Here is a 114,934-nt window from a genome sequence, read left to right on the forward strand (position 1 = left end):
CAAATCCAACCAATCCATATAAATAAATTGGTATCAACAAACTTGGCACACTATTGAGTTCTCAAACAACAGACACACCCGGCACCACCACAACCAACATTCGGTCGCGGATCGCTCCGGAGCAACTTTCCAAACTTACCCGCTTGCTTCACCCGAGTCAAATCGGCCAACCCGACTCACTTTGCCTGCGGCAATCTGTGAAGTCTTTGCTGGCCAACTCCGGGGAGCAGCGCGGAAATAAACTCTACCACCACTTTTGCGAGGATACAAAGCCGCCTCCGTCAGGGGCGCAAAAAGCCCGGGATCACAGGGATCCCGGGCTTTCAAGCGCGCTTCTTATGCCCGAGGTCAGCTGGCCGGCTTGAAGAAGGCGGCGCCCAGTGGAGGCAACGTCACGCTCAGCGTCGCCGGCTGGCCGTCCTGGCCCTCCGCCGTAGCCGTGATGGCACCCTTGTTCAGGACACCCGAACCGCCATATGCGGAGTCGTCCGTGTTGAGGACCTCCTGCCACGCACCTGGTACCGGAACACCGAGGGTGTAGCCCTGGTGCGGGCCGCCGGAGAAGTTGATGGCGCACACCAGCGGATTGCCGTCGGTATCCCAGCGGATGAACGACAGGACATTGCGGTCAGCGTCTCCTCCGTTGATCCATTGGAACCCGCCCGGCTCGTTGTCCCGTTCGTACAGCGCGGGAGTCGACGCGTAGAGCTCATTCAGTTCCTTGGTGAGCAGCTGGACACCCCGGTGCGCCGGAATTTCCGCCAGGTACCAGTCCAGGCCATGCTGTTCGGACCATTCAGCCTCCTGGCCGAATTCAGTGCCCATGAAGATCAGCTGCTTGCCGGGGTGGGCCCACTGGTAAGCCAGGAAGGCGCGGAGGTTGGCCAGCTGCTGCCAGCGGTCGCCGGGCATCTTCCGGAGCATGGAGCCCTTGCCGTGCACTACTTCGTCATGGCTGATGGGCAGAAGGAAGTTCTCAGTGAACGCGTAGACCATCGAGAAGGTGACGGTTCCGTGGTGCCACTTGCGGTTTACCGGGTCTTCGGATGCGTACTTGAGTGAGTCGTGCATCCAACCCATGTTCCATTTGAGTCCAAAGCCCAAGCCTCCGACGCTGGTCGGGGCGGTCACTCCGGGGAAGGCAGTGGATTCCTCCGCGATCATCACCGCGCCCGGGTGGGTCTTGTACACAGTGGCGTTGGCTTCCTGCAGGAAGGAGATCGCCTCAAGGTTTTCGCGGCCGCCGTACCTGTTGGGCTGCCACTGGCCTTCCTCACGCGAATAGTCGAGGTAAAGCATCGATGCCACGGCATCCACGCGAAGGCCGTCGATGTGGAACTCGTCCAGCCAGTAGAGCGCGTTGGACACCAGGAAGTTGCGGACTTCCGTGCGGCCGAAGTCAAAGATCAGCGTGCCCCAGTCCGGGTGCTCACCCAGGTTAGGGTCAGCGTGCTCGTACAGTGCCTCGCCGTCGAACTGGGCCAGGGCCCAGGCATCCTTGGGGAAGTGCGCCGGCACCCAGTCAAGCAGGACACCGATGCCCTCCTGGTGCAGCGCGTCCACGAGGAACCTGAATTCGTCCGGGTGGCCGAACCGGGACGTGGGCGCGAAGTAGGACGTCACCTGGTAACCCCAGGAACCGCCGAAGGGGTGCTCTGCCACCGGCATGAACTCCACATGGGTGAAGCCAAGCCACTTGACGTACTCCACCAACTCCTTGGCCAGTTCACGGTAGCCCAGTCCCAGACGCCAGGATCCCAGGTGGACCTCGTACACGCTCATGGGCGAGTTGTGCGGGTCCCGCTCGGCTCGGGCGGCCATCCACTCATCGTCCTTGAAGGCATAGGCCGACTCGACGACCCGCGACGCCGTGAGCGGCGGGACCTCCGTTCCGAATGCCAGGGGATCAGCTTTTTCCACCCAGTGGCCGGCTTTTGTCTTGATTTCAAACTTGTAGCACGCCCCTGCTAAAACACCCGGGATGAAGAGTTCCCAGACGCCGGACGAGCCCAGCGAGCGCATCGAGTTCTCCCGGCCGTCCCAGGCGTTGAAGTCACCCTTGACCCGGACGGCCTGTGCGTTCGGCGCCCACACGGCGAATGAGACTCCGTCCACGTCGCCAAGGGAGGACTTGTAGTGCTGGACATGGGAGCCAAGCACTTCCCACAGCTTCTCGTGGCGGCCTTCGCCGATCAGGTGAAGGTCCACCTCCCCGACCGTCGGGAGGTAGTGGTAGGGATCGTCCATAGCCTGAGGGGGCAGGCCCTCGTAGGTGACTTCCAGCCGGTAGTCGGGAACGTGGCCCGGCTGGAGGGGGTCCAGCACCACTGCCCAGACACCGTTGGCCTCATGCGTCATGGGCACGGTGCCGGCTGCGGTCACAACCGACACAGCCGAGGCCAGGTGCTTGACGGTGCGGATGGTGACGTGGCCGTGGTCGTCAAAGTGCGCTCCCAGGATGGAGTGCGGGGCGTGATATTCGCCCGACGCCACCCGTGAAAGCGTCTCCGCGTCCACCTGAAGCGGCACACCGGGCCGGTCTGTACGTGCTGAGCCTGTCATTTTGTTACCTTCCGCTGCGGCTGCGGCTGATGCGCCGGAGCCTGTACTGCTGAGGAGACGTCGTGAGGCATTTACCGGAATGTCCAGCCATCCGGGCCTGTTCCGCAACTCATAGACAACTTCATACAAAGCCTTGTCCAGCCACAATGCCACAAACAAGGGCGAGCGGCGGTCAATGGTCCCTGGTGTAATTTCGCCGTAGCCCGCCAGGAACGCGTCGGCGCAGTCGTCCACCCAGGATTCGGGCACGCGGACCCCGGCCTGTTCGCGTTGGGCGGCACCGGCGGCGTAGTCGAAGGACCGCAGCATGCCGACGACGTCGCGTAACGGCACGTCGGGGAAGTTGCGTTCCGCGATGGGCCGCAGCGGTTCCCCTTCGAAGTCCAGGATGGCCCATCGTTCGGGCTCCCCCTGGTGCCCGGGCACCTGCAGGATCTGCCCCAGGTGGAGGTCACCGTGGATCCGCTGCAGCGCACCGGCATTGCTGCCTTCAAGCTGCTTGAGCAGGCCGGACAGGGCGTCGTCGTACGGCCCGACGGCGGGCCCTGCTTCCGTCCAGGACTGCAGGACCCGCTGCGCTACTCCGGGCGCGATGTCCTTACCCGGCGCGGATTCCGCGGCCAGGCCGAGGGCCTCGGCCAGCCGCCGGTGCACTGTAGCGGTGGCAACGCCCAGGGCATGGGCCTCGGACGTGAAGTCCGTGCCCGAACTTGCGGCATCAACCGCCAGCCGCCACGCGTCCCGCCCGCCGGCCAGGAACTCATGGGCGACGGCGAGTTCGCCTTCAGACGTGCGCGGACTATCTTCGGCGCCGTCCAGCGGGGCTTCCCACTCCCCCGTGACCCAGCCGAGGGTCGCCGGCACTTCCGAGGTCCTGGCCGTCGTCAGGGCTGCGCCGATTTCCACTTCCGGGTTCCGTCCTTCGGACAGCACGCGGAAGAATTTCACGATGGCCGCAGAGCCGCCGTCGTCCACTATCACCGAACTGTTTGACTGCTCGCTGGAGAGGACCTTTACGGTGCCGGTGGCCGTCGGCAGCCGGTAGTCGGAGGGCACCAGGTGGCCCACCGCGTTTCCTTCCGGCGAGGTGCCGCCGCCCCGGATCAGCTCCAGCCAGGCCGAGACAAACGCAGGGTCATGGACGGCATCGTAGATCCAGCGGCGTCCCTGGGCGGAGTCCCCTCCTTCGCCAACCAGCGCAGCTTCCTTGCCCGGCAGGGGCTCGACCCGAAAGCTCAGCGGGACCTGCACGACGTCGGTCCGGCTGCCGCCGTCGGCCGTGGGATAGGTGACTGCCGCCAGGAACACCTCAAGGCCCACCTCGCCGCTGCTGTCGTCCATGCGCACACCGCCGACAGGCGACAACGTGAATTCACCCGTCTTGACGGGGAACCAGCGCTGGCGCGGTAGCCAGGCCCTGAGCAGCTCGGCCAGGGAGGGGTTGAGTGTGGATTGGGTCATTTCAGCCTTCGATGGGCAAGATCGGGAGGGCCTGGGTGAACGGCGAGGCCGGGTTGGATGCGGCCGAGCGGATCCGCAGCCAGAAGAAATCGTGGCTGCCGAGGGTCAGCGTGAGCAGGCCGTCGTCGCCGATTGCCGGGAAGGGCTGGCCGCCGAAAACGTCCCGGAGGCCGCGGCCGGCAAACTGCGGAAGCCGCAACGTCGTGGCCACCGGGTGCTGGGAGAGGTTGAACGCGCACAGGATCGACTCGGCGTCCTCCCCTGCAGCGTTGTCGGCCGGGATCTCCCGCAGGTAGGCAAGGACGACGTCGTGGTCCGCTTCGACGTGTTTGAAGCCCCCAAGCCCGAAAGCGGGGTGGTTCCTCCTGACGCTGAGGATCTGCCGGGTCCACCGCAGCAGCGAGCCGGAATGCGCGGCCTCTGCCTCCACATTGGCCATGCTGTAGTTGTAAACAAGCGACTGGATCACGGGCAGGTAGAGCTTGCCCGGGTCGGCATGGGAGAAGCCTGCGTTGCGGTCCGGGTTCCACTGCATGGGCGTGCGGACAGCATCCCGGTCCTCAAGCCAGATGTTGTCGCCCATACCGATTTCATCCCCGTAGTACAGGAAGGGGCTGCCGGGGAGCGAGAGCAACAGGGCGTTGATGAGCTCTATCTCGGCCCGGGAGTTATCCAGCAGCGGTGCCAGCCTGCGGCGGATGCCGATGTTGGCCCGCATGCGGGGGTCGGGCGCGTACCAGCCGAGCATGGCCGCGCGTTCGTCGGCCGTCACCATTTCCAGCGTGAGTTCATCGTGGTTCCGCAGGAACGTACCCCATTGGGCACCCTCGGGAATGTCCGGGGTGTCCTTCATCGTCTCGATGATGGGCGCCGCCTTCTGGTCCCGCAGGGCGTAATAGAGCCGCGGCATGATGGGGAAGTGGAAAGCCATGTGGCATTCGGGTTCCTCTTCGGTCCCGAAGTACTCCACTACTTCCACCGGAGGCTGGTTGGCCTCGGCGATGATGACCCTGCCCGGGTAGTTGTCGTCCACCATCTTCCGCAGCTTGCGCAGGAAGTCGTGGGTGGCAGGCAGGTTCTCGCAGTTGGTGCCCTCCTCCTCAAACAGGTAGGGGATGGCGTCTGCGCGGAAGCCGTCAATTCCCTGATCCAGCCAGAACCGCACGACGTCGAACAGGGCGTCGATGACCTTCGGATTCTCGAAGTTCAGGTCCGGCTGGTGGCTGAAGAACCGGTGCCAGAAGAACTGCCGCCGGATGGGGTCGAACGTCCAGTTGGACTCCTCGGTGTCCACGAAGATGATGCGCGCATCCTGGTACTTCTCGTCCGTGTCGCTCCACACGTAGAAGTCGCCGAACGGTCCGTCCGGGTCCTTGCGGGACTCCTGGAACCATGGGTGCTGGTCCGAGGTGTGGTTCAGCGGCAGGTCAATGATCACCCTGACGCCACGCGCATGGGCCTCGGCCACCAGCCGCTTGAAGTCGCTGATGGTGCCGAACTCATCGAGCACGGAGTTGTAGTCCGAGATGTCGTAGCCGCCGTCACGGAGCGGGGACTGGAAGAACGGCGGCAGCCAGAGGCAGTCGACGCCCAGCCACTGCAGGTAGTCCAGCTTTTCGATGAGGCCGTGGAAGTCACCGGAGCCGTCACCGTTTCCGTCGGCAAAGCCGCGGACCAGGACCTCGTAGAACACCGCCTTGCGGTACCACAGGGGATCGTGCTGGAGGCCAGGGGCGTTGAGCTCGAATGTGCCTTTGGGCGTGAAGTGCTGGCTCGGGTTCTGCGGACTGAAACTCACGAATGCGACCTCCGGATATTCAGGATGTGGGCCGGTTCCAGGTGCGCGTCCAGGCGCACATAGTTGTATTCGCCCCACTCCCAGCTTTCGCCTGTGAGCAAATCATCCACGTGGAAGCCGCCGTTGTGCGTGACGTCCTCGGGGTCGAGTTCCAGTGCCGCGAGGTCCAGGGAAACGGTGCTCTCCCGGGTGCCGTGCGGATCGACGTTCACCACGATGATCAGCGTGTCCTTGCTTCCGTCCGAAAGCGTCTTGTGCTTCGAGTACACAATGGTGGCATCGTCCGTGCTGTGGTGCAGCGTCAGGTTCTGCAGGTCCCCCAGCGCGGGGTGGGCATGGCGGATTTCGTTGAGCTTGGTCAGGTACGGGGCAAGGGTACGGCCCGATTCCGCCGCTGCGTCCCAGTCCCGGGCCTTGTATTCGAACTTCTCGTTGTCGATGTACTCCTCTGCACCCGGCCGGGCCACATGCTCGTAGAGCTCGTATCCCGCGTAGACGCCCCACAGCGGACTGGCCGTCGCTGCGAGCGCAGCCCGGATCTTGAACGCGGCCGGCCCGCCGAACTGCAGGTACTCGGTGAGGATGTCCGGGGTGTTCACAAAGAAGTTCGGGCGGAAATACGCCGGCGACTTCTGGCTGACCTCGGTGAAGTACTCCTCGAGTTCAGTCTTGGTGTTCCGCCAGGTGAAGTACGTGTAGGACTGCTGGAAGCCTGCCCGTCCGAGCGCGTGCATCATGGCCGGGCGGGTGAAGGCCTCCGCCAGGAACACCACTTCGGGGTGCTTCTTGTTGACCTTGGCGATGAGCCATTCCCAGAACCAGACCGGCTTGGTGTGCGGGTTGTCCACCCGGAAGATCTTGACGCCGTGGCTCACCCAGAGCAGCACAACCCGGAGGATCTCCTTGGACAGCCCCTCGGGATCGTTGTCGAAGTTGAGCGGGAAGATGTCCTGGTACTTCTTCGGCGGGTTTTCGGCATAGGCGATGCTGCCGTCCACCCGAGTGGTGAACCATTCGGGGTTGGACTCCACCCAGGGATGGTCCGGCGCAGCCTGCAGGGCCAGGTCCAGTGCCACCTCGAGGCCGAGTTCGCGGGCACGGGCTACGAACGCGTCGAAGTCCTCGAAGGTGCCGAGGTCCGGGTGGATGGCGTCGTGCCCGCCTTCCTTGGCTCCGATGGCCCACGGCGAACCGGGATCGTGCGGGCCTGCGATCAGCGTGTTGTTCGGGCCCTTGCGGTGCTGGATGCCGATCGGGTGGATGGGCGGCATGTAAATGACGTCGAAGCCCATGCCCGCGACGGCGTCGAGCCTCTGGGCGGCCGTCCGGAACGTTCCCGACTGCCATTCGCCCGTTGTGTGGTTGCGGACGGCCCCTTCGGAACGTGGGAAGAACTCGTACCAAGCACCGCGGCCGGCCAGATCGCGTTCCACGAGCAGGGGGAAGCGCTCCGAGACGGTGACGTGTTCACGGATGGGCTGGCGTTCGACGACGTCCGTCACCTCGGGGCCGAACCCGGCAGCAAGGCGCTCCTCCGGGGACAGCGACGTGTCAGACAGAACCACGACGGCGGTCCGGAGCGTCCGCCGGTCGGAGGAGGGTCGGGCCGAATCCTCGGATGCTTCGGAGAGCAGCGCAGCGCCCTCGGCCAGCATCAGTTCGACGTCGATGCCCGCCTCAATCTTGACCTCTGCGTTGTGGTGCCAGGTACCGTACCGGTCATGCCAGGCTTCAATGGCGAATGACCAGTTGCCCGGGCCGGTGGGGGTGATGATGCCTTCCCACCGGTCGGTGCCCTTCCCACGGTCGCCGCGGGGCGGCGCCAGCCGGACTCGCTGGCGTTCCTTGCCCTTGGGATCAAACAGCACCGCGCTGACTCCGAGCTGGTCGTGCCCTTCGCGGAATGCCGTCGCGCCAACTACAAGGCCTTCACCGGGCAGCGCCTTGGCGGGAAACTTACCTCCGTCCACCACGGGCTGAACGGCAGTGATCGGGAAACGGCCAAAACGCAGGCCTTCCGTGATCAGGGCCTTAGGCTTTTTGCTGGATCCGGCACTGGTTCGCGTATTAGTCGTCACAAACTCGACGTTATCTAGAAATCGCCCGTTTTGCTAAGGGGACTTCCGTTTTTCTTAGAGCAATCCGTCATTTACCTAAAAGAAACCAAAACATGTTCCGACGGCCCATCTTGTCGGTTAGTGTGACGCAGGTGAAGGCTATCCGCAGATTTACCGTCCGAACCGTCCTACCGGAATCCATCCGGCCGCTGGCCCGGTTGGCCACCAACCTGCGGTGGTCGTGGCACCGGCCCACCAGGGAGCTTTTTGAGGGACTCAACCCCGCCATTTGGGACGACAGCGCGCACGATCCGGTAAGTTTCCTTGGCCTGGTGAGCAGGGAAGAGCTGCAGCGCCTCGCAGCGGACCAGGACGTCGTCCGCAGGGTCCAGGCCGCAGCCGAGGACCTGGACCGCTACCTCGAGCAGCCGCGCTGGTACCAGAGCCTGGGTGATGATGCCCCGTCCTGCATCGCCTACTTCTCACCGGAGTTCGGAATCACTGAAGTTTTGCCGCAGTATTCCGGCGGCCTGGGAATTTTGGCAGGCGACCACCTCAAGGCAGCATCGGACCTGGGGGTGCCGCTCATCGGCGTCGGCCTGCTTTATCAGGCCGGCTACTTCAAACAGTCCCTGTCCCGGGACGCCTGGCAGCAGGAAACGTACCCGGTCCTGGACCCGGACGGGCTCCCGCTGACGCTCCTCCGCGAGGACTCCCCCGACGGCAACGGCAAACCCATCCAGATTTCGCTGCCGCTCCCCCACGGGCGCTGGCTGCTGGCGCACATCTGGCGTGCCGACGTCGGGCGTGTCCCCCTGCTGTTGCTGGACTCAAACGTTCCGGGCAACGACGACGCCGCCCGTGGCATCACAGACCGCCTGTACGGCGGCGGCGGTGACCACCGCCTCCAGCAGGAACTGCTGCTCGGGATGGGCGGCGTGAAGGCGCTGCGCGTCTACCAGCGCCTCACGGGCTGCGCGGCGCCGGAGGTCTTCCACACGAACGAGGGCCACGCCGGTTTCCTGGGCATTGAACGCATCCAGGAACTCATGTCCTCTGAGCGTCCGCTGACCTGGGAGGAAGCACTTGCGGCAGGGCGTGCCTCCACCGTGTTCACGACGCACACTCCGGTGCCGGCGGGCATCGACCGTTTCGAGGTCTCGCAGATCCAGCACTTTTTCGAGGCCGGGCTGGCTCCCGACGTGCCGGTGTCCAGGATCCTGGACCTGGGGCGTGAAGACTTCGCGGACGGCAACCCGTCGGTCTTCAACATGGCCGTGATGGGCCTGCGGCTGGCACAGCGCGCCAACGGTGTGGCCAAGCTCCACGGCGTGGTGTCACGCGGAATGTTCTCGGCCCTGTGGCCGGGCTTCGACCATTCGGAAGTTCCCATCACCTCGGTGACCAACGGCGTGCACGTCCCAACGTGGGTGGACAGCCGCGTCTCCAAGCTGGCCCGGGACCAGTTCGGCGCCGAGGCGGAAGCCCTGGGCCGCTGGGACCTCGCCTACAACGTCAGTGACGAGGACGTCTGGGCACTTCGCCGCGAGATGCGCGTCTCGCTCGTGGAGGACGTCCGCAAACGCCTTCGCGCAGCCTGGAAGAAACGCGGGGCCGCCGACGCCGAGCTCGGCTGGACCGATTCCGTGCTGGACCCGGACATCCTCACCATCGGCTTCGCCCGGCGCGTGCCGACGTACAAGCGGCTTACCCTGATGCTCCGCGAACCTGCCCGGCTCAAGGCCCTGCTGCTGCACGAGACCCACCCCATCCAGCTGGTCATCGCAGGTAAGTCGCACCCGGCGGATGATGCAGGCAAGAAGATGATCCAGGACCTGGTCCGGTTCACCGACGATCCCGAGGTGCGCCACCGCATCGCGTTCCTGCCCAACTACGACATCGCCATGGCACGCACGCTTTTCCCCGGCTGCGACGTGTGGCTGAACAATCCGCTGCGGCCGCTGGAGGCGTGCGGCACGTCCGGGATGAAGGCGGCCATCAACGGCTCGCTGAACCTGTCGGTGCTGGACGGCTGGTGGGATGAGATGTATGACGGCGAAAACGGTTGGGCAATTCCCACCGCCAACAACAACGCCTCGCCCGAGGAACGCGACGACATCGAAGCCGCAGCCCTCTACGAACTGCTGGAAACTCAGGTGGCGCCCCGCTTCTACGGCCTCACTGTGTCCGACGCTGCCGGAGCAGCAGGGCCTTCGGAATCCGGAACACAGAAGGTGCCCACGCACTGGGTGTCCATGATCAAGCACACCATGGCGCACCTTGGCCCCGCAGTCTCCGCCGAGCGGATGCTCCAGGACTACGTGAACATCCTCTACCGTCCCGCCGCGGTTGCGGGGCGCCGGGCTGTCGCGGATTCCTTCTCCCAGTCCAAGGCTTTGGCAGCCTGGACGTCACGGATCCGTGCCTCCTGGGCCCAGATCCAGGTGGAACACGTCGATTCGGTTGGCGTCTCCGAGGACCCGCAGATCGGCGACACCCTGCAGGTGAACGCCTACATCGCGCTGCACGATCTCGATCCGGACGACGTCGCCGTCGAAGTTGCGTTCGGCCGCGCCGAGGAAAGCGACGAACTGGCCGATGTCACGGTGGCGGACCTGGTGCCCAAGGAAGACCTCGGCAAGGGACGCTTCCTCTTCAGCGGCTCGCTGCTGATCGACCGCTCCGGGTCCTTCGGCTACACCGTGCGGGTTCTGCCCAAGCACTCTGCCCTCGCTTCGCGGGCTGAGCTGGGGCTCATCGTCAACGCCTAAGCGTGCCTACGGTCACAACCGGCAACGTTCCCTCGCTCAGTGAGGGAACGTTGCGTTTTTAACGGCAAAAGTGCAAGAGCGTCGGTGCTTTCCGTGCGAAAAGTGCGAGAGGGTTGAGCTTTTGGCGGCAGGAAGTGAGAGAGCGTCGGCTAGAGGAAGACAGCGACCACGGACAGGCTCCTGCCGGCGTAGCTCTCCGCGTCCTGGAGGATCTCACAGATGACCCCGAACGAGCGGTCCGAGCGGTAGACGGCCGGGACCTGCCAGATGAACGTGAGGGGTTCCTTGCCGTCGTCCGTGACCGTATCCGCGAAGTCGTGCAGGGAGTCATTGAGGGCATCGAGGTTTACGCCGTAGTGCTCCGGGAAATCCAAAACTTCCCCGAATGTCTGGAGCACCGCTTTCTTCGTGTCGGCGGCGGGGATCACCAGGACCCGGCGGCCGGCGTCCGATGCCTGCTCGCGCAGCTCATCGATGGTCCAGGTGTCAGCGGAGTAAATCTTCATTTGTGCCCTTATTTGCCTTCGACGATAAACAGAAACGATTCGTAGTGGTCCGGCGTGTAGTACTTTTCGCCGGTCTCTCCCGAGACTATCCGGCGGGCGCCCCGGTCCGATTCGCCGGGAGTCCTAACCGTGAATTCCTTGTAGTAGCCGCCGGGTTTCCTGGGCAGCAGGCGCTCGAAGTTGCTGAAGACGGCGCCGTCACGCGAATAGGGGTAGGGCCCGCCGCGGGCGATCAGGGCCAGGGTCTCCCGTGCCTCCGGTGGAAGGCTTGAGGCAGGAACCGCGTCCAGGCCCGAGGTGTTCTTCACCTCGGGAACAGCCGGCTCCGGGGCAGGTTTTGGGGAGCCGGGACTGGCGGTGCCGGCCCCGACGGCGGAAGTGCCTCCCGCCGTCGGGCTCGCCGAAACGGCCGGTCCGGCCGGGTTCTCCTGCGTGTTGGACAGCACCATGCCCAGGCCGACGACCAGGATCAGGACCGCGGCCAAGGTCAGGAGCCTCGCGATCCCCCTCATGGATTCCCCATATCCGGAACCTACGTGCGGTAGATGCTGATGGTGTTGGACTGCACAACGTCACGCTCGCCAGCGGCCACCCTCACACCCTGGCGGCGGTCGTGGAGTTCAGACGTGGTCAGCCGGAGTTCGAACAACCGCTTTCCCGTGCCTTCGTCGTTGCTGACGTCGGGCAGGGTGATTTTCATGTCGTTGGCGCTGCCGTTCACCACCACGAGTCCGTCCACCTGGCCGTCGTCGGAACCGAGCAGGAGCTGGACAACACGGTGCTGGGGATCATTCCAGCGGTCCATCGACATGGGATTGCCGTGCTCGTCGAACCAGTGCAGATAGGCCTGCTTGTCCCGGGAGGGGTAGTCGTGCGGCTGGCCTGCCAGGAACTCCTTCCGGAGCCGGATGACCCGTTTGGTGCTCCGAAGCATGGCATGGGATTCCGGCGTGCTGGTCCAATCCAGCCAGGTGATCTGGTTGTCCTGGCAGTAGGCGTTGTTGTTGCCCTGCTGCGTGCGTCCGATCTCATCACCGGCGGTGATCATGGGGATGCCCATGGACACCATCAGCGTGGCCATCAGGTTTCGGCTGGTCTGCGCCCGGAGCGCCAGGATGTCCTCGTCTTCGGTCCGGCCCTCAAAGCCGTGGTTGTAGCTGCGGTTGTCTCCGTGTCCGTCGCGGTTCTGCTCGCCGTTGGCCTCGTTGTGCTTACGGTCGTAGGACACAAGATCGGCCAGGGTAAAACCGTCGTGGGCGGTGAAGAAGTTGAGCGAGGCCATGCGGGAACGACCCGATTCCGCAAAAAGGCCTGCGGAGCCGGAAATGGAGTCTGCGAGGCGCGCCACGGAACCGCCTTGGCCGCCGGCATCGATCGCGGCCCGGTCCGCGACCCAGAAGGAGCGCAATGCGTCACGGTAGTGGTCGTTCCAGTCCACCCAACCGTGCGGAAAGCGTCCGGTCTGCCAGCCGCCGTAGCCCACGTCCCACGGCTCGGCAATCAGCTTGACGGAGGACAGCACCGGATCCGCGGCGATGGCCACGAGGAACGGGTGGTGCGGGTCGAAGTCGTTCGCGGCGTTGCGGCAGAGGGTAACCGCGAGGTCGAACCGGAAGCCGTCGATGTGGAACTCGTCAACCCAGTACCTCAGCGAGTCGAGGACCAGCTGGACCACTCGGGGGTGGCCAAAGTTGAGGGTGTTGCCGCACCCGGTGGTGTCCACGTACCGGCCGTTGCCGTCGTTCCGGTAGTACTGCATCTCCCCCAGCCCGCGGAAGCTGAGCGTCTGCCCGTCGCGTCCGCCCTCGGCTGTGTGGTTGTAGACCACGTCCAGGATGACTTCCAGGCCTGCCTCGTGCAAAAGCTTGACCATGCCCTTGAACTCGTCCTGCACGGCCTGCGGCCCGGCCGCCTGCGCGGCCTGGGTGGCGTACGCCGGATGCGGAGCAAAGAATGCCGCCGTGTTGTAGCCCCAGTAGTTGGTCATGCCCAGGTTCTGGAGGTGCGGTTCGTCCATGTGGAAATGGACCGGCAGCAGCTGGACCGAGGTGATGCCCAGGCCAGTGAGGTGCTCAATCATTGCCGGGTGCGCCATGCCGGCATAGGTGCCCCGGAGATTCTCGGGGATGTCCGGGTGCAACATGCTTTGGCCGCGGACGTGTGCCTCGTAAATGATGGTGTTGCGCCATGGGATGTGAGGACTGCGGTCGTCGCCCCAGTCGAATCCGGGGGACATCCGCACGTTGGTGAGGAAGCCTTCGCGCTCATCCACGGCCCGGCCGTAAGGGTCCAACAGCAGCGGCTGCTCGCCGTCGTAGTCAAAGGCCGTGGTGGGCACCGATACGGGGAGGGCGTCATCCTCGGAAGAGGAGCGGAACCCGTACCTCGACCCCGTGGGGAAGCCGTCCACGATGCCGTGGTGGACATCATTGGTGACGTTCGGCAGCGTTTTCAGCTGCCACGTTCCGCCGGGTGCGCAGTAAGCGATTTCGAGCGTGCTCACACCGGGCGCGTAGACCGCGACGTTAGCGCAGGCACTCTGAGGATCGTCCGTTGCCGGAGAGCCCGTGCGCGGAACGCTGATACCCAGTGGAAACGGCCGGGAGGCGTCCACGGTTGAGGCTGTGTCTAGGAGTGGCATGACCATTGCTTAAATATTAGCTGTGCCACACAAATGCCCGATATTTTCCGCAATGTGTCGGGAAATGGGCTGGCCTTGTTCAGCGTTGCATACTGGAAGAACACGCCAAGTTGGAGGTAATTGTGCGAGTTGCACTTGCTCAAGTAGTCACTCGCCGCGACATTTCCGGGAATCTGGAGCTCGTGGAAAATTTCGCCCGCCAAGCGAAAAAAGGTGGCGCAGAAATGGTCGTTTTCCCGGAAGCAACCATGCGCGCGTTCGGCAATTCGCTTCTGGATATTGCCGAGCCGCTCGACGGCCCGTGGGCCACCCGCGTGCGCCGCATCGCAGCTGAGCTGGGCATCGTGATTGTGGCGGGCATGTTCACCCCGGGAGACCCCGGTTCTGCCGGTTCCGGTCAACCCGGCGCCGGCGCGGCGGGCAGCGACGATGTCAGGAAGGTGCGGAATACGCTCCTGGTCACGGGTCCCGGTGTGGAGGCGAGCTACGACAAGATCCACCTGTTCGACGCCTTTGGCTTCGCCGAATCAGACACAGTCGACGCCGGCACCGGACCGGTCACGTTCGAGCTCGGCGGCATCCGCTTCGGCCTGGCCACGTGCTATGACGTCCGGTTCCCGGCGTTGTTCACAGCCAACGCCGATCTGGGTGCCGAAGTGAACATCGTTTGTGCCTCATGGGGATCAGGGCCGGGAAAGGTGGACCAGTGGCGCCTGCTGGCCCGTGCCCGCGCCGTGGACACCACCACCTACGTGCTGGCCTGCGGCCAGGGCGATCCCGCCACGCAAGGCATCGAAGCCAAGGGATCGGCGCCCACCGGGGTGGGGCACTCCGCCGTCGTTTCTCCGCTTGGTGAGGTCATCGAAGAGCTCGACGGCGGCACCGGGCTGCTGTTCGCGGACCTGGACCCCGCCGTCGTCAAGGAAGCCCGGACAAAGCTCCCGGTCCTGGCCAACCGCCACACGTTCCAGTAACAGACGCTCTCTCACTTTTCGCAACAAAAACAGCAACGCTCGCTCACCTGGTGAGCGAGCGTTGCTGTTTTAGTTGCAGGTACTGCGAGAGCGTCGCTGGACCCTACTTAGCTGCGCGCTGCCTGGAGACTTCGTACAGGGAGATGCCGACCGCCATGGAGGCGTTGAGCGATTCCATCGCGGAGTCGATCGGGATGGAAACGATCTGGTCGCAGTTTTCGCGGACCAGCCGGCTCAGGCCCTTGCCTTCGGAACCGACCACGATGCAGACGGGTTCCTTGGCGAGGCTGAGGTCCGGCAGCGACACGTCGCCGTCGCCGTCGAGGCCGAGAACGTAGATGCCCATGTTCTTGAACGCCTTGAGCGTGTTGTTCAGGTTGGCGGCGCGTGCCACCGGAACGCGGACTGCTGCGCCGGCACTGGTCTTCCAGGCCGAGGCCGTGACGCCGACGGAGCGCCGCTCCGGCACGATGACCCCGTGGCCGCTGAAGGCCGACACAGAGCGGATGATCGCGCCGAGGTTGCGCGGGTCGGTGATGCCGTCCAGGGCGACGAAGAGCGGCGCGTTGGCCACGTGGCCCCGCTTCCAGCTGGCCAGTGTTTCTTCGGCGAGCTCGTAGGCGTCCTGGTAATCGTACGGCGGAATCTGCAGCACGAGTCCCTGGTGGATGGCGTCGTCCGTCATCCGGTCCAGCTCGGGTTTGCCCGTTTCCATCAGCGGAATGCCACGTTCGGCCGCAAGCTTGAGGGATTCCTTGACGCGGTCATCCATTTCTATGCGGATGGCGACGTGCAGGGCCTTGGCCGGGATGCCGGCGCGCAGCGCTTCAACAACGGAGTTGCGTCCAGTGACGACTTCCTCCGTGGCTCGGCCCTTCGGACCTGAGCGGGCACCTGTGCCGCGGGCAGCGCCCGGACGCTTGGCAGCAGACCGCTCAGCGAGCTGCTTGTTCTTGTGGGCCTTGTGGTACGGGCGGTCCTCCGCTTTGGGAGTGGGGCCCTTGCCCTCGAGGGCCTTGCGGCCGTGGCCACCCGTTCCGATGGTGGGGCCCTTCTTCGCTTTGACCGACCGGCGACCGTTGTTGGCCATGAGTTTCACCCTTGCTTTGTTGAGTAAGTCTGACCTCCAGTCTACTTACTCAGGTTAAATCGCCGGCCCAGGGTCCTGCCTGGCATCCGGAATGCCACAGCTCAGCCGCGCTTGAGTGTCCAGCTGGCACCGTCCGGACCGTCCTCGACGACGACGCCCGCCGCCGTGAGCGTGTCCCGGATGGCATCCGACGCCGTCCAGTCCTTGGTGGCCCGTGCCTCCGCCCGGGCACCAAGCTGGGCCTCGACGAGGACGCCCAGGGCTGTGTCCGCCTGGTCGTCCCGTGCGGGGGCCGCGACGTCGTTTAGGCCCAGGACACGCAGCATGTCGGTGACGGAGTGCAGCGCTGCCCGGGCAGCAGCGTTATCGCCCGCGGTGAGCGCGGTATTGCCTGCCCGCACGGTGTCGTGCAGGACAGCCAGCGCCTGCGGAACATTCAGGTCGTCGTCCATGGCCGCTGCGAAGGCTTCCGGCACCTCGCCGTAGCTGCCGAACAGGAGGGCCCCGCCATCAGACAATGCACGCACGGCCCGGGCCACGAAGCCGTCAATCCGTTCCATCGCGGCGGAGGCTTCCTGCAGCGAGGTGGGCTGGTAGTCCAGCACTGACCGGTACTGCGCCTGGCCCAGGTAGTACCGCACCACGCGCGGCGAAGCGAGCTCGAGCATTTCCGTGGGGCTGACGGTGTTGCCAATGGACTTGGACATCTTTTCGCCCTGGTAGGTCACCATGCCGTTGTGCATCCAGAAGTTGGCGAAGGCATGGCCGGCTGCCTGGGACTGCGCCATCTCGTTTTCATGGTGCGGGAACCGGAGGTCCAGGCCCCCGCCGTGGATGTCGAACCCGGTACCGAGATATTTGGTCACCATGGCCGAGCACTCCAGATGCCAGCCCGGACGGCCGGTGCCCCAAGGCGAAACCCAGCTGGCCGTCGTCGGCTCCCCTTCCTTATGGCCTTTCCACAGCGCAAAGTCCCTCGGGTCCTTCTTCCCACGAGGATCGGCGTCGGCAGCACCCTGCATGTCATCGATCTTCTGGCGGGTCAGGGACCCGTACCGGTTCCAGGAGCGGACGTCGAAATAGACGTCACCGGAATCATCGAGGGCGGGGTAGGCATGACCGCGGTCGATCAGGCGCTGGATCAGCGCGTGCATCTCCGGAATGTGGCCGGTGGCGCGGGGCTCGTAAGTGGGACGGGAAACACCAAGGGTGTCGTAGGCCTTGAGGAATGCCTGCTCGTAGCGGTAGGCAAGCGCCCACCATTCCTCTTCGCGGATGTCGTCCGGGCCTTCCTCGAAGTCCGGCTCAAAGGAGGCGGCGGACTTGGCGAGGATTTTGTCGTCGATGTCAGTGACGTTGCGGACCACGGTCACGCGGAATTTCCGGTATTCGAGCCAGCGGGTGAGCTGGTCAAAGGCAATGGCGGACCGGATGTGGCCGACGTGCGGCAGGCCCTGCACCGTCGCGCCGCAGTAGTAAAGGCTCACCTTGCCCGGTGTCAGAGGGACGAAGTCGCGGACTTCGGCGGATGCTGTGTCGTAAAAGCGCAGGGTCACCGCTCCAGATTAGCCGATGGCCTTTGCAGGACCCGGCGCCGGCCCGCTATTTGCAGACTTCGCCGATCTTGTTGTTCTGCTCGCTCAGCTGTGCGGTCTGTTCGGCGCTCTTGGTGCCCAGCGAAGTACCGGCGACCTTCTTCATGATGTCAGCCATTTTCTGGATGGGCTCGCCAACCTCGGGAGCTACCTTGTCCGCCACTTCCTGGTAATGCTTGGCGATCTGGTCAGCCTGCTGCTGCTGGTTTCCGGTGGGAACGAACGTGTCCCCGTTGAGGAACTCGCAGCTTTCCTCGACACTCATTTTCGGCGCGCCGCAACCGCTCAGCAGCAGTGCTGCAACGAGTACGACGGCGGCAAGCGGCTTCTTCACGAGGGGTCTCCTGGAGTGTTCGGCAGAGGTCTGACTCCTTTAAGCCTAGGCGAAAGACACGCCCTGCCTCAGCCCGCCCGGTAGACCAGCGCGGTGGCGAGGGCCGAGATGCCTTCGCCACGGCCGGTGAAACCGAGGCCGTCGCTGGTGGTGGCGCTGACGCTGACGGGGGCACCGGCCGCCGCACTGAGGACGTCCTGGGATTCCTGCCGGCGCGGGCCGAATTTGGGCCTGTTGGCCACGAACTGCACGGCGATGTTGCCGATCTCGAAGCCTTCCGCCCTGACTATGCGCGCGGCCTCGGCCAGGAGCGTCACACCGGAGGCCCCGGCGAATTCCGGGCGGTCAGTGCCGAAGTGCGTGCCAAGATCCCCGATCCCGGAGGCCGAAAAGAGGGCATCCGCCGCTGCGTGGGCCACGGGGTCGCCGTCAGAGTGGCCAGCCAGGCCCTGCTCGCCGTCCCACAGCAGCCCGCCCAGCCACAGCGCCCGCGGATTGTCCGGCGCAGCAAAAGCATGGACGTCGATGCCGATACCTGTTCTGGGAATGATGGGAACTGCCATGATCAGCCCTCCACCCAACGTACGCCGAGGGGACCTTCCAGCAGGCCCTCCGCAATGATCAGGTCCAAAGGCGTGGTGATCTTGAGTGACTGGCTGGCTCCGCGGACGGCATGGACCGGGACGCCCAGGCGTTCCACGAGCATCGCATCATCCGTAATGGCGGCGGACTGGGCTTCGTCGAGGCCTGCCACCTCCCGGTGGGCCTTCATCAGCGTGCCGAGATCGAACCCCTGCGGCGTCTGCACGGCGCGGAGCGTCTCCCGCGGAGCCGTGCCTACGACGACCTCCGGTGCAATGAGGGCGTCTTCGTCACGCGTTGCTTCAACCGTCTTGACGGTGTCCACCACCGGCATGACCGGAATCACGGCCAGGGCGCCGGCCGCAAGGGAGTCGACCACACGGTGGAAGACGGACTCCGGCGTCAGCGCACGCGCGGCGTCGTGGACGAGCACGGCCTGGGTGCCGTCCTCCAGTGCCGCCAATGCGGAACGCACGGAGTCAGCGCGCGTTGCGCCGCCGTCCACCATCGTCAGCAGAGGGCCGCCGTCGACAAGCTCGTCCTTGAAGTCATCGCACATTCGCCGAAGCGAGCCGTCGCCCGCCGGCAAGGCTACGCAGACCTGCTGCGCAACGCCGGAGGCAACAATCCCGCGCAGGGCGTGCATCAGGATGGGCTCCCCACCGAGGGGAACCCTTGCCTTAGGCATGCCGTAACCAAGTCGCTGCCCTGATCCGGCCGCGACCAGGATAACGGCGACAACTGGGCGTGGGCGTTGGTGGTCCCCGGCGGCCGGCCCGGATCCGGCCGGAAATTCTGTTGCGCTCATGGGCACAACACTACGTGCCCGCCCGCTTCCGGCAACCGGTAAAATCCCGGGGTCCGTCAGAATCCGGGCAAAAAGAAACCCCGGCGGCTGTTGAGCCACCGGGGTTCAATTCTTAGGAAGCCAAGACTTCGTCGAGAACGCTTGCAGCCTTCTCTTCGTCTGTCTTTTCAGCCAGCGCCAGTTCTGAAATCAGAATCTGACGGGCCTTGGCCAGCATACGCTTCTCACCTGCGGAAAGGCCGCGGTCGTGATCACGACGCCACAGGTCGCGAACGACCTCTGCCACCTTGATGACGTCCCCGGAAGCAAGCTTCTCCAGATTTGCCTTGTAACGACGCGACCAGTTGGTAGGCTCTTCAGTGAACTCGGCCCGCAGCACGTCAAAGACATGCTCCAAACCTTCTTTGCCCACTACGTCGCGAACACCAACAAGGTCAACGTTCTCTGCTGGAACTTCAATGGTCAGATCACCCTGAGCCACCTTGAGCTTGAGATACATCTTCTCTTCGCCCTTGATAGTGCGCATCTTGATTTCTTCAATTTTTGCTGCACCGTGGTGAGGGTAAACTACTGTCTCGCCGACCTCAAAAACCATGTGGACTTTCCCCTTTCCCGCAGACCAGTTTATCACGATTCAGGCATACGTCTGGCACGGATAAGGGCCGGGAACCGCGTAAATACAGGGAAAAAGGGCCTAATCCACCCCCTCAACCCCCTTGACGGATGCGGATATTAGTGCATGCAGGCGGTCATGCCAAGGGAGCCCGGGTAGTGTTCCGGGCCCGGCGGGCGGCATGCGGAGCGGCCGGGCAGGGCCATGTTTCCGGACACCAATGTGTACGGCCCGAATCCTTGTTTGAGACGGTTTGAGGATAGGCTATGGCTGAATAATGTTTCAAGACTCTCAAGGAGTGCGTCACGTGCGTTTCACTGCGATGAACCGGGGCCAGCGCGGCAAGCTGGCAATGGCAACGGCAGCAGTTGCCATCGGCCTGCTGTCCGTGACCGGCTGCGGCTACATCAACGCCCAGCAGACCACAGAGCAGTACTCGGCATCGGACGGCACCAGGGAAGACCTTGGCCCGCTCCAGATCCGCAACTTCATGATCGTTTCCACCGGCGAGGACAAGCCGGGACGCGTGATCGGTGCCATTTACAACTCGTCTTCCAGCGACGTCAAGCTGACCATCAACGGAGCAGAAGGCTCGCAGACGCAGGTGTCTGTGAAGGCGAATTCCTACACCCTGCTTAACAACTCCACGGATCCGGCGATCCTGAGCAGCACGGGGGCCGTCCCGGGCTCGCTGTCCGACGTCAGCATTTCCGAAGACGGCACCAACCAGACGGCCAAGGTCAAGGTGCCCGTCCTGGACGCCACGCTGCCTGAATACAAGGAATACCTGCCGGAAGGCGCCGAGCCCACTGTCTCGGAGACGGCAACGCCGGCTCCGACGAGCAGCGAAAGCCACTAGCCCGGATAAGCAATTCGGATACGCAGAAGGAGGGCTCCCGCCGGGCGGGGCCCTCCTTCTGTGTTACCGGTCCGGGTTGCTAGGGTTCGAAGTTTGCCTAGGGTTCGAACTTGTAGCCCAGGCCCCGGACTGTCACGAGATACCGCGGCGCCGACGGGTCCGGCTCAATCTTGCTGCGCAGCCGCTTGACATGGACGTCCAGCGTCTTGGTGTCACCAACGTAGTCTGATCCCCAGACCCGGTCGATGAGCTGGCCGCGGGTCAGTACCCTGCCTGAATTGCGCAGCAGCATCTCCAGCAGCTCGAATTCCTTCAGCGGCAGCGACACCTGTTCGCCGTCGACACTTACTACATGGCGTTCGACATCCATCCTCACGGGCCCGGCCTGGACCGTGTTGGTGATGAGCTCTTCCGGTTCCCCCTGCCGCCGAAGGACAGCCCTGACGCGGGCAACCAGCTCACGGGAGGAATACGGTTTGGTGACGTAGTCATCGGCCCCGAGTTCCAGCCCTACGACTTTGTCGATTTCGGCGTCCTTGGCGGTCAGCATGATGACCGGGACCGTGGAGCGCTGGCGGAGCTGCCGGCACACCTCGGTGCCGGACTGGCCGGGCAACTGCAAATCCAGCAGCACCAGGTCGGCGCCGTTGCGGTCGAATTCCGTGATGGCGTCCAAACCGTTGTCCACGACTTCCACCTCGAATCCTTCCTTGCCCAGAAGGTAGGACAGTGGGTCGCTGAACGACTCTTCATCCTCGACTATGAGAATCCTGCTCAAGCGCTGGCTCCTTGCTCATGGACGCCGGTGGCGTCGTGACTGTGTGGTGAGGTGCTACGGGCGGCCGCTGCAGGCGCCGCGGGGGCGTCGCCGTCGTCCTGCCCCTCCATCTCTGGAAGCCGGATGGTGAATGTGGACCCCTGGCCGGGCTGCGACCACAGCGTCACTTCCCCGCCGTGGTTGGAAATGACGTGCTTGACGATGCTCAGGCCCAGGCCTGTGCCGCCGGTCTGCCGAGACCTTGCGGCATCGACGCGGTAGAAGCGTTCAAAAACCCGCTCCTGGTCCTCCGGGCTCATGCCGTCACCCTGGTCCGTGACGGAGATGGAGATCAGGCCTGCCTTGGCACGAACCCCGATCCCCACCCGGGTGTTCTCCGGAGAGTAACGGATGGCGTTGTCGATCAGGTTTCGCAGTGCCGTCACCAGCAGGTCCTGGTCACCGTAGACCATGGCGTCCACATGGCCGCCGACGACGATGGAGATGTTCTTGCTTTCGGCGGGCAGCTGCGAACGGTCCACGGCTTCGGTGATCACCGCATTAATGTCTACGGGGTGTCCCCGCTGGGCCACGTTCGCGCCCTGCAGTCGGGAGAGCTCGATGATGTCCTGCACGAGCGCCGCGAGCCGCGTCGACTCCTTCTGCATGCGCTTGGCAAAGCGGCGGACGGCCACTTCGTCGTCCGCCGACGATTCCAGGGCCTCTGCCAGCAGGGAAATGGCACCCACCGGAGTCTTCAGCTCGTGGGAAACGTTGGCAACAAAGTCGTTGCGGATCTCCTCAGTTCGGGTGATCTCGGTCCGGTCGTCGGCCAGCAGGAGGATGTATTCCTCGCCGAGCATGGCTGCACGGACCTGGACGACGATGGTTCCCTGCCCCAGCGGGCCTCGGGGCAGTTCAAACTGTTTCTCGAGGATGACGCCGTCCCGCCGAACCCTGGCTGTCATGTCCAGGAGCTGTTTGTGGACCACGGTGTGCCCGCGGACCAGGCCGAAGGCATAGGCTGCCGGGCTCGCCCTCACCACGCCGTCGATCGCGTCGACCACCACGAAGGCACGGCCGACGACGGCCAGTACCTCCGCGGCGCCGGGAGGCAGCGCCGGTTCGTCGAACTCAACATCCACCAGCTTCCGCTGCTGTTCGCTCACCCTGAAGGCGAGCACGCCAAAGATGCCGAACGACAGACCGACCAGGCCTGCGATGACACCGATGAGCATTGGATCCACGGCTCCAGCTTATGCTCTGCCCCGGGCGTCAAAGACGAATGTGATGCGATTACCCGATGGGTTCAACTAACGTTCACCTATAGGTGCGCAACAGTTCACCGGCCACTGACAGAGTTACCAGTTGGACTGCAGAGCGGTGACACGAAATCCGGCCGCCACCACGGTGGGGAGGATTTCCAAGGAAAGGACGCGTAGTGCGCAAGGTTTTTCAGGAGGAGCTCACACAGGTGGGCGAGCAGCTCGTCGAGATTTCAAAGCTGGTCAGCGAGGCCATTGACAAGGCCACGACTGCCTTCGAAGGGGCGGACGTCGACCTCGCCCAGGACGTCATCGCCGCTGACGCAAGGATCGACTTCCTGCAGAACAGCCTGGACGAGCGTGCCATCGATATTCTTGCCCTTCAGGGGCCGGTGGCCAGCGACCTTCGGATGATCGTGGGTTCGCTTCGGATGAGTGCCTCGCTGGAGCGTATGGGCGACCTCGCCCGGCACATCGCCCAGCTGGCGCGGCTCCGCTTCCCCGCCATGGTGATTCCGCCGCAGCTCGCGGACACCTTCAAGAGCTTCGCCGAACAGGACCTCCTGATCGCGAACAAGCTCACCGAGCTCCTGGAAACGCGCGACCTGGAAGTCGCCCGTGACATCCTCAAAGCGAATGCCACGGTCAACGACCTCCACCTGAGCGTCTTCAAGGCAATTGCCCGCAGTGACTGGAACGAGTCGCCGGCCACCACCGTGGACGTCGCCCTGGCCAGCCGCTACTTCGAACGGTTCGCTGACCACGGCGTCTCGGTCGCCCAGAAGGTCACGTACCTGGTCACCGGCGCCTGGCACCCGAACAGCACCGAAACCAGCTAACTTCCCTGCCGGGTTTGTCCGGCTTACGACGGCGGGCCGGTCACGTAAGTGACCGGCCCGCCGTTTGTTAATGTGCAGCCTTATTTCTTGCCCTGGTTGGCCACCGCAAGGATTGCTTCCGCAGCGGCCTCGGGGTCGAGGTAAGTGCCGCCCGGCTTGACGGGCTTGAAGTCCTCGTCGAGGTCGTACACCAGCGGGATGCCGGTGGGGATGTTCAGGCCGGCGATTGCTTCGTCGCTGATGCCGTCAAGGTGCTTGACGAGGGCGCGCAGTGAGTTGCCGTGGGCGGTGACCAGTACGGTCTTGCCGGCCTTGAGGTCTTCCTTGATGTCCGATTCCCAGTAGGGCATCAGGCGGACAAGGACGTCCTTCAGGCACTCGGTGCGCGGGAGGGCGTCGCCCAGGTCCGCGTACCGGGGATCGTGCGCCTGGGAGAATTCGCTGTTGTCGTCCAGGGGCGGCGGCGGGGTGTCGTAGGAGCGGCGCCATTCCATGAACTGCTCTTCGCCGTACTCGGCGAGTGTCTGGGCCTTGTCCTTGCCCTGCAGGGCGCCGTAGTGGCGTTCGTTCAGGCGCCAGTCGCGCTTGACCGGGATCCAGCCGCGGTCGGCCTTGTCCAAGGCGATGTTGGCAGTGTTGATGGCCCGCTTCAGGAGCGAGGTGTAGAGGACATCCGGGAGGATATCGTTCTCCACGAGGAGCTCACCACCACGTGCTGCTTCCTCGCGGCCCTGGTCGTTGAGGTCAACATCCACCCAGCCGGTGAACAGGTTCTTGGCGTTCCATTCGCTGTGGCCGTGGCGCAGCAGAATCAGCTTGTAAGTCATGGTTTTCATCCTAGCCGAGCAGGCGGTGGCAGTGCCGAGCGTTACAGCGGGTGCTCTGAGGGCACGCTCTGGGCGGGCGATTTGAGCCGGCGGTGCCGGCAACCGGGGGCAGGACGGCGGGACGGACCGTTAAGCTTGTCCGGTGGTGCAGAAAGCTGAACGGGTAGACCCCTCCCGGGCCGGGAGCCGAACCAGGGGCGGAGCCAGCGGCGCGGTTCATAGCGGCAAACCGATCGGCAACATAACGCGCGGCACCACCAACCCCAACCGGATGCGGCGGCTGGACCGGTGGCTCACGGGACCGCAGGCCTGGCGGCTGCGCCGGGCAGCCGACCCGCTGGTCATCGACCTCGGTTACGGGGCATCCCCTGCCACTGCTGTTGAGCTGTTTGAGCGTTTGTCCGCAGTGCGCACGGATGTCCGGGTGGCCGGAATAGAAATCGAACCCGAGCGGGTCCGCGCCGCCAAGGCACTGGAAAGGGCCGGGCTGAGCTTCCATGTGGGCGGCTTCGAGATTCCCGTGCCGGGCCGGCCGGTGATTGTCCGGGCGTTCAACGTCCTGCGGCAGTATGAGGAGGCCGACGTTGCTGCCATCTGGAGCCTGGTCCAAGGCCGGCTGGGCCCCGACGGACTGTTCATCGACGGAACCTGCGACGAGATCGGGCGTCGTGTGACGTGGGTGGCGCTCGACGGCGGCGGACCGCTCAGCCTGAGCATTTCCATGCGTTTCGGCGGTTTCGCGCTGCCTTCGGAGATTGCCGAACGGCTGCCGAAGGCCCTCATCCACCGGAACGTTCCCGGCGAGAAGATCCACGATTTCCTGCAGGCCTTGGACAAGGCCTGGCTGGAGGCGGCGCCGCTGGCCGCGTTCGGGAACAGGCAACGGTGGACGGCCATGTGCCGGTCAATGCTCGACGGCGGCTGGCCCGTTCAGGACGGACCCTCCCGTTGGCGGCTGGGTGAGTTGACGGTGGGCTGGGACGCCGTGGCGCCCGCACCCTAGGGACGGCCTCCTCAGTAGGGCTGCCCGCTACCAGGGGCCGTAAGGCCCCATGTTGCGGCTGCCGCCGCGGCCGGCATCCTTCACTGCAGGGCGGACATCCGCGAGATACACGGAGGCTGCGGTGACTGCGGCGAGCCCGAACAGGCCGAGCGGGCCGAGCAGCCCGCCGCCACCGCCGCCGAAGACGGAGAGCGCGCCAATAGCCAGGGCGCCTCCGGTCAGCGCCAGCCAAAAGGTCTTGGTCCGCTTGGAAACGGCTTCGAAGGCGTTCGCCTTATGGCGAAGGCAGTCAAAGAACGCCCACACCTCGATGCCGAGGGCGACGAGCGCAAGGATGAAGTACACCCAGTACTCGACGAAGCTAATCATCAGTTTTCCGTCCACGACCCCAGCCTATCCGTCCAGAGCGTCCAGTGCCTGCTCCAAATCGGCCCAAAGGTCGTCGACGTTTTCAATCCCCACGCTCAGGCGGACCAGGTTGTCCGGCACACTGACCGGCTCGGCCGCGTGCCGCCGTCGTCGTTCGATCAGGGACTCGACACCGCCCAGCGAGGTTGCGGGCAGCCACAGCTGCAGTGCGCGGACCAGTTTGTCCGCCGCGTCGGCGCCGCTGAGCCCGCCGGCGGGGGCAATCTGCACGCACAGCACGGACCCGAAGCTCTTCATCTGTGACTTGGCACGTTCGTGGCCGGGGTCGGTGGGGAGTCCCGGGAACCGGATGCTCCCGATGCGCGGGTGCGTGCTCAGCCGCTCGGCGAGGACTGCAGCCGAGGCCTGGGAGCGCTCGATGCGCAGGGCGAGCGTACGCAGGCCGCGCAGGGCAAGCCAGGCTTCGAACGGGCCGGCGATGCCGCCATGGATGATGCGGTGGTGCAGCAGCGTTGCACGGATCGCGGCGTCCGACGTCACGAGGGCGCCCAGGACCACGTCGGAATGCCCGGCCAGGTACTTGGTGACCGAGTGCAGGACGACGTCGGACCCCAGGCTCAGCGGCTGCTGGACAAGGGGTGTGGAAAAGGTGTTGTCAGTAACGACGATGGCGCCTGCCTCGTGGGCGGCAGCGGTCAGGGCGCGGATGTCCGCGATCCCGAGCATCGGGTTGGTGGGGCTTTCCAGCCACAGCATGCTGGCGGCTTTTCCTTCAGCCGGGGCCAGCAGCGCCTTCACGGCGTCGGTGTCCGCGATATCCACGGTGCGGAGCTCGAACAGCCCCTTTTCCGCGAGTTCGGTAGCCATGACCAGGGAACCGGCGTAGCTGTGCGACGGCATCACCAGGACTCCCCCGGCCGGGATGAGGGACAGCGCCGAGCTCACGGCCGCCAGCCCGGAGGCATACAGCAGGCCGGGGAGGGCCGCTCCTTCAAGCTGGCCCAGTGCCTCTTCGAACGGATCCCAGGTGGGATTGGAGTAGCGGCCGTAGCCGCGGTCGCCGTCGGCGAGGGGCCCGGTCCCGAAGTACGTGGACGACAGGACGATGGGCTGGTTGACTGGCTCATCGCGTTTGCGGGGCGGGCGGCCGGCGGCCACAACCACCGTTTCAGCCGACAGCGCGGCGGCTTGCTGTTCGGAAAGACTCATGGTCAAAGAGTACGGGGGAGGCCTGCAGCGCATGAAAGCCGTGACGGCCGGGCACCTAAGCTGTCAGTGATTGTCGGTAGGCTGGTCTTGTGACTAACCAGAACCCCGGACTGTTCATCGCCTTCGAAGGCGGCGACGGCGCAGGCAAGTCCACGCAGGCAGCAGCACTGGCCGGGGCCCTCGAGTCGCGCGGTTATAAGGTGCTGCGCACCAGGGAACCGGGTGGCACCCCGATCGGTGAGAAACTGCGGTCCTTGGTGCTGGACCATGGCCACGGCCACATCGATGCCCGCACCGAAGCCCTGATCTTTGCCGCCTCGCGCGCAGCCCACGCGGACCAGGTCATCCTGCCCGCCCTGGAACGCGGCGACGTTGTGCTGACGGACCGCTACATCGATTCCTCGGTGGCCTACCAGGGGGCCGGGCGCGGGCTCGGAACCGGTGCCGTACGTGAGTTGAACGAATGGGCCACGTCAGGCCTCCTGCCCGACCTCACAGTGCTGCTTGACGTTGACCCCGCCGTGGGCCGGCTCCGCCGCACCGCAGGCGACGCCGCGGAAGACCGGATGGAATCCGAAGCCGATGAATTCCACGCCAAGATCCGCACCGCCTTCCTCGACCTCGCAGCCGACCGGCCGGACCACTACCTGGTGCTGGCCGCCCACCTGCCTGTGGATGAGCTGGCCCGCGTCATCCTGGTGCGCGTGGACGAGCTGATGCTGTCGCGGCACGGTGTTGCCCCATGACCGTCTGGGATGACCTGCAGGGCCAGCCTGCCGTCGTCGCCCAGCTCCGCCAGGCCGCCCAGGGCGAAGCCCTGACCCACGCCTGGCTGTTCACCGGCCCGCCGGGATCCGGCCGGTCCAACGCCGCGAAGGCGTTTGCCGCCGCCCTCAACTGTGACCAGGAAGACATCACCAGGCGCGGCTGCGGCGAATGTGCGGCCTGCCTGACCATCCTGGGGGAAACGCATTCGGACGTGGCGTTCGTCCGCACCGAAAAAGTCACCATCACCATTGATGAGGCACGGGACCTGGTGTCCACCGCCGGAAACCGTCCGTCATCCGGACGGTGGCGGATCATCGTGGTGGAAGATGCCGACCGCATGGCGGAACGGACCACCAACGTTCTGCTCAAAGCCATCGAGGAGCCCACTCCCCGCACCGTGTGGATGCTGTGTGCCCCGTCCCCGGCGGACGTCCTGGTCACCATCCGGTCCCGCTGCCGCGCGGTGGCGCTGCGGCTCCCGCCCGCTGCCGATGTGGCGGCACTGCTGGTGCGGCGCGACGGCGTGGACCCGGCCCTCGCCGAACGTGCGGCCCGCGCAGCGCAGAGCCACGTCGGCATCGCGCGCCGGCTCGCCCGGGATGCTGATGCCCGCGAACGCCGGCTGGAGACCGTGCGGTTCCCGCTGGGATTGCGGGGTGTCACGGCGGCGGTCCTGATGGCCGAAAAACTGGTGAAGATCGCCACGGAAGAAGCCAACAGCTCCAACGAAGTGCGTGATGCCGAGGAGAAGGCAGCGCTCCTGGCCACGCTCGGCGCCCCCGAAAGCGGTACGCTGCCGCCCGCCATGCGAGGCCAGGTCAAGCAGCTCGAGGATGACCAGAAGCGGCGCGCCAAACGCTCCATCACCGATTCCCTTGACCGGACGCTCACGGACCTGCTCTCGTTTTACCGGGATGTGCTGATCATCCAGATGGGGAACGCTGTGGAACTGGTGAACGTTGAACTCAGGAGCGAGCTGACGGAGTTTGCCGGCCGTTCCGGTGCAGAGGCCACGCTTGCCCGGATGGATGCGATCAACAAGGCCCGCCAAAGAATCACCACCACAAACGTCGCACCGCTGCTGGCCATCGAATCCATGGCCGCGAGCCTGATCTAGTGCCGTTCCGTCCAGCCCCGTCCCGGCGCCGCCCGTTCCCCGCCCGAGCCCACGCCAAATCCCTCAAGGAGCCCTGCATGAAGCCTGCCCGACGTCTGCCCCTATGGTCACGGTCCGGAGCGACCGCGGTCAAGGCAGCTGCTGGCTCCGTGGCCGTGCTGCTCGCGCTGACAGGCTGCACGCTGTTCGGCACGTCCAACGGCGGATCAAGCGGCGCAAGCACGGGCAAGGCTGATCCGTCGATCGCCGAGGCAGCCCCCGAGGAGCTCCGGGGCTTCTACTCGCAGGAGGTCTCCTGGACAGCCTGCGAGGACAAGCTCCAGTGCGCCAAGATCAAGGTGCCCCTGGACTACAGCAAGCCTGACGGCGACAGCATCGAGATCGCGGCGCTCAAGATGCCGGCAACAGGAAACAAGACCGGCAGCCTGCTGGTCAACCCCGGCGGTCCGGGCGGCTCGGGGTATGACTTCGTCAAGAACGCCGGCGCCACGAACATTTCCAGTGAAGTGCGTTCCAGCTATGACCTCGTGGGGTTCGACCCCCGCGGAGTGAAGCGCTCCTCCCCCGTGACGTGCCTCACGGACCAGGAACGGGACGAGTCCCGGGCCAAGAACTACGACCTCAGTTCCGACGCCGGCCTGGCCGCCGCCGTTGCGGACAACAAGGCAACGGCCGCAAAGTGCGCCGAAAAAACCGGTCCGCTGCTTGCACACGTGGACACCGTCAGCGCAGCCAAGGACCTGGACATCCTGCGCGCCGTGGTCAACGACACCAAACTGAACTACCTGGGCTATTCCTACGGCACGTTCCTGGGGTCCACGTACGCCTCGCTCTTCCCGGACAACGTGGGCCGCATGGTCCTCGACGGCGCGCTGGACCCTTCCCTCAGCAACGAGGAGCTCACCAGCGGCCAGGCCCGCGCGTTTGAGAAAGCCATCCGCGCCTACGTGGAGAAGTGCCTCGGGGACGACGGCTGCCCCCTGAGCGGAACCGTGGACAACGGTGTCCAGCAGATCCGCGAGGTGGTGGCGGCAGTGGACGCCAATCCGCAGCGCGCCCAGGACGGCAGGCTGGTCACCGGCTCGGCCTTCGTCAGCGGACTCATCCTGCCCCTGTACAACAACGACAACTGGCCCGTGCTGACCCAGGCGCTGGACGCGGCCCTCAAGGGCGACCCCTCACCGATGCTGCGGCTGGCCGATCTCGGCGCCGACCGGGATCCGAGCGGCAAATACACGTCCAACAGCGCCTTCGCCTTTACCGCCATCAACTGCCTGGACTACCCCATGGTCACCGACCCGGCCGCCATGCGGGCCGACGAGCAGAAGCTGCGGCAGGAATCCCCCACCCTGGGCTACTTCTTCGCCTACGGCGGCACCAACTGCCAGGACTGGCCCTACAAGAGCATCCGCACGCCCGCACCCGTGGAATACCCGGGCTCGGCCCCCATCGTGGTGGTGGGAACCACCGGCGACCCCGCGACCCCCGTAGAGTGGGCCGGCGCCCTGCGGAAGCAGCTGGGCAACGCCTCCCTGGTGACGTGGACGGGCGAGGGCCACACCGCCTACGGCCGCTCCAACACCTGCGTCAGCGACGCCGTCGACGGCTACTTGCTGACCGGAGAGGCGCCTGCGGACAACACGCAGTGCTAGGTCAGCAGCCCACGGCCTGACTTAACGGGCTAAGCGGACCGGGGTTCAAGCAGCACCGGCAGGTCGCGGATCGAATGCACGACGGCGGTGGCGCCGGCCGCGCGGAGCGCAGGCTCCCCGTGTGCCCCGGTGAGGACTCCGGCAACCGTGGTGGCACCGGCCCGCAGTCCCGATTGGATGTCTGCACAGCTGTCCCCCACCACGGCGACCTCGCGGACGTCGTCCAGGTCCAGGGCGAGGACAGCCGTCAGGATCATGTCCGGATACGGCCGGCCCCGCCCTGCGTCCGCAGGACACAGGCTGAGGTCCGCTAGCCCCATCCAGCCAAGGCTCTCCAGCACCATGTTCTGTGTGTGGCGTCCGAAGCCCGTGGCAAGGCAGACCATGATGCCGGCCTCACGCAGCCAGCCAATCGCGTCCTCGGCGCCGGGGACAGCCCGGATGATGCCGTCTGCTATCAGCTCATCGCAGCTGCGCTCGAAGAAGGTGTTCGCCGCCGCGGCTCGGTGCCGGTCCTCAAACAGCTGGCTGAAGACAGCGAGTTTTGACATCCCTGCGGTGTCCCTGGCGTACCGGAGCATGCGTTCGAACTGCTCCGACCCTTCCCTCACCCCCTGGTCTGCCAGGGTGCGGGTCATGGCACGCTCCATGAGGCCGCCGTCGAACACTGTTGTTCCCACCATGGCCAGCACGGCGAGCCGGACGTCATGGGCGGCGCCCGGCTCCACCCCCTGCAGTGCGGCTTCGGATTCCCTTGCGGATACGTCTGCTGTGTCCGGAGTCATGGCCAAGCCCCTTCGCTGACTTGCGGCCGTCGACCCGGCCGCGGTTGATCCTTCCACAGTGGGAGCCCGCCGGAACCCCTTGCTGAACCCGCTTCGACCGCAGGATGAACATCCAGACAACGTCCGCCCCGGCACTTCCGGGACACCTCCTGCCCGGCCGGACCGGCAATCTTGCGGATGCATGAATGGCTCATTTTGACCCGGGCAGGGGACTCTATTACAGTTGTCTCTTGCATGATCCGCCCGGTTCTTCCGGGTCCTGTCATGCGGTGCTTCCTTAGCTCAGTCGGTAGAGCGTTTCACTCGTAATGAAAAGGTCATCAGTTCGATTCTGATAGGAAGCTCGGGAAGAACCCCGTGTTGTCGCTGGTTCGGCGATGATGCGGGGTTTTTTACTGGTTTGATGCGGGTGCCCACGACGGGGTGTGAACCTTTGTCCACCGCTCGTTGCGGGTTGGTCGTCGTGGCGAGGCTCAGTGCGATACGTACGAGCCGCTTGGCCCCGCCGTTGATCATCTCCGCAGCTGTTATTGGCTGGATCTTCCAGGCGTTCGGCAGTCGATAGGAGCGTGCGGACTTCTGCAGCGCCTGGAGGACCATGGAACCTACTGCCCGTCACCGGACCACTTCCGGTTGTTATGGAAAGACACGCCTCCGATGAGCCCCGCCAGGGCCGCCGGTAAGGCGAACAAACCAAGGATCTGCGGCATCAGCGATGGTGGAGTTGTGACCATCGTGGCCAGGCCCACCAGGGCAACCGGCGCGGCAACGCAGATCGTGACCCAGAGCGGATACTGCCGGATCTGGGACCAGACGGCCGCCGCAATGGATGCGGCCGACCCGGCGAGCATGAACAGCCTGCCGACGCGCAATCGCTCCACAAACTCCGGTACAGGCTCGTAGACGGACAGCATCGTCCGCTCCAAAGATATGCCCGTCAGGACGATGGAGGCACCGGCTAACGCCGCCCAATGCAGCTCCCGCCGCCTCCACCACGGGCGGACGATGTAGCGTTCATCACTCGGTGAGTTCGTCACTCTGCGATCTTATCCACTGGTTACAGCAGGCACCGCCGCAGTCGTTGCAGCACACTCGAAGGCACGAAAGCGGCCGCGGACCATATGATGCTCGCATGGACGAGCAACAACTGGCGGACATCGCCGCCGCGCTCTACAGGCTGCCGCTGGAGGAGTTCGTGACCGCACGGACAACAGCCGCAAAGACTGCCGCGGCGGATAGCGGCCGCGCCCCGGCCGACGATGTCCGCGCCCTGCCCAAGCCCTCGGCAGCGGCCTGGGCCGTCAACATGCTCGCAGTGCACCGTCCTGGCCCGCTCAAGGAGCTTGCAGAGCTTGGAGCGTTGATGCGCAGCGCCCAGAATGACCTCGACGCCGGCGCCCTCCGTTCGCTCGCACAGGAACGGCGGCAGTTGCTGAACAAGGTCATGGACACAGCACGCACGGTGGCGGAAGAGCACGGCCGCAAGCTCAGCGGCGCGGTGGCCACCGAAGTGGAACAAACGTTGCGGGCCGCCACCGTGGACGAGGGTGCGGCCACCGCTGTGCGGAGCGGCAGGCTGCTCCGGGTACTTTCGGCGGACGGCGTGGACCGCGTGGACCTGCGCGACGCTGTGGCGGTCCCCTCCGTACTGACCCTTCCGACGGTCCCGGCGCCGGAGGTGGGGCAGGCGCCGGAGGCGAAACAGCCCGTACAGGCGCCCCGGAAGCCCACACGGCGCGGCGCTAAGGCCGGCGCCCCCGCGGACGGTGCGCCCGCCGCAACTTCCGCTGAGAAACCGCGCCTACAGGCCGTCCGGACGGAGCGGCCGGCCCCAACGCCGTCGGCTGTGGAGCGCGCAGCGGCGCGGCTGGCCGAAGCGGACGAAACGGCTGGCGCAGCAGCGGAGGAAGCCCGACTCCGCACGGAGGAATTCGAAGAGGCGGAAGCGGACATGACCCGGCTCGGGGAAGAAGCACGCAGCCTTCGCGAACGGCTCAAGGTTGTTGACGTCCAGTTCGATCAGGCCAGGAAACGGCGGGAGACGGCGGCAGCCCAGATGCAACTGGCTTCCCGTGCCGCGGAGAAAGGCCGGCGCGCGGAAGTGCTCGCCCGTGAAAGGGTGCTCCGGCTTCGCAACACGCCGGACTGAGTGGCCTTTACTGTCAGGGGTCGGTTGCACACTGGATTCATGGATACGAACCTCAGCAACACAAAGGCCTCCGCTCGGGCTAACCACGGCGGCGACGCCACTGGGCACCGGGAATTCCACGTCACCTACTTTGATGCCGACTGCGGCCTGATCCGGTCAGAGGTGTTCGACACCCTGGCCGAGGCGGAGCGTTTCGCCAGCCGCAATGTTTCCGACGAGCAGGGTTGGGCTGTCATCGACGCCGTGCCTGCCCAGCAGGGCCGCCTGGCAGCCTGAGAAAACGCGGGACGCCCCGCACTGCGTAAGTGCGGGGCGTCCCGTGATAGCCGGCCTCGGCGCTAAACCTCCGGTCCCTTGTGTCCGCCTAGGCGAAGTCGGAGACGGCCGGGTCCGGGCCGATGCGGCCGGCGCCCTGAGCAGTCCGGTCCAGCCCGTTGATCGTCTCGATGTCGGCGCTGTCCAGGGTCACGTCGAGGGCCGCGTGGTTTTCGCGGATCCGGGACTCCGTGACGGACTTCGGAATCACCACATTGCCGACGGCCAGGTGCCAGGCAATGACCACCTGTGCCGGCGTGGCACTGTGCTTGGCTGCGATCTCTACGATGGCAGGGTGCTCGAGGAGCTCGCCGCCCTGGCCCAGCGGTGACCACGCCTGGGTGAGGATGCCCTTGGACGCGTTGAATTCGCGCAGTTCAGCCTGGTTGAAGAACGGGTGCAGCTCCACCTGGTTGATAACCGGGACAACACCGGTTTCATCGATGATCCGCTGCAGTCCCTCAGTGGTGAAGTTGGAGACACCGATGGACTTGACCCTGCCGCGCTTCTGCAGCTCGATCAGAGCCTTCCAGGTGTCCACGTACTTGTCCTGCTCCGGCTGCTGCCAGTGGATCAGGTACAGGTCCAGGGTTTCGAGGCCCAGCCGGTCCATGGATGCATCGAAGGCGGCAAGGGTGGACTCGTAGCCCTGGTCCGCATTCCACAGCTTTGTGGTGATGAAAATGTCCTCCGGCGTGAGTCCGGAGCGTTCAATGGCGCGGCCCACCCCCGCTTCGTTGCCATAGATCTTGGCGGTGTCGATGTGGCGGAATCCGGCCTCGAAGGCCTGGACCACTACCTTTTCCGCCACGTCGTCCTCAACCTGCCACACCCCGTAACCGAGCTGGGGAATGGTGTTGCCGTCGTTGAAAGTCAGTTCAGGAGAAAGAGTCATTCGTTCATCGTGCCAAGGGCGGGCACCGCCCGGCCAGTGAAACCGGCCGGCTAAGCTAGGCGCTTAACCGGGAATAGCGGCCCGTTCACCCGGCTGGCGGGCCGGGGGCTCCCCGGCCCGCTACGAATCCTGCGGCTGTTCAGCAAGGCGGCGTTCGGCGTCGGCGATCTGTTCAAAAACCGATTCCGCACGGCGGCGCACCGAGGCAGCCCCAACCGGCACGGGCCCGACGGCGAGGCGCAGCATCGCCGCCGCCTCCGCCGTGGTGGCGAGGGAGTTGCCGGCCTTGGACAGCGACCGGTGGACGCCTGCCAGTGCTCCCGGGATGTCCAGACCGTCGCTGGGTGAACGCCGCTGCGCTTCGACACAAACCTCCCGGACCCGGACGGAGAGGGCGGAGAGCTCGTTGGCGATTTCCACCAGCTCGGCATACAGCTGGTCATCCTCCACACCCTCCAGGACCTGGTGGTACCGGTCAAGCCCGCGGTGGAAACGGTCATGGGCGCGCCGCCACAGACCCTTGCCGAGCTCGGCGTCGTCCTTCCGCCCCTGGCGGGCAGCTGCAAAAAATGCCACGGGGACCCTAAAGGTATTGGCCGGGACCATGGTCCGGATCATCCGTTGTGCCGGCCTTCTCGGCACCGGGGTGCGCGGCCCGGGCACGCTCCGGCGTACCGTCCTCGCCGATCACGACGCCGGGGGCGATCACCGTCCCGGGAGGCAGCTGGCGCAGCTGCCGCTGTGCCATGGCGTGTTCGCGGGCTGCATGCTGTGCGGCGATGGCGGTCTGAATGCCGTGGAACAGTCCTTCCAGCCAGCCGACCAGCTGGGCCTGGGCAATGCGGAGTTCCGCGTCGGACGGTGTGGCCTGTTCGGGAAACGGCAGGCTGATCCGTTCCAGCTCTTCAACGAGTTCCGGAGCCAGCCCGTCTTCCAGTTCCTTGATGGAGCGTTCGTGGATTGCCGCCAGCCGCCCGCGCGCGGCGTCGTCCAGCGGTGCCGACTTCACTTCATCCAGCAGCTGCTTGATCATGGTGCCGATCCGCATCACTTTGGCGGGCTCGTCCACCAGGTCCTGGAGGTTACTGCCCTTGGGCCGGGGCCCGGCTTCAGGGTTCGACGCGGGGGCGGAAAGAGCCGCGTCGTCGAGAGTGGTGCCCTCTACAGGGGCGTCAACCGCAGGCTGAGTGTCGTTCGGATCGCTCATGGCTTCATACTCTCACGAGCAACGAGCACAGGTGCCAGTCAATGAACGCAGTTGACCCGGACGGGACTGGCGGTGCCCGGGAAAGGCCGAGGGCGCCGTCGGCCCCTTAAGGATCCGGCGGCGCCCTCGGGCTGCGGAGTTGACCTCAGCAGGACCGGCAGCTCAGCAGCAAAGGCCGGTCAGCAGCAGCGGCCCTGGGGATTGCTGTCCTGGCGGTCCGTGTGGTCCCGCCAGAACTCGCGCTCGCTCATGGGCGCACCCTTATGCCCTGAAGCCGTGTGATGCTCCAGGTACTTCCTATAGGCGTCCGCACCCATCACACTGCCGAAGTACCGGGCGAAGCCGCGGAACCCCTCGAGTATGGCGTTCATGATCGGGTCCGCATCAGTGGTGCCCGGGCCTTTCGAGCCGCAGCTCGGCGGGAAGTTTGTTCCACTCGGCCATGAGTTCCCGCTCTGCCGCCGTGGGAATCAATCCCGCCGGAGCGTAGCCCCGGGACGGCACGGCCGGGTCCTCGTGGTCATCATGACCAACGCCGGCGGCCTCGTTGCGGAAGGCCTTCACCGTGGCGACCACGCCCGTGATGATGACGATGATGCTCAGCACTACGAAGATCACCGACAGCCAGCCCTGGATCATGGTGTTGCGGACCACGGCCTCCATGGCAGCGACGGTCTTGGCGGTTCCGAATTCGGTCTTGCCATCCGCCAGGGCCTTGGAGAAGACCGCATTGTTGGCGAAGTAGCCCACGGCCGGGACGGGCGAGAAGATCTTCTGGAAACTCGCGGTGATGGTCACAACGGCCGCGAACGCCAGCGGCAGGGCCACAATCCAGAGGTACTTGAATGAGGCCCGCTTGGCTGCGATGGCCATGCAGACGGACAGGGCGATGGCGGCGAGCAGCTGGTTGGCGATGCCGAACAGCGGGAACAGCGTATTGATGCCGCCCAGGGGGTCCGTGACACCCATCAGCAGCACCGCACCCCAGGCCCCGACCATGACCGCCGTGCACAGCCAGGCCCCCGGCCGCCAGGAGTGTTCCTTGAACTTGGGGATGAAGTTGCCGATGGAGTCCTGCAGCATAAAGCGGGCCACACGGGTCCCGGCATCCACTGCAGTCAGGATGAACAGCGCCTCGAACATGATGGCGAAGTGGTACCAGAAGGCCATCATGGCCGTGCCGCCGATGAACTGCTGCATGATGTGGGCGAGCCCCACTGCCAGGGTGGGGGCACCGCCGGTGCGGGAGACAATGCTTTCCTCGCCGACGTTGGCGGCCGTCTCGGAGAGCAGATCGGGCGTGATGTTGACGCCGGCAAGCCCCAGGCTGTTGACCCAGGTGGCGGCGGTTTCCACCGTGCCTCCGGTCAGGGCGGCCGGGGAGTTCATGGCGAAGTACAGCCCGCGGTCGATGGAGATGGCTGCCACGAGGGCCATGATGGCCACGAACGATTCCATCAGCATGCCGCCGTAGCCGATCAGGCGCGTCTGGCGTTCCTTTTCGATCAGCTTCGGCGTGGTGCCCGAGGAGATCAGTGCATGGAACCCGGATAGTGCGCCGCAGGCAATGGTGACGAAGAGGAACGGGAAGAGGGCCCCTGGGAACACAGGTCCGTTCTCGCGGCTGGCAAATTCGCTGAAGGCGGGAACCGTGATTTCAGGCCGCACCACGATGATGGCCAGGGCCAGCATGACGATGACGCCGATCTTCATGAACGTGGAAAGGTAGTCCCGGGGTGCCAGGAGCAGCCACACGGGCAGGATCGCGGCGATGAAGCCGTACACGATGAGGCCCCAGGCGATGGTGACCTTGTCCAGCTGGAAGAACGCCGCACCCCACTCGGTGCCGGCCACGGCGCCGCCGCCGATGATCGCGGCCATCAGCAGGACGAAACCGATCAGGGAGACCTCCAGGACCTTGCCGGGCCGGAGGAAGCGGAGATACACGCCCATGAACAGCGCGATGGGGATGGTCATACCTACGGAGAAGACGCCCCAGGGGCTTTCGGCCAGGGCGTTCACGACGACGAGGGCGAGGATGGCCACGATGATCACCATGATGAGCAGAGTGGCGACCAGGGCGGCGGTGCCGCCGATGACGCCGAGTTCCTCGCGGGCCATCTGGCCCAGCGAGCGGCCGCCGCGCCGCATCGAGAAGAACAGGACGAGGTAGTCCTGCACCGCTCCGGCCAGCACGACGCCGATGATGATCCAGATAGTGCCGGGCAGGTAGCCCATCTGGGCCGCAATGACCGGGCCCACCAGCGGTCCGGCCCCGGCGATTGCCGCGAAGTGGTGGCCGAACAGGACGTTGCGGTCGGTGCGGACGTAGTCCTTGCCGTCCGCCTTGTACTCAGCGGGAGTGGCACGGCGGTCGTTCGGCCTGGTGATGTAGCGTTCGATCACCTTGGAGTAGAAGCGGTAGCCGATCAGGTACGTACAGACGGAGGCAAACACGAACCAGATCGCGTTGACTGTTTCCCCCCTGACAATGGCCAGCATGAACCAGGCGACACCGCCAAGAAGCGCGATGGCGGCCCAGATCGCGATTTTCGTCGGTGTCCACTTGCGCTCTTCGGCCTCCAGTGCCACCTCGTCCACCGACGTTGGCGGAAGTTTTGGATCCGGTACCAGCACGTCGTCGTCCAGTGCTGTCCGTGCCTTGCCATCTGGCATTTTGCCCATGTCTCCTCCTCGAGAACCCCAGCTTAAGAGTGATCTGCCCCATGGCACCATAGCAGGGCGCCTGGGACCGGGATATTGGTTTTGGGAGGGGGGCTATGCGTCCCTCGCCGAGCGGTCGGAGGGCAGCGTTAAGCGGCAGGAATTTGGCGCCGTCCGTCTTCGCCGTGGTTGGCGGGGCTAGGGGGCAGGGCTGTTCAGTTGGGCCATCCGTGCTTCGCAGAGGTCCAGCCACCGGACCTCGGCTTCGGTCTGGAAGATCAGCGAATCAAGCACCAGCAGCCATGCGGTGTCCGCCCTGCGCTGGTTGGCAGAAGTGTCGCGACGGGACTTGGTGTAGTCCTGCAGGGCCTTCACTGACGCGACTCGCTGCGCCTGGATGACGGCAGCGACATCCACACCGGGGATCGTCACGGCGAGGGCGAGCTTGATGGCAAGTTCGTTCCGGGGAGGGTTGCCGCGGCCTACCGGAGCCTGGAACCATCCAACGACTTCGCTCCGGCCCGCGTCCGTGATGCTGTAGATGACGTGGCCTTCGCCGTCGCCGCCATCGTTCCTGACCAGTCCGTCCCGCTCCAAGCGGTCCAGGGTGGTGTAAACCTGCCCAATGTTCAGGGGCCAGGCGGAGCCGGTGCGGTCCTCGAACTCGACCCTCAACTGGTACCCGTAACGGGATTTGTCCTGGAGCAGGGCGAGGAGACTATGACGAATGGACATGCTGCCCCCTGATGTCGCAAAGACGACGGCATACACGCGCCCCCAAGACGCGTGCATACCGCGTATGGAATTACAGTAGCGTGATTTAGCGCCGGGGGCAATACTGGGTATTCATTCGCGGCGGGGTCCCGCTACAACCGGTCCCGCTACATGACCAGGAGGACCTTCCCCACGTGGTCGCCGGAGTCGAAGTACTCGTGGGCTGCGCTCACCTGGTCCAAAGGGAAGGACTTGGCCACCAGGGGCCGGATGCGCCCGTCGGTCAGGAGCGGCCACACGGATTCCCGCACCGCGCTCATGATCACGCCCTTCTCGGCCACCGGACGCGGGCGCAGTGCGGTGCCGATGATCGCGGCCCGCTTGCTGAGGAGCTTCCCGAGGTCCAGTTCCGCCTTGGTGCCGCCCTGGAGCCCGATCACGATGAGCCGGCCGTAGTCCGCCAGCGCGTCAACGTTCTGCTGGAGGTACTTGGCACCCACGACATCAAGGATGACGTCGGCGCCCCGGCCGCCGTTTTGTGCCCGGAGGGATTCGGGAAAATCCTCCTCGGTGTAGTTGATCGCGATGTCTGCGCCCAGGAAGGCCTTGGCGGTACCCACCTTCTCGGCGGTGCCGGCGGTGGTGGCAACTTTGGCGCCGAAGGCCTTGGCAAGCTGGATGGCCATGGTGCCGATGCCCCCTGTGGCACCGTGGATCAGCACGGTCTCGCCCGGGTGGAGCTGCGCCGTCATAATCAGGTTCGAGTAGACGGTGGCCGCCACTTCGGGGAGGGATGCTGCGGTGACCAGATCCACGCCGTCGGGAATCCTCAGCACCTGCTCGGCGGGGACCGCCACCTGCTGCGCGTAGCCGCCGCCCGCAAGCAGCGCCACAACCTTCTCCCCCACGGAAAACGGCTTGGACACGTCCGGGCCGAAGCCGGCGATCCGGCCGGAAACTTCCAGGCCAAGGATCTCTGAGGCGCCGGGCGGCGGCGGGTAGAAGCCCCTGCGCTGCTGGACGTCGGCACGGTTGAGTCCCGCGGCGACGACGTCGATCAGCACCTCGCCCGGGCCCGGAACCGGAGCCGGAACCTCGCGCACTTCGAGCACCTCGGGCCCGCCGGCCTTGCTCACGTAGACGGCCTTCATGGAGAACTCCCGATTCCTAGCTGCTTCTTGCCACAAAAAATAGTGTGCAGCGGCCGCGCCGGCCCGCAAACACTCCGGACGGTTTTTGTCGCAGCCAACTGCCTATGAAACACTACTCGGTAAGGAAGGTTGTCCGAGCGGCCGAAGGAGCTGGTCTTGAAAACCAGTGTGCGGTAACCCCGTACCAAGAGTTCGAATCTCTTACCTTCCGCGAACGATGCCCCGGGGCCCTGAACCATCAGGCCTTGGGGCATTTTCCGTTAAGGGAAAGTTTGGACCGGGACCATTGAAAGTGTCGGTGCTCCGGAATAGTGTCTGGTTTGTCTTCACCGACCATCCCTTCACCGCGGCCCTGTTGCCGCGGATACCGACAGGAGCCACCATGCCCAGCCCTGACATCACTCCCGGCGCACCCAGCTGGATCGACCTCATGACTTCGGACGCCGCCAACGCCAAGCAGTTCTACGGAGAACTGTTCGGGTGGGACTTCCAGACGGGCGACGAGGAGAAATACGGCGGCTACATCACGGCCTGGAAAAACGGCAAGTCCGTGGCCGGACTCATGCAGAAGGATGACACCATGGCCGGAATGCCGGACGTGTGGACGACCTACCTGCGCTCGGACGACGCCGCCGCCACTGCAGCCGCCGTCACCGAGCACGGCGGCCAGGTCTTCATGCCGCCCATGGACGTCCCGGAACAGGGCGTGATGGCCATGTTCGGAGATGCCACCGGAGCAGCCATCGGAATCTGGCAGCCGCGCGAAATGACGGGTTACCAGCTCGTGGCCGAGCCCGGCGCAGCAGCCTGGCACGAACTCCACACCAAGGACTACGCCACCGCCGTGAAGTTCTACCAGGACGTCTTTGGCTGGGAAACGGACGTCATGAGCGACACTCCCGAGTTCCGCTACACCACGTTGGGCGCAGGGGATGCAGCGAAGGCCGGCATCATGGACGCTTCGGGCTACCTGCCGGCCGAGGTTCCGTCCAACTGGCAGGTCTATTTCGCCGTCGAGGACGCGGATGCCTCCATTGAGAAGGCAGTCAGCCTCGGCGGAAAGGTGATCGACGGACCGGACGACACTCCGTTCGGCCGGCTGGCCACCCTTGCCGACCCCACCGGCGCAATGTTCAAGATCGTGGCAGATACCGGGCAGGGAGCCGCCGATCAGGCCGGAACAGGAGACGCCACCGGGGCCTAAAGCGTCCGGGCGTTCCATCTAAGTCAATTGATTTAAGAAATACCGGCCAGCGGCTCCCATTCGAGCTACTGGCCGGTATTCTTTTGGCATGTCCGGCACATGGGGTGGGCCGGAATGCACACCAAACAAAACACCGTTGCCGGGACCGGGCCGATGCCGCCCCGGGGCCGGCGGTGAACGTTTCGCTGGGGGACGTCTCGCAGAATGCACGCTAAATCAATCGCACGTTCATTCAACCCTGTTTTGCTGTGCCGGAAACTACTTGACCAGGAGTAAAGTCCGGGCCCTTTGTCCGTTGCCACAAGCCGGACACATTCCACTGAGCCCCTTACCCGGGGCACCCTAATGAGAGTTAGAGCGGATGAAACGCACACCTTGGAAAATTGCGCTGGGCACGGCGTTGTCAGCGGGGCTCATCGCCGCTCCGTTGACGGACGTCCCGGCGTTTGCGGCGGAGGTCCCACCAGCCGCTGCAGGTACATCGCCCGTCGTCATCAACGAGGCCTACCTCAGCGGCGGCAGCACCGGCGCAGCCTACAAGCACAAGTTTGTGGAGCTGCACAACACCTCTGATGCGCCTGTATCGCTGGACGGCTGGTCCCTTCAGTACCGCTCGGCCGGGGGCACGTCGGCGCCGAACGGGGTCGCCACCCTCAGCGGCAGCATCCCGGCAAAGGGGCACTACCTGGTCCAGGGCGGCACGAACAGCGCCACGTCCACGGCCGCCGAGCTGCCCGCGCCGGACGCCGTGGCCACCGGGCTGAACCCGTCCGGTACGGCAGGAACGCTGATCCTGGCCAGGCAGGCCACTGCCGTCAGCCCGCTGGCCACCGGTTCGGTGATCGAGCCGGCCAACGTTGCGGACCTGCTGGGCTACGGCACATCCAACACCTTCGAGACGCAGGCCGCGGCCGCGCCGGCCGGGAACACCGACGTCAAGAGCCTGAACCGCTCCAACGGAGCGGACGGCAACAACAACGCCGCCGACTTCGCGCTCAGCGCCACCATCACGCCGACAGCTGCCGGCGGCACTGTGGATCCGGATCCCGTCGATCCTGACCCCGTGGATCCTCCCCCTGCCCCCGCAGCCAGGACCATCGCTGAAATCCAAGGTTCGGGTGCGGCCAGCCCGTTCATCGGCGCCACTGTCACTACCCGGGGCAAGGTGACCGCGGCGTTCCCCACCGGCGGTTTCGCCGGGTTCTACGTCCAGACGCCGGGAACCGGCGGCGATCTGACCCCGGCCAACCACACGGCGTCGGACGCTGTCTTCGTCTACTCCCCCGCCGCCGTCGGATCCGTCACGGTCGGCGACTACGTCGAAATCACCGGCGCCGTCAGCGAGTTCTTCGGCATGACGCAAGTGAACGTGACTGACACCGCGGGCCTGACAAAGCTTGCCGAAGCTGCTCCGGAAGTGAAATCCACCGGCTTCGCCCTCCCGGCGGACGAAGCCTTCCGCGAATCCCTCGAAGGCATGCTGCTGACTCCGCAGGGCCCGGTGACCGTCACAGACAACTACTCCCTGAACCAGTACGGCGAAATCGGCCTGGCAGGCGGAACCACTCCGCTCGAACAGCCCACCGCCGTCGCCCCGTACGGTTCGGCTGACTACACGGCCACCGTGGCGGCCAACGCCGCCCGCGGCATCAAGCTCGACGACGGTGCCACCACCAACTTCCTCAAGGACGCCACGACGAAGTCGCAGGTGCTGCCGTACCTGACCACTGCGGATCCCGTCCGGGTGGGGTCGCCGGTGACCTTCCAAACCGACGTGGTGCTCAGCTACGCCAACAACGCCTGGAAGTTCCAGCCGCTGACGCACCTGACGCCGGAAAATGCGGGCATCGTCCAGCCGGCAACTTTCGGGGCCACCCGCGCCGAGGCCCCGGCCGCAGTCGGAGGCAACCTGAAAATTGCCTCCTTCAACGTGCTGAACTACTTCCCCACCACCGGCGACCTGCTCGCGGGCTGCACGTTCTACAAGGACCGTGACGGCAACCCGATCACTGTCCAGGGCGGCTGTGACGCCCGCGGTGCTGCCAACACCGAGAACCTCAATCGGCAGCAGGACAAGATCGTGGCGGCCATCGGCAAGTCCGGCGCCGACGTCGTGTCCCTAATGGAGGTCGAGAACTCGGCACAGTTCGGCAAGGACCGCGACGATGCCCTGGCCAAACTGGTGGACGCCCTGAACATTGCCACGCCCGGCATCTGGGACTACGTCCGTACCCCTGCCAACGCTCCCCCGCTGGCTGACGAGGACATGATCCGCACTGCGTTCATCTACAAGAAGGCCGTGGCGGAGCCGGTGGGCGAATCCATCATCCACAACGACACAGTGGCCTTCGCCAGCGCCCGCAAACCGCTGGCGCAGGTGTTCAAACCGGTTGGCGCGTCCGACGACAAGAAGTTCATCGCCATTGCCAACCACTTCAAATCGAAAGGATCTGCTGCCACTCCGGAGGATACCGACAAGGGCCAGGGCGCCTCGAACCTTGCACGCACTGAGCAGGCCAAATCCCTCCTCGCGTTTTCGAACGAACTGCAGTCCTCGAAGGGTACCGACAAGGTCTTCCTGATGGGCGACTTCAACGCCTACGCCAAGGAGGACCCCATCAATGTCCTCTCGGCCGCCGGTTACGCCAACCAGGACGAGAAGGCCAGGAACGCCGACGGGACCGCCAAGCACTCGTACCTCTTCGGTGGCCTGGTGGGGTCCCTGGACCACGTCCTTGCGTCACCGGGTGCGAACGCTGTGGTCACCGGCGCCGACATCTGGAACATTAACTCCGTGGAGTCCGTGGCTCTGGAGTACAGCCGGTATAACAACAATGTGACCAACTACTACACGCCGGACCAGTTCAGGGCGAGCGACCACGATCCCGTCGTGGTGGGCCTGGACCTGCCGGCCGCACCTGTCACCCCGGCGAGCGTTGACCTGAATTTCCTGGGCATCAACGATTTCCACGGACGCATCGACTCCAACACTTTCCTGTTCGCGGCAACCATCGAAAAGCTACGCGAGGCTGCCGCGCCCGGCGCCACGGCGTTCCTGTCCGCGGGAGACAACATTGGGGCATCGCTGTTCGCCTCGGCCGTCGCCAAGGACCAGCCCACCCTCGATGTGCTGAACACCCTCGAACTGAGGGCGTCCTCAGTAGGCAACCACGAGTTCGACGGCGGCTGGGCGGACCTGCGCGACCGCGTCGTCGCGGGCGGAACGAATGCCAGGTTCCCGTACCTCGGCGCCAACGTCTACAAGAAGGGGACCACGGAACCGGCCCTGCCGGAATACACCGTGCTGGAGATGAACGGCGTCAAGGTGGCCGTGATCGGCACAGTCACCCAGGAAGTGCCGTCGCTGGTCACCCCGGCGGGCATCACCGAGCTTGAGTTCGGGGATCCGGTCGAGGCGATCAACCGCGTTGCTGCGAAGATCACCGGCGAAAAGCTCGCCGACGTCATCATCGTGGAAAACCACGACGGCGCCGGGTCCGGTACGCCCGACGGCTCCACTTTCGAACAGGAAGTGGCCGCCGGAGGCCCCTTCGCCAAACTGGTCAATGAAACCTCTCCCGAGGTGGACGCGATCTTCAACGGCCACACCCACAAGCAGTACTCCTGGGATGCCCCGGTCCTGGATGCCAGCGGCCAGCCGACGGGCAAGACCCGCCCCGTCGTGCAGACCGGCAGTTACGGCGAGTTCATCGGCCAGATCCAGCTGACGGTTGATACAACGACGATGCAGGTGACGGGCTACAAAGCCGGCAACGTCAAGCGGACCGTGCCCACCGAGACCGAAACGGCCGCGGACCTCGTGGCGAAGTACCCGCGCGTGGCAGCAGTCAAGTCGATCGTCGACAAGGCATTGGCGGACGCTGCCGTGATCGGCAACCAGCCGGTCGGCAAGGTCACCGCCGATATCACCACCGCCTTCACGCCCGCCACGGCAACCAGCCCGGCGTCCCGTGACGACCGCGCGAACGAGTCCACCCTGGGCAACCTCGTGGCGGATTCCCTTGTGGACGCGCTCAAGGCGCCGGACCTCGGCGCCGCCGAAATCGGCGTCGTGAACCCCGGCGGCCTGCGCAACGAGCTGTACTTCGCGCCGGACGGAACCCTCACGTACGCGGAAGCGAATGCCGTGCTTCCGTTCGTGAACAACCTCTGGACCACGTCCCTGACCGGGGCTCAGTTCAAGACGCTGCTGGAACAGCAGTGGCAGACCAACCCGGACGGCACGGTCCCCAGCCGCGCCTACCAGCAGCTGGGGTTGTCCAAGAACGTCAACTACACCTACGACGCCGCACGCGCCTCGGGTGACCGCATCACGTCCATTTGGGTCAACGGTGCCCTCATCGACCCGGCCAAGTCCTACCGTGTTGGCACCTTCAGCTTCCTGGCAACCGGCGGCGACAACTTCCGGATCTTCAAGGAGGGCGCCGGCACCGAGGACTCCGGCCTCGTGGACCGCGATGCCTGGATCAAGTACCTGCAGGACCACAATCCGGTCTCGCCGGACTTTGCCCGCCGGACCGTGGCTGTCGTGAACACCACGGCGTCCGAGGTCAAGGCCGGGGACTCCATCACCCTGGCGGCCTCCAAGCTGGACCTCACGTCCCTGGGCAGCCCGGTCAACACCTCGCTGGCCGCTTCCTTCACGGACGCCGCGGGCACCGTGACACAGCTCGGCACCGTCCCGGTGTCAGCGGGAGCGGCGGCAGTGGATGTGAACGTTCCGGCTGGCGCAGCCTCCGGCACCGGAACCCTGGTACTTACCGCGGCCGAATCCGGGACCGTGGTCAAGGCCGCAGTCCAGGTTGCCGCCAGCGGCCCGGTTCCGCCGGTCTGCACGGCACCTGTGCCGCCCACCAAGTGGTACGACATCCCGGGCTGGATCAGGTACGGCCTGGCCTGGCTCGAGTACCAGAAGTGCCTGAAGGGCTAGTTTCCAAGTCTGACAGCCAATGAACATGCCCGCCCCGGCCACGGACTCCCCTCGGAGTCCGTGGCCGGCGGCGGGGCATGTTTTCGTTGGGGCAGGTGAGAGAGCGTTTGCCGGTCTTCCTGCGACGCTCTCTCACTACCTGCCAGTGTTCCTGCGACGCTCTCTCACTACCTGCCAGTGTTCCTGCGACGCTCTCTCACTACCTCGAAGAAAGTGAGAGAGCGTTCGCCCAAAAGGCCCCAAAAGTGAGAGAGCGTCGGCAAAAAGGGTGCAGGAAGTGAGAGAGCGTCGGGGCGTTGGTTTGGGCCGGCCGGGAGTCAGCGGTCGAGGATGTGCCGGGCTATTTCGTCGGCGTCGCGGAGGGTCCGCTGGCCGCTGCGGTACACCGGCCCGCTCTGCGGACGCGACTCCGCGGCAATGGCGGTGCCCCACTGCGCTGCGGAGAGCTGCAGGCCCAGCACGTACAGCCCGTCCGTGACGGATCCGTTGGCGCCCACCGGCCGGTACGGGTGCGGACTGACATCCAGGCCGGAGGTCTCCACCGGAATTCCCTCCACCGTCATCATCAGGCGCGGCCGCACCAGGCCGTCGGCCAGGAGCTGCTCCAGCACCGGGGACACGTTCACGGCAACCCTGTTGGCGGGAGCGAGGGCTTCGATCATGGTGCGGGCGCGGACTGCTCCGTCCCTGACCCACGGAGATGCCGCCGAGAAGGTGCCGGAATTGCGGTCGAGCGCGAATTTCGGGTCCGGGCCCACAAAACTCACCACTCCCGCCTTTGCGAGCGCTGCGAGCTGCTCCGCGCGGATGGCCGGCGGGCCGCTGGCCAGTCCTTCGACGAACGACTCGAACCAGCCCCGGAGGCCGGCGACCCAGGACTCATCGGTGATGCCGCCGTCGGCCACTGCCGATTTCAGCACCGCCCTGCCGTGGTGCAGCGCCCCGATGGTCATCTTCACCGGGTCGTCCTCGCCCAGGGCCGAGCGCCGGGCGTCATCGAGCAGGTACTCCACGACGGCGGAATCCACGTCCGCCCGCGACGCGAAGGACCGACCGGCCAAGGGCGCTGCGAGGCCCGGGAGGTTCAGGCGCTGGCCGGGCGCCACATGCTTGGCTATCAGGACGTCGGCTTCGGCCTCCCAGTGGGAAACGCTGTGGGCGTGGGGCCGCATCGTCTCCTGGAGGATGGCCAGGAAGTCCCCGGGCTCGGTGACGGCGTCCGGGCGGGTCCGGACCAGGGTGGAGTAGTAGGCCCAGAGGGCGTCGCGTTGCAGGAGGGGCCAGAGGTCGTGATCGAAGCCGGGAGTTATTCCCGCCGCCGCGAACCGCCCGACGGCGCCCTCGGTGCAGTACCGGAGCGTCACACCGGCCGGGTAGTACCCGGCGAGGTTCGCTTTGGCCCGGTACGGCGTCCCGCGCCGGGACGCGGCAATAATCAGCGGCTCGTCCCCGGACGGGATGTACTCCAGTTCGGTCCGCACCGGCCTGGGACCCGCGGCCGGGTCGCCGTCGGCCTCGGCTGCCACGAACTTCCCGCCGCGCCCTTCGGTGAGCTGCCCCATCACATCGAAGAAGTTCAGCCCCATGCCGCGGACCAGCACGGGCTGGCCTGCGGTCACTACGGACCAGTCGACGTCGGCAGGTGCTGCCGGCGGCAGGTACAGGAGCCCCAGCTGGCCGGCACCTGCCTGGAGCTCGCGCTGTTCGGCGTTGAGCCTGGACTCGAGGTGCCCCAGGGCCAGCACCACGGAACCGACGGTGAGCGGCCCGCCGTCCTCGAGTTCGACGTCGAACGTTCCGTTGCCTGCAGGCCGGACAGCTGTGGCTGTGGTGCGGTGGAACCGGACGGTCACGCCTGCCGGGAGGTGGGCCAGCAGCTCGTCGAGGGTGGAGCGCAGGTAGCGGCCGTAGATGGCACGGCTCGGAAAGTCCTGCGATCCGAGGCCGGACAGTTCGGCCCGTTCGTCCTCGGTCAGCGAGGCGAGCGGGTTGTCCTGCTGGGCGGCCCGCCACCGGTCGAAGGTGGCGCCCGCTACCGGTGCAGCCAGTTCAGGTTCTTCGGGAATGACTGTGGGATAAAACGCCTGCGTGTTCATCAGGTACAGCCGCGACTGGCCGGGCTGCCACACGTGGCCCGGCCCGGCAGGGTAGGGGTCCACCACGTCAATGTGGAGGCCCGGGGCGCCGCCCGGCCCGGAAGCGGAGGGGTTCCTGAGGCGCCAGTTGGCCAGGAGCCGCTCCAGGACACTGGTACCGCGGGGTCCGGCCCCTATTAGTGCCGTCCGGATGCTTTGCGATATGCCCACGCCATCCAGAGTATCCGCATGTGACTTGCTAGCTGCGCGCCGATGTTGTTTCGTAGGGGCCATGACCACCACAGCAGCTGATCACCAGCCCGCGTCCGGCGCCCCTTCCTCCGCCGGGAGAGCGCCCGAACCGACCGACGAGAATATCTGGCTCGAGGATATCTACGGCGAAGAACCGCTGGCCTGGGTCCGTGAACAGAACGCCCGCACCGAGGACCTGCTCGAGGATGCCGACTACGCCAGGCTCGAAAGCCGCATCCTGGAGGTGCTGGACTCCACGGACAAGATCGCCATGGTGGGCAAGCACGGCGACTGGTACTACAACTTCTGGCGCGACGGAACGAATCCCAAGGGCTTGTGGCGCCGCACGTCCTGGGACAGCTACCGGAGCGGGTCGCCCGAATGGGATGTGCTGCTGGACGTCGACGCCCTCGCTGCTGCCGAAGGCGAGGAGTGGGTATTCCACGGCGCCAATTTCCTGCGGCCTTCAGCCGGCGAACCGCACCGCCTGGCGCTACTGGCCCTCTCCCCCGACGGCGGCGATGCCAACCGCTACCGTGAGTTCGACGTCGAGACCCGCACGTTCGTCGACCCCGCATCCGGCGGGTTCGACCTCCCTACGGCCAAGGGCAACGCCTCCTGGCTGGACCGGGACACGCTGCTGGTGGCCAGCACCGCCGAAGGCATGCCCAAGACGTCCTCGTCCTACGCGCGCACCGCCGTCAGGCTTCCCCGCGGCGGGTCGCTCGCGTCCGCCGAACAGGTGTTTGAAATCCCCGAGGACCACATGATGGCGCTGGTTGCCCATGACTCCACACCGGGGTACGAGCGAACCTTCGCCATGGACTGGATCAGCTTCTTCAACAAGAACACGTCCGTGCTGCGGGACGGGGAGTGGGTTGTCATCGACGCCCCGACCGACGTGAACCTGAGCGTGCACCGCGGGTGGCTGCTGTTCCGCCCGCAGGGCGACTGGGACGTCAACGGAACCACGTACCCCGCCGGCTCGCTGCTCGCCGCGGACTTCGAGGGCTACCTTGCGGGCAGCCGCGAACTCCAGGTCCTCTTCACTCCGGACGCGCACACCTCGCTGCAGTCCTGGAGCTGGACCCGGAACTTCCTCCTCCTCAACCTCCTGCGGGATGTCTCTTCGGAGATCCGCGTCCTGGACCCGGAACGGCCCGGAACTGATTCGGCCTGGGCGTCCTCGCTGCTGGACGCCTGCCCGCCACTGCATGACGTCAACGCCTTCGCCGTTGACGACGAGGACGACGCCGGCGACTCGGATGACGACGACGGCACCGGCGGCACCGTGCCCGTGCCGGAGGGGGAAGCTCCCGGCGCCGGGGATGACTTCTGGCTCGTGGCCACCGGTTTTACGACGCCGAGCACCCTGACCCGGGGGACGCTACGCCGCAGCGGAGACGGCGGTGTTGTGAGCGAGCACGCGGTGATCCGCACCTCGCCGTCCTACTTTGACGATTCCGCCTACGAGGTCCAGCAGCACTTCGCCGTATCGGACGACGGCACTCGGGTCCCCTACTTCCAAGTGGCTTCCAGGAACCTGGTGCTCGACGGCCAGAATCCCACGCAGCTGTCCGGGTACGGCGGATTCGAAGTCTCGCGGACGCCTGCCTACAGCGGCGCAATCGGCCGGGCCTGGCTGGAACGGCGGACGCACAGCCGCGGCGGCGTCTACGTGGTGGCGAACATCCGTGGCGGCGGCGAGTACGGGCCGTCGTGGCACCGCGCGGCGCTGCAGGAAAAGCGCCACCGCGCGTTCGAGGACTTCGCGGCCGTGGCCCGGGACCTGATCTCGCGCGGAGTCACGTCCAAGGAGCGGCTCGGCTGCGTGGGCGGCTCCAACGGCGGGCTGCTGGTGGGCAACATGCTGACGCGGTACCCGGAGCTGTTCGGCGCGGTGTCCTGCGGGGTGCCGCTGCTGGACATGCGCCGTTACACCAAGCTGTCCGCCGGGTACTCGTGGATCGCCGAATACGGGGATCCGGACGTGCCTGAGGAGTGGGAGTTCATCCGGACGTTCTCGCCATACCACCTCCTTCACGACGGCGTGGACTACCCGGAGACCTTCATCTGGACTGCAACGTCCGATGACCGGGTGGGGCCCGTGCAGGCGCGCAAGATGGCGGCGCGGATGCAGGCCATGGGGATCCCCAACGTCTGGTTCCACGAGGCGCTGGAGGGCGGCCACGCCGGCGCTTCCGACAACCGGCAGGCGGCTGCTTTGCAGAGCCGCAGCCAGCATTTCCTGTGGCGTTCCCTGGCGGGCCGCTCCGACGGGTAGCTCCCGCGGCGGGTCCCTGCGTGTCCCGTTTGGCACGTTTTGGTGCCGTTTTGCACTGAATGCCCCGTTCTGCGTATCCTTGGTGGGCTAGGAATAGCAATTGGAGACGTGCCAGAGCGGCCGAATGGGCTTCACTGCTAATGAAGTGTGGGGCACAACTCCACCGGGGGTTCAAATCCCCCCGTCTCCGCGTTTGGCCCCGGTCTTTGGACCGGGGCCTTTTGCGTTCCCGGACCTTCTGCGTTTCCGCCGTCTCCGTTTTCCGTGCGTACCCCCGCGTTTGGCCTCCCGCCGGGAAGGTGCACGGGGTGGCAGGATGGCCAGATGGCGAGCAGCAGCAAGCATGATGTGGTAATTGTCGGCGGCGGGCACAACGGCCTGGCGGCTGCCTCCTATCTGGCCAGGGCCGGGCGCGATGTCCTGCTGCTGGAGAAACTGGACCACGCCGGCGGCGCGGCCGTTTCCGCCCAGGCGTTCGACGGCGTCGACGCGCGGCTTTCCCGGTACTCCTACCTGGTGAGCCTGCTGCCGCAGGAAATCATTGACGATCTCGGGCTGCGGATCCGGTTGGCCCGCCGGCGCTACTCCTCCTATACGCCGGATCCGGCAAACCCCGGCCGGGGCCTCCTGATCGACAACGGCGACGCCGGGGCAACGGCCGCATCATTTGCCGCAGTGGGGGCGCCGGCCACCGAGGCCGCCGAATTTGAAGACTTCTACGCGGAGTGCCGGAAGCTCACCGGGACCCTGTGGCCCACCATGACATCCCCGTTGCCCACCCGGTCGGAGGCCAAGCGGCTCGCCACCGCGGCCGGCGCCGGGGCGGTGTGGGCATCGCTGGTCGAGCAGCCACTTGGCGAAACCATCACCAGCAGGCTGCACAGCGACCTGGTGCGCGGCGTGGTCCTGACGGATGCCCTAATCGGGACCTTTGCCAGGGCGGACAGCGCCGACCTCCAGCAGAACATCTGCTTCCTGTACCACCTCCTGGGCGGCGGAACCGGTGACTGGGATGTTCCCATCGGCGGTATGGGGGCGGTCTCGGGCGAGCTCGAGCGCGCCGCCCGCGAAGCCGGCGCCACCATCCTGACGTCTGCCGAGGCCACGGCCGTCCGGTCCGGCGGCTCGGTGAACTACCGCCATGGCGGCCTGGGACATTCAGTCTCTGCGGGCTGGGTCCTGTCCAACGTCGCGCCCGCGGTCCTGGACAGGCTGCGGGGCAGCAGCGCCGGGGAGCCCGCAAATCCGAACCACCGGCGCGAGGGTTCGCAGGTCAAGGTGAACCTGCTGCTCAAGCGGCTGCCGCGGCTGCTGGACGACAGCGTCAGCCCGGAGGCGGCCTTCGGCGGCACGTTCCACATCAACGAAACCTGGACCCAGCTGGACGACGCCTACCTGGCAGCGGAGCACGGAACAGTCCCGGATCCGCTGCCGTGCGAGATCTACTGCCATTCGCTGACCGATCCCACCATCCTCTCCCCGGAGCTGCAGGCGTCCGGCGCCCACACCCTGACTGTTTTCGGACTGCACGTTCCGGACAGGCTCATCACGGCGGAGAACAACGACCAGATGCGGGCGGCGCTGCAGGCCGCCGTCGTGAAATCCCTCAACTCAGTGCTGGCGGAGCCGGTAGAGCAGCTGCTGCTGACGAGCTCCGACGGAACCCCGTGCATCGAAACCAAAACCACCCTGGATATCCAGCGTGCCGTGGGCATGCCCCGCGGCAATATCTTCCACGGCGGACTCGACTGGCCGTTCGCCGAGGACGACGCCCCGCTGGACACCCCCGCCCGGCGCTGGGGCGTGGCCACCGACGATCCCCGGATCCTGCTGTGCGGCTCCGGAGCACAGCGCGGCGGGGCAGTGAGCGCCCTTGGCGGCCACAACGCGGCCATGGCGGTGCTGGAGTCCTAGAGGTCCGGGTATGGGTTAGCGGCCTGGTTCGCGGCCTCGGTGAACGGCCTAGGGGTTGGCGACCTAGGAGTTTGCCGCCTTGGGTGCCGCGGAACGCCCGCGGCTGACTTCGGCTCCGGCCTGCCGGTGCAGCGCCAGGCTGTCGGCGGTGCTGAGCAACATCAGGACCGTAATGGCCAGGAACGCGCCCCGGTAGGGCGCAACAGGGTCTGCCCCGAAGGCACCGGGGACGTCGAAGATCCGGAGGAACAGGGCGCCGACGGCGATGCCGGCACCGGCGGCAAGCTGGACCAGGGTGGCCGAAATTGCGTTCGCGGACGGCAGCTGCCCGGGGACGATGTCGGCGTACTGGATGGAGGCGTACGCCGAGAAACCGATGGAGCGGAACGCGCCGCTGCAGACCAGCAAGGCAAAGATGAGCGGTTCCGGGGTTCCGGCGTCCAGCAGGGCGCACACGGCAAAGGTTGCGGCCGATGCGAGCGACGCAAAAACGAGGACGGGCTTAAAGCCGAACCTGCGGATGAGCGGTGTGGTTGCCGGTTTGATGCCGATATTGCCCACGAAAACCGCGGCCACCATGATGCCCGCATGCAGGGGATCCCAGCCGAAACCATCCTGGAACATGAGCGGCAGCAGGAAGGGGACCGCGCTGATGGTCAGGCGGTAGATAAACCCGCCCGTGGACGTTGCCCGGAACGTCCGGGTGGCAAAGACATTCAGCTGGAAGAGCGGGTTGGTGGTGCGCCGCAACCACAGGACCGCCCCCGCGATCGACACGAAGCCCGCGGCCACGCAGATTGCCCCGAACGGTCCGGAGGGGTGGGCAGTGGCCAGTTCGAGGCCCACCACCAGGGCACCCACGCCCAGCGTTGTCAGCAGCAGCCCTACCCAGTCAAGGCGCCGGGACTGGTCTCCCGCTCCTTGAGGGACCAGCCGCAGGGCAGCGATGAACGCGGCCAGTCCCAACGGAATGTTGATCAGGAAGATCCAGTGCCACGACAGGAACGTGGTCAGTGCTCCGCCCACCAACGGCGCAAGGACCGGCGCCAGCAGGCCCGGCCACACCAGGTAGGCCGTTGCCCGCAGCAGGTCTTCCTTGGGGGTCCGGCGCAGCACCACGAGCGTGCCGACCGGCACCATCATGGCGCCGCCCGCGCCCTGCAGGACACGGCTGACGGTGAGCATGGTGAGGTCCTGGCTCAGTGCGCACAAAAGCGAGGCAATGGTGAACACGGCGATGGCGGCGCAGAAGACACGACGGGCGCCCACCCGTTCGGCCAGCCACCCGCTGACCGGAATGCCCATGGCCACCGTCATGAGGTAAGCCGTCATGGTGATGTTGACGTCCGCCGGCGCCACGGCGAAATCCCCCGCAATGCTGGGGATGGCCGTGGTCAGCACCGTGCCGTCCAGGAACTCCATAAAGAAGGTCGCGGCAACGAGCAGGGCCAGCCGGGGCTGCCACTCCTGGCGGACAGCCGAAGCGGCGTTGTTCAGTGGTTCGCTCATGGCTCCTGGCCTGGACTCATTCGCCGATCCTATAGGCGTGCCAGGCATGGTGCCAGAATAAGTCCGCCCCTTACGCGGACCCGCCGGAGGGCCCTACCCCGCCTGTCCCAGCACGAGCGGAAGCACGGCCCCGGCCCCGGCCCGGCGCAGGGCCCGGCCGGCGACTGTGACCGTCCAGCGGCTGTCCGTGAGGTCGTCCACCAGCATGATGCTCTGCCCCTGGATTCCGGCCATGGCCGCTTCCAGCTCAGGTCCCACGGCGAGGCGTTCCCAGACTCCGGCCAGGCGGTAGGCGCTGTTGCCTCCGCGCCCGCCGGTGGGTCCGCCGTGCTCCAGGTTCAGCTCACCCAGGTACGGTATTCGGCCAATCCCGGAGATGCCCCGCGCCAGGGAGCCAACGAGGGCGGGCTTGCTGCGCGACGGGATGCTGACGATGGCTGCGGGACGTCCGGCGCCGCTCCAGCCGGGGTTGCGTTCATTTCCGGTGCCCCACTCGCGGAGGACCTGGACGCAGGCCTGGAGCATGGCGGGGTCCACCTCGCGGTCCGCGGCTCCTGCTGCGAAAATTTCCCGCAGTGCACCGCCCCAGCCGAGGTCCGTCAGGCGGGCCAGCACCCGGCCCTCGGCCAGGCTCTCATCCGGCTTGATCTTGCCCTTGACGGTCACGCCGAGCCTGTCCATGCCGCTGGGCCACTGCAGGCGCGGCTCCAGTGCGATGCCGGCACGGCTGAGCGTCTGCCCCGCCGCTTCCGTTGCAGCTGACGCGATGTCCGCCGGGAACCAGCGTCCGGCGCAGTTGTCGCAGCGGCCGCACGCGTGGGCCGTTTCGTCGTCCAGGACCGAGGTGATGTACTCCATCCGGCACCCGGCCGTGTCCTGGTAGATCACCATGGAATCCTGCTCATCCACCCGGGCCTCGGCAATGCGTGTGTACCGTTCGGCGTCGTAGGTCCAGGGCTGGCCCGTGGAACGCCAGCCGCCGCCCACGCGCTCCACTGCACCGTCCACGGACAGGACCTTGAGCAGCAGTTCGAGCGGCGTGCGCCGCAGGTCCACGCGGGCTTCGAGAGCCACCGTGGATACAGCGGCACCGGCCTCGGCCAACGCGGTAAGGACCGCCGCGGCCTTTTCCTCCGACGGCATGGATGCCGTGGCGAAGTACTGCCAGATATCGCGGTCCTCCGAGCCGGGCAGCAGCAGGACATCGGCGTTCGCCGCGCCACGCCCCGCACGGCCAACCTGCTGGTAGTAGGCCACCGGGGAGGATGGCGCGCCCAGGTGCACCACGAAGCCCAGGTCAGGTTTGTCGAAGCCCATGCCAAGGGCCGAGGTGGCCACCAGCGCCTTGACCTCGTTGTCCTTGAGGAGCTGCTCAGCCCGTTCACGGTCCGCGGGATCCGTGCGCCCCGTGTAGGCGAGCACCTCATGGCCGGCCTCGGCGAGCAGGCGCGCGGTGTCCTCGGCAGCGGAAACTGTGAGGGTGTAGATGATGCCGCTGCCCGGCAGGTCCGCCAGGTGGGTCAGCAGCCAGCCCAGCCGGTCGCGGGAGTCCGGCAGGCTCAGCACGCCGAGCCGCAGCGACTCACGGCCCAGGGCGCCGCGGATGGTGAGCACGCCGTCGCCCAGCTGTTCCTCGATGTCGTGGACCACGCGGGAGTTGGCGGTTGCGGTGGTGGCCAGCACCGGCACGGTGTCCGGAAGCTCTGTGATGAGGTCCGCGATGCGCCGGTAGTCAGGGCGGAAGTCATGGCCCCAGTCCGAGATGCAGTGTGCCTCGTCAATCACCAGGAGCCCGGTGCGGCGGATCAGTTCCGGAAGCTGGTTCTCCCGGAAGGACGGATTGGTGAGCCGCTCCGGCGAAACAAGCAGCACGTCCACCTCGTCCGCAGCCAGCTGCCCGCGGACAGCATCCCACTCCAGCTGGTTGGCGGAGTTGATGGCGACGGCGCGGACGCCGGCCCGGGCCGCTGCCGCCACCTGGTCCCGCATCAGTGCCAGCAGCGGCGACACGATCAGTGTGGGGCCGGCTCCGCGGCGCCTGAGCAGCAGCGAGGCCACAAAGTAGACGGCCGACTTTCCCCAACCGGTGCGCTGCACCACCAAGGCGCGGCGGCCGCGGTCGACCAGCGCCTCAATGGCCTCGTACTGGCCGTCATGAAAGCGGGCTTCCGGATGTCCCACCAGGCTTCGCAGCACTTCCAGGGCCTGGTCCCGGGTGCCCGTTTCACCTGCGGGAAGATCGACGGAAGCGGAAAGGACTGAAGCATTCTGGTTATTGGCCATTGGTTCAGTATCCCAGCCCCCTCTGACAGCCGGGAAGTTCAGGCTCCGGCCATGTGGACTACAGATTTCACACCCGGGCCTGCACGGCACGCCCGCGTAACTCAACTACTCCTCCACAGCCGCGTTGCGCTTCAACGTAAGATGGAACGCGTGACTAGCGACCAGACAAAGACTTTTGACCTTTCGGCATCGTTCAAGGCCTACGACGTACGTGGCATTGTGGGCGTATCCATTACTGCCGAAATCGTCGAAGCCGTAGGCGCCGCGTTCGTGGATGTCCTGAAGCTCGAGGGCCAGACGGTCCTGGTGGGCGGCGACATGCGCCCCTCCTCCCCCGAGTTCAGCAAGGCCTTCGCCAACGGCGCCGCCACCCGCGGAGCAAACGTCCAGCTGCTGGACCTCATCTCCACTGACGAGCTCTATTACGCCTGCGGTGCGCTCAACGCGGCCGGCGCCACGTTCACTGCCAGCCACAATCCCGCCGAATACAACGGCATCAAGATGTCCAAGGCCGGAGCCCAGCCCATCTCTTCGGAGTCGGGTCTGAAGGAAATCCAGGCCCGCGCGGAGGAATACCTCCACGCCGGATCCATCCCGGCCGCGGGCACGCGCGGCCTCATCGGAGTCCACGATGTCCTCAAGGACTACTCCGAATACCTGCGCAAGCTCGTGGACCTCAAGGGATCCCGCCCCCTGAAGGTGGTTGTGGACGCCGGCAACGGCATGGCAGGCCTGACCACCCCGGCGGTGCTCGGCGACGCCCTCCTGCCCAAGCTGCCGTTCGACATCATTCCCCTCTACTTCGAGCTGGACGGTTCCTTCCCGAACCACCCGGCCAACCCGCTCGAGCCGGAAAACCTGCTGGACCTGCAGGCCGCCGTCATCGAGCACGGCGCGGACATCGGGCTGGCCTTCGACGGCGACGCTGACCGCTGCTTCGTCATCGACGAGAAGGGCAACCCCGTCTCGCCGTCGGCAATCACCGGTATGGTGGCCCGCCGCGAGATCGCCCGCGCCAAGGCACAGGGCGAGGAAACGCCCACCATCATCCATAACCTGCTGACCTCCAAGGCCGTTCCGGAACTGGTGGCGCACGACGGCGGCCGCGCCGTCCGCACACGGGTCGGGCACTCGTTCATCAAGGCCGTCATGGCAGAGGAAGGCGCCGTCTTCGGCGGGGAGCACTCCGCGCACTTCTACTTCCGCGACTTCTGGAATGCAGACACCGGCATGCTGGCCGCCATGCACGTCCTGGCCGCCCTCGGCGAGCAGGACGGCCCGCTGTCCGAACTCGGCCACGAGTACGAACCCTACGTTTCCTCCGGGGAAATCAACTCCGAAATTGACGACAAGGCAGGCGCCGTAGAGCGCGTCCGTGCCGATTTTGCCGGCGAAGACGTGGATGTCGACCTGCTGGACGGCAGCACGTTCACTGCCCGCGACGGCAGCTGGTGGTTCAACCTGCGCCCGTCCAACACCGAACCGTTCCTTCGCCTGAACGCCGAGGCCACGGACAGGGCCACGATGGAACGCATCCGCGACCGCGTGCTTGCCCTGGTCAACGGCTAGGCCACCCGCATGGCTGAACTTTCCGGAACACCCTGGCGGGACTCTGTGCCCGAGGCCACGGCCACCGACCTGGAAAACCTGCTGGGCACGGGCGTCGGCGCGGCACAGGAGCAGCTCGGGCGCAATGGCGGGTTCCTGCCCTTCGCACTCGTGGTGGAGAACGACGGCGAGGTGCGCCTCGTCGCCGTCACCCCTGCGGACGCCGAGGACGGCTCGGAGGGTGAATTCGATGCCGATACGATGATCAGCGACCTCACGGAACTGCTCCGGCAGAACCGGGACGATTTCCGTGCCGCCGCCGTGGTCTGCGACATCACCCTGCTGGAAGAGGACACGGATGCCATCCACGTGGCCGCCGAGCACCGTGACGGGTCCGTGTTCGCCGCCGTACTGCCCTACGAACCCAACACCGAGTCACGCGAATGGGAGTTCGGGCAGCTTTCAGCTGATTCCAACGAGCCCGCCATCTGGGTGGACTAGACCTCCACTAGGTTGATGACATGAAGATCAATGCCTTCGCGGATGTGAGCCTGCGGGCCATGATGGTGCTGTCCGCAGCCCCTGACGGCAACCTGCTGACCACGCAGAGCATCGCCGACGCCGTGGGCACCCCGTACAACCACGTCAGCAAGGCCATGGCAAAACTCCGTGAACTTGGCGTGATCGACGTCGAACGCGGCCGCAACGGCGGCTCCAGGCTCAACGACGCCGGACGCAAGGCCACCGTGGGCCAGCTGCTGCGGCTCCTAAACACCCGGGTGGATCCGGCGGACTGCCATTCATTGAATGGCGACTGCCCGCTCATCAACGAATGCCGGCTTCGCGGTGCCCTCTCGCGCGCCCGGGAAGCCTTTTACCGGGAACTCGACGACATCGTGGTGTCCACCCTTCCCGGATCCCGCCAGATGGCGCCTGTGTTCCAGGCGATCGGGCTCCGCCCGGGGCTCTGACTCCCGGCTCCCCTGCAGCCCGGGCATTTCCGGATCCGTAGTCCCCGATTTTGATATCTCTTCTACGAAGTGTAGAACTTAGGTATAAATACTTGTATTTCAAATACATGTATTGACCGCGGTCCGGATGTACGCCCCGGGCCCCTACCTCAGGAGTACGCATGCTCTCGGACAAATCCCGCCCCGTCATTGAGGCCACCCTCCCGTTGGTCGGTTCCCGGATCGGCGAAATCACCCCCAAGTTCTACGCCCGGCTTTTCGCGGCGCACCCGGAGCTGCTGGACGGGCTCTTCAGCCGCTCGAACCAGCGCAACGGCAACCAGCAGCAGGCCCTGGCCGGAAGCATTGCCGCTTTCGCCACCCACCTGGTCAACAACCCCGGCACCCTGCCGGAGACCGTACTCGCCCGCATCGCCCACCGCCACGCCTCCCTCGGCATCACCGAACCTCAGTACCAGGTGGTCTACGAGCACCTCTTCGCCGCCATCGCCGAAGACCTGGCCGAGGTCATCACCCCGGAAATCGCCGACGCCTGGACCGAGGTCTACTGGCTGATGGCGGACGCCCTGATCAAGCTCGAAAAGGGCCTCTACGCCGCACAGGCCAACGGCACGATGTGGAGCCCCTGGAAGGTCGCCGCCAAGACCCCCGCCGGCACCGGCTCGATAACCTTCACCCTGGAACCGGCCGACGACACCCCCATCACGCCCGCCCTGCCCGGCCAGTACGTCAGCATCAAGGTCACCCTCCCGGACGGGCTGCGCCAGGTCCGCCAGTATTCTCTCTCCGGCGACGCCGGCACGAGCCGCAGCTTCACCACCAAGAAGGACGACGGCGGCGAAGTCTCCCCCGTCCTGCACAACACCGTCCAGGTGGGCGACATCCTCGAGATTTCCAACCCCTACGGCGAGATCACGCTCAAGGAAGGCGAGGGCCCGGTGGTCCTGGCCTCCGCCGGCATCGGCTGCACGCCGACCGCGTCCATCCTGCGCTCCCTCGCCGACGCCGGCTCGGACCGCCAGGTCCTGGTCCTGCACGCGGAAAGCGATCTGGAGTCCTGGGCGCTGCGCTCCCAGATGACGGACGACGTCGAACGCCTCGAGGGTGCCGACCTTCAGCTCTGGCTGGAAGAACCGCAGGCCGGTTCCAACGCAGGCTTCATGTCGCTGCGTGAAGTGGACCTGCCGGCAAATGCGTCGCTGTACCTGTGCGGACCGCTGCCGTTCATGAAGCACATCCGCAACGAGGCCATCAATGCGGGAATCCCCGCCACGAAGATCCACTACGAAGTCTTCGGCCCGGACATCTGGCTGGCGAGCTAGCCGAAGCCTTCAGCGGACTGCCGGCCCCCTCGGCGGGCTGACCCCCAACAACGGCAGCATCACCTCGTCCACCACCTGCACCAAATAATCGTCCTCGATGGGCGCGGCCGAGAAGATGAATCTCTGCCGCAGCAAGGCGGGGCCTGCCTCGATCTTGCAAGCCGTGGCAAGGGCGGGGTCGCATTCGCCCCGGGCCACGGCTTGCTCAATAATGGCGCGCATGACCTTGACGACGTTGCCCCGCGTGTAGTCGTGGATTTCCGCGGCCACCGCCGGGTTCTGAAGCGCCTCGCCCAGCAGCCCGCGCATGGCCTGCCCCACCACTCCTTGCAGTTGCTGCGCCACCTGCCGCAGGACTGCCAGGGCATCTCCGCGCAGGCTTCCCGTGTCGGGGGCGGACGCGGGGCTGGGCATCGCATCGTAGGCTGCCTCTAATACCAATGCCGCACGTCCGGGCCACCGCCTGTAAAGCGAGGCCTTACTGGCCCGGGCGCGCTCGGCGACGCTGTCCATGGTCAGGGCGGCATACCCGGATTCGGCGATCTCCGCCCGGACCGCTTCGAAGATGGCGCTGTTCAGGGCAGCTCCGCGGCGCCGCGGCCGCTTTCGGTGGTCCTGGAGCTCCGGCATCTCAGGCCAAGTCCGACGTGGGCGCGGACAGGACCGCTCCGGCGGTTCCGTCCACAAGTACGCGCTGCCCGCCGGCCAGGGTGCTGGTACCTGAACCAGTGCCCATGACAGCCGGAATTCCGTACTCCCTCGCCACGATGGCCGCATGCGAGCCGAGCCCGCCGGTGTCCACCACCACCGCGGCGGCCCGCTGGAACAGGGGTGTCCAGGACGGGTTTGTATATGGGCAGACCAGGACCTCACCACTGCGCAGCTGGCCGAACTCGGCAGGACCACGGATCACCCGCACGGGCCCGCTCGCCTGGCCGCGGCTGGCTGGCGTCCCGGTGACGAGGGCCCCTTTCACACGGCGATTACGGCCAAAGAGCAAAGCCGGGTCCAGCAGCGGGATCCCCTCCAACTCGCGCCGCTTCGCCGCCCGCGCCAGCACCACCGGACGGAAACGCTCCCGGACGGAAGCTGGCAGCGCCCCGCCGTCGTCCGTGTCCGTGATGGACGCCAGCTCCTCGAAGCGCAGGTGGTAGACGTCGTGCGCCTCGTCGACCACGCCGGCAAGCACCAGGCGGCGGCCGAGCTCCCGGTACGCGCGGCGCATCGGCGGAATGACCGTTGTGGCGTAGAAGTGGCTGTCCTCGCGAAACGCCATTCCGTTCCGTGCAGACTCGACGGCGGCCAGCACACTCCGGCGCAGCGGCGCGAACCGGAGCGGAGGGTGCATCCTCAACTCAGACAACGCCATCCCGGTCTGGTCCACCGTCTGGAACCGCTCCCCGAACATGGCTTTCACCAGCCCCAGCACCACTTCCGGCGCATCGGACCAGGTGGGCGCACTGCTCAGGACAACGCTGATGGTTTCACGGTGGCCGTATTCGAGCAGAAACGCTTTGAAAGCCTCGCGGAAGGCAACGTGTTCGGATTCCTTTTCCACCAACTCCAGCAGCCGGCCCGGGTCCGACTCAGCAAAGGCGCGCGCCAGCCCGGGATCATCGGCGGCAATCGCAGCCAGCTGTTCAAGAGCGCGGTTCGCCTGGCTGGTCCGGGTTTCCGCCCCGGCGATCAGCGCAGCCGCCAGCTTAGCCTTGCCCAGCAGCACGAGCATCAGACGCATTTTCAGCAACGGCACGAAGACCCCGGGCAGGTAGGAGACGCGCAGATCCGTGATGCCCCGCATCGTTGCGAAGGATTCTTCCGCGAGTGCGACGACAGCACGCCACCGTAACGGGCCGGGATCCTTCCCGTTCAGCTGTTCCACGTTCTCAAGGAACGCGGAAAACCGTGGATCCTGCGTCCATGTGGCCGGATTGAACTGCCTGGCGCGGCGCGCCAATGACACAGGCGCGGCCAGCGTCCGGATGGTCGGGTGCGGAATCGGCGGGACGAGCCGCACCACCACGCCGTCCTCCTCCGGGAGCAGCTGATCAACCGTTGGGAAGACCACCCCCACGCTTCCGGCCATCCGATGCAGCATGGCCAGGATTCCCCGGCTCATCCAGCCGGACACATCCAGCGGATAGGGCCGTTCCTGGAACATCTCCATGAAAAACGGCCCCAGCCGACGTTGGAAGGGGTTGAGCATCTGCGGCTGGGGCGGCAGCGCCGTCATAGGCCGCGACTGCAACACATACAGGAGGCCCCCGGAGACCGCCCATTCAATGTCCTGCGGCCGCCCGAAGTGTTGCTGTGCCCGCTGCCCCAGACGGGCCAGCTCCGTCAGTTGATCCGCGGCCAGCTCCGGCCCGGCGCCCGGCGCTCCGGGCTTTTCCTGTGTGCCGCCGCCCTCGGCCGCGCTGATCACCACTTCCCGGCCACCGGGCGCAAAGCTGAGCGCCTTTCCCGTGCGGTCCAGGACGTAGTGTTCCGGCGTCACCCGCCCTGCGACCACTGCCTCCCCCAGCCCAGGGCTTGCGTCCACCACGATTTCACCACGCTCGCCCGTGACGGGGTTTGCGGTGAACATGACTCCGGCCGTATCGGCGGGCACCATTCTCTGCACGACGACGGCGATGGCCAGCCCGTGCGGATCGATCCCTTGACGCTCGCGGTAGGCAACCGCCCGGTCCGTCCACAGCGACGCCCAGCAGTCGGCGACCGCCTGGACCACGGCGTCCTCGCCGAGTACGTTCAAGTACGTGTCCTGCTGGCCGGCGAACGCGGCCCCCGGCAAGTCCTCCGCCGTGGCACTGGAACGAACTGCCACGGCTCCGCCACCCAGCTCCGCATAGGCTGCCCCGATCTCTTGCCTCAAGTGTCCGGGTACCTCCGTTCCGGCGAACAGGGCACGGATGGCGACGCTGCGGCTTTCACCGTCAGCCGTGCCAATGTCCGGGCCGTCGCCGGAGTCAGCGCGAAACAGGCCCTCCAGCGCCGCACCCACCCTTGTCTCCGCCAGGAAGGACATGTACGCGCCCGTGGTGATGATGAAGCCCGGCGGAACGGGAAATCCCTGGCGCACCAACTCGCCCAGGGCAGCGCCCTTCCCACCGGCGGCGGCGATGTCCCCTGCGCCGAAATCGGCCAGCGGGGCGGTGGTCTTGTCAGTCATCGGGGGCTCCTCGTGGTTTGCGGTCGGCAGGGTCTGCGGTGTCAGGGTCGGCGGCGTCGGAGTGCGCGGTGGTCCGCAGCTCCCGCTCGGGCAGGAAGAGCGTCAGGACGAATGCCGCGGCCAGCACCATGGCGGCATAGCCGAAAACGGGCGGAAGTGCATGGCCGAACGCCTCGGCCACTGCACTGCGGTCCGCAGCAGGCAGACGTTCAAGCGCCTTGGGCGTCAGTGATTTGAGGCTCTCCCCCAGTGCTGTTGCCAGCGGAGCGGGGACGGCGGCGGCGAAGCGCACAGTGATCAGGGAACCCAGAACTGCCACACCGATAGAGGCGCCCACCTGGCGAAGAAAGGTCACGGTGGACGTGGCGGCGCCCAGGTCGCGCCGCTCCACGGAGTTCTGCACCACCAGCACCATGACTTGCATGACCAGCCCGATGCCCAGCCCGAGCAAAAGCATCGACGCCAGCACCAGCCACGGGCTGCTCCTCGAATCCATGGTGCTGAACAGCCAGGTTCCGGGAACGGCCAGCAACGTCCCGGCCACCGGGTACAGCTTGTAGCGTCCGGTGCGGGTGATCAGCGCGCCGGATGCCGCCGTCGTGAGCAACAGTCCGGCCATGAGGGCGATCAGCATGCCGCCCGAAGCGGTGGCCGACATGCCCATGCCCACCTGCAGGAACGCCGGAAGGTAGCTCAGCGTGGCGAACATGGCGAAGCCGATCAGGAAGCTGACCGCCGTGGGGACCGCGAATGCGGCGTCGCGGAACAGCGACAACGGGATGATCGGATCCGCCGTGCGGCGCGCGGCAAACAACCAACCGGCCATGGCGGCAACAGCCACCGCCGCCAGGACAGGCGTCACCCAGCCTGGCCCCGGATAGCTCCCGCCGCTGCAGAGCAGGATCACCGAGACAATTGCCAGGCACAGCAAAGCCGCGCCGGCGTAGTCCACCCGTCGCCCGCGCGGGGTGACCGGCAGCCGGAGCGTGAGGGTTACCACCGCAAGGGCGGCCAGGCCCAACGGCACGTAGAAATAGAAGATCCAGCGCCAGGAGAAGTGGTCCACCACCGCCCCGCCGGCAAGTGGACCGGCTACCGCGGCCACAATGAAGGCGGCGCCGATGATGCCAAGAAACCTGCCGCGGTCGCGCGGACTGACAAGTTCGCCAATGATCGCCTGTGCCCCGATCATGAGCCCTCCGCCGCCGATGCCCTGAATCGCCCGGTAGGCGATGAGTTCCGGCACGGTCTGCGCCAAGGAGCACAACGCCGCGCCAATAATGAAGAAGATCAGGGAGCCTTGGAGGACGCGCTTGCGCCCAAAAGCATCGCCGAGTTTGCCGGTCAAGGGCATTGCGGCCGTGGCGGCGACAAGGTAGCCGGTGATGATGGCGGACATCTGGTCCAGACCACGCAGGTCTCCGGCAACGGTGGGCAGCGCAGAGGCCATGACCGTCTGGTCAAGGGCTCCGAGGAACATCACGAGCAGGATGCCGGGCAGCGCCGCCCTGATGGCAGACGGGATCCGCTTGGTGTGCTGCTGGGCGTTGTCCATAGCCCGGTCCCTCAACTTAGAGAACAACTAGTTCTCTAAAAGCTACGCCCAGCCGCTGCGCGACACAATGGCCAGGCGCACGATCGACTGCCACGGAACGGCCGTTTGACGGCGGAAACCGCTGTCACGGAGTAATCGACGGTGAAATGACGACGGCGGCCCCGCACCTTCCAGGGGAAAGGTGCGGGGCCGCCGTCGTACTCCGTACTGGGGCGAAAGACCTAGCCCAGGCGGGCCTTCAGGCCGTCCAGCTCGGAGCGCAGGGCCTCGGGCAGGGAGTCACCGAACTTCGCGTACCACTCTTCGATGGAGGCCAGCTCGGTAGCCCACTCGGCCGGATCGACGCGGACGGCGTCTTCCACGTGGGCGTGAGTCAGGTCCAGGCCGGTGAGGTCCAGTGAGTGGCCCGCCGGCACGAAGCCGATCGGAGTTTCAATGGCGTCAGCCTTGCCTTCGAGACGCTCGATGGCCCACTTCAGGACACGGGCATTGTCGCCGAAACCGGGCCAGGCGAAACCGCCGTCGGCGGTGCGGCGGAACCAGTTGACCAGGAAGATGTGCGGCAGGCGTTCCGGGTTGGCCTTGCCTGAGACGCTGATCCAGTGCTTCAGGTAGTCGCCTGCGTCGTAGCCGATGAACGGCAGCATGGCCATCGGGTCGCGGCGGAGCACGCCAACCTGTCCGGCAGCGGCGGCCGTGGTCTCCGAGGAAAGCGTGGAACCCATGAAGATGCCGTTGGTCCAGCTGCGGGCCTGGGTTACCAGTGGGACCGTGGTTTTGCGGCGGCCGCCGAAGAGGATGGCGGAGAGTTCCACACCTTCGGGGCTGTAGTACTCCTCGGCCAGCATGTCGATCTGCGAGATCGGCGTGCAGAAGCGGGAGTTCGGGTGGGCAGCCGGCTTGTCCGAATCCGGGGTCCACGAGTTGCCCTCCCAGTCGGTCAGGTGCGCCGGAACCTCTTCCGTCATACCCTCCCACCACACGCCGCCGTCGTCCGTGAGGGCGACATTGGTGAAGATGCTGTGGCCCTTGGCGATGGCGCGCATGGCGTTGGGGTTGGTGCCCCAGCCGGTGCCCGGGGCTACGCCGAACAGGCCGGCTTCGGGGTTGGTGGCGCGCAGTTCGCCTTCCTTGCCGATCCGCATCCAGGTGATGTCGTCACCCAGGGTCTCGACTTCCCAGCCCTCGATGGTCGGATCGAGCAGGGCGAGGTTGGTCTTGCCGCAGGCCGACGGGAAGGCCGCGGACATGTAGTACGACTTCTTCTCCGGCGAGGTGAGCTTGAGGATGAGCATGTGCTCCGCAAGCCAGCCCTCATCGCGGGCCATCACCGAGGCGATGCGCAGGGCGTAGCACTTCTTGCCCAGGAGGGCGTTTCCGCCGTAGCCGGAACCGAAGGACCAGATGGAGCGCTCCTCGGGGAAGTGCACGATCCACTTGTCCGTGTTGCACGGCCACGGCACGTCCGCCTGGCCGGCTTCGAGCGGCGCACCCAGGGAGTGCAGGGCGGGAACGAAGAACGCGTTCGTCGCGGTGATCTTGTCCAGCACCTCAGTGCCGATGTTGGCCATGATGCGCATGGAGGCGACAACGTAGGCGCTGTCGGTGATCTCCACACCGAACTTGGGGTCTTCTGCGTCGAGGTGGCCCATGACGAACGGGATCACGTACATGGTGCGGCCGCGCATGGAGCCGGCGAACAGGCCGCGCAGCTTCACCTTCATCTCCGCCGGAGCCATCCAGTTGTTGGTGAAGCCTGCATCGCGTTCGTTCTCGGAGCAGATGAACGTCTGCTCTTCCACGCGGGCCACGTCCGCGGGATCGGAGAATGCAGCGAAAGAGTTGGGGAAGAGCTCCTGGTTCAGGCGCGTCAGCGTTCCTGCTGCGACGAGTTCGTCGGTGAGCCTGGTGTTTTCCTCTTCGGTACCGTCAACCCAGTGGATACGGTCCGGCTGAGTAAGTTCTGCAACCTCTTCGACCCATGCCAGCAGGCCAGCATGTGTAGTGGGTGCTTTCTCAAGCAGCGGCAGTCGTGCGAGATCGCCCATTGCGGTTCCCTTCCTCGGGTTCAGTGGTGTGTCCTAAATGCTAGGGCTCTAGACCACTGGAATTTCTGGGCCAGAGATGGGATGTCCTAGGCGCCAAAAAGCAAAAACCGCGGAAAATCAAGGAACAGGACCCGATAAATCACTCCATTTTGTGAGGAAGGTCACATAGACCGGTCTAGTCGCGCAGATTACACACGTTTCGATTTGGAACTCCGCGGCAACTCGCGTAAAGTAATTCGAGGTTCGGGGGTGAACGAAAAACTCCCGGAGCCGAGAATGCGCCCATAGCTCAGCTGGATAGAGCGTCTGTCTACGGAACAGAAGGTCAGGGGTTCGAATCCCTTTGGGCGCACAGTAAGAAAGATCCGCACCGGTTCGCCGGTGCGGATCTTTTTTGTTTCAGTATGTTTCGGCCTGACCGCCGGGGGCGGCGGCCCGGCGGGCCTGACCGCCCTTCGGGTCAGGCCCGCCGCCCTACTTCTCTATCGACTCGGTGATGCGGTGACGGATGCCGTCGAAGTGGCGGTTGAGCCGTTCAGCAGCCAGGGCCTTGTCTCCATCCGCCACGGCCTCATAGATCCCGCGGTGCATCGCCGCCGTCTCCGTCAGATCCTCGGCACCAGTGCCGACCTCGAGGTGGATTTGCCGGTACACCTTCCAGAAGACGGCGAGCAGGTTGATCAGCAGCGCGTTGTTAAGCGGCTCAAACAACCGCCGGTGGAATTCGGCGTCCGCTTCCACAAACGCCTCCCCCGCGGCAGCCAGCTCCTCCATCCGGACCACGGACTCCTCAACAGCTGCCAGCTGCCCGGAGGTCATCGCGTCCATGGCGCTGCCGACCAGGCCGGATTCGAGGGCCTGCCTGACGTCCACCAGCTCCAGGGCCTCACCGCCCTTGTGCCGCAGCGACAGCCTGCCACGGAATGTCAATCCGTCTGCCAGGGCATCAAAATTACTGGGCGCCACAAACATTCCGAATCCGTGGCGGATTTCCACAACGCCAAGCGCCTGCAGCACTTTGAGCGATTCACGGAGAGTATTCCGCCCCACGCCCAACGCCACGGCGAGCTCGTTTTCGGTGGGCAGCGGATCGCCCGCCTCAAGTTCACGCTCCAGGATGAGGTCCATGATGTCCGCCTGAAGCGCGCGGAGCCGCGCCTGGGCGCTGAACCGCGCCTGCGAAGCGACGCCTGATGTAGTCATGGGTTCCCCTAACCGAGAGTCCTGAACCACCGTACGCAGTGGGTCACAGCAAACAATATTGGATGTCCCACCTACTGTTAAGCTCCCGTGCCTATCCCGGTCCCGATTCCGGGCGCCAATCCGCGGGCTTCATCCCGCAACACGTCCCGGATGCCGGGCGTAGTCTGTTGCCATGACGGCGACAATTGAACGCGAATTCGATGTCATAGTGATCGGCGCGGGCGCCGCGGGGGAAAACGTCGCGGACCGCGTGGTCCAGGGCGGCCTGACGGCGGTCCTGGTGGAGGCGGAGCTGGTGGGCGGCGAATGCTCCTACTGGGCCTGCATGCCCTCCAAGGCCCTGCTGCGCCCCGGCACCGCCCTCCATGGCGCACAAACCGTTCCCGGTGCCGGAGAAGCGGTCACACGGACCCTGGACGCATCCGCCGTGCTCAAGCGCCGGGACTACTTCGCGTCCAACTGGCAGGATGACGGCCAGGTCAAATGGGTAGAGGACACCGGGATTGAACTGATCCGGGGCCGTGGCCGCATCACCGGCCCCCGTGCGGTCGAAGTGACGGGATTGGACGGCAAGAACTACCTCCTCGCGGCGAGGCACGCCGTCGTACTTTCGACTGGATCGGCCCCCACAGCCCCGCCAGTGGCAGGCCTGGCGGAGCTGGACTACTGGACCACCCGTGAGGCCACGTCCGCACGCAGCGTTCCGCGCAGCCTGGTGGTCCTCGGCGGCGGGGTGGCCGGCACCGAGCTGGCGCAGGCATTCGCCCGGCTTGGTTCGTCCGTGACCCTCGTGGCGCGCGGCGATCTGCTCAGCATGTACCCGCAGGACGCCGCAAATCTGGTGCTGGCCGGGCTCCGCGCGGACGGTGTGGACGTCCGCCTCAACACCGGCACTGAGCGGGTCAGCAAGAACGACGACGGCTCCGTCACCGTGGATCTGGCGGACGGCAACAGCGTCAGTGCCGAGAAGCTGCTGGTGGCAACCGGCCGCCATGCCGCCCTGGACGGATTGGGGCTGGAAGCCGTGGGCCTTGGCGCGGCCGACGGCAAAGTGCCGCCGCTTCGCACGGATACCACCGGGCTGGTGGAGGGCATCGGCGCCGGCAGCGCCGACGGCGGCAACGGCCGGTGGCTCTATGCGGTGGGGGACGCGGCCGGCAAAGTCATGCTGACGCACCAGGGCAAATATTCGGCACGCGCCACAGGCGACGCCATCGCGGCGCGGGCCAAGGGTGAGCTGCACGGAACGCCGGCGCTGTGGAGCCGCTTCGCGCAGACCGCCAACGACCATGCCATCCCCAACGTGGTGTTCACGGATCCCGAGCTCGCCAGTGTTGGCCGGTCCGTCGGGCAGGCTGAGAAGGACGGCTACAACGTCTCCTCGGTGGAACTCCCCATCAACGTGTCCGGCTCCGCGCTGCATTCCGAGCACTACGAGGGCTGGGCGCAGCTGGTGGTGGACGAGGACCGGAAGGTGTTGCTCGGGGCCACGTTCGCAGGCCCGGACGTGGCCGAGCTCCTCCATGCCGCCACCATCGCCGTGGTGGGCCAGGTGCCCCTGGACCGGCTGTGGCATGCGGTGCCGTCCTATCCCACCATCAGCGAGGTGTGGCTGCGGCTGCTCGAGGAGTACGGCCTCTGACACGCAGCTGACTGCTTGGTCACATCCGCCGCATTCTATTTGAACTGACTGGTCAGTTTAGTTAGCCTTGAAGCAGATACGCTCTGCGAAAGGCTCCAATGCTCTCGGTTCGACAGCTTCACGTGAAAGGCCGGCGGGATGACCTCCTCCCGCCGACTTCACTCCAGGCCCGGCGGGGCGAGCTGGTTTTGGTCAGCGGCGCCGGCCAGGACCAGAGAACTGCGCTGGCGCTCACACTGAGCGGACGCATGAAACCGTCGTCCGGCGAGCTCCTCTGGGACGGCGTGGCGAAGACCAAGCGCATTCGGCTGGCCAGCTCCCTGGTGGACGCCCCCGGGGTCAATGAACCCGAACAGCACCTGAGCGTGCGCGATCTCGTTACCGAAGACCTGGCGCTGATCCCACGGCGCTACCGCGGTGCCCTGCTCAGCAAACCGTGGCTCAAAGTCAACCGCTTCGAGGACATCGCCGGCCTGTGGACGGAACAGCTGGCCCCCGCCAGGCGCATCGAACTGCTTACTGCCCTCTCGCTCGCCAACCCGGACACCGACCTCCTGGTGGTCGACTCCCCCGACCGCCACAGCGGTGACACCGCAGACTGGCTGCCGCGGCTTCAGGAGCTGGCGTACGACGGCGGCCGGCACCTCGCCGTCGTCGCCACGGTCGCTTCCCTCCCGGACAACTGGACCGGCCCCACCGCTGTGATCGGCAACGCCGTACCCCGGACGGCGGACACAACCGCCACCGCAGCGACCCCCGAGTCCCCGGAATCCCCGGGCGCCGATGCCCCAACCCCCGAAACAGAGGACGCAAAGTGACTGTGCTGCGGCTGGCCCGCTCCGAACTCAAGCGCATGACCGGCGGGCTGCTGCCCAAGCTGACCATCATTGCCCTGACCATGGTGCCGCTGCTTTACGGGGCGGTGTACCTCTACGCCAACTGGGATCCGTACAGCAACCTGGACCAGATCGACGCCGCACTGGTGGTGGAAGACACCGGCGCCACGTCCGGCGACGGAACACAGCTGCATGCCGGCCAGGATGCAGCGGACAGCCTCATCGACGGTCACGTGTTCAACTGGCAGCCGGTCGATTCCGCGGAGAAGGCCGATGAAGGAGTCAGCAGCGGCAAGTACGCCTTCGCCCTCAAGATTCCCAAGGACTTCTCCGCGAACCTTGCCTCCCCCGGCAGCTTTGACGCAGCCAACCAGGCCATGCTGAACGTGACCACGAACGACGCCAACAACTACCTCCTGAGCACCATCGTGGACAAGCTGACCACGGCCGTCCACTCGAGCGTCGCGAAGGAAGTGGGCGAGGAAACCGCCAACCAGCTGCTCACCGGATTCGGCACCATCCACACCCAGATGGCCAAGGCCGCGGACGGCGCCGGCCAGCTTTCCGACGGCGTGACCAAGCTCCACGACGGCACCGTGACCCTTCACGACGGCACCACGCAGCTGAGCAGCGGGGCCGGCGAGCTCTACGGCGGCCAGCTCAAACTGCGCGACGGCGCCAACCAGCTGAACGCCGGCGCGGCACAGCTCAGCGACGGACTCGGCCAGCTCGGGGACAAGACGGCCTCCCTGCCGGCCGATTCGCAAAAGCTGGCCGACGGCGCCGCCCAGGTGGCCACCGGAAACGCCACCCTGAACACCAAGGTTCAGGACGTCGTCGGGCAATTGAACTCGGCGGACCAGGGGCTGCGGACCCGGGTTGGGGAGTCCAACAGCAGGCTGATGGCCGCCGGGATCATCACCCAGGCCCAGGCCGACAGCATCCTGGCCGACTTTGATGCGGCTGCCGCCTCCGGACCGGTCGCGGACGCCAAGGCGAAAATCCAGTCCGATGCGGCGCAGATCCAACAGCTTGCCGACGGTTCGGCTGCAGTGAGCGCCGGTGCCGCCAAGCTGGCGGCAGCCACTCCCGCCCTGACGGGCGCCATCTCCCAGGCGTCTGCAGGCGCCGACCAGCTTCATACCGGATCATCCGCGCTGGCGGCCGGCGAGCAGGGTGCCGTTGACGGCGCCGCGAAGCTCGCCGAAGGCGCCCGGACGCTCGACGGCGGCGCGGCGCAGCTTGAGGACGGCGCGGCAACGGCTGCCGGCGGAGCAGGCACCCTTGCCTCGGAGCTGGCCAAGGGCGCCGGGCAGGTTCCCAATCCCGACGATGCCCAGAAGGACAGCCTCGCCAAGGTCATGGCCGATCCCGTGGCCGTCAGCAACGTCTCCCAGGCGAAGGCCGGGTCCTATGGGGCCGGCCTCGCGCCGTTCTTCCTGACCCTGGCACTGTGGATCGGCATCTTTATGCTCATTCAGGCCATGCGGCCGGTCACGCAGCGGGCGCTGGCGTCCAACGCGCCGTCGTGGAAGATCGCCGTGGGCGGCTGGCTTCCCTTCCTGGCTGTCTCCGTTGTCCAGGCGAGCCTGCTCACTCTCGTGGTGGACCTGGCGCTGGGCCTGAACCCCGCGCACCCGGTGCTGATGTGGCTGTTCATGCTTGCGGCCGCCATGGCATTCAGCGCCATCATCCAGGGCATTGTGGCCTTGCTTGGTTCACCCGGGAAGCTGGTGGTGCTGATCCTGCTGGTGCTTCAGCTGGTGTCCTCGGGAGGCACCTTCCCCTGGCAGACCACGCCCCAGCCGCTGCACGTGGTGCACGAGGTCCTCCCGATGGGCTACGTGGTCACCGGGATGCGGCACCTGATCTACGGCGCGGACCTGTCGATGATCCTGCCCACCGTGGCCGGCCTGTTTGGCTACACTGTGCTGGGGGCCGCGCTGTCAACGCTGGCCGTCCACAATCACAAGTTCTGGACCCTGAAGTCCCTGAAACCGGAGATCGCCGTATGAGCATGCAGGAAGCCGGCGACAAGAAGCTCCGCCCCGCCCGCACCAATGCCACCAAGCAGAAACTGTTCGAAGCCTCCATGGAACTCATCGGGGAACGCGGTGCGGCCGGCGTCACGGTGGACGAGATCGCTGCAGCAGCCGGCGTTTCCAAGGGAACCGTCTATTACAACTTCGGCAGCAAGTCCGACCTGATCGCCCAGCTGCTGCGCCACGGCGTGGACATCCTGCTGGCCAGGCTGCTGAGCGTGAAGGACTCCTCCGCTGACCCGCTGGCGGCCATGGACGAGATGATCGGCCAGGCGATGGACTTCATGGCCGAGTACCCGTCCTTCGCCAGGCTCTGGGTCAGCGAGAACTGGCGGACCCCCAGCGAGTGGCAGGACACCTTCGCCGAGCTCCGCGGCCGCCTGCTGGCAGTGATCGGCGCCGCGATTGAGGGCGTGGCCGGACGGTACGACGTTGACGAATCCATCTCCCGCGGCAGCCTGGAGACCGCCATCTTCGGCGCATGCTTTGTGGTGGGCCTGGACCGCCAGACGTACAACCCCGAGCGCACGCGCGAACAGAGCGTCGCGGCCATCATGGCAATCATGCGTGGCTACGTCAGGAAGTAGCGCGCATCGGGGAAGATTAGTCACATGCGCCACATGGGTAACAGTGGAAGACTAGCCATCGTTGCGGCCTTCGCCGCCGCGGGCCTTCTGGTGCTCACCGCGATCACGCTCGAAGAGGCAGTGATGTACACGTTCCTCGGAGCCGTGGCCGTGGGATACCTTGCCTGTGTCGTCCAGGTGGTAGCCCGGCGACGCAACGTGGCCCTGCTGGCGGGAGGCGTGGGAACCAGCCTGTTCATCGGTTTCGCCATTGCGTTCCTGCGCATGTGGGGGCTCGCCTTCACCGCGGAACCGGATTCGCTGGGCACGGCCGTAACCACGCAGGACTCCGATATCTACTTCTACCTCGCTGCCGTTTCCGGCGCGGGAACGCTGCTGGTTCTCTTCACCGGCGCGGTGTGGCCGGCGGGCAGGCGGCTCCGGCCGGGCCGCAACCAGTCCGGCCGTAACCAGTCTGGCCGCAACCAGTCTGGCCGGCGCAGACCTGCAGGCGCCGCCAGCCGACCGGCCGTCCGGCCTGCCGCACGCGCGGCTGCCGGGACCGCCTACGGACGCGTTCCCGCGTCAAGGTCAGGGGCCACCCGCGCCCCGGCGGCCAAACGGCCCGCGTCGGCGTCGTCATCCGCCAAGGCCCCCGTGACGCGTGTGTCCCGGCCGGCACCCAAGTCCGCCGTGCCCAAGTCCGCCGCGCCTAAGCCCGCCGTGCCCAAGCCGGCGCCCAAGTCGCCCGCAAAGGCCACATCACGTCGCTGAGCATGCCATCTGCGCTGGCCCGGAGTGGCCCCCTGCCGGCCCGGCCGGAGGACGGCGATAGCCACTCCGCACAGCAGCAGGAGCCCGCCGGCCATCTCCGCAGGTGAGGGGACCTCGCCCAGGACCAGCCACGCCGTCGTCATTCCCACCACCGGGACAAGCAACGTAAAGGGGACCACTGCCGACGACGGGTAGAGGCCCAGGAGCCAGTTCCAGATTCCGTAGCCCACCAGGGACCCGAGGACAGCCGTGTAGATGGCGCTCAGGATGGTGACCAACTGCAGCCCGGTCAGAGTGCCGCCCACGGCGGCCGGACCGTCGATCAACAGTGACAACCCGATCAGCGGCAGCGGAACCACGGCACCGGACCACACAACGAGGCCCAGGCCGGAGGAGGCCTTGGCCTGCCGGGCGACGATGTTGCCCGCCGCCCAGGACAGCGCGGCCGCCAGCACGATAATCAGGGGAAGAACAGGCGCCACCATGCTGCGGCCGACTGCCACCACTGCAAGGCCCGCAACACCGAGCACGACGCCGGCGAACTGGCGTCCGCTGGGACGTTCACCCAGGATTCCTGCAGCCAGCAGCACCGTTAGCAGCACCTGTGCCTGCAGGACCAGTGAGGCCAACCCGGCAGGCATACCCAGGGCCATGGCCAGGTAGAGGAGGCCGAATTGTCCGGCACTCATAAACAGACCGACTCCAAGGATGGCCAGCCAGCTGACGTCGGGCCTGCGGATGAAGAAGATCCACGGAAACACCACCAGTACAAAGCGCATGGCCACAAATAGCAGCGGCGGCACTTCCGTGCCGTTGGCGTGCAGGCCGAGGTCGATCGCAACGAAGTTCGCGCCCCACAGCACGGCCACGAGGACCGCAAGGGCGGAATGGCGAAGGTTCACGCTCCGGCTGCCGGGTCAGTACTGCAGCGCCGCGGTACGCCGGTCAAAGGTTCCGGGGGCGCTCTCCGGGAGCCCCGTCCGCTCCTCCGTCATGCTGGTCGCCACCCGGGACGGAATCGGTCCGTCGTGTCGTCCCGGGTTCCGCGGCGCCCGCCTCGGTGGTGGTGGATTCCGTAGTGCGGGGGTCGGTGGTGCGGGGTTCGTTCGTGGTGGGGGCAGCCGTGCGGGGGGCGGTTGTGCGGGGTTCTGCACCGACTGGGCCACCAGCTGCCGGAATGTTGTCCCCGCGTCCGCGGGTGCCCGCTTCCGAACGCGTCTGCGGAGGGACGGGGGCCTCATCGTACTCGTCGGTGTCTTGCCGGTCGGTGTCTTGCCTGTCGGCGGTGACCACGTCAGGGTCAACTTCGTCGGCTTCGCGGAGCTGCTCCCGCGATGCGGCCCGCACGCGTTCCGCTTCCTCCTGCTTTTCGCGGGCATCCCGGCGCAGGCGCTCGGCGTCCACCTCGGCCTGCTTGGCATCGGCCTCGGCACGCGCCGCTTTGGCCTCGCCTTCCCGCGCTCCGAGCTCATCGGTCTGGGCCTTTTCACGCATTTCGGCGGCCCGGTTCCTGTCCGCCTCCACCTTGCGCCTCCGGTTGAAGAACAGTACTGCTGCAATGATCGCAACCACCACCACAACGCCGATGATGATGCCCACAAGCTGTCCTGAGTCCACGATGATCTCCTTCTAACCTGGGCCCCGATGAATATCTCCAGTAAACATCACAAACCCACTGCTGACCATAAACCGCGGCGGCTATTTGCGAGGGCCTACTTGTGCCCCCGGGGCACCTTGAAGTGCGTCAGCCGGGCGTCCTGGCCGTCCAGTTCAGCCCAGGTCTTTTCAGTTTCCAGGACGGTCAAGCCGCTCGTGGGAAACCGGGTGGCCGCGTCCATGTAGGCATCGTGGTTGGAGTCACGTGAAGCAAGATGCATGGCAAGATCCTGCACGCCGGGCATGTGGGAGATTACCATCAGTGTGGTCACGGTGTCCGGCACATGGTTGATGACGGTAAGCATCCGAATTGCCGATGCGCCGTAGAGGCCGTCCTCTAGTTTCGGTGTCGGGGCCTTGTCCCCCAGTTCCGCGCACACCCACGTGCACGTCTGCCGGGTCCGCAGCGCACTGGAGCACAGGATGAAATCGGGAACCACTCCGTGCTTGAGCAGCCACTTGCCTGCCAGCGGCGCCTCCCGGTGTCCGCGCTCTTCCAGCGGCCGCTCATGGTCGGGCACGCCTCCGGGCCAATCGGCCTTGGAGTGCCGCATGAGGACCAGCCGCCTGATGTGATGCTCGCTCATGCACCAATCCTAGTGCGGCGGCCTTGCCCCTCAGGTCACGGCCGCCCTGCACACGGTTTAGTCCTCCAGAACGAAGGTCACTTCAACGAGGTTTTCGAGTTCGCGCTCAGGGTTGTAATGCGTGCAACTGACATGTTTCCTCCTGATGGTCGGACGGACGATCAGAGCCTACGCCGCACCACCCCAAGCCAACAGAGCCATAGGACCACACCCACACCCCCGCCGCCCCCACCAGCCGCGGAGGCACATGCTCGGTGGCCAGGACGCACGAAAGCGGTCTGCCAGCGGTGCGAGGGCGCTGAAGCGTAGCGGCGCATCCCGAAAGCGCCGTTGTTGCGTGAGGAACGAGCGCAGGCGCCGAGGGATCGTGCCGTGAAAGCGAAAGCGCCCGTCCCCAACGAGGGGAACGGACGCTTTGCGCGAGGTTAAGGGCTAGATGGAGTATTCCGGAGCGGCCCAGACCACGACCTCCGGGTGCTCGTAGAACCGGTAGCCCTGGCCGCGGACCGTGCGCACGGTGTTGGCAAGGCGGCCCAGCTTGGAGCGGAGGCGGCGGATGTGGACGTCGATGGTGCGCTCGTTGGGAACCTCTTCGGCGTTGCGCCACAGGCCCTCGAGCAGTTCGTCGCGGCCCACGGTGCGGGTGCCGTTTTCAACGAGGTAGTTGAGGAGCTCGAATTCCTTGAAGGTCAGGTTCAGGGATTCGCCGTCGAGGTGGACTTCGCGGCGGGCCAGGTCGATGAGGACGCCGGACGGCCGGGGATCCTGGGGCTGGGGCAGCCGGGCGGCTTCCGTGCGCTGGCGGGAGTTGACGGTGGGGTCACCGAAGGTGGACCGTACGACGTCGAGCGCGGAACCCGGGGCGCTGGCGGGGGCAACCGCCACGGCAGCGTAGCTCTCCGCACCGGAGACGAGGGACTGTGCGTAAGCCCGGATTTCCTGGGCAAGCTTGGCGATGGAGGTGCCGGCTGCTGCCGCGGTTTCCTCGTCGATGCCCATGTACAGGACAAATCCGCGGGCAACGTTTTCGTTCGCGACGGGGCGGATGGCGCTGCCGTTGGCCGGTGCAATCACGGGGGTGGGCGCCGTCTGCGGGGCTGACTCGGCGGCGGGAACAGCGCGAAGTTGGCCATAAGAGTTCGGGTTGTAGCCCTGCGGCGCATAGCCGGGGGCCGGGAAGCTGTTGCCGGGGGCTGCCGGGGCGAACGCCGGTCGGGCGCCGAATCCCTGGCGGAGGCCGGAAGGCTGGCCGCCCTTGTTGGCGTTTCGGACGGAGATGTGGACGTATCCAGATGCAACTGACATGGAATGCTTACCTCAATGTGAATGGCCGTCATCGCGGCTCGAATGCTGGCTTTCCCCGCAATGAGATCTGGGGAGGGGCGCCCGACGCTGGGCTTGGGGCGAATGCCTAAAAACTTCTCGGGGTGGGAAAGTTAGGCGTGCATTCGACAACAGCGCTTGTCTTCGCCAGCGGGTGGGCTGGTCCAGGTTTCTGCGGCTGCAGGTGCTGTTGAGTTCTTGTTCACAATTGAAGTGTGCAACGTAACAATGAAAACTTGCAAGTAACAATGGGCAGAATCGTCCGCATCGTGAGACGGAATCCCGCATTGTGGCCTAAATCACGATTCTGAAATGCCAATAAAATAACAGGTGTTTTTCAGAACGATCGATCGGAATTGGTCAGATTCCGAATAATATTCTCCAAAACGAACCCTTTCGTGGCAAAAATTCAGCCAGTATGGAATTGCTGAAATACGAGGTCCGCTTATTGCCGATGTCCAGCCCCCGGTTTTGCTTCACGGAAAAATCTGGCCCCTGGAACCCGCTCGGAACCCCCGCCCGCTCAGTTGGACTGCCCTGTGAGCGTGGTGGCCACGAGCTGAACGGACTCCGCCGGGAAACCGTTGGATTCCTTCGCAGCAACGATCCTTACCATAGCGCCGGAGACGATATCGGCGACTGTCAGCTGGCTGGTTGAGGTTCCGCCGGCCTGTTGACGCCTTTGTTGCAGATTGCTCACTGCCACGCCCGAACCCAGCGAATACGTCCGGCTGAACCCGTCCGTGCTCTGGACGGTCACGGCGTCCGAACTAACCTCGGTGACCGTCCCCTGCTGTTCCACTTTGGTGACGTAGGCGCCTTCCTGCAGGATCACGTATTCGGAGTGCACGGCGGCGGCCACCCCGCTCCCCATTCCACCCAGGCCCTCGGGGGCGAAGTTTCCGGGTCCACCCTGGGCAGGCATCCCGCCGTCGGCAAATCCGCCCTGAGCACCGCCGCGGGCGCCCGGCAAAGTTTCCGGCAGCGCATCGCCGTCAGCCGTTGCGTCGGCGGTGCCGTCGGCCGTTGCGGAGCTGTACGCCAAAGCGTACATTCCGACGCCGGCTCCGCCCACGAGGACAACCGCCGCTCCTGCGGCCACCGGGGCGCCCCACCCGCCTGCCGGTCCTGGCTGGTTTTCCCAAGTGGGGTCCGGGCTGGTTTCCGGGGTGGTTTCCGGAACTGGGGTGTTGTGGTGGTTGTTCATGGCGTACTCCTCGGGCCTGCGGACTGTGTCCACCCCAGACTCTGAATCGTTCCTGTGCGGGGGCTGTGCACCGCAAGAGGTGAGCCTGTGACCTTTCTGCGGCTGCCTTCAGCCCGGAAACAACCGATCCGCGCCGTGCCGCCCGGGACGGCCCCGCCGGAGCGTTCAGCTGGCTAGGCTGGGATTCACAGCTGGCCCACAGGATCCCCATAGGGCCGGCTAAACCGTAGATCGGAGAGTTGTCCCATGGCCACTTCGCACTCCATGACTAACAACCTTCCCCAGCTCACCCACCCGGACGGCTCTCCCATCCGCGCCCTGGTGGTTGACGACGAACCCAGCCTCTCCGAGCTCATGAGCATGGGCCTGCGGATGGCAGGCTGGTCCGTTGCCGTCGCCGGCGACGGCCCTGAAGCCGTGAAACTCGCCAAGGAGTTCCGCCCGGACGTCCTGGTGCTGGACGTGATGCTTCCCGGGTTCGACGGCGTTGAGCTGCTCACCAGGATCCGCGCCTTCGCGCCGGAGGTGCCCGCGCTTTTCCTGACGGCAAAAGACGCCGTCCAGGACCGCATCCTCGGCCTTGCGGCCGGCGGCGACGATTACGTCACCAAGCCGTTCAGCATGGAAGAAGTGCTCCTCCGCCTGCACCGGCTGGTCCAGCGCTCCGGCGTTGCCGCCATGGACACCGCCGAGCTGGTGGTGGGCGACCTCGTCCTCAACATCGACACACGCGAGGTGACCCGGGCCGGGGAGGAACTGCAGCTCACGGCCACCCAGTTCGAACTCCTCCGCTACCTCATGGAGAACCCCAAACGGGTGGTCAGCAAGGCACAGATCCTGGACCGGGTGTGGGACTACGATTTCGGCGGCCAGGCCAACATCGTGGAACTCTACATTTCCTACCTGCGCAAGAAGGTGGACGCAACGCAGCCGCCCATGATCCATACTGTCCGCGGGGCGGGCTATGTCATCAAACCGGCGGATTGAGCGGTGCCCACGCTTGCCGGCGTAGCCCGCAAAGAAGGCCGCCGCTGGCTCGATCCCTCGACCTGGCACCTGCGCACCCGGCTGGTGCTCGTGGCCATGGCATTGCTGGTGGCAATCTGCGGCGCGATTGGCCTGTTCAGCTACGCATCCATGGATTCATTCCTCACCCAGCAACTAGACAAGCAACTCACGGAAGCCTCCCGGCGGTCCAGCGAGTTCGGCCGCCCGCCGCTTGGTAACCCCAACAACAGGCCGGATCCCCTGGATGCCAAGGGACAAGGCATCGGGACGCTCATCGCACGAATGAACGACGGCAATGTCAGCAAGGCCGGGTTCCTCGCCAACGATGCCACCAAGGCGTCGCTGTCCCCCGAGGATGACCAGGTCCTGTTGGCCCTCCGACACGACGGAACGCCGGTTGACCGGACCCTCTCCACTGGCTCCTACCGCCTGGTGGCTGTGGAGGCTCCGTATGGGGACGTGATCGTCACCGGACTTCCCCTCGATGAAAAGCAGAACACGCTCAGCTCACTGGTGTGGACCATGGTGATCGTTTCGATGGGAGGCCTGGTCCTGATCGGCCTTGCCGGAACGGTCCTCATCCGCCGCACCATGAAACCCCTCGAGCAGCTGTCCGAAGTGGCAACGCAGGTTTCGCAGCTGCCGCTCGATGCCGGCGAGGTTGCCCTCGCGGTGCGCGTGCCGCCGTCGAACGCGCACCCTGGAACTGAAGTGGGCAGCGTGGGCCACGCGCTAAACCTCATGCTGGACAACGTCTCCAAGGCCCTCGAGGCCCGGCAGCAGAGCGAGACGAAGGTGCGCCAGTTCGTGGCCGACGCCTCCCACGAGCTGCGCACGCCACTTACGGCAATCCGCGGCTACACGGAACTCATGCGGATGACCGAGGACTTCACTCCGGACGGCAAGAAATCCCTGGCCAGGGTGCAAAGCCAGTCCGAACGGATGACCACCCTGGTGGAGGACCTCCTGCTGCTGGCCCGGCTGGACGAAGGGCAGCCGCTCAAAATCAGCGACGTGGACCTGACGCAGCTGGTGGTGGAAACCGTCAGCGACGAGAAGGTCATGGCACCGGACCGCGTCTGGCAGCTCGAGTTGCCCGACGAGCCGGTGGTGGTCCGAGGGGACGCCACGCAGCTGCACCAGGTGCTGGCCAATCTGCTCTCCAACGCGCGCAAGCACACGGACCCCGGAACCACCGTTGTCACCGGCGTGATGCGCTCCGCTGACGGCAGCGCCGTGGTGACCGTGACGGACAACGGCGCCGGGATCCCGCCCGAATTTGTGGACCGGGTCTTCGCCCGCTTTGCCCGGGCGGACGCCGCCCGCACCAGCCCGGCAGGTTCTGCTTCGGGTTCGGCCGCCGCGGGAGCGGCCGCCGCTGAGGGGACCAGCGGGCTGGGCCTTTCAATTGTGCAGTCGATCATGGAAGCGCACGGCGGAACCGTCGAAGTCACCTCCCGTCCGGGACGCACGGAGTTCGCGCTGCGCCTCCCCTGCGAACCACTGGCAGCCTAGTTCTCAGCGCACGAATCCCTGGCCGCCCCGACGCAAGTCAACGCGCCGCCGCCGTGATCCTCGTTACCGAAATGTGACTTAAGGTTCTATCTCCTGTACGGTTTTTAGAGTGCGGCCACCGTTCCGGCCGCATATCCGGATGGACGCCAAACTCTGCCGCTACCCGGATTTCCTCATGATCAGGCAGAGGCGGGGGACCCAGGTCTCCGGGCATTCTGCATCGCCGCCCTCGGGGTGAAGCCGACACGTGAAGTTCCGTGCGGCCGGATGACCTCATCCGAACCCGACAGCTAACTCCGCCGGCATCGAGAGGCAACCATGACTAAATCCACGCCAGAAGTACGTCCAGAGCGCCCTTCACGTAAGACTGCGGTGCCCGCAGAACGCTCACGCCACCGCGCTGAATCAGCCAAGACGGCGTCCCCGCTGTCCCGGTTTGCCGCCGGCCTGCACGGCTCCGGCCGCCGCGCCGCTGTGGTGGCCACCGCCTGCGCCGTGCTGATCGGCGTCGGCGCCGCCGGCCAGGCTTCCGAGCCCGCCGCACCGGCAAGCTCGGCGACGAACGCGGAAGTCGCCGCAGCGAGCGCCGACACGAAGTCGAAGCTCGCGTTCGAAAAGATCCTGGTTTCGGCCATGCCGGCTCCGGCTTCTGTCAGCATGTCCGCGCAGTCCACCGAGGAGCAGCCGTCCGAAGAACAGCCCGCAGAGGAGAAGGCCGCGGAAGCACCGGCCCCCGCCCCTGCACCGGCGGCGGCTCCGGAACCCGCTCCGGCTCCCGCGCCGCCTGTCGCCGTGGATGACCCCGCAGCTGCCCAGGCGTATGCCGCCTCGCAGCTCGGCAACTACGGCTGGGCGGCTGACCAGATGCAGTGCCTGACCACGCTGTGGACCAAGGAATCGGATTGGAAGACCACGGCCACGAATGCCAGCAGTGGCGCGTACGGCATTGTCCAGTCGCTGCCGGCCGAAAAGATGGCCAGCGCGGGCGGAGACTACCTCACCAATTTCCGCACTCAGATCAACTGGGGCCTGAACTACGTCAAGGAACGCTACGGCTCCCCCTGCGACGCCCTGAACTTCCACTACGCCAATAACTGGTACTAAGCCGACCCATGCCCGCCGGACCCGGTCCGCATCAGCCGAAGGCCCCGAATCCACGTGATTCGGGGCCTTCGGCCGTGTTGCCGGCGTATCGCTTCCCAGCTTCCACAGCAGGTGCACAGCTGTGGCCTAAATGCTTCATATGCGCCGGCCTCATAGTTGAATCATGACGCTCACAGACCAGGCCCCGGGGATCCTGCCGCACACGCAACCGCGGGCCGCCGTCGACGTCCTGACGGGTGCCGCTCCGGCGCTTTCCGGTGCGGGTAACATCCGCCGTGTCCCTATCGACACGCGGGCCGCCGTCGACGAACGGACCGGAACCGCCGCGCCCGTCCTGGATGTGACCATCCCGGCCTACAACGAGGAACAGGATTTGGAGCAGTCCCTCCGGCGGCTGCACGCTTACCTGCACGGCACTTTCCCGCACACCTTCCGGATTACTGTGGCGGACAACGCCAGCACCGACGGCACGCTCCGTGTCGCCGAGCGTGTGGCCCGGGAACTCCGCGAGGTCACCGTGGTCCGGCTCCCGGACAAGGGAAGGGGGAACGCGCTTCGCACGGTGTGGCTCGCGTCGCCGTCGCCCGTGCTGGCCTACATGGACGTGAACCTTTCCACCGACCTTGCTGCGCTGGCCCCCTTGATAGCGCCGCTCATCTCCGGGCATTCCGACCTGGCGGTCGGAACCCGGCTATCGCGCAGTTCGCGTGTGGTCCGCGGCCACCGGCGGGCGTTCATCCCCCGTGGCTACAACCTTTTGCTGCACACCCTCCTGGGCGCACATTTCAGCGATGCGCAGTGCGGCTTCAAGGCCATCCGCGCGGACATTGCCCGTCAGCTCCTCCCCCACACCGCGGACAATGCCTGGTTCTTCGACACCGAACTGCTGGTCCTGGCCGAAAAATGCGGGCTCCGGGTGCACGAGGTGCCGGTGGACTGGGTAAACGAGTCCGACGCCGGTGTGGATCTTCTCCGGACCGCCCTCGCCGACCTGCGCGGCATGGGCCGCCTCAGCCGCGACCTGGCAACCGGCCGCATACCGGTTCCTGAACTCCGCTCGGCCCTGGACGGCGGCTCCGCGCCGGTGACGTCCGGCTGAAGGGCGCTGGAATGCGCGGCTACGTGTCCACAAGCCACGTCATGGCTTCGTCCAGGCAGGTGAAATACCGCGTGGGAGCAGCCGGAGTGTTGATGCTGAGAAAAAAATTGGCCATTGCCCGGTCCACCGGGGACGATCCGAGGAGCGCCACCCTGTCCACTGTGCTGGGACGGGCGAAGACGCGCCGTGCACCGCGGCTCATGGACGCCGCGGCCGCCATGTCCACCAGAATCGGATACCGCCGCCCGCCGGTCAACTCCTTGACCGCCGCCATGACGGCCGTCGCGGCATCCTCGGAGATAGCCAGGCCTGGAATCCACCGCACATGAAGAACACCATCGCGCAGAACAACGGTGCCTCTGGCGCCGTCAATCGAAACCTCGGTCATCCTATCCCCCCAGATAGCGTCAGCACTCTTCACTGACCCTAGCCGACAGGAGGCCGGTTCGGACGTCAGAACCGGAAGGAAATCGTCCTTACGCCGGCATCGTCCACTGCCGTGGTCACGGACACCCCGGAGTAGTCGTCGATGTGCAGAACGCCGTCCGGAAGCTCACCGGTGTTGGGCCCGATGGCCACGGTCCTGATCCCGGCGGCGAGACCGGCCGCAATGCCTGCGGGTGCGTCCTCAAAGACCACTGCGTTGGCCGGGTCCACCCCGAGCAGTTCGGCAGCCCGGAGGTAGCCTTCCGGATGGGGTTTTCCCCGCGTGACAAGGTCGGCCGTGACGGCGGTGGCAGGCATGGCGAGACCCGCGGCGCCCATCCGGATGTCGGCGAGGATCCGGTCGGCGGAGGTCACCAGTGCCACGGCATCCGCCGGCAGGCTGCGCAACAGATCAGCGGCCCCGGGCAAGGCGACAATGCCCTCGGTCCGGACCCGTTCCATCGCGCCGAGTTCCGCAGTGAGTGCGACGACGTCGGATCCGGCCGGGGCAAACCGGCGTACCGTGTCCCCGGCCTGGACGCCGTGCGACGTCCGGAGGATCTCGGCCAGGTCCAGGGCGTAGCGGGCCGCAAATTCGCCCCACACCTGCTCCACAATTGCCGTGGAATCAACCAGGGTGCCGTCCATGTCGAACAGCACGGCCCGGGCGGTCAAGGTTGTCGCGGACCGTATGGCGGAGACAGCGGTTGCGGCGTCGGCAGGAAAGCTCATGCTTCCATCCTGCCCCACGCCGGGGCGGCGCGGGTTTTTTGTGACTTAGCCGTTCGGGCGTTGAGGGAGGTACTGGACCGCCCATTTGTTGCCGTCGGGATCGGCGAAATGGACGAAATGGCCCCAGTCCTGGACGTCGATGTCGCTGACCTCAACTCCGTTGTCCTTGAGGTGCTTGTGCGCGGCCTGGATGTCGCTGACCACGACCTGCAGGCTCGGGGCGGTGCCGGGAGGAGCGTCACTGAGGCCCTCGCCGATGGCGATCGAACAGGCCGATCCGGGCGGGGTCAGCTGGACGAAGCGGATGCCGTCCATGGGCCGCTCGTCGAAGTCAGCGTTGAAGCCCACCTTGTTGACGTAAAAATCCTTGGCACGGTCCACGTCCGACACAGGGACAAACACCAGTTCAAGTTTCCAGTCCATGGGGCACAGGCTAGCCGGGGCCGCCGGAAACCGGAAGGGGGCAATCGCTTCGCACCGGCTTAGCCGGCGCCCCTGTTAGCCAGCGATGCTGTTAGCCGGCGATGCCGTAGAGGCGGTCTCCGGCGTCGCCGAGTCCGGGCACGATGTAGGACTTTTCGTTGAGCTTCTCGTCAATGGACGCCAGGACGATGGTCACGTTGGCGTCCGAGAGTTCTTCCTCCAGCTTGGCCAGCCCCTCGGGCGCGGCCAGCAGGCAGATGCACGTCACGTCAGAGGCGCCGCGCTTGAAGAGGAACTTGATGGCTTCCCGCAACGTACCGCCGGTGGCCAGCATGGGATCCAGGACGAAGATCTGCCGATCCGTCAGGTTCTCGGGGAGGCGCTCCGCGTAGGTGATGATGTCCAGCGTTTCCTCGTCACGGGCCATTCCCAGGAACCCGACCTCGGCCGTGGGCACGAGTTTGGTCATGCCTTCGAGCATGCCCAGGCCGGCGCGGAGGATGGGAACCACCAGCGGGGTGGGCTTGGTGAACGCGGTGCCGATGGTGGTGCTGACCGGAGTCTGGATGGTGACCGGCTCGGTGCGGACGTCCCGCGTGGCCTCATAGGCGAGGAGCGTGACCAGTTCCTCGGTGAGCTGCCGGAAGACCGGGGAGGGGGTGTTTTTGTCCCGCAGAACGGTGAGCTTGTGGGCGACCAGCGGGTGGTCCACGACGAGTGTGCGCATGGGTCAAAACTATCACCCGGCGGTGGTGTCCCCGCCCCGCGATCCGCCGGCTTCCTGACGCGGGCCCGCGCCGCCGCCACCGGGTTTTCCGCCGTGGCTGCTATGGCGCCCGTCCGGTTCTTCCCGGAGCAACGGGTGGTCGAAGGTCGGAGCCGGTCCTGCGTGCTCGCGGTGCCGTATGACATGGAAGAGCCGGTGGGCCAGGATCACGATTCCCACCCAGGCGAGGCCAAGGAGCCACGCGGCGATGACATCGGTCAGCCAGTGATGGCCGAGGAATACCCTGCTGAGGCCCATGGCAATGATGAAGAGCGCACCGGCCGTGATCATGGACACCCGCGCAACGGTCCGCTGGATCTGCAGGCAGGCCAGGTACACCACCAGTCCGATCACAACCGTGGTATTGAGGGCGTGCCCGCTGGGGAACGACGGTGAGGTTTCGTACGGCGGAACAGCCTCCGCGTGTTCGGGCCGGGTGCGGCCAAAGAGCTTCTTGCCGGCGGTGGTGGCGGTGACCGAAACGGCAGCCGCGCCGCCCACCAGGATAAGGGGGCGCCAGGTACGCCCTGCCCACGTAAGCCAGGCCGTCAGGATGCTGCCGACGATGGGCATGCCGATCCCGCCACCGATATTCGTGAAGGCAGTCACGGCGGAGTTGAGCCAGGGGTTCCGGAGGCCCTCCGACAGCGCCAGCGCAGGCTTGTCCAGGTTGGCGAGGCCCGCTTCGTCCACCACGTCGTCGTAGACTTCGGCACCCATAAACGCCAGTGTGACGACGATCGCACCGCCAACCAGCATGGTGATCCAGAGGGCAGCGTAGGGAACAACCCACCGTCCCCAGCGGTCGGTAATGCGCTCAGTCAAGGTCTTCACGTCGTCTCCCGGGCCCGTTCGTCGTCTGCGCCTGCCGTACCTTCGAAACTATCATTGAGCCATGACTTCCCCGGAGCCCCGCCATGCCGAATGGATGGGCCTTGCCCTCGCCGAGGCACGGGCTGCGCTGGCCACCGAGGACGTGCCGATCGGCGCCGTCGTCATCGGACCTGACGGTGAAGTCCTGGGTACAGGGAGGAACGAACGGGAAGCCCACGGTGATCCCACCGCGCACGCCGAGATGGTGGCGATCCGCGAGGCGGCTGCCCGGCTGAAGGCCCTGCCGCAGGGCGACGGCTGGCGGCTGGCGGACTGCACCCTCGTGGTGACCCTGGAACCCTGTGCCATGTGCGCGGGCGCCATTGTCCTGGCGAGGATCCCGCGTGTGGTGTTCGGGGCGTGGGACGAGAAGGCAGGGGCGGCCGGTTCGGTGTTCGATATCCTCCGCGAGCGCCGGCTCAACCACTGGGTGGAGGTCTACGCCGGCGTTCGGGAGCAGGAGTGTGCCACGCTGCTCCGGGATTTCTTCGCCGGCCACCGGCAGGTCAGCTAACCGGCATCCGCCGCGTCCAGGGCGTCAATGCGCTCCTGCCTGGATGCGGGCGAGTCAAGGCTGAAGGAACGGAAATCGCCCAGGTCCTCCCGGATCCACGCTTCCACCTCGGCGATCCGCTGCCCGATGCGCGGCGAAGACCTGCCGAACAGCCAGTGGGCGATCCGCTGCCCGACGGGATCGTACTGCCAGAGTCCGATGATCCGGCCGCGGTCCATGATCGGATGGTCCGGCAGGTCGGCCTGCTGCGCCAGTATCGCGCCGAGCAGTGCCGCATCCCCGTCGCCGTCCGCGAACAGGTCCGCGGCGTTCCGCCGCTGGATGACGAGCGAGTCCGTCCCCGCGAGGAGCTGGATCTGTTCCTCCGCCGGCACGTCAAAAGCGGCGAGGCGTGCGACGTCGTCGGGCAGCATCCACAGCGCTTCGCCTTTGGCGGCAGGGTGGGCGGTGGGCACCTCAACGGCACCGGCGGCGGCCAGGGCCGCCTTGCTCTGGGCGACCGTGAACCCGGAGAACCACTGGGATTGCTTGAGCGTGGCTCCGCCGGTCCAGCCCAGGTACTTGCGGACCAGCTCAATGCGGGCGGCATCCATGTCCAACGGGCTCGGCGGCAGCTCCCACAGCGTGTAGGCGTAGCGCTGCTGATCGAGACGGCCGTTGGCGGGGACGCGGCGGATCCGGCCGTCGCGCTGCAGCAGGCCAAGAGCGGTGGGCAGGGTGGTGGAGACGCCCTGCCTCTTCCCTTCCTCGCCCAGGCTTCGGACGGAATCGCCGAGTTCATCCTTGAGCTGTTTCGGATCCAGCGGGCGGCCGGCCCCGGCCAGAGCGTGCAGCACCTGGTCCTCGAGCAGCGTGAGTTCGCCGCGGTCCACCCCCAGCCTGCCAAGCACTTTGAAGACTTCGGCGGAATCCTTGCCCAGCTTCAGGGCCCACGCGAAATCCTCCGCGCCCAGGATGTACGTGCAGCCGCGAGCGCTGGGGAGTTCGTAGATCCGCAGCGCCAGGACGTCGGCATCAACCTGTTCGCGGCGGATTCCGGCACGGGCGAACAACGTGAGGTAGGGGTTGGCGCCGCCCAGGGAACGTGCCCAGCCGGCCCTGGCCAGGACCTCGGCCGCGGTATGACCGGCGAGGCTGCCGTCGAGGCCCTGTTTGTGCCAGGCCCACGCGCGCAGGCGTTCTGCCGTGACCGTGTGCGCCGGCGGCACGCTGACGGCCGCGGGATTAGCCTCCGGAGTCTCAACAGTGAGGGGCTCGGTTGTCATAGGGGCCATTGTCCATCAGCCGGCACGGCAACGGAATGACACGACGCAGTCCGGCTGCGCGGCGCGTTCTGTCCCGATCTGTCCGCCGCAATGCTGTCCAGCACCGTCCTGGCCGTGGCGTCCCAGCCCGGCAGCCGGTTGCGCGCATCCAGTGCCGCGTCGCGCCACCGCGAGCGAAGTTCCGGATCCGTCAGCCAGCCGCGCAGGACTGCCGCCAGCGGGGACGGGTCCGCGCCGAGGACGACGGCGACGCCCGGCAACGAGGGTCCCCCGCCGCCGTCGGGAGCTGCTGCCCCGCCCGGCGGCCCCGCCGGACCCGGTGAACCCGCCGCGAGTGCCTCGACAGCGCCGGTGCCGGCCCGCACCACCACCGGGATTCCGCGGGCGAGGGACTCGGTGACCACCATCCCGTACGCTTCAGCCCGCGAAATGAGCAGGCTGAGATCGGCACGGTGCCATGCCTCGTCCAGGGCATCCCCGCTGAGCTCGCCGCGGACTGCCACCCGGCCGGTAAGCCCGAGCCGGGTTATCACGCTGCGGACCGCCCGGGCGTAGGCGGGGTCGGCGGAATCGGAGCCCACCAGCGCCGCGGACCAGGGCAGGTCCGTGAGTCCTGCGAGTGCCTTCAGCAGCAGGAGCTGGTCCTTGTTCGGCAGCAGTGCGGCCACTGCCACGAGGTGTGGCGGGTTCGAGCCGGCCGCAGGAGGAGCGGCATCAGTGCCGGGCAGCGCCACATGGATCGGGACGGGGCAGTGCTTGTCCCGGATCGCCGCAGCCGTCGTCGAACTGGTGCAGATTACGCCCGCGGCGGCCGCCAGCGCACGTTCCTCCAGGTCCGGGTGCGTTGCCAGCGGCATGTGCAGCAGGATCCACGCGGGCCGTCCCGCGGCGGCTGCCGCCTCCATTTCCAGCGGCGCGCCCAGCGCAACCAGACCGTCCACGATGGTCACCGGCGTCGCGGCCCGTTCGGCGCCGGCGCTGTCCAGGCCGTCATCGCTGCCGCCGTCGAGCAGCAACCCGGCCAGCCGCCGTCGTTCTTCCACGCTGCCCACCGGCCAGTGACCGTCAGCGGGGCAGACGTCCACGTCCGCCCCGTGGGCGGTGAGCCCGCGGACCAGCGCGGCGTTGTAGGCGTTGCCCCCTGAGTTGTGCAGCACGTTGCCCGGCACGATCAGCCGGACCGCCAGCCTGTCCGCGCGGGGCCCGGGCATGTGCTTACGCGGCGTCGAAGTCGAGCGCGAACGAGGCCCAGGCGTCGGGGTTCTCCCGGAGGGTGACGTCCAGTCCTGCCAGTTCCCGCCCGTCCTCACCGTCGCGGACCTTCGCGGCGACGGCCTCGGCGATGTACTGCGCGAGGGCCTCGGTGGTGCTCAGCTTCCCGGCAAAGTCCGGGTGCTCGTCGAGGTTCTTGTAGTTCAGGCCGGCCAACACTTCCTCAATGAGCCCGCCGGCCGCACCGATGTCCAGGACGATGGCGTCGTCGTTCAGCGCCCGACGGCGGAAGGTCACCTCCGCCACGAACGTGGCCCCGTGCAGGCCCTGGGCGGGACCGAAGGCTTCGCGCGGCAGGCTGTGGGCAATCATGAAGTGGCGGCGGACAGTCAGGCTGAACAAGGGCTACCTCTTGTCTTCGGCGGGGTATTCAACAACGTGGCAGAGCGCATCCAGGCGGCCGTCGGCCAGATCATGGACGACGGCGGGAAGTTCCGCAAACGGGGAGGATCCCGTCAGGAAGGTGTCGTAGACGGGATCGCTGAGCAGGGACACGGCCAGCGCCAGGCGGTCGGCGTTGGTCCGGCGGTGGCGGCGCGAGCGGGCCACGACCCCCACCTGGCTGGCACGGATGGAGAGCCGGCGGGCATGGAAGTCCTCCCCCAGCGGGATGGTGACCTTCCGGTCGGCGTACCAGGACATCTCGATGACGTCCCCTTCATCGCCCACCAGCTGCAGGCTCCGTTCGAGGCCTTCCTGGGAGGCCGAACAGTGGATCACGATGTCACAGTCCGCAAGGGCGTCGTCGGGGTGCGCGAATTCGACACCGAGTGCTTCGGCGAAGGCGCGTTTCGCCGGATCGACGTCGATCAGCTGGAGCCGCTGCAGCGGAAAGGTGCGCAGCAGGGTGGCCACCATGCCGCCGACCAGGCCTGCGCCGACAACGGCCACGCGGTCGCCCAGCCGGGGCCCGGCTTCCCACAAGGCATTGACGGCGGTTTCCACGGTTCCCGTGAGCACTGCCCTGCGGGCCGGGACGTTCTCCGGGACCACGGTGAGGGACTCGACCGGGACAACGTAGCGGTCCTGGTGCGGGTGCAGGCAGAACACGGTGCGCCCCACCCAGTCCACGGGACCCGCCTCCACGGTTCCCACGGAGAGGTAGCCGTACTTCACTGGCGAGGGGAAGGAACCCTCCTGCAAGGGCGCCCGCATTTGTTCGGCAACCCGGGGCGGCACGTTGCCGCAGTGGACCACCGTTTCGGTGCCCTTGCTGATGCCCGAGTAAAGGGCACGGACCAGCGCTTCGCCGGGGCCCGGCGCGGGCAGGTCCTCGCTCCGGAGTTCGCCTTTTTCGTGGCCGACGGTCCAATAGGCCTTGGCTTGGGAGCGCTGCTGGGAATTGATCATCTTGCTTACGAATCTAGTCCCCGGCGCGGGCGCTGGGAAGACAGCTTGCCCCCGGCGCGCCGTCGTTTTGTGGAAGCGAGGCATGCTCCGGTAACCTATTCAGGTTGGTGACGTGTCCGAGCGGCCGAAGGTGCAACACTCGAAATGTTGTTTGGTGTCAAAGCCAACGTGGGTTCAAATCCCACCGTCACCGCCAAGTAGCAAGGCCCCTGCTTCCCTTATAAACAAAGGGAAGCAGGGGTTTTGCTTTGCCCGGGAATTCGCCCCGCAGTAACGCAACGGTAACAAAGTTCTGCCCCGATAGAGACTATGGAGAGGATGAACATCATGACACTCCTGGTTCGCGCTTTCCCTAACGACAACCTTGGTTGTCCTCGATAGGCGGCACGCGGCGAGCACCTAGGAATTATGTGTCCGTCGTTTGGAAAAGCTGTCGACGAAGACACGCGCCGTGGCAGGATGAGGTCCACTATGGACAGGCGGTTACGGCGCGCTCCCGACGCGGAATGGGTGTTGATGTACCGGCTCGGACTGAGCCGAACGGCTAAAAGTTCGGTCCGCGTGTGGCCCACACACGGTCCAGACTGATCCCCGGTGTCAATGAGCGGCGAGCTTCTCGTGGTCGATGTTTACTGCGCTTTTGCGGCTCACTTCGTCAGTCACGTCGTCGGTGTTGCGCAGCAGATGCTCGGGGCAATCCACCGTGACCAGTTCGCGGATCCAACGACGGTGGCGGGGTATCCATCTGACTTTCCCGACCCGCCATCTCCGCAGTCAGTATCCGTAGTGATTGACCACGATCTGCACCGTGGAGTTGTCATCCCCGGGTCCGTAGTCGTGCACCGAGATGCGTACGTTCCAGCCGTCAATAATTCCGACAGCCCGGCAGTCCAGTCCACCTGCGTTGAACCGCGGGTTCCTCTCGCACTTTTCCAGCTCCTGGGGAACCAGGCTGACCTGGTGGATGTATTTCTCCAGGTCGCCTTGCTGGTACGCCTGATGGGTGGCCCATCTGTAGGCATACTGCGAACACGGGCCGTCCAAGGGGGTGGTGCACATCGCAGCGGCCACCGGCGGCTGGGTGTCCAGGTTCTCCCACCCGGGACTGGTTTCAAGCCGATCGGCGATCGACTTGAGCTCGGCAATGATCTGGTTGCTCTTCCACGACGTCCAGATGAAGAAGGCTGTGAGACAGACAGCCAGCGCGGCCACCACAGCAAGCCAGACCTTACGGCCGCGGCTCATTCTCTTGGGTATTCCTGTGACCCCCATGAGAACAGGGTAGTCAGGACCAGGCAGCTGCACTCCGCGACCGTAAGCATTTCATTCAAAGCCGGCCGCGAGGCGTGGCGGCCGTCACCCTCTATTCTGCGCCTTGCAGATGTGCTTCAAATCCGAGGACGCATTTGCGTTTAGACTTTGCCGGGATATGGCCGAACAGGCCGATCACATACTGGGGGAAATATGCTTCGTCGTACCATCAGCGCGTCTTTGCTCATACTCACAGCCACGTTGACATTCCGCGCCCAAGGCATGTAGCCGAAATGTCGACAGCGCAGATCATAAACATCTCCATCACGGTATTCACGACTGTGTCCATTGCCCCGATTGCCTGGTGGGCGCGGAAGCACCCCAACCGGTCCAAGGAGTACCCGGAACAGGTTCGTATGCCGAAGGTGCTTTTGATCTTTGGCTGGCTCTGCGTGTCCGTGGGGCTCCTCATGGGTCTGTTCGCCTTCACCACAGCCCGCGCACCTCTTGGTGCCCGTATTGCTTCGGTGGCGATTCTCCTGGGCGGGATGGCATTCGTCGCGATGTACCGCAACTTTTACGTGGCTCCGCGCGCCTATGAGGTGGCCTTCCGCAGCGTGCTCGGCAAGGAACACCTGATTGCCTATAGCGACATCGCGCACTACAGCGTGGGGACGTTGAGAGGTCAGCAGTTCCTGACAGTGAAATCCGTTCACGGTGTCAAGCTCAGCCTGAACATGAGTGCTTACGACATGACTCCGTTGCTGCGGGCAATTGATTTCCGCGAGGTGACAGACCGCTGGCCTGTCAGACCCGAGGTCGCTGTGCACGACATGTAGCGCAGCGGCTACGCTGGGAAGCAGAGAAGCTTAGGATGTTCCTCTAAGAAATGGCGGGCCTTGTTCCTTCGGGAAGAAGTGCCCGCCACTTCTCATTTCACTGGCTGCTGGCTGCTGGCTGGCAGGCGCTTCTCGGCGAACTCTCTAGTTTTGGGTCACCAGCGAATTTGCGAACTGCCTGGTCCCCGGTTTCAGAGCGGGTGCCCCTAAGCTCGGTCCATGCCCGAAACCGCAGATCAGCCCGTCGCCGTGCGCGCGACGGCTTTCATCAGGCCTTCTAGGTGGCGGCACCGCCCGGTACGACTGGTCACCTACGATGCCTACTGGGCAGATGGTCGCTTGGACTTCGATGTGGACCTCTCGACGATGATGTACCGGGGATTCCCAGCGGACTTCGCAGCCATCGACGAGAGCGTGCACGCCCACTGCCCGGAAGTAGGAACCGGCCGGTGGGTGGACGACTTCGGCAGGGTCGTCGAGGGACCCAGTGAGATTAATCCGAACCCGCCAGGAAACCGTGGAGGAGAGCGGCGGAAGTATGGGGTTTCGAGATACGAGTCGAACCCGAAGGCGAACCGCGCGTGGCGTCTCGGCCGGGGAGTAGCCGGCCTCGGCCTCGGCCTCGGCGTTTTTCTCACCACAGGACCGATAAGTGACGGGATCGCCGGTTTCGTGGGAGTTATATTCTGCGCCGGCGGCCTGGCTTCGCTCGCGGGCTTCATCCCCGGCAAACACCGATGGTGGTGAGTCGCACGTCCACGGTGAGGTGATCTTCTCTGTTTCTGGAGGCCGTCACTTCAGGAGGCCGGCAGTGCCTACGGAGTTAGCTGACGCGGCGATAGCGGATGTGGGTGGCCAGCGGGGAGTGAAGCACCTCGGCGGGTTCGAAGCCGAAGGATTCAACCCCGCCGAAGATGCGCTCCCCCGAACCGAGCAGGACCGGTGCGATGTCGAGGGTGAGCTCGTCGATCACGCCGGCGATCAGTGCCTGTCGCACGGTCGAAGCCCCACCCGCGATGTCCACGCCTTTGTCCCCGGCGGCCCGGCGCGCTGCGGAGTAGGCCGCGTCGAAGCCCTCGGTAACGAAGTGGAACGTCGTCCCGCCGTCCATCTGGATCGGATCATGTCCGTGATGGGTCAGGACGAAAACCGGCGCGTGGTACGGCGGTTCGGCTCCCCACCACCCGGTCCATTCCTCATCCCAGTCCCCACGGACAGGGCCGAACATATTCCGACCCATCACATACGCGCCCCGCGGGCGCATGAGCCACTCGTTCGCAACCTTGTCGGCATCGTTGGCTCGCGGGTCGCCGATGTGCCAGCGGTGCAGCTCCAGCCCCCGCTTGCCCAGGGGGTCCTCGCGGCTTTGGTCCGGCCCGGCGACAAAGCCGTCCAGCGAGATCGACATGTGGCAGGTGGTGTCCGGCACCGCGAACCTCCTGAGTGATTGCGACTTGGATGCGGTCGTGTGCGGATTCTGGTCGGTAACGGCCACAGTCCGGCCGACTTCAGCTTCAGTGCACTGTTGGTGTTAGTGCTCCGCTTCTGCGGCAGCCTTCTTGGCGTTTTTCTCAGCGTCCTTCTCGGCGCGCAGCGCCTCCGCATCGTGCTGTTCCTCGGCTTTTTCCTTGTGGATGACCTCTGCCAGGAGCTTCTCCATCTCCTTGGCGACGCCGGCCGCTGACGCCGGGTTCTGGCCGGTCACCAGCCGCTCGTCCACCACGACCTTCTCTTCAAAGACACCAGCGGAGACGTGGGTGGCGCCCTGCTCCTCGAGCCGGTCTGCCAAAAAGAACGGGATGACCTTGTCCTTCCCCGCGGCAACCTCCTCGTCGTTGGTGAAGGCAGCGACCTTCCTGCCCTCGACCAGCCGAAATCCGTTGGCCAACTCGACGTTCAGCAGCCCGGCCGGCCCGTGGCAGACAGCGCCCACCACGCCGCCGGCGTTATAGACGCTGGCTACGAGTTTCTGCAGGCCTTCGCTGTCCGGGAAGTCCCACATGGTGCCGTGGCCTCCCACGAGATAGACGGCGTCGTACTGTTCGGAATCAACGACGTCGATGCGGGCCGTGTTGTAGAGTCCGGCGCGCGTGGTCTCGTCCTCCGTAAAGGCAACCTGGATGGGATCTTCTGAGTCCACCTCGTCGCGCGGCGGCTGGCCGCCCTGGATGGACGCGAAGTCGACAAAATGCCCTGAATCCTTGAAGACCTTCCAGGGATGTGCCGCCTCGGCCACGTTGTAGCCGGTCTTCTCTCCGGTATCGCCGATCTCGGAAACGCTGGTCAGTACCATGAGGATTTTCTTCATGAAGTGCTCCTATCGTCTAAATTCCACCCTACGCCTAACCGGATTCCGGCCCTCCTCGGCCGCAGTCGGAATCTAGGAGAGCAACCTTGTTGCCGGCTTTCATGTGGACGACGACGTCGCTCCCTTGATAGCCATGGCTCTACCTCATTCTTCGTTAGGGTGAAGACTATGTGTACGGCAGCGGGCCGAGCATGGCCCCTTAGGAGAACGGACATTGCGGACAAATGGCCGGCACTGAACCCAGACAGCATCCAGGACTGCCCAAGTACTGGTACGGGTACGGAGGGTGGAGCAAAGAAGTTGTCATCCACGCTTACACTCGTGAGGAGTGGGGCTTGGGAGGCCACAGTGCCACCGAATCCGCCAACACGGCCAACAGCTTTGTCGGCCAGAGCATCGTTGCCCTGCTGATGACGGTCCCCGCTATCCTGGCCCCGCTCGGGATACTCTTCGGAATCATCGCCCTGTTCATGTCCTTTCCCGATCCGGGGGACATGGGTATGGGCTTGATCATCATGCTGGGCTCCGCGGCATGCACCGTCCTGTTCACTGGCGGCTGGCTCCTGAGCGTCCGTTCCCTTCGCGATGAACTCCGTGCCCGCAAGCTCCGCAAGCCCAAGGGGCTGCCAAAGCCGATGTACGCCGTCACCGACGATCAGGCACGCAAATGGTTCGAGGAGCACCCCGGAACCTTGGAGATCACCCGGGAGAACTTCCCTCATAGCACCCGCCCCTTTCCCGGAGAGCCGGGATATTTCGAACCCAAGAGGACCGACCATGGTTTATGACCGTGAGCGTGAGCGCCGCAACGATGCCGTGTACGCCGAACACAAGAGGGCTGTAGCGGCCGGTGAGAAGCGAGTTCTCCGCAGGACCAGCACCGGCGAGCTGCACAGCTACCCAGGTGATGAGATCGGCTTCACGCCCGGCCGCGGCCAGGCCCAGGTCAGCACCTGGTGGGGCATGGGAATACTCATGGTCTTTTCAGCATGCATGTTCATCGCCATGTGTTGGCTGTTCCAGCGCCCCCTGTGGGAAGGTGCGGCACCCGAGTGGGGCGCGTTGTGGCCGATTGGGCTCTCAGGGTTCTTCACTCCCTATGCGTTCATACTGGCCCGTGACGAGTACCGTGCCACCCAGCTCCGCAAGCGCCGCGGATCCCCAAAACCCGGCACCGGCAGCGTCGACATTGATCTCCTGGATCTGGGTCAGGAACATCCCGACCAGCCCGACAGGTCCCGATAGGATTCGTTCCGATGTTCAACCAAGATAAGCAGTTCCGCAGGCCTGACGGCACCCTGTATGACCTGGCATTGTCTGCCCGATCGCCGCCTTGGCGCTTCTGTTCGTCCTGAACACCGTTGGCAGCGCCGGCGCCGGCGCAGCCGGCCACCGCGGCACCAAGGGGAGAGGCAGTCCCAGCGAGGACGGGTCTTCAAGTACGGCACCAATCACTCTAAGTATCAGGAGTGGTAACGCGGTATAAATCCGGGCGAGCCGCCGGCACGCCCCCTAATGAAAGAGGACCATCCGTGATCACAGTGCACCTTCGATATGAGATCGATGCAAGCAAGCTCGCTGACTTTGAAGAATATGGACGGCGGTGGATCCGCCTCGTCAACAGGCTGGGCGGAGAGCATCACGGCTACTTCCTTCCGAGCGAAGGTGACAGCGACGAGGCCTTCGCCCTGTTCACCTTCCCGTCGCTCGCCGACTACGAGAAGTACCGATCGGCGGCGGCTGTGGATCCCGAGTGCATCGAGGCCTACCGATTCGCGACGGAAACAAACTGCATCCGACGGTACGAGCGAAGGTTCCTCTCACCCATGTTCGAATAACTTCTAGTGGTGATGGGACCTGGCGCGGATGATCCCGGCAGAAAGCCCCGCAGCGGCTATCAGGGATCCAAGCATGATGGCTACGCCTGAGAAGTAGTCAGTGATCGTCATTTCGGTACACCTTCCATCTAGTGGTGTACCGAAGCTACCCACGCAAACCCTGCGCCGACGCAGGATCGCCGAAAGATTTGCTCACAATTAGGACACGGACCAGGCGCTGCCCCCGGTCCCTTGTGCTGATGTCTCCCGGCGGACACCATGTAGGGACACCTTTCAACGGCGCCAAGGAGTGGTCTCACCGATGCGAATGCTGATCATGGGCCCTCCGGGGTGCGGCAAGGGCACCCAGGCCGAACGATTGTCCCAGCACCTCGGCGTCAACGGGGTGTCCACCGGGGACGTCTTCCGTGAGCACGTGAAGAACCTGACGCCGTTGGGCCGTGACGTCGTGGCGCATCTGGACGCCGGCGACTTCGTTCCCGACAGCCTGACCAACCGCATGGTGCGGGACCGCCTGAACGAGGATGACGTCCGGGGCGGGTTCCTCCTGGACGGGTATCCACGCAATGCGGCGCAGCAGGCCGAGCTTGACACGATCCTTGCCGCCAACGGGCAGGCCCTGGACGTTGCACTCCAATTGACGGCCGACGATACCGAGTTGGTCCGCCGGGTGCTCCGCCGCGCCACCCTGACCGGGCGCAGCGACGATACCGAGGACGTGATCCGGCACCGCCTGGAGCTCTACTACCGCGAAACCGAGCCGGTGGCCTCGGCGTACTCACAGCGCGGGATCCTGCTGAGCGTCGACGGCATGGGCACGGAAGATGAGGTCTTCGGCCAGCTGCTCGCAGCACTCCGGGAGTCCTTCCCCTCGGCTGTGCCCGATTCAGCCCCTTAGGCCATCGCCAGGATCCCCGGCCGCCGTGCAGCCCAGGGCCGGACCGCTTCCACGGCCGCGCCCACTGTGAACACCGCGGCGTCGTCGTACGGGTGCCCGACGATTTGCACGCCCGTGGGGATCCCGCAGTCCGCCATACCGCTGGGAACGGCCAGCACCGGGCAGCGGTTGGCGATGTTGAACGGCGCCGTCATGTGGCCCTGCCAGTAGTGCTCGAGCTGTTGCCCGCCGGCGTCGATCCCGTCAAGGTACATGCCGTCGGCATCCAGTGCGGCGACGGCGGACGCGGGGCAGACCAGGGCGTCGAAACCGGCCATGGCGGCAGCCAGCTCGGCCTGCAGGCGGGTCTCGGCCCGGATGCCGTCAACAAAGCGGTTCCCCTCGGCTGCCCGCCTGGCATCCGCCATGAAGCGGCGTGTGTAGGGGGCCAGGAGTTCGGTTGAGCCCTCGGTCTCGTCCTCCATGGCCGGGCCCAACAAGTACCCGAAGTGTGTGAACATCGTGCGGCTGATGGACTCCGTGGTCCACGGGAGTTCGATCTCCTCGACCACGGCCCCGGCGTCCTGCAAAGCCGCAGCGACCGCGCGGGTGTTGGCCTCGACGTCGGGCGCTACGGGGTAGTTCCCAAGGCGGATGCACAGGGCGATCCTCATCCCTGCGACTGATGCCGCCGCGACGGAAGAACCGCCGTCGTGCGTCTCCAGTCCGGGAACCCCAATCCCGGGCGCGTCCGCGAGCGAGGTGTGGTCCCCCCGGTGCCGTCCGGCCATGACATTGGCCAGCAGGACGGTGTCCGCCACGGTCCGGGCCATGGGTCCGTCGCCGCGGTAATGGTCGGCGGAGAGCGGCGCCACGCCGGGGATCCTCCCGTACGGTGCCTTGTAGCCCACAGTTCCCGTGAACGACGCCGGCAGCCGGGTGGAGCCGGCGATGTCCGAGGCCGTAGCCAGCGGAGCCAGCCCGGCGGCCAGAGCGGCCCCGGAACCGCCCGAGGATCCTCCGGGCGAGAACTGCAGGTTCCATGGGTTCCGCGTGACTCCCCACAGCGGACTGTGCGTGACAGTCGCGCAGCTGTACTCGGGAGTGGTGGTGCGGGCGTGGATGATGCCGCCCGCACGCCGGATACGGCCGATGACCGGGTGGTCCTCCGCCGCCAACTCCTCCTTCCGGGCCACAAGTCCCTGCGAGAGCGTCCGGCCCTTGAGTCCGTGCTTTTCCTTGGCGGCCACCGGCAGGCCCAGCAACGGGGTGATGTCCCTGCCGCGGGCGTATTTGGCGGCGGCCTTCCGGGCTGCGGGCCGTGCTTCCTCGAAGAGCGTTTCCGTCAGGGCGTTGACTTCCACGTTGACGGCCTCCGTCCGCGCAATCACGGCCTCCATCAGCTCCACCGGGGAAAGCTCCCGGGTGCGGAAAAGCCGCAGTGCCGTGGCGGCGTCGAGGTAGTGCAGCTCCGTCATGCGAGCGCCCCGCCGACGAGCTCGCGGGCCACACCGGTCAGCATGTCCACTCCTGCCACCATGTCGGCGTCGGTGGTGAATTCACGTTCGCAGTGCGAGACGCCGTCCACGCTGGGAATGAACAGCATGACGGACGGCGCCACCGTGTTCATTGCCACGGAGTCGTGGCCGGCCATGGTCCGGATCCGCCGGGCGGAGAGTCCCAGGTTGGCCGCGACCTTGTCGGCCAGTTCCAGGCCGGCCTCGGGAAAGCGGCGGATGGGCCGGATGTCGAAGTCCTTCACGTTGACCTTGATGTCGTGTTCGCGGGCCAACACGTCAATCTTCTCCAGCAGCGTGGCCCGGGCGGCCTTGACGATCTCCGGATCACCCGAGCGAAGGTCCGCCACAAGGTGCACCCTGCGGGCCACCACGATCGGGGAGTTCGGTTCCAGGGTCAGCTGGCCCACGGAGGAAACCAGCGCCTCGTCCCCGAAGTCGCCGGTGACGTCGTGCACCATCAGGATGATCTTCGACGCCGCCACCAGGGCGTCATGCCGGTCCGCCATGGCGGTGGCGCCCGTGTGGGACTGCTCCCCCAGCACCTCGATGTCCAGCTTCTGCGTGTACCAGCTGCTGTCCACCAGGCCGATGTCGATGCCTTCCCGCTCGAGGATCCGGCCCTGCTCAATGTGGATTTCCGCGTAGCCCGCGACGTCCGGGCCCTCGGCGGCACCCAGGTATCCGATGCCGTCCAGGGCTTCTCGGACGGTGACGCCCTGCAGGTCCCGGACATCGAGCATCCGCTCCCGCTCCAGCAAGCCGGCGAAGACCGAACTTCCCATGATGCTCGGCGCGAACCGTCCGCCCTCCTCGTTGAACCAGTTCACCACCGCAAGGTTGAAGCGGGGCACTGCTCCGCCCTCCGCAACCTCGGCAGCCAGCCGGCGTGCCGCGTGCAGGGCGGCGATCACGCCGTAGGCGCCGTCGAAGCGGCCGCCCAGCGGCTGGCTGTCCAGGTGCGATCCGATCAGCACGTACGGTGCACCGGGAGTCCACTCCAGCAGCCCGAACATGTTGCCGATGCCGTCCACCCGGAGTTCCCAGCCGGCGTCGTGCACCCAGGCGGCGAACCAGTCGCGCGTCTGCGCGTCCTCGGCGGTGGCCGCCTGGCGGTCAACGCCGTTGTGGGGTGTGGCGCCGATGGTGGCCACGTGGTGGAAGTCGGAGAGGAAAGCTGCTGAATTCATGGGAAGTCCTTTGTGTATTGCTGTGAAGAGGGCGGGTGGCGGGCTTAGCCCATGCGTCCGCGGGTCTCGGGCACCTTGGTGAACAGCACCAGGAGGAGTACGACGGCGGCAGCGGCCGCCATGTAGAAGCCCGGCGCGTGCGGCACTCCGGTTCCTCCTACGAGGGCGGTGCCGATGAACGGGGCGGTGCCGCCGAAGAGGGCGTAGGCGCCGTTGTAGCTGATGGCCGCTGAGGTGAAGCGGGTGCGTGTGGTGAAGATCTCGACGAAGAAGGTGTAGCAGCCGCCGCCGTAGATGCAGAGCGCCACCACGAAGAGGGACTGTCCCAGCAGTGCCAGCGGCAGGCTGCCGCTGGTGACCAGCATGAAGCTCGGCACGGACAGCACAGCGAGGGCGAGGGAACCGGCGATGAGCATCGGCTTGCGGCCGAAGCGGTCCCCGAGGCGGCCGCCGATCGGCAGGAGGATGGCGTAAAGGGCCAATGCTGCGGCGTTCACCATCAGCGACTGTTCGCGGCTGAGGTGGCCGGTGGTCTGCACGTAGGAAACGAAGTAGGCCGAGAGGAAGTAGAAGCCCATGGCTGTCAGGCCCATCACGAAGATGACCTGCACCATGCGGAGGCGGTTCTCGCGGAAGGCCTCGCGGACGGGGCTGAATTCCTTGGTCCGGGCTGCCTTGGCCTCGTTGAACGCGTCGCTTTCCACCGTGCGGCTGCGGATCCACACCCCGAACAGGGCAAGCGGCAGGGCGAGCAGGAACGGCAGGCGCCAGCCCCAGGCCATAAAGGCTTCGTTGGGCATCGACTGGCTGAGGACCAGGATCATGGTGCCCGCAACCACGGAGGGCAGGGCAGTGGCGGCGATGGTGATGTTGAGCCAGAAGCCGCGCTTGTTGACCGGGGCGTGCTCGAAGACGAACGACGGAGCACCCACGGATTCACCGCCGGCCGAGAAGCCCTGGATGAGGCGGCAGAGCACCAGGAGTGCAGGGGCCCAGGCGCCGATCTGGCCGTAGGTGGGCAGGAGCCCCATCAGGGCGGTCGCACCGCCGATGGCAACCAGGGTGATGGTCAGGACGCGCCGCCTGCCGATCCTGTCGCCGAGCGCCCCGAAGAACAGGCCGCCGATGGGTCGGACCACGAAGGCGACGCCAAACGTGGCGAAGGTGGCCAGCAAGGCAGCGACGGGGTTGCTGCCGGGGAAGAACAGTTGCGAGAAGATCACGGCAGTGAGGCCGTAGAGGGTGAAGTCGTAGAACTCGATGAACTGGCCGATGCTTCCACCCAGCAGGACGCGCTTCTGCATCTTGGTGGTGCCCGACTGGCCGGCTGCGGGGCGGGCGGTGTCCTTCTCGAGGGTCGCAGCGCCTGAGCCGGCGGGGTTCATGGAGGATGTGTTGCGGCCGGACTCCGCGGCCGGCTGCGGCTGGTTCTTGATGTCGTTGATGGTCATGAGAGCCACGCTAGGTTTGCCGTGTTTCCGGTACCCGATGCCGCGTTACGGGCATTTGAAGAATTTTTTACGGACGTTGCCGCGCTGTTGCCGTGATACCCCGGTCCGGACATGCGTCGGACACATTGTGTGTGATTCGGAACCATTGAATCTCCTTTGATCAACATGGTCAGCTCGCTGGGGGTTTCGGCCCAAGCCGTGTTTGCGGGGTTTTCGCCGCTGGAGGATCCCCGGATCCACCCGGTTGCATCAACTGTGTGTGATCCTGTTCACATCTGTCCAATTGATTGTTTTTGAGGAATCGATCGATTTTGTCAATGACAATGCGGCCGGGTTTACGGCAGGGTTGATGCCGGGTCCGGCCATGCCGGTCAGTTGCGCGACGCCCCGTAGAGGCGGAGGCAGGTCTCCTCAAACGCCAGGGCACGCCGCGTCGGCTGCACGCCCTCAGGACGGACCAGCATCACTTCGATCGGCGGCAAATTATCCGTCAGCGTCAGCGCCACCACCTTGCCGCCGGAGTAGGTCATGTCGCTGTGGAGCCGCTGGTTCAGCAATGCGTACCCGTGGCCCTTCGCCACGAATGACCGGACCGTCTCATACCCTGCGAAACGGTGCCGGACATTGGGCACCACCCCGGCAATGACATAGAGCTGCTCGAAGTACTCCCGGCTGTGCGGCAGGTCCAGCACCACGGCGGGTTCGCCGTCGAGCTCCTTGAGTGAAATGGTCTTTTCGGGCCGTGCCGCGGCGGGATGCCCGGCATGGACCAGCACGTGCGGCGGGACTCGTTCCAGCACCTGGTACGTGAAGCCCCGACCCAGTCCGAGGCCGTACGTGAGCGCCACGTCGCACTGCCCTTCCAGCAGGGCCGTCTGGAGGCTGGCCAGGTCGGCTTCCAGGAAGGAAACCTCAACGCCCGGGTGCTGCATCTCGAATGTCTGGAGGATCGCCGGAAGCCTGAAGGGCGCCAGCGGAGCAAACACGCCCACTTTGAGCTCACCCACCAGGCTGGCCGCCAGGCCGCGGGCGGATTCGTAGAGCGAATCAGCATGCTCCAGCAACACCTTGATGTCCTGGGCAAGCTGCCGTCCGGTCGGCGTGAGGCGCAGGCCGCGCGTCCTGAGCCGCACGAACAGCTGCGTGGACAGGCTCGCTTCAAGCTGCGCCATGGCCGTGGACAGGGTGGACTGGGTCACCAGCAGCCTGTCCGCGGCCGCTGTCATGTTCTCGAGCTCCGCTACCACCGCAAAATACCGCAGCTGGGTCAGCGTAAAGGGCTTAGCCATCCGTCAATGTTCGCATTCTGCGGCATCTGCCGCGTTCGGGGGCGGGGGTGAGCCCTGATTCACAGCGCCCGGAGCCTGTGCAGCAGGAGGGCGACGTGCAGCGACGTCCGGGATTCGGCGTCGTCAAGGTCCACCGCCAGGAGCTCCTCCAACCGGGCCAGCCGGGCATACAGGGTGGGGCGGCTCAAATAGCCGCTCCGTGCCAGCGCCGCCTTGTTTCCGCCGGATTCGAGATACTGGCCCAGCAGGTCCAGGTACCCGCCGTTCCCCCGGGCCTCGGCCTGCAGCAGGCTTTCCAGTTCGGACTCCACAAACTGCTGTACGCGCGGATCGTTGCGCAGGAGCGCCAGCAGCCCCCGCAGCCGGATGTCGGTGGCCCGGTAGAACGGCTTTCCGGCACCGCGCAGCGTCGCCGCCGTTTCGGCGACGTGGGCAGCCTCATCAATGCCGGCCGCCGCCTCCAGGAGGGAACCCCGCGGACGTCCGACGCCGATGGTCCAGGCCTGTGCCGCCGCCCCCCTCAGGCGGGTGCCGCCGTCGTCCGCTGCCTGCGTACCGCCGCCCGCCTGCACCGCCAGGGCGTCCGCCAGCCGCTGCAGTGTGGCGTCCTCGAGCTGCTTCGCAGGGAGGGCAAGGATCATGCCCACCGACCCGGACTGGATACTGGCAGTCAGCGCGCTGCCCGCTGTGGACTTCACCACCTTGGCCAGCAGTTCCAGGAGGGCGCGTTCCTCCTGCTGGCCGGCCAGCGGATCGCGGGACTGTGCGCCGTCGGACGTCGGCGCAGCCTGCGCGGAGGCGCCGGTGCGGTACACAATCGGCACATAGAACGGCGAGCGCTTCAGCCCCAGGGCGCCGGCGCGCGCCAGGGCCTCCGCCTCGCTGAGCCCCCGGGGGTGGCGCAATGCGTTGAGCAGGCCGGCCTGGGCCTGCTGGCTGAGCTCGCGCCGGTCCCGCTCGGCGAGGCGGTTGATGGCAAGGGTCTGCGCCGCGCGCTCAAGCACCATGGCCGCGGTTTCCTCGTCATCCGGGGTTACCGGTAGGACCAGCCGTCCCCACAGCTGCTCCCGGACACCCACCGGAACCTGCAGCCAGTCCTCCGGACCGGTGCGCACCGTTCTCGCGGACGACGGCGTGGTCCGCGAGCGGCGCTCCCAGTCATGCAGGAGCTCTGTTGTGGCCAAGCCCTGCGCCGAGTAGGCGAGGACCAGGTGGGACAGGTCCTCCAGCACCACCGGAGCTCCGATCATCCCGGCGGCCTGCTCCACCACCCGCTCCGTTCCGGCGCTTTCCAGGCTGAGGACCGTGAAGGCCTCGTGGACGTCGCGGGCGCGTTCCACGCGCTCAAGCTGCTCCGCCACGATCATCCGGTGCACCACCTCGGTGACCTCGACGAAGCGCACCCGCCGCTGCACCACGATCACCGGCAGCGTGCATGACTTCGCCGCCGCCTGCAGCGCGGCCAGGCTGCGGTCCCGTTCCCCCACCAGTTCCACGATCAGCCCGGCGGCCGAGGATTCCTCGAGGGACCGGATGAACGACGCCGTGGCTTCCGGTTCCTTCTCCAGCTCCAATCCGGTGGTGAGCACCAGCTCGCCGCCGGAGAGAAGGCTGGAAATGTCCAGCAGCTCGCTGACGTGGACCCAGCGGACCGGTGCATCGAGGCCCGCGGCGCCGCCCGCCTCGCCGCCGAGAATCTGCGGCGAGGCAGCGCGAAGCACGGGGAGGCCAAGAATGGTGCGGAGGGTTGGCAGCATTTACACAGTGTAATGGCAGCCACATTTTCCTTTACACATCGCCCCTTATGGCGGCGGTCCTCCGGAGACAAACTGGACGCAACGCATGAAGCGACCACAAGCCACCATCTAAGGAGATTCCTTGAACATCGTCGAGCACTGGATCAACGGCAGCTACGTCCCGGCCGGCGAGCGCACGGCGCCCGTCACCAACCCCGCCACCGGAAAAGTCACCGCCCAGGTGGCACTGGCCAGCACCGAGGACAGCAACGCCGCGATCGCCGCCGCGAAGGCGGCCTTCCCGGCCTGGCGCGACACGTCCCTCGCCCGCCGCACGCAGGTCCTCTTCGCTTTCCGCGAGCTGCTCAACTCCCGCAAGGACGAGCTCGCCGCCATCATCACCTCGGAGCACGGCAAGGTCCTCGACGATGCCCTGGGCGAGGTGACCCGCGGCCAGGAAGTGGTCGAGTTCGCCTGCGGCATCCCGCATCTGCTCAAGGGCAGCTACACCGAAAACGCCTCCACGAAGGTTGACGTCCACTCCATCCGCCAGGCCCTCGGCCCGGTTGCCGTCATCAGCCCGTTCAACTTCCCGGCCATGGTTCCCATGTGGTTCTTCCCGCTCGCCATCGCCGCCGGCAACACCGTGATCATCAAGCCGAGCGAAAAGGATCCGACGGCCGCCAACTGGATGGCAGAGCTGTGGAAGGAAGCCGGGCTGCCGGACGGCGTCTTCAATGTCCTGCACGGCGACAAGGTTGCCGTGGACGCCCTCCTCACCCACCCTGACGTCAAGGCCGTTTCCTTCGTGGGCTCCACCCCGATCGCCAAGTACGTCTACCAGACCGCGACGGCCCACGGTAAGCGTGTCCAGGCCCTCGGCGGCGCCAAGAACCACATGATCGTGCTGCCGGACGCCGACCTGGACCTCGCGGCGGACGCCGCGGTCAACGCCGGTTTCGGTTCGGCCGGCGAGCGCTGCATGGCGATCTCTGCCTTGCTGGCCGTGGGCGACATCGCCGACGAACTCGTGGCCAAGATTGCCCAGCGCGCCAACTCCCTGCGCACCGGCGACGGCCTGCGCGGCTGCGACATGGGCCCCCTCGTCACGGCCCAGCACCGGGACAAGGTGGCCGGCTACGTGGATGCCGGCGAAGCGGCCGGTGCCACGATCGTCGTCGACGGCCGGACCATCTCCCCGGACGCCGAAGGTGACGGCTTCTTCGTTGGCCCCACCCTTTTCGACAACGTCACCACCGACATGTCCATTTACCAGGACGAGATCTTCGGCCCGGTCCTGTCCGTGGTCCGCGTGGACACCTATGACCAGGCACTCGAGCTGATCAACAACAACCCTTACGGCAACGGCACCGCGATCTTCACGAACGACGGCGGCGCGGCCCGCCGCTTCGAGAACGAAGTGGAGGTGGGCATGGTGGGCATCAACGTCCCCGTCCCGGTCCCGATGGCCTACTACTCGTTCGGCGGCTGGAAGAACTCACTCTTCGGCGACACCCACGCCCACGGCACCGAGGGCGTCGGCTTCTTCACCCGCGGCAAGGCCGTCACCTCCCGCTGGCTCGATCCCAGCCACGGCGGCATCAACCTCGGCTTCCCGCAGAACGCCTGACCGGCGCTCCTTCGAAAGGAACAGTCATGACTTCCACGATTGAAAGCGGCGTCCTGCCGCAGTCCGGGGACGCCGGAACGGCCCGCCGCGCCTACGACCTGGACCGCAAGCACGTCTTCCACTCCTGGTCCGCTCAGGACCTCCTGGATCCGATGGTCATCACCGCGGCCGAGGGCTCCCACGTGTGGGACGGCGACGGCAACAGGTACCTCGACTTCTCGTCCCAGCTGGTCAACACCAACATCGGCCACCAGCACCCCGCCGTCGTCGCTGCCATCGCCGCGCAGGCCGCGAAGCTGTGCACCATCGCCCCGAGCTATGTCAACGACGCCCGGTCGGAAGCCGCGCGGCTGATCGCCGAACGCACGCCGGGGGAACTGGACCGGATCTTCTTCACCAACGGCGGCGCCGACGCCAACGAACACGCCGTCCGGATGGCCCGGCTCCACACCGGCCGCCACAAGGTCCTCTCCGCCTACCGTTCGTACCACGGCGGCACCCAACTCGCGGTCAACCTCACCGGCGACCCCCGCCGCTGGCCCAGCGACACCGGCAGCACCGGCACCATCCACTTCTTCCCGCCCTACCTCTACCGCACGGCGTTCCACTCCACCACCGAAGAGGAGGAAAGCCAGCGCGCCCTGGAGCACCTCGAGCAGCTCATCACCCTCGAGGGCCCCGCCACCATCGCGGCGCTGATCCTGGAATCCATTCCCGGGACTGCCGGCATCTACATGCCGCCGCCCGGCTACCTGCAGGGCGTCCGGGAGCTGTGCACTAGGCACGGCATCGTCTTCATCGCGGACGAGGTCATGGCCGGCTTCGGCCGCACGGGCAAGTGGTTCGCCGTCGAGCATTTCGACGTCGTTCCGGACCTGCTGACCTTCGCGAAGGGCGTCAACTCCGGCTACGTCCCGCTCGGCGGCGTGGCCATCAGCCCCGAAATCGCCGCGACCTTCGGGAAGCGCGTCTACCCCGGCGGGCTCACCTACTCCGGACACCCGCTGGCCACAGCAGCCGCCGTCGCCACGATCAACACCATGGAACGCGAGGGCATCGTGGAACACGCCGCCTTCCTGGGCGAAACCGTCATCGGCCCCGCACTGGCCGGTTTTGCCGAACGGCACCCGTCAGTGGGCGAGGTCCGCGGCACCGGCGTGTTCTGGGCCATCGAGCTCGTCCGGGACCGGACCACACGGGAGCCGCTGGCGCCCTACGGCGGCTCCAGCCCGGTGATGAACGAGCTCGTCGCGGCGTGCAAATCCAAGGGCCTGCTGCCGTTCGCCAACTTCAACCGGATCCACGTGGTCCCGCCCTGCAACACCAGCGTGCAGGACACCGCGGCCGGCCTGGCCATCCTCGACGAAGTCCTGGAAATCGCCGATCAGGCCATCGCCTGACCGCTCCCGCCTGTACCGTCCAACAGCCAGGCCCCGGGTTCCCCCGCAAGTGGGGATCCGGGGCCCGGCTGCTGACCCTTGGGCGGTAAACCGCCGGGCTACGGAACGGCGGGTTAAGGAACGTCCGGGCGCTGGTCCGGCCGCTGGTCCGGGCGCTGGTCCGGCCTGTGGCCGCGCAGGTTGTCCTGGACCTTGCCGAAGAGATCCTTGATGGTGGATTCCGTGTTGGTAAGCATGTCCGGCTGGACGTAGACATTCTGCGTCGGCGGCAGGCTGTAATGCGACGGCAGCCCTCCGGCGCCGTCAACGCCCTCCAGCGCGACGGTCACTCCGCCTTCCTTGCGTGCGATGGCGCCGATCCGGCCGAACACCAGCGTGAACTCGTCCGGCTGGAAGCTGACGGTTTGCCCGATGTGTGTCCGGTTGAGCTCGCCCGCAGCTACTGCTTTCTCATTGCCGGTCCCTGAGTAGTCCATGGTCTCTCCTAAAAGGTGGATGGCAGCTTATGCCAGCAGTCTAGGGCGGGGCACGGATGCCGCATAGACCACGCTGGACGGCTGCACAATACTTTGCGGCACCATCATCACTTCATCCATTGAAAGCCGTCCCGGCCTGCGGCTTAGATGGATCTTGTCGGCGCTGACACACCAGTTGCCGCAGGGGAATCAAGCAGGCTTCTAGGAACGGGCATCGAGGAACATTGTGACGTCACAAACGAATTGGGTTGGCAGCGGACCGGGCTGGGACGACGTGCAGGTTGGGGACAGCGTGCAGCTGAGCCGGAACGGGCGCATCGAATTCACCGGTCAGGTGGACGACCGCACCGCAGCCGGTGACATCGTCTGGATCAAGTCGAGCCTTGGCCGCAGGCGGCTCTTCCACGTCGAAGACGGCTTCCAGCTCGCCGGGAGCAGCATGTGATCGCGGCAGCTGAAGACGCACTTTGTGAAGAGGACTGCCACTACTGCTCGGGGCCGGAAACAGACTAGCCGTAACGGAACTCATTTCCCCGCTAGAATTGCAGGGATCCGCCAGCCTCCTCCCGCACCAATGCCGGCGCCCGGAGCGCGCGGATCGCAGCCGGCAACGAACCAGCCTGAGGGAGGACTCGGTGCGCACTCACCACGCCCGGACTCCTTTCCATTCCCTCCGAGCGGCCATGGTTGCCGCCATGATTGTGACTCTCGGCGCGGCCGCCCACGTGGTTGGCGGCGGCGAACTGCCGGTTCCGGGCATCATGCTGGCTGTCCTGGCACTCACCGGCATGGCGGCCACCGCGGCCACCCGCCTCCGACTGAATTTTCCCGCGATGGCCGTGCTCCTGGGAGCCGGTCAGCTGGTCCTGCACGAGGCCTTCAGCGCCTTTAGCTCCCCCGCCGGGACCGTGCATGCAAACGTACCGGGGCATCACCCGGCGGCCCCGTCACTGGCCGGATTCCCGCTGGAAACCGCCGGCGCCGCCCACGTGCACCATGCCGATTCCCCCTGGGCCGCCTCCCTGATGCTGGCCGGGCATGCCCTGGCCACCCTCGCCTGTGCGCTGCTGCTAGCCAAGGGCGAGGCCGCCCTCTGGTCCCTCGCCGCGTGGCTCCGGCCCCTCGTTCAACTTCCCGAAGCGGCAATGCCCGACGTCGCCGCGGCACCTGCCGCCGCCGGCTGGCCGGCGGATTCCGCGCCGCTCCCCTGGCGCAACCTCAGGCCGGACTGCAGGCGGGGCCCGCCTGCCGCCGTCGTACTTTCCTGACACCTTTTCCTGGCTCCGGCCTGCCCGCCGAACCGCCGCTTCCGGCGGTTCCAGCGGCCCCGTGCCGCGGCACCGGACGCCCCTCCATAGTTTTGTGCACCGCCACTGGCCCCGTGCACCTTTGAAAGGCCCTCTCTTGAAAAAGTCATCACCCAAGTCCTTCCGCCGTACCCTCTCCGCAACGGCCGTGGCCGGCGGCACCGCTGCACTCATGCTGGCCGGAGTCACGGCTGCATCCGCGCACGTCGGCGTCACCCCGGACAAGACCGACGCCAACTCCTACGCGCTGCTCACCTTCGGCATTCCGCATGGCTGCGACGACTCAGGCACCACCAAGGTGACCATCACGCTCCCCGAGGAACTCAACGACGCCCAGCCCACGGTCAACCCGAACTGGACCGTGGAGAAGGTTGTGGAGCAGCTGCCGGAACCGAAGAAGCTCGCGGACGGCGCAACCATCACCAAGCGGACCAGCCAGATCGTCTACACCGCCAAGGCACCGTTGGACCCCGAACTCCGGGACGCGCTGGTGCTCTCCGTCAAGCTCCCCGACGCCGCCGGCAAGACCCTCCATTTCCCCACCCTGCAGAACTGTGAGCAGGGGCAGACGGACTGGTCCGAGATCGCCAAGGACGGCCAGGACCCGCATTCCCTCGAAGCGCCGGCACCGTCGCTCACCGTCACGGCTGCCGCCGGGGACAGCCACGGGTCGGCGTCAGAAACGCCGGCGGCCGCGGCCCACGCCTCATCCGTATCGGACGAGGGGACGGACGACGGCTCGCAGGCGCGCAGCTGGGCCGGCCTCGTAGCAGGCCTCGGCGGACTTGCCCTCGGCGGGGTGGCACTGATGCGCAGCAGGAACGGCAAGACGGCCGAGGCCCGTGTTGCAGCGGCCACTTCCGAACCCGGCGCTTCCGAACCGACTGATTCCAAGCCCGGGAAGTAGTACGCGGGATTGATGCCCGGAAATCACAATCCGGGCATCAATCCGCGGCAGCGGTCGTGGCATCGTTGACTCAGGCAACCGCGGGCATGAAGGTTGAGCCATGAGGTCTCAGCCAATTAAAAACGGTCTTGTCATCACGACGGCGGTCGCGGCCGCCGCCCTCCTGCTCACAGCATGCGGGCCCAGCCAGCCCCAGTCCCAGGGGACTCCCGAGCCGGCATCCACTTCCAGCACTCCGTCCGGTTCCTCCGCACCGGCCACAAGCCAGACGCCCAGCACCCCGCCGTCGTCGTCTTCACCCGCGGGACCCGCGCTGTGCAAGGCCGCGAACCTGACGGTGACGGACGATTCCGCCGGCGGCGGCGCCGCGGGCAGCATCAACTCGCAGCTCATCCTCACCAACTCCGGCTCTGAGCCCTGCCTCCTGAAGGGCTTCCCGGGCGTCTCCCTCACGGCGGACGCCAACGGCTCCCCCATCGGGGCTCCGGCAAAACGGGACGAGTCAGCTCCGGCAGCTGATGTCCTGCTGGCTCCCGGCCAGGCGGGAGCAGCCGCGCTGCGCTACACGCAGGCCCGCAACTATCCGGACTGCGCCGTCACTCCCGCGGCCGGCTACCGGATCTACCCGCCGGAGGACACGGCTTCGCTGTTCCTGGCGGAGCCGCGGGACGCCTGCAGCAACGCGGACATCGAACTGCTGAGCATAGGCGCGTTCCAGGCCCGCTAGGAATTCGAGGTAGCCGCCCGGCCCTGTTCCCCGGCCACGCAGCCCATGACATGATAAGTCGACTTATGAACTCTTTCGGAGTCCCGACGGTGATGTCACGGGACTGAGGAAAGGCAGGCCGGCCGATGACCTCGTTGTGGTTGGACCGCACCCACACGTTCCGCAGCGACCAGTTCCATCCCCGCAGCGCGTTTGACTCGGTGGTGGCGGGGGCCGGGCTGACCGGGCTGGTGACGGCCCTGCTCCTCGCCCGGTCAGGCAAGAAAGTGCTGGTTCTCGAAGCCAGGAGCCCGGGCGCCGTGACCACCGGCAACACCACCGCAAAGGTTTCCCTGCTGCAGGGCACTGTGCTGTCCGCGCTGAGGAACCAGTATTCGCAGAAGGTGGTGGATGCCTACGTCGAGATGAACCGCGAGGGGCAGGCCTGGCTGCTGCGGTACCTCGAGGGCCGGGGAGTGGCGTTCCAGCGCCGGGATGCCTATACGTACGCCACTTCTGAAGACGGTACCGACATCCTCCGTAAGGAAATGGCGGTTGCCCAGGCCGCCGGACTTGCTGTGGAGTATGTCCGGGAACCCGGGCTCCCTTTTCCCGTCAAAGGTGCGCTCCGCCTGGGCCGGCAGGCCCAGATCCACCCCATGGAAGTCATCGACGCCCTGGTGGATGACGTCCGCTCGCACGGAGGTCAGATCGTTTCCGGCGTGCGGCTGAACGGATTCCGGGGACTTGGCGCGCTCCTGGGTGCGGAACTCGAGGTCCAGACAGATCACGGACCCGTGCGTGCCGGGGACGTGGTGCTCGCCACGGGGACCCCGGTCCTGGACCGGGGGCTATATTTCGCCAAGCTCAAGCCGCTGCGGTCCTACGCGGCGGCCTTCGAATTGCCCGGGACAACCGCTGTCCCGGACGGTATGTTCCTGTCCGTTGAGCAGCCGATCCGATCCCTGCGCGATTATCCCGCCGACGGCCGTCGGCTCCTCCTGGTGGGAGGCAACGGGCATCCGGTGGGCCGCGCCAGGTCAACGCAGGCCTACCTCGACACACTGATCGACTGGACAACGGCGAAATTCCCCGGCGCCAGCCTCACCCACTCGTGGTCCGCCCAGGACTACCAGGCCACCAACCTGATGCCCTTCTTCGGCAAGCTGCCGCGGGGGCTGGGCCGGGTCTATTTCGCCACGGGGTACAACAAATGGGGCATGGCCAACTCCGTGGCCGCCGCCCTGGACATCACGTCCGACATCCTCGGCACCCAGCTCCCCTGGGCCAGCGTCATCCACCACCGGGTCACGTCCCCGGCCGGAGCCGCCTCGGCAGCAACCCTCAATGCGGCGGTCGCCGCCACGCTGGCCAGGGATTGGGCGCAGGTGGGACTCAAGCGCCTGGGCGAGTCACGGCAGCAGCCACCGGAGGGGGCAGGCCTGGTGTTCCGCCGCGGCCGGAAGCCCGTGGCCGTGTCCACCGTCGACGGCACCCGCTGCCAACTGTCGGCCGTCTGCACCCATCTGGGCGGGATTGTGCGCTGGAACGACAGCGAAAGATCCTGGGACTGCCCGCTCCACGGTTCCCGCTTCAGCAGCACCGGGACGGTGCTGGAAGGACCGGCCACCCGCGATCTGCGGCAGGTTGACTGACCCTGCGGGGGCCTCGCCGGAACCCGCCGGAAGTGCCGCCAATAGTGTCAGTGCGGTACGGCATGATGGAGGAATGCAGGGGAAGGACGTCGCCGGCGGGCCGTCAGGCAAGAAACAGTCGGGCGACACACCATCAGGAACGCCGGCCGGCGGGACTTCTTCCGGGCGGACCATGGACAGGTTCAGCCAGTCCACCAGGGAGTGGTTCCTCGGTGCGTTTTCCGCGCCCACACCCGCACAAAACGGGGCCTGGGACGCCATTTCGTCCGGCTCCCATGCGCTGGTGGTCGCGCCGACCGGCTCCGGCAAAACCCTCGCAGCATTCCTCTGGGCACTCGACCGCCTCCAGGCGTCCGCTCCCGCCGAGCCGGAAGCACTGCCCGGCCTGGACCCGGCTGCCAAAGGCAGGAAACCGAAGGCGCCCCGGCGCAAGACCCGCGTCCTGTACATATCACCGCTCAAGGCGCTCGGCGTCGACGTCGAGCGCAACCTCCGCGCGCCGCTGATCGGCATTACCCAGACAGCCAAACGGCTGGGCCTGCCCGCCCCGCTGATCACTGTGGGGGTCCGTTCGGGGGATACGACGACGGCGGACCGCCGCACGCTGCTCTCCCACCCGCCGGACATTCTCATCACCACCCCGGAGTCCCTGTTCCTAATGCTCACGTCCCGGGCCCGGGAAACCCTGTCCGAGGTGGACACGATCATCGTGGACGAGGTCCACGCCGTCGCTGGCACCAAGCGCGGCGCGCACCTGGCCGTGTCGCTGGAACGGCTGGATGCGCTCCTGCCCAAACCCGCGCAGCGGATCGGCCTCTCAGCCACCGTGGAGCCCCGCGAACTCGTGGCCCAGTTCCTCGCAGGATCTGCCCCGGTGGAAATCGTGGCGCCGCCGTCCAAGAAGAACTGGGACCTGACCGTGTCCGTTCCGGTGGAGGACATGTCCGAT

The 114,934-nt window shown here is 66.1% G+C and carries 98 protein-coding genes, 5 tRNA genes and 1 riboswitch (1 of these 104 cut by a window edge); of the genes, 46 read left to right on the forward strand and 57 right to left on the reverse strand.

Translation table 11 applies throughout. The features are described 5' to 3' along the window. Positions 1–348 precede the first annotated feature (348 nt). From CXQ91_RS10760 to CXQ91_RS10770, 3 genes are read right to left on the reverse strand one after another with little or no spacing between them, the layout of a single operon-like run. Positions 349–4,023, reverse strand: a complete 3,675-nt coding sequence (locus CXQ91_RS10760; RefSeq protein WP_104173924.1) for a 1,4-alpha-glucan branching enzyme — start codon at positions 4,021–4,023, stop codon at positions 349–351. Position 4,024: 1 nt separating this feature from the next. Then, positions 4,025–5,821: a maltose alpha-D-glucosyltransferase gene (gene treS, locus CXQ91_RS10765; protein ID WP_104173925.1), complete on the reverse strand. Its 1,797-nt coding sequence runs from the start codon at positions 5,819–5,821 to the stop codon at positions 4,025–4,027. Beyond that, on the reverse strand, positions 5,818–7,899 hold the full coding sequence (locus tag CXQ91_RS10770) for an alpha-1,4-glucan--maltose-1-phosphate maltosyltransferase (RefSeq protein ID WP_181038852.1): 2,082 nt from the start codon (positions 7,897–7,899) through the stop codon (positions 5,818–5,820). Before CXQ91_RS10770 ends, treS begins: the two co-directional genes overlap by 4 nt. A gap of 131 nt (positions 7,900–8,030) precedes the next feature. On the opposite strand from CXQ91_RS10770, the gene glgP reads away from it, so the two are divergent. Then, positions 8,031–10,649, forward strand: coding sequence for an alpha-glucan family phosphorylase (gene glgP, locus CXQ91_RS10775; RefSeq protein ID WP_181038853.1), 2,619 nt, complete (start codon positions 8,031–8,033; stop codon positions 10,647–10,649). Positions 10,650–10,798: 149 nt separating this feature from the next. On the opposite strand, the gene CXQ91_RS10780 is transcribed toward glgP, so the two are convergent. From CXQ91_RS10780 to glgX, 3 genes are read right to left on the reverse strand one after another with little or no spacing between them, the layout of a single operon-like run. After that, the gene (locus CXQ91_RS10780) at positions 10,799–11,155 is read right to left on the reverse strand and encodes a barstar family protein (RefSeq protein WP_104173926.1); all 357 of its coding nucleotides are present in this window, start codon (positions 11,153–11,155) and stop codon (positions 10,799–10,801) included. An 8-nt stretch (positions 11,156–11,163) separates the two neighbouring features. Beyond that, on the reverse strand, positions 11,164–11,667 hold the full coding sequence (locus tag CXQ91_RS10785) for a ribonuclease domain-containing protein (RefSeq protein ID WP_104173927.1): 504 nt from the start codon (positions 11,665–11,667) through the stop codon (positions 11,164–11,166). 20 nt (positions 11,668–11,687) lie between these two features. Then, complete coding sequence (gene glgX / locus CXQ91_RS10790) at positions 11,688–13,802, reverse strand: glycogen debranching protein GlgX (RefSeq protein ID WP_104173928.1); 2,115 nt, start codon at positions 13,800–13,802, stop codon at positions 11,688–11,690. A gap of 116 nt (positions 13,803–13,918) precedes the next feature. Between glgX and CXQ91_RS10795 the strand changes: the two genes are divergently transcribed. After that, positions 13,919–14,770, forward strand: coding sequence for a carbon-nitrogen hydrolase family protein (locus CXQ91_RS10795; protein ID WP_104173929.1), 852 nt, complete (start codon positions 13,919–13,921; stop codon positions 14,768–14,770). Between the two features lie 103 nt (positions 14,771–14,873). Here the strand turns inward: CXQ91_RS10795 and rlmB are convergent, their stop codons facing one another. From rlmB to CXQ91_RS10825, 6 genes are all read right to left on the reverse strand, one after another. Next, the gene (gene rlmB / locus CXQ91_RS10800; RefSeq protein ID WP_104173930.1) at positions 14,874–15,860 is read right to left on the reverse strand and encodes a 23S rRNA (guanosine(2251)-2'-O)-methyltransferase RlmB; all 987 of its coding nucleotides are present in this window, start codon (positions 15,858–15,860) and stop codon (positions 14,874–14,876) included. Positions 15,861–15,961: 101 nt separating this feature from the next. Further along, positions 15,962–17,416: a cysteine--tRNA ligase gene (cysS, locus tag CXQ91_RS10805; protein ID WP_104173931.1), complete on the reverse strand. Its 1,455-nt coding sequence runs from the start codon at positions 17,414–17,416 to the stop codon at positions 15,962–15,964. A 46-nt stretch (positions 17,417–17,462) separates the two neighbouring features. Beyond that, complete coding sequence (locus tag CXQ91_RS10810) at positions 17,463–17,789, reverse strand: hypothetical protein (RefSeq protein ID WP_104173932.1); 327 nt, start codon at positions 17,787–17,789, stop codon at positions 17,463–17,465. Positions 17,790–17,857: 68 nt separating this feature from the next. After that, positions 17,858–18,352: a 2-C-methyl-D-erythritol 2,4-cyclodiphosphate synthase gene (ispF, locus tag CXQ91_RS10815; protein WP_104173933.1), complete on the reverse strand. Its 495-nt coding sequence runs from the start codon at positions 18,350–18,352 to the stop codon at positions 17,858–17,860. 2 nt (positions 18,353–18,354) lie between these two features. Then, the gene (gene ispD, locus CXQ91_RS10820) at positions 18,355–19,179 is read right to left on the reverse strand and encodes a 2-C-methyl-D-erythritol 4-phosphate cytidylyltransferase (RefSeq protein ID WP_104173934.1); all 825 of its coding nucleotides are present in this window, start codon (positions 19,177–19,179) and stop codon (positions 18,355–18,357) included. A gap of 112 nt (positions 19,180–19,291) precedes the next feature. Continuing rightward, complete coding sequence (locus CXQ91_RS10825) at positions 19,292–19,774, reverse strand: CarD family transcriptional regulator (RefSeq protein ID WP_011690592.1); 483 nt, start codon at positions 19,772–19,774, stop codon at positions 19,292–19,294. A 340-nt stretch (positions 19,775–20,114) separates the two neighbouring features. Here CXQ91_RS10825 and CXQ91_RS10830 point away from each other — a divergent pair, with 340 nt between their 5' ends. Further along, positions 20,115–20,651 carry a hypothetical protein gene (locus tag CXQ91_RS10830; protein WP_104173935.1) on the forward strand — a complete coding sequence of 179 codons (537 nt, stop codon included), beginning with the start codon at positions 20,115–20,117 and terminating at the stop codon, positions 20,649–20,651. A 97-nt stretch (positions 20,652–20,748) separates the two neighbouring features. On the opposite strand, the gene CXQ91_RS10835 is transcribed toward CXQ91_RS10830, so the two are convergent. Further along, positions 20,749–21,429: a response regulator transcription factor gene (locus CXQ91_RS10835; protein WP_043478332.1), complete on the reverse strand. Its 681-nt coding sequence runs from the start codon at positions 21,427–21,429 to the stop codon at positions 20,749–20,751. Continuing rightward, positions 21,426–22,646 (reverse strand): cell wall metabolism sensor histidine kinase WalK, encoded by a 1,221-nt coding sequence (locus tag CXQ91_RS10840; protein ID WP_104173936.1) that lies wholly within the window; start codon positions 22,644–22,646, stop codon positions 21,426–21,428. The genes CXQ91_RS10835 and CXQ91_RS10840 overlap by 4 nt, the downstream gene beginning before the upstream one ends. Positions 22,647–22,849: 203 nt before the next feature. On the opposite strand from CXQ91_RS10840, the gene phoU reads away from it, so the two are divergent. Next, the gene (phoU, locus tag CXQ91_RS10845; protein ID WP_104173937.1) at positions 22,850–23,512 is read left to right on the forward strand and encodes a phosphate signaling complex protein PhoU; all 663 of its coding nucleotides are present in this window, start codon (positions 22,850–22,852) and stop codon (positions 23,510–23,512) included. Positions 23,513–23,592: 80 nt separating this feature from the next. Here phoU and CXQ91_RS10850 read toward each other — a convergent pair whose 3' ends face one another. Then, positions 23,593–24,339 carry a phosphoglyceromutase gene (locus CXQ91_RS10850; RefSeq protein ID WP_104173938.1) on the reverse strand — a complete coding sequence of 249 codons (747 nt, stop codon included), beginning with the start codon at positions 24,337–24,339 and terminating at the stop codon, positions 23,593–23,595. Between the two features lie 142 nt (positions 24,340–24,481). Here CXQ91_RS10850 and CXQ91_RS10855 point away from each other — a divergent pair, with 142 nt between their 5' ends. Beyond that, positions 24,482–25,342, forward strand: a complete 861-nt coding sequence (locus CXQ91_RS10855; protein WP_374953650.1) for a class I SAM-dependent methyltransferase — start codon at positions 24,482–24,484, stop codon at positions 25,340–25,342. A gap of 27 nt (positions 25,343–25,369) precedes the next feature. Here the strand turns inward: CXQ91_RS10855 and CXQ91_RS10860 are convergent, their stop codons facing one another. Then, positions 25,370–25,726, reverse strand: a complete 357-nt coding sequence (locus tag CXQ91_RS10860; protein WP_104173939.1) for a DUF2516 family protein — start codon at positions 25,724–25,726, stop codon at positions 25,370–25,372. Between the two features lie 9 nt (positions 25,727–25,735). Continuing rightward, positions 25,736–26,920 carry a PLP-dependent aspartate aminotransferase family protein gene (locus CXQ91_RS10865; RefSeq protein WP_104173940.1) on the reverse strand — a complete coding sequence of 395 codons (1,185 nt, stop codon included), beginning with the start codon at positions 26,918–26,920 and terminating at the stop codon, positions 25,736–25,738. An 89-nt stretch (positions 26,921–27,009) separates the two neighbouring features. Between CXQ91_RS10865 and tmk the strand changes: the two genes are divergently transcribed. The 3 genes from tmk to CXQ91_RS10880 all read left to right on the forward strand — a co-directional run bounded on the left by tmk (position 27,010) and on the right by CXQ91_RS10880 (position 30,457). Continuing rightward, positions 27,010–27,666, forward strand: a complete 657-nt coding sequence (gene tmk, locus CXQ91_RS10870) for a dTMP kinase (protein WP_104173941.1) — start codon at positions 27,010–27,012, stop codon at positions 27,664–27,666. Continuing rightward, positions 27,663–28,805, forward strand: a complete 1,143-nt coding sequence (locus CXQ91_RS10875) for a DNA polymerase III subunit delta' (protein WP_104173942.1) — start codon at positions 27,663–27,665, stop codon at positions 28,803–28,805. The genes tmk and CXQ91_RS10875 overlap by 4 nt, the downstream gene beginning before the upstream one ends. Before the next feature lie 77 nt (positions 28,806–28,882). Continuing rightward, positions 28,883–30,457: an alpha/beta hydrolase gene (locus CXQ91_RS10880; RefSeq protein ID WP_104173943.1), complete on the forward strand. Its 1,575-nt coding sequence runs from the start codon at positions 28,883–28,885 to the stop codon at positions 30,455–30,457. 29 nt (positions 30,458–30,486) lie between these two features. Here the strand turns inward: CXQ91_RS10880 and CXQ91_RS10885 are convergent, their stop codons facing one another. Next, complete coding sequence (locus CXQ91_RS10885; protein ID WP_104173944.1) at positions 30,487–31,242, reverse strand: HAD family hydrolase; 756 nt, start codon at positions 31,240–31,242, stop codon at positions 30,487–30,489. A gap of 271 nt (positions 31,243–31,513) precedes the next feature. Here CXQ91_RS10885 and CXQ91_RS10890 point away from each other — a divergent pair. Continuing rightward, positions 31,514–31,586: transfer RNA gene (locus tag CXQ91_RS10890), tRNA-Thr, on the forward strand. 261 nt (positions 31,587–31,847) lie between these two features. Here the strand turns inward: CXQ91_RS10890 and CXQ91_RS10895 are convergent. Then, on the reverse strand, positions 31,848–32,279 hold the full coding sequence (locus CXQ91_RS10895) for a hypothetical protein (protein ID WP_146072324.1): 432 nt from the start codon (positions 32,277–32,279) through the stop codon (positions 31,848–31,850). 95 nt (positions 32,280–32,374) lie between these two features. Between CXQ91_RS10895 and CXQ91_RS10900 the strand changes: the two genes are divergently transcribed. Both CXQ91_RS10900 and CXQ91_RS10905 read left to right on the forward strand, forming a co-directional pair. After that, positions 32,375–33,391 (forward strand): hypothetical protein, encoded by a 1,017-nt coding sequence (locus tag CXQ91_RS10900; RefSeq protein WP_104173946.1) that lies wholly within the window; start codon positions 32,375–32,377, stop codon positions 33,389–33,391. Positions 33,392–33,430: 39 nt separating this feature from the next. Beyond that, positions 33,431–33,667, forward strand: a complete 237-nt coding sequence (locus CXQ91_RS10905) for a hypothetical protein (protein WP_104173947.1) — start codon at positions 33,431–33,433, stop codon at positions 33,665–33,667. A gap of 88 nt (positions 33,668–33,755) precedes the next feature. Here the strand turns inward: CXQ91_RS10905 and CXQ91_RS10910 are convergent, their stop codons facing one another. The 7 genes from CXQ91_RS10910 to CXQ91_RS10940 form a co-directional block, all read right to left on the reverse strand. Further along, on the reverse strand, positions 33,756–34,601 hold the full coding sequence (locus CXQ91_RS10910; protein ID WP_104173948.1) for an aldo/keto reductase: 846 nt from the start codon (positions 34,599–34,601) through the stop codon (positions 33,756–33,758). A gap of 120 nt (positions 34,602–34,721) precedes the next feature. Further along, positions 34,722–35,177 (reverse strand): hypothetical protein, encoded by a 456-nt coding sequence (locus CXQ91_RS10915; protein ID WP_104174124.1) that lies wholly within the window; start codon positions 35,175–35,177, stop codon positions 34,722–34,724. Between the two features lie 7 nt (positions 35,178–35,184). Then, positions 35,185–35,808: a bacterial proteasome activator family protein gene (locus CXQ91_RS10920; RefSeq protein WP_104173949.1), complete on the reverse strand. Its 624-nt coding sequence runs from the start codon at positions 35,806–35,808 to the stop codon at positions 35,185–35,187. Positions 35,809–35,987: 179 nt separating this feature from the next. Then, positions 35,988–36,179, reverse strand: a complete 192-nt coding sequence (locus CXQ91_RS10925; protein ID WP_104173950.1) for a YbdD/YjiX family protein — start codon at positions 36,177–36,179, stop codon at positions 35,988–35,990. Between the two features lie 13 nt (positions 36,180–36,192). Continuing rightward, positions 36,193–38,493: a carbon starvation CstA family protein gene (locus CXQ91_RS10930; RefSeq protein WP_104173951.1), complete on the reverse strand. Its 2,301-nt coding sequence runs from the start codon at positions 38,491–38,493 to the stop codon at positions 36,193–36,195. Positions 38,494–38,670: 177 nt separating this feature from the next. After that, entirely contained in the window at positions 38,671–39,207 is a 537-nt protein-coding gene (locus CXQ91_RS10935) for a PadR family transcriptional regulator (RefSeq protein WP_104173952.1), read from the reverse strand. Positions 39,208–39,353: 146 nt separating this feature from the next. Further along, positions 39,354–40,337 carry an NAD(P)H-quinone oxidoreductase gene (locus CXQ91_RS10940; protein ID WP_104173953.1) on the reverse strand — a complete coding sequence of 328 codons (984 nt, stop codon included), beginning with the start codon at positions 40,335–40,337 and terminating at the stop codon, positions 39,354–39,356. Between the two features lie 123 nt (positions 40,338–40,460). Between CXQ91_RS10940 and CXQ91_RS10945 the strand changes: the two genes are divergently transcribed. From CXQ91_RS10945 to CXQ91_RS10955, 3 genes are all read left to right on the forward strand, one after another. Continuing rightward, a tRNA-Ser gene (locus tag CXQ91_RS10945) sits at positions 40,461–40,548 on the forward strand. A 171-nt stretch (positions 40,549–40,719) separates the two neighbouring features. Next, a complete protein-coding gene (locus CXQ91_RS10950) occupies positions 40,720–41,541 on the forward strand; it encodes a VOC family protein (RefSeq protein ID WP_104173954.1) in 822 nt (273 codons plus the stop codon). A gap of 361 nt (positions 41,542–41,902) precedes the next feature. Continuing rightward, positions 41,903–46,492: an ExeM/NucH family extracellular endonuclease gene (locus tag CXQ91_RS10955; RefSeq protein ID WP_104173955.1), complete on the forward strand. Its 4,590-nt coding sequence runs from the start codon at positions 41,903–41,905 to the stop codon at positions 46,490–46,492. Between the two features lie 317 nt (positions 46,493–46,809). Here CXQ91_RS10955 and CXQ91_RS10960 read toward each other — a convergent pair whose 3' ends face one another. Beyond that, positions 46,810–48,798, reverse strand: a complete 1,989-nt coding sequence (locus CXQ91_RS10960; RefSeq protein ID WP_104173956.1) for an FAD/NAD(P)-binding domain-containing protein — start codon at positions 48,796–48,798, stop codon at positions 46,810–46,812. A 61-nt stretch (positions 48,799–48,859) separates the two neighbouring features. On the opposite strand from CXQ91_RS10960, the gene CXQ91_RS10965 reads away from it, so the two are divergent. The 3 genes from CXQ91_RS10965 (at position 48,860) to CXQ91_RS10975 (ending at position 53,017) form a co-directional block, all read left to right on the forward strand. Next, positions 48,860–51,103, forward strand: coding sequence for a prolyl oligopeptidase family protein (locus tag CXQ91_RS10965; RefSeq protein WP_104173957.1), 2,244 nt, complete (start codon positions 48,860–48,862; stop codon positions 51,101–51,103). Between the two features lie 102 nt (positions 51,104–51,205). Then, a tRNA-Ser gene (locus tag CXQ91_RS10970) sits at positions 51,206–51,293 on the forward strand. Positions 51,294–51,427: 134 nt separating this feature from the next. Beyond that, positions 51,428–53,017, forward strand: coding sequence for an NAD(P)/FAD-dependent oxidoreductase (locus CXQ91_RS10975; protein WP_104173958.1), 1,590 nt, complete (start codon positions 51,428–51,430; stop codon positions 53,015–53,017). 63 nt (positions 53,018–53,080) lie between these two features. Here CXQ91_RS10975 and CXQ91_RS10980 read toward each other — a convergent pair whose 3' ends face one another. After that, on the reverse strand, positions 53,081–54,526 hold the full coding sequence (locus CXQ91_RS10980) for an MFS transporter (protein WP_104173959.1): 1,446 nt from the start codon (positions 54,524–54,526) through the stop codon (positions 53,081–53,083). A 93-nt stretch (positions 54,527–54,619) separates the two neighbouring features. Next, positions 54,620–56,809 (reverse strand): ATP-dependent DNA helicase RecQ, encoded by a 2,190-nt coding sequence (locus tag CXQ91_RS10985; protein WP_104173960.1) that lies wholly within the window; start codon positions 56,807–56,809, stop codon positions 54,620–54,622. Between the two features lie 150 nt (positions 56,810–56,959). Between CXQ91_RS10985 and CXQ91_RS10990 the strand changes: the two genes are divergently transcribed. The 4 genes from CXQ91_RS10990 to CXQ91_RS11005 all read left to right on the forward strand — a co-directional run bounded on the left by CXQ91_RS10990 (position 56,960) and on the right by CXQ91_RS11005 (position 60,650). Then, complete coding sequence (locus tag CXQ91_RS10990) at positions 56,960–58,378, forward strand: phosphomannomutase/phosphoglucomutase (protein ID WP_104173961.1); 1,419 nt, start codon at positions 56,960–56,962, stop codon at positions 58,376–58,378. 9 nt (positions 58,379–58,387) lie between these two features. Continuing rightward, complete coding sequence (locus tag CXQ91_RS10995) at positions 58,388–58,858, forward strand: hypothetical protein (protein WP_104173962.1); 471 nt, start codon at positions 58,388–58,390, stop codon at positions 58,856–58,858. Between the two features lie 20 nt (positions 58,859–58,878). After that, on the forward strand, positions 58,879–59,328 hold the full coding sequence (locus CXQ91_RS11000) for an Rrf2 family transcriptional regulator (RefSeq protein ID WP_104173963.1): 450 nt from the start codon (positions 58,879–58,881) through the stop codon (positions 59,326–59,328). Positions 59,329–59,489: 161 nt separating this feature from the next. Next, positions 59,490–60,650, forward strand: a complete 1,161-nt coding sequence (locus tag CXQ91_RS11005; protein WP_104173964.1) for a globin domain-containing protein — start codon at positions 59,490–59,492, stop codon at positions 60,648–60,650. 9 nt (positions 60,651–60,659) lie between these two features. Here CXQ91_RS11005 and CXQ91_RS11010 read toward each other — a convergent pair whose 3' ends face one another. From CXQ91_RS11010 to CXQ91_RS11025, 4 genes are all read right to left on the reverse strand, one after another. Continuing rightward, positions 60,660–61,280, reverse strand: a complete 621-nt coding sequence (locus CXQ91_RS11010) for a TetR/AcrR family transcriptional regulator (protein WP_104173965.1) — start codon at positions 61,278–61,280, stop codon at positions 60,660–60,662. Position 61,281: 1 nt separating this feature from the next. Next, positions 61,282–63,822, reverse strand: a complete 2,541-nt coding sequence (locus tag CXQ91_RS11015; RefSeq protein WP_104173966.1) for a PEP/pyruvate-binding domain-containing protein — start codon at positions 63,820–63,822, stop codon at positions 61,282–61,284. Continuing rightward, positions 63,815–65,377: an MFS transporter gene (locus CXQ91_RS11020; protein ID WP_104173967.1), complete on the reverse strand. Its 1,563-nt coding sequence runs from the start codon at positions 65,375–65,377 to the stop codon at positions 63,815–63,817. The genes CXQ91_RS11015 and CXQ91_RS11020 overlap by 8 nt, the downstream gene beginning before the upstream one ends. 221 nt (positions 65,378–65,598) lie before the next feature. Further along, the gene (locus CXQ91_RS11025) at positions 65,599–67,425 is read right to left on the reverse strand and encodes a phosphoenolpyruvate carboxykinase (GTP) (protein WP_104173968.1); all 1,827 of its coding nucleotides are present in this window, start codon (positions 67,423–67,425) and stop codon (positions 65,599–65,601) included. 278 nt (positions 67,426–67,703) lie between these two features. Here CXQ91_RS11025 and CXQ91_RS11030 point away from each other — a divergent pair. Further along, positions 67,704–67,777 (forward strand) — tRNA-Arg (locus tag CXQ91_RS11030). 122 nt (positions 67,778–67,899) lie between these two features. Here the strand turns inward: CXQ91_RS11030 and CXQ91_RS11035 are convergent. Then, positions 67,900–68,628, reverse strand: coding sequence for a FadR/GntR family transcriptional regulator (locus tag CXQ91_RS11035; RefSeq protein WP_104173969.1), 729 nt, complete (start codon positions 68,626–68,628; stop codon positions 67,900–67,902). Positions 68,629–68,800: 172 nt separating this feature from the next. On the opposite strand from CXQ91_RS11035, the gene CXQ91_RS11040 reads away from it, so the two are divergent. The 4 genes from CXQ91_RS11040 to CXQ91_RS11055 all read left to right on the forward strand — a co-directional run bounded on the left by CXQ91_RS11040 (position 68,801) and on the right by CXQ91_RS11055 (position 73,735). Then, positions 68,801–70,270 (forward strand): NAD(P)/FAD-dependent oxidoreductase, encoded by a 1,470-nt coding sequence (locus tag CXQ91_RS11040; protein WP_104173970.1) that lies wholly within the window; start codon positions 68,801–68,803, stop codon positions 70,268–70,270. A gap of 98 nt (positions 70,271–70,368) precedes the next feature. Continuing rightward, positions 70,369–71,088 carry an ABC transporter ATP-binding protein gene (locus CXQ91_RS11045; protein WP_104173971.1) on the forward strand — a complete coding sequence of 240 codons (720 nt, stop codon included), beginning with the start codon at positions 70,369–70,371 and terminating at the stop codon, positions 71,086–71,088. After that, positions 71,085–73,121 carry a YhgE/Pip domain-containing protein gene (locus CXQ91_RS11050; RefSeq protein WP_104173972.1) on the forward strand — a complete coding sequence of 679 codons (2,037 nt, stop codon included), beginning with the start codon at positions 71,085–71,087 and terminating at the stop codon, positions 73,119–73,121. Before CXQ91_RS11045 ends, CXQ91_RS11050 begins: the two co-directional genes overlap by 4 nt. Continuing rightward, positions 73,118–73,735 carry a TetR/AcrR family transcriptional regulator gene (locus CXQ91_RS11055; RefSeq protein ID WP_104173973.1) on the forward strand — a complete coding sequence of 206 codons (618 nt, stop codon included), beginning with the start codon at positions 73,118–73,120 and terminating at the stop codon, positions 73,733–73,735. Before CXQ91_RS11050 ends, CXQ91_RS11055 begins: the two co-directional genes overlap by 4 nt. Positions 73,736–74,280: 545 nt before the next feature. Here CXQ91_RS11055 and CXQ91_RS11060 read toward each other — a convergent pair. The 5 genes from CXQ91_RS11060 to CXQ91_RS11080 form a co-directional block, all read right to left on the reverse strand. After that, entirely contained in the window at positions 74,281–75,390 is a 1,110-nt protein-coding gene (locus tag CXQ91_RS11060) for an EamA family transporter (protein ID WP_104173974.1), read from the reverse strand. A 43-nt stretch (positions 75,391–75,433) separates the two neighbouring features. Then, positions 75,434–76,105: a hypothetical protein gene (locus CXQ91_RS24750; protein WP_181038854.1), complete on the reverse strand. Its 672-nt coding sequence runs from the start codon at positions 76,103–76,105 to the stop codon at positions 75,434–75,436. Between the two features lie 95 nt (positions 76,106–76,200). Further along, positions 76,201–76,731 carry a histidine phosphatase family protein gene (locus tag CXQ91_RS11070; protein WP_104173976.1) on the reverse strand — a complete coding sequence of 177 codons (531 nt, stop codon included), beginning with the start codon at positions 76,729–76,731 and terminating at the stop codon, positions 76,201–76,203. A gap of 432 nt (positions 76,732–77,163) precedes the next feature. Further along, on the reverse strand, positions 77,164–78,036 hold the full coding sequence (locus tag CXQ91_RS11075; RefSeq protein WP_104173977.1) for a winged helix-turn-helix domain-containing protein: 873 nt from the start codon (positions 78,034–78,036) through the stop codon (positions 77,164–77,166). 541 nt (positions 78,037–78,577) lie between these two features. Further along, positions 78,578–79,261 (reverse strand): hypothetical protein, encoded by a 684-nt coding sequence (locus CXQ91_RS11080; protein WP_181038855.1) that lies wholly within the window; start codon positions 79,259–79,261, stop codon positions 78,578–78,580. 246 nt (positions 79,262–79,507) lie between these two features. Between CXQ91_RS11080 and CXQ91_RS11090 the strand changes: the two genes are divergently transcribed. The 4 genes from CXQ91_RS11090 to CXQ91_RS11105 all read left to right on the forward strand — a co-directional run bounded on the left by CXQ91_RS11090 (position 79,508) and on the right by CXQ91_RS11105 (position 83,987). Continuing rightward, complete coding sequence (locus CXQ91_RS11090) at positions 79,508–80,248, forward strand: response regulator transcription factor (RefSeq protein ID WP_104173979.1); 741 nt, start codon at positions 79,508–79,510, stop codon at positions 80,246–80,248. Positions 80,249–80,251: 3 nt separating this feature from the next. Beyond that, positions 80,252–81,784, forward strand: a complete 1,533-nt coding sequence (locus CXQ91_RS11095; protein ID WP_104173980.1) for a HAMP domain-containing sensor histidine kinase — start codon at positions 80,252–80,254, stop codon at positions 81,782–81,784. A 134-nt stretch (positions 81,785–81,918) separates the two neighbouring features. Further along, positions 81,919–82,103: riboswitch (cyclic di-AMP (ydaO/yuaA leader) on the forward strand. Next, on the forward strand, positions 82,103–82,888 hold the full coding sequence (locus CXQ91_RS11100) for a hypothetical protein (protein WP_104173981.1): 786 nt from the start codon (positions 82,103–82,105) through the stop codon (positions 82,886–82,888). (Overlaps the previous riboswitch by 1 nt.) 163 nt (positions 82,889–83,051) lie before the next feature. After that, the gene (locus tag CXQ91_RS11105; protein ID WP_104173982.1) at positions 83,052–83,987 is read left to right on the forward strand and encodes a dolichyl-phosphate beta-glucosyltransferase; all 936 of its coding nucleotides are present in this window, start codon (positions 83,052–83,054) and stop codon (positions 83,985–83,987) included. A 19-nt stretch (positions 83,988–84,006) separates the two neighbouring features. Here CXQ91_RS11105 and CXQ91_RS11110 read toward each other — a convergent pair whose 3' ends face one another. The 5 genes from CXQ91_RS11110 to CXQ91_RS11130 form a co-directional block, all read right to left on the reverse strand. Then, positions 84,007–84,375 carry an STAS/SEC14 domain-containing protein gene (locus tag CXQ91_RS11110; RefSeq protein ID WP_146072325.1) on the reverse strand — a complete coding sequence of 123 codons (369 nt, stop codon included), beginning with the start codon at positions 84,373–84,375 and terminating at the stop codon, positions 84,007–84,009. Positions 84,376–84,440: 65 nt separating this feature from the next. Continuing rightward, positions 84,441–85,145, reverse strand: coding sequence for an HAD-IA family hydrolase (locus CXQ91_RS11115; RefSeq protein WP_104173983.1), 705 nt, complete (start codon positions 85,143–85,145; stop codon positions 84,441–84,443). Between the two features lie 45 nt (positions 85,146–85,190). Beyond that, positions 85,191–85,568: a glyoxalase superfamily protein gene (locus CXQ91_RS11120; protein WP_104173984.1), complete on the reverse strand. Its 378-nt coding sequence runs from the start codon at positions 85,566–85,568 to the stop codon at positions 85,191–85,193. A gap of 91 nt (positions 85,569–85,659) precedes the next feature. Next, positions 85,660–86,295, reverse strand: coding sequence for a uracil phosphoribosyltransferase (gene upp / locus CXQ91_RS11125; RefSeq protein ID WP_104173985.1), 636 nt, complete (start codon positions 86,293–86,295; stop codon positions 85,660–85,662). Positions 86,296–86,307: 12 nt separating this feature from the next. Next, on the reverse strand, positions 86,308–87,093 hold the full coding sequence (locus tag CXQ91_RS11130) for a phosphatase PAP2 family protein (protein ID WP_104174126.1): 786 nt from the start codon (positions 87,091–87,093) through the stop codon (positions 86,308–86,310). A gap of 136 nt (positions 87,094–87,229) precedes the next feature. Here CXQ91_RS11130 and tadA point away from each other — a divergent pair, with 136 nt between their 5' ends. After that, positions 87,230–87,721, forward strand: coding sequence for a tRNA adenosine(34) deaminase TadA (gene tadA / locus CXQ91_RS11135; protein ID WP_104173986.1), 492 nt, complete (start codon positions 87,230–87,232; stop codon positions 87,719–87,721). Here tadA and CXQ91_RS11140 read toward each other — a convergent pair. From CXQ91_RS11140 to CXQ91_RS11155, 4 genes are read right to left on the reverse strand one after another with little or no spacing between them, the layout of a single operon-like run. Further along, positions 87,718–88,986, reverse strand: coding sequence for a DNA glycosylase AlkZ-like family protein (locus CXQ91_RS11140; protein ID WP_104173987.1), 1,269 nt, complete (start codon positions 88,984–88,986; stop codon positions 87,718–87,720). The two genes, tadA and CXQ91_RS11140, sit on opposite strands and share 4 nt — an antisense overlap. Beyond that, entirely contained in the window at positions 88,983–90,197 is a 1,215-nt protein-coding gene (locus CXQ91_RS11145) for a glycosyltransferase (RefSeq protein WP_104173988.1), read from the reverse strand. Before CXQ91_RS11145 ends, CXQ91_RS11140 begins: the two co-directional genes overlap by 4 nt. Positions 90,198–90,201: 4 nt before the next feature. Then, entirely contained in the window at positions 90,202–90,600 is a 399-nt protein-coding gene (locus CXQ91_RS11150) for a 6-carboxytetrahydropterin synthase (protein WP_104173989.1), read from the reverse strand. Positions 90,601–90,603: 3 nt separating this feature from the next. Then, positions 90,604–91,608 carry a zinc-binding alcohol dehydrogenase gene (locus tag CXQ91_RS11155; protein WP_104173990.1) on the reverse strand — a complete coding sequence of 335 codons (1,005 nt, stop codon included), beginning with the start codon at positions 91,606–91,608 and terminating at the stop codon, positions 90,604–90,606. A 106-nt stretch (positions 91,609–91,714) separates the two neighbouring features. Between CXQ91_RS11155 and CXQ91_RS11160 the strand changes: the two genes are divergently transcribed. Beyond that, positions 91,715–91,804, forward strand: a tRNA-Ser gene (locus CXQ91_RS11160). A 578-nt stretch (positions 91,805–92,382) separates the two neighbouring features. Here the strand turns inward: CXQ91_RS11160 and CXQ91_RS11170 are convergent. Continuing rightward, positions 92,383–92,880, reverse strand: a complete 498-nt coding sequence (locus CXQ91_RS11170) for a hypothetical protein (RefSeq protein ID WP_146072326.1) — start codon at positions 92,878–92,880, stop codon at positions 92,383–92,385. A 272-nt stretch (positions 92,881–93,152) separates the two neighbouring features. Here CXQ91_RS11170 and CXQ91_RS11175 point away from each other — a divergent pair, with 272 nt between their 5' ends. Both CXQ91_RS11175 and CXQ91_RS11180 read left to right on the forward strand, forming a co-directional pair. Beyond that, a complete protein-coding gene (locus tag CXQ91_RS11175) occupies positions 93,153–93,698 on the forward strand; it encodes a hypothetical protein (protein WP_258073937.1) in 546 nt (181 codons plus the stop codon). Between the two features lie 219 nt (positions 93,699–93,917). Then, on the forward strand, positions 93,918–94,445 hold the full coding sequence (locus CXQ91_RS11180) for a hypothetical protein (RefSeq protein WP_104173992.1): 528 nt from the start codon (positions 93,918–93,920) through the stop codon (positions 94,443–94,445). A gap of 76 nt (positions 94,446–94,521) precedes the next feature. On the opposite strand, the gene CXQ91_RS11185 is transcribed toward CXQ91_RS11180, so the two are convergent. Together CXQ91_RS11185 and CXQ91_RS11190 are read right to left on the reverse strand one after the other, a co-directional pair. Then, positions 94,522–95,127: a dihydrofolate reductase family protein gene (locus CXQ91_RS11185; protein WP_104173993.1), complete on the reverse strand. Its 606-nt coding sequence runs from the start codon at positions 95,125–95,127 to the stop codon at positions 94,522–94,524. Positions 95,128–95,229: 102 nt separating this feature from the next. Further along, positions 95,230–96,006 (reverse strand): type 1 glutamine amidotransferase domain-containing protein, encoded by a 777-nt coding sequence (locus CXQ91_RS11190; RefSeq protein ID WP_104173994.1) that lies wholly within the window; start codon positions 96,004–96,006, stop codon positions 95,230–95,232. A gap of 335 nt (positions 96,007–96,341) precedes the next feature. Here CXQ91_RS11190 and CXQ91_RS11195 point away from each other — a divergent pair, with 335 nt between their 5' ends. The 4 genes from CXQ91_RS11195 to CXQ91_RS11210 all read left to right on the forward strand — a co-directional run bounded on the left by CXQ91_RS11195 (position 96,342) and on the right by CXQ91_RS11210 (position 98,742). Beyond that, on the forward strand, positions 96,342–96,794 hold the full coding sequence (locus tag CXQ91_RS11195; protein WP_104173995.1) for a hypothetical protein: 453 nt from the start codon (positions 96,342–96,344) through the stop codon (positions 96,792–96,794). Next, the gene (locus CXQ91_RS11200; protein WP_104173996.1) at positions 96,784–97,251 is read left to right on the forward strand and encodes a hypothetical protein; all 468 of its coding nucleotides are present in this window, start codon (positions 96,784–96,786) and stop codon (positions 97,249–97,251) included. Before CXQ91_RS11195 ends, CXQ91_RS11200 begins: the two co-directional genes overlap by 11 nt. A 287-nt stretch (positions 97,252–97,538) precedes the next feature. Continuing rightward, on the forward strand, positions 97,539–97,844 hold the full coding sequence (locus tag CXQ91_RS11205; protein WP_104173997.1) for an NIPSNAP family protein: 306 nt from the start codon (positions 97,539–97,541) through the stop codon (positions 97,842–97,844). A gap of 307 nt (positions 97,845–98,151) precedes the next feature. Continuing rightward, the gene (locus CXQ91_RS11210) at positions 98,152–98,742 is read left to right on the forward strand and encodes an adenylate kinase (RefSeq protein WP_104173998.1); all 591 of its coding nucleotides are present in this window, start codon (positions 98,152–98,154) and stop codon (positions 98,740–98,742) included. Here the strand turns inward: CXQ91_RS11210 and CXQ91_RS11215 are convergent. The 5 genes from CXQ91_RS11215 to CXQ91_RS11235 form a co-directional block, all read right to left on the reverse strand. Further along, the gene (locus tag CXQ91_RS11215) at positions 98,739–100,199 is read right to left on the reverse strand and encodes an amidase (RefSeq protein ID WP_104173999.1); all 1,461 of its coding nucleotides are present in this window, start codon (positions 100,197–100,199) and stop codon (positions 98,739–98,741) included. The genes CXQ91_RS11210 and CXQ91_RS11215 overlap by 4 nt on opposite strands. Further along, positions 100,196–101,428: a M20 family metallo-hydrolase gene (locus CXQ91_RS11220; RefSeq protein WP_104174000.1), complete on the reverse strand. Its 1,233-nt coding sequence runs from the start codon at positions 101,426–101,428 to the stop codon at positions 100,196–100,198. Before CXQ91_RS11220 ends, CXQ91_RS11215 begins: the two co-directional genes overlap by 4 nt. 44 nt (positions 101,429–101,472) lie before the next feature. Next, entirely contained in the window at positions 101,473–102,879 is a 1,407-nt protein-coding gene (locus tag CXQ91_RS11225; protein WP_258073938.1) for an MFS transporter, read from the reverse strand. A 371-nt stretch (positions 102,880–103,250) separates the two neighbouring features. After that, positions 103,251–104,168, reverse strand: coding sequence for a LysR family transcriptional regulator (locus CXQ91_RS11230; RefSeq protein ID WP_104174001.1), 918 nt, complete (start codon positions 104,166–104,168; stop codon positions 103,251–103,253). A gap of 59 nt (positions 104,169–104,227) precedes the next feature. Next, positions 104,228–105,925 carry a PucR family transcriptional regulator gene (locus CXQ91_RS11235; RefSeq protein ID WP_104174002.1) on the reverse strand — a complete coding sequence of 566 codons (1,698 nt, stop codon included), beginning with the start codon at positions 105,923–105,925 and terminating at the stop codon, positions 104,228–104,230. 121 nt (positions 105,926–106,046) lie between these two features. Here CXQ91_RS11235 and CXQ91_RS11240 point away from each other — a divergent pair, with 121 nt between their 5' ends. Then, entirely contained in the window at positions 106,047–107,534 is a 1,488-nt protein-coding gene (locus CXQ91_RS11240; RefSeq protein ID WP_104174003.1) for a CoA-acylating methylmalonate-semialdehyde dehydrogenase, read from the forward strand. 26 nt (positions 107,535–107,560) lie between these two features. Next, complete coding sequence (locus CXQ91_RS11245; RefSeq protein WP_104174004.1) at positions 107,561–108,934, forward strand: aspartate aminotransferase family protein; 1,374 nt, start codon at positions 107,561–107,563, stop codon at positions 108,932–108,934. Positions 108,935–109,047: 113 nt separating this feature from the next. Here CXQ91_RS11245 and CXQ91_RS11250 read toward each other — a convergent pair whose 3' ends face one another. Then, positions 109,048–109,410: a hypothetical protein gene (locus CXQ91_RS11250; RefSeq protein WP_104174005.1), complete on the reverse strand. Its 363-nt coding sequence runs from the start codon at positions 109,408–109,410 to the stop codon at positions 109,048–109,050. A 226-nt stretch (positions 109,411–109,636) separates the two neighbouring features. Here CXQ91_RS11250 and CXQ91_RS11255 point away from each other — a divergent pair, with 226 nt between their 5' ends. The 6 genes from CXQ91_RS11255 to CXQ91_RS11280 form a co-directional block, all read left to right on the forward strand. After that, positions 109,637–109,855, forward strand: coding sequence for a hypothetical protein (locus CXQ91_RS11255; RefSeq protein WP_104174006.1), 219 nt, complete (start codon positions 109,637–109,639; stop codon positions 109,853–109,855). Between the two features lie 190 nt (positions 109,856–110,045). Further along, a complete protein-coding gene (locus CXQ91_RS11260) occupies positions 110,046–110,678 on the forward strand; it encodes a hypothetical protein (protein ID WP_104174007.1) in 633 nt (210 codons plus the stop codon). A 136-nt stretch (positions 110,679–110,814) separates the two neighbouring features. After that, positions 110,815–111,624 carry a YcnI family protein gene (locus CXQ91_RS11265; protein WP_258073939.1) on the forward strand — a complete coding sequence of 270 codons (810 nt, stop codon included), beginning with the start codon at positions 110,815–110,817 and terminating at the stop codon, positions 111,622–111,624. A gap of 100 nt (positions 111,625–111,724) precedes the next feature. Next, positions 111,725–112,351: a DUF4232 domain-containing protein gene (locus tag CXQ91_RS11270; protein WP_104174008.1), complete on the forward strand. Its 627-nt coding sequence runs from the start codon at positions 111,725–111,727 to the stop codon at positions 112,349–112,351. A gap of 125 nt (positions 112,352–112,476) precedes the next feature. After that, entirely contained in the window at positions 112,477–113,985 is a 1,509-nt protein-coding gene (locus CXQ91_RS11275) for an FAD-dependent oxidoreductase (RefSeq protein WP_104174009.1), read from the forward strand. Positions 113,986–114,157: 172 nt separating this feature from the next. Continuing rightward, positions 114,158–114,934: the start of an ATP-dependent helicase gene (locus CXQ91_RS11280; protein WP_104174130.1), read on the forward strand. The gene runs 4,215 nt beyond the window's last position; 777 of the gene's 4,992 nt are visible here — the first part of the coding sequence; the start codon lies at positions 114,158–114,160; its stop codon lies beyond the right edge, outside the window.

Origin of the sequence: Arthrobacter sp. Y81, from assembly GCF_002929335.1 — a bacterium.
GTDB lineage: Bacteria > Actinomycetota > Actinomycetes > Actinomycetales > Micrococcaceae > Arthrobacter.

Excerpts from the sequence above, each read along its gene's own strand:
- CXQ91_RS10760 (WP_104173924.1), bottom strand. The coding sequence starts at position 4,023 with ATGACCCAATCCACACTCAACCCCTCCCTGGCCGAGCTGCTCAGGGCC.
- CXQ91_RS10780 (WP_104173926.1), bottom strand. The coding sequence starts at position 11,155 with ATGAAGATTTACTCCGCTGACACCTGGACCATCGATGAGCTGCGCGAG.
- CXQ91_RS10785 (WP_104173927.1), bottom strand. The coding sequence starts at position 11,667 with ATGAGGGGGATCGCGAGGCTCCTGACCTTGGCCGCGGTCCTGATCCTG.
- glgX (WP_104173928.1), bottom strand. The coding sequence starts at position 13,802 with ATGGTCATGCCACTCCTAGACACAGCCTCAACCGTGGACGCCTCCCGG.
- rlmB (WP_104173930.1), bottom strand. The coding sequence starts at position 15,860 with ATGGCCAACAACGGTCGCCGGTCGGTCAAAGCGAAGAAGGGCCCCACC.
- ispF (WP_104173933.1), bottom strand. The coding sequence starts at position 18,352 with ATGGCAGTTCCCATCATTCCCAGAACAGGTATCGGCATCGACGTCCAT.
- ispD (WP_104173934.1), bottom strand. The coding sequence starts at position 19,179 with ATGAGCGCAACAGAATTTCCGGCCGGATCCGGGCCGGCCGCCGGGGAC.
- CXQ91_RS10825 (WP_011690592.1), bottom strand. The coding sequence starts at position 19,774 with ATGGTTTTTGAGGTCGGCGAGACAGTAGTTTACCCTCACCACGGTGCA.
- CXQ91_RS10830 (WP_104173935.1), top strand. The coding sequence starts at position 20,115 with ATGAACCGGGGCCAGCGCGGCAAGCTGGCAATGGCAACGGCAGCAGTT.
- CXQ91_RS10840 (WP_104173936.1), bottom strand. The coding sequence starts at position 22,646 with ATGCTCATCGGTGTCATCGCAGGCCTGGTCGGTCTGTCGTTCGGCATC.
- CXQ91_RS10850 (WP_104173938.1), bottom strand. The coding sequence starts at position 24,339 with ATGACTTACAAGCTGATTCTGCTGCGCCACGGCCACAGCGAATGGAAC.
- CXQ91_RS10865 (WP_104173940.1), bottom strand. The coding sequence starts at position 26,920 with ATGAGTCTTTCCGAACAGCAAGCCGCCGCGCTGTCGGCTGAAACGGTG.
- CXQ91_RS10875 (WP_104173942.1), top strand. The coding sequence starts at position 27,663 with ATGACCGTCTGGGATGACCTGCAGGGCCAGCCTGCCGTCGTCGCCCAG.
- CXQ91_RS10880 (WP_104173943.1), top strand. The coding sequence starts at position 28,883 with ATGAAGCCTGCCCGACGTCTGCCCCTATGGTCACGGTCCGGAGCGACC.
- CXQ91_RS10885 (WP_104173944.1), bottom strand. The coding sequence starts at position 31,242 with ATGACTCCGGACACAGCAGACGTATCCGCAAGGGAATCCGAAGCCGCA.
- CXQ91_RS10900 (WP_104173946.1), top strand. The coding sequence starts at position 32,375 with ATGGACGAGCAACAACTGGCGGACATCGCCGCCGCGCTCTACAGGCTG.
- CXQ91_RS10905 (WP_104173947.1), top strand. The coding sequence starts at position 33,431 with ATGGATACGAACCTCAGCAACACAAAGGCCTCCGCTCGGGCTAACCAC.
- CXQ91_RS10910 (WP_104173948.1), bottom strand. The coding sequence starts at position 34,601 with ATGACTCTTTCTCCTGAACTGACTTTCAACGACGGCAACACCATTCCC.
- CXQ91_RS10920 (WP_104173949.1), bottom strand. The coding sequence starts at position 35,808 with ATGAGCGATCCGAACGACACTCAGCCTGCGGTTGACGCCCCTGTAGAG.
- CXQ91_RS10925 (WP_104173950.1), bottom strand. The coding sequence starts at position 36,179 with ATGAACGCCATACTCGAGGGGTTCCGCGGCTTCGCCCGGTACTTCGGC.
- CXQ91_RS10930 (WP_104173951.1), bottom strand. The coding sequence starts at position 38,493 with ATGGGCAAAATGCCAGATGGCAAGGCACGGACAGCACTGGACGACGAC.
- CXQ91_RS10935 (WP_104173952.1), bottom strand. The coding sequence starts at position 39,207 with ATGTCCATTCGTCATAGTCTCCTCGCCCTGCTCCAGGACAAATCCCGT.
- CXQ91_RS10940 (WP_104173953.1), bottom strand. The coding sequence starts at position 40,337 with ATGAAGGCCGTCTACGTGAGCAAGGCCGGCGGGCCCGAGGTGCTCGAA.
- CXQ91_RS10950 (WP_104173954.1), top strand. The coding sequence starts at position 40,720 with ATGCCCAGCCCTGACATCACTCCCGGCGCACCCAGCTGGATCGACCTC.
- CXQ91_RS10955 (WP_104173955.1), top strand. The coding sequence starts at position 41,903 with ATGAAACGCACACCTTGGAAAATTGCGCTGGGCACGGCGTTGTCAGCG.
- CXQ91_RS10965 (WP_104173957.1), top strand. The coding sequence starts at position 48,860 with ATGACCACCACAGCAGCTGATCACCAGCCCGCGTCCGGCGCCCCTTCC.
- CXQ91_RS10975 (WP_104173958.1), top strand. The coding sequence starts at position 51,428 with ATGGCGAGCAGCAGCAAGCATGATGTGGTAATTGTCGGCGGCGGGCAC.
- CXQ91_RS10980 (WP_104173959.1), bottom strand. The coding sequence starts at position 54,526 with ATGAGCGAACCACTGAACAACGCCGCTTCGGCTGTCCGCCAGGAGTGG.
- CXQ91_RS10985 (WP_104173960.1), bottom strand. The coding sequence starts at position 56,809 with ATGGCCAATAACCAGAATGCTTCAGTCCTTTCCGCTTCCGTCGATCTT.
- CXQ91_RS10995 (WP_104173962.1), top strand. The coding sequence starts at position 58,388 with ATGGCTGAACTTTCCGGAACACCCTGGCGGGACTCTGTGCCCGAGGCC.
- CXQ91_RS11000 (WP_104173963.1), top strand. The coding sequence starts at position 58,879 with ATGAAGATCAATGCCTTCGCGGATGTGAGCCTGCGGGCCATGATGGTG.
- CXQ91_RS11005 (WP_104173964.1), top strand. The coding sequence starts at position 59,490 with ATGCTCTCGGACAAATCCCGCCCCGTCATTGAGGCCACCCTCCCGTTG.
- CXQ91_RS11010 (WP_104173965.1), bottom strand. The coding sequence starts at position 61,280 with ATGCCGGAGCTCCAGGACCACCGAAAGCGGCCGCGGCGCCGCGGAGCT.
- CXQ91_RS11015 (WP_104173966.1), bottom strand. The coding sequence starts at position 63,822 with ATGACTGACAAGACCACCGCCCCGCTGGCCGATTTCGGCGCAGGGGAC.
- CXQ91_RS11020 (WP_104173967.1), bottom strand. The coding sequence starts at position 65,377 with ATGGACAACGCCCAGCAGCACACCAAGCGGATCCCGTCTGCCATCAGG.
- CXQ91_RS11025 (WP_104173968.1), bottom strand. The coding sequence starts at position 67,425 with ATGGGCGATCTCGCACGACTGCCGCTGCTTGAGAAAGCACCCACTACA.
- CXQ91_RS11035 (WP_104173969.1), bottom strand. The coding sequence starts at position 68,628 with ATGACTACATCAGGCGTCGCTTCGCAGGCGCGGTTCAGCGCCCAGGCG.
- CXQ91_RS11040 (WP_104173970.1), top strand. The coding sequence starts at position 68,801 with ATGACGGCGACAATTGAACGCGAATTCGATGTCATAGTGATCGGCGCG.
- CXQ91_RS11045 (WP_104173971.1), top strand. The coding sequence starts at position 70,369 with ATGCTCTCGGTTCGACAGCTTCACGTGAAAGGCCGGCGGGATGACCTC.
- CXQ91_RS11055 (WP_104173973.1), top strand. The coding sequence starts at position 73,118 with ATGAGCATGCAGGAAGCCGGCGACAAGAAGCTCCGCCCCGCCCGCACC.
- CXQ91_RS11070 (WP_104173976.1), bottom strand. The coding sequence starts at position 76,731 with ATGAGCGAGCATCACATCAGGCGGCTGGTCCTCATGCGGCACTCCAAG.
- CXQ91_RS11075 (WP_104173977.1), bottom strand. The coding sequence starts at position 78,036 with ATGTCAGTTGCATCTGGATACGTCCACATCTCCGTCCGAAACGCCAAC.
- CXQ91_RS11080 (WP_181038855.1), bottom strand. The coding sequence starts at position 79,261 with ATGAACAACCACCACAACACCCCAGTTCCGGAAACCACCCCGGAAACC.
- CXQ91_RS11090 (WP_104173979.1), top strand. The coding sequence starts at position 79,508 with ATGGCCACTTCGCACTCCATGACTAACAACCTTCCCCAGCTCACCCAC.
- CXQ91_RS11100 (WP_104173981.1), top strand. The coding sequence starts at position 82,103 with ATGACTAAATCCACGCCAGAAGTACGTCCAGAGCGCCCTTCACGTAAG.
- CXQ91_RS11105 (WP_104173982.1), top strand. The coding sequence starts at position 83,052 with ATGACGCTCACAGACCAGGCCCCGGGGATCCTGCCGCACACGCAACCG.
- CXQ91_RS11110 (WP_146072325.1), bottom strand. The coding sequence starts at position 84,375 with ATGACCGAGGTTTCGATTGACGGCGCCAGAGGCACCGTTGTTCTGCGC.
- CXQ91_RS11115 (WP_104173983.1), bottom strand. The coding sequence starts at position 85,145 with ATGAGCTTTCCTGCCGACGCCGCAACCGCTGTCTCCGCCATACGGTCC.
- CXQ91_RS11120 (WP_104173984.1), bottom strand. The coding sequence starts at position 85,568 with ATGGACTGGAAACTTGAACTGGTGTTTGTCCCTGTGTCGGACGTGGAC.
- upp (WP_104173985.1), bottom strand. The coding sequence starts at position 86,295 with ATGCGCACACTCGTCGTGGACCACCCGCTGGTCGCCCACAAGCTCACC.
- CXQ91_RS11130 (WP_104174126.1), bottom strand. The coding sequence starts at position 87,093 with ATGCTGGTTGGCGGTGCGATCGTCGTCACACTGGCGTTTATGGGTGCC.
- tadA (WP_104173986.1), top strand. The coding sequence starts at position 87,230 with ATGACTTCCCCGGAGCCCCGCCATGCCGAATGGATGGGCCTTGCCCTC.
- CXQ91_RS11140 (WP_104173987.1), bottom strand. The coding sequence starts at position 88,986 with ATGACAACCGAGCCCCTCACTGTTGAGACTCCGGAGGCTAATCCCGCG.
- CXQ91_RS11145 (WP_104173988.1), bottom strand. The coding sequence starts at position 90,197 with ATGCCCGGGCCCCGCGCGGACAGGCTGGCGGTCCGGCTGATCGTGCCG.
- CXQ91_RS11155 (WP_104173990.1), bottom strand. The coding sequence starts at position 91,608 with ATGATCAATTCCCAGCAGCGCTCCCAAGCCAAGGCCTATTGGACCGTC.
- CXQ91_RS11170 (WP_146072326.1), bottom strand. The coding sequence starts at position 92,880 with ATGGGGGTCACAGGAATACCCAAGAGAATGAGCCGCGGCCGTAAGGTC.
- CXQ91_RS11175 (WP_258073937.1), top strand. The coding sequence starts at position 93,153 with ATGTCGACAGCGCAGATCATAAACATCTCCATCACGGTATTCACGACT.
- CXQ91_RS11180 (WP_104173992.1), top strand. The coding sequence starts at position 93,918 with ATGCCCGAAACCGCAGATCAGCCCGTCGCCGTGCGCGCGACGGCTTTC.
- CXQ91_RS11190 (WP_104173994.1), bottom strand. The coding sequence starts at position 96,006 with ATGAAGAAAATCCTCATGGTACTGACCAGCGTTTCCGAGATCGGCGAT.
- CXQ91_RS11200 (WP_104173996.1), top strand. The coding sequence starts at position 96,784 with ATGGTTTATGACCGTGAGCGTGAGCGCCGCAACGATGCCGTGTACGCC.
- CXQ91_RS11210 (WP_104173998.1), top strand. The coding sequence starts at position 98,152 with ATGCTGATCATGGGCCCTCCGGGGTGCGGCAAGGGCACCCAGGCCGAA.
- CXQ91_RS11215 (WP_104173999.1), bottom strand. The coding sequence starts at position 100,199 with ATGACGGAGCTGCACTACCTCGACGCCGCCACGGCACTGCGGCTTTTC.
- CXQ91_RS11220 (WP_104174000.1), bottom strand. The coding sequence starts at position 101,428 with ATGAATTCAGCAGCTTTCCTCTCCGACTTCCACCACGTGGCCACCATC.
- CXQ91_RS11225 (WP_258073938.1), bottom strand. The coding sequence starts at position 102,879 with ATGACCATCAACGACATCAAGAACCAGCCGCAGCCGGCCGCGGAGTCC.
- CXQ91_RS11230 (WP_104174001.1), bottom strand. The coding sequence starts at position 104,168 with ATGGCTAAGCCCTTTACGCTGACCCAGCTGCGGTATTTTGCGGTGGTA.
- CXQ91_RS11235 (WP_104174002.1), bottom strand. The coding sequence starts at position 105,925 with ATGCTGCCAACCCTCCGCACCATTCTTGGCCTCCCCGTGCTTCGCGCT.
- CXQ91_RS11245 (WP_104174004.1), top strand. The coding sequence starts at position 107,561 with ATGACTTCCACGATTGAAAGCGGCGTCCTGCCGCAGTCCGGGGACGCC.
- CXQ91_RS11250 (WP_104174005.1), bottom strand. The coding sequence starts at position 109,410 with ATGGACTACTCAGGGACCGGCAATGAGAAAGCAGTAGCTGCGGGCGAG.
- CXQ91_RS11270 (WP_104174008.1), top strand. The coding sequence starts at position 111,725 with ATGAGGTCTCAGCCAATTAAAAACGGTCTTGTCATCACGACGGCGGTC.
- CXQ91_RS11275 (WP_104174009.1), top strand. The coding sequence starts at position 112,477 with ATGACCTCGTTGTGGTTGGACCGCACCCACACGTTCCGCAGCGACCAG.